We start from the raw sequence: 115343 nt of genomic DNA, 5'->3' as shown, positions 1-115343 counted from the left end.
TATATTACACTGTGCATATACTTCTTAGAGCGTTTTGGACTTATGATAGATCAATCTGTCCCCCCAGGAGGTGTCCTGTTTTTTTAATGGAAAGACAGCATGAGCGACTTTTATATGTGCTATCTTCTTTTAAAATATGAGCTCAGATAAGGAGGAATTTACATGTTTAAACGGAATGATCATTCAAAAAACGGCTTTAACGCTCTAAGACTCGGTGTTTCTTTTGTTTTTGCTTCTTCTTGTCTTATTGGAACCGCTTACGCGGATATTCCATCCAACAACCTCCCCTCTACCACACTCACAGAGGAGGCAGTTAGTGCAACCGATTCAACAACTGTTTCCACCACGTTAGCGGCAGGCGATTTGTATGTGGCTCCAAATGGTAACGTGTCCAATCCGGGTACCATATCTAGTCCTACCACCCTCGAAGCAGCACTGACACAAATTGCTCCTGGCAAAACCATCTACCTGCGCGGTGGTAAATACGCCTACTCCTCAACGATTACAATTCAGCGTGGAAATAACGGCAATAACGGCTCACTCAAAGGATTAGTCGCTTACGGTAGTGAAAAACCTGTACTTGATTTCTCTGCTCAGGCCTTTGGTTCAGCTAATCGGGGACTTCAGCTTAACGGGGACTTCTGGCTGGTGAAAGGTCTTGAAGTCAAAGGTGCCGGAGATAACGGTATCTATATTGGCGGCAGCAATAACCGAATTGAAAACGTCGAGACCCACCACAATCGGGATACCGGGCTCCAACTCGGACGCTACTCCCCTAACGCTTCCACCAGTGAGTGGCCTGCGAACAATTTGATTTTGAATTCCTACTCTCACGATAACGCCGATCCCGATAATGGCGAGGATGCCGATGGCTTCGCGGCTAAACTGACTGTAGGATCAGGCAATGTGTTCGATAACTGCTTGGCAGCGTACAACGTAGACGATGGCTGGGATCTGTACAGTAAAACGGAAACAGGCCCTATCGGTGCCGTAACCATTTTGAACAGTGTGGCCCATCACAACGGGCAAACCTCTGATGGAACGTCTACTGCGAACAGTGACGGCAACGGCTTTAAGCTGGGTGGAGACAAAATCAAGGTCAACCATATTGTAAAAAACAGTATCGCTTTCCAAAACAAAAAACACGGTTTCACCTACAATAGCAACCCTGGCACCATTACTTTGACCAACAATACTTCATGGGACAATGGACAAAGCAATTTCGCCTTTGATAAGGGTGAACACGTGTTCATTAACAATCTTTCTTTCGAGGGAACAGCAAGTGATAAAACAAGTGGTACGGATCAAGATAACTCTAACGTCTGGTGGAAAAACAAAAAAACGACGAATGCCAAAGGTCTCACAGCCAGTGCAGACGACTTTGTTAGTCTCGTGCCTTCCATCACTCGAAGTACAGACGGTTCCATCCAGCTGGGTGATTTCCTTAAGCTGGCCAAAGGAAGCGATCTGATTGGCTCGGGTACTCCGAGCGGAAATATAGGGGCACGGTAAAAGCCCCACCTAATCAGGACGCCTGGCCCATCTACCAACCTAGACCATTCTGCATAATATAGCGACCGGTGATTGTCCTCATAACCAGACAAAATATGAGGTGAACAGATCATGGAACGAAAAATCACATTGAAACATACACTTGCCTATGGAAGCGGTAACATGCTGGGAAGTGGTGCACTTGCTATTAGCGGTGCATGGTTAATGTACTTTTATACAACCTTTTGCGGACTGTCTCCTGTTCAGGCCGCAGCCATTTTCTCTGTTGCCAGCATCATAGATGCGGTCAGCAATCCGATCATGGGCTTTATCAGCGATAACTTTCACCGAACCCGCTTAGGTCGTAAATTCGGCAGACGCCGTTTTTTCATCATGATGGGTATTCCGCTGATGCTCGTGTATCCGATGCTTTGGATAGATGGGTTGGGCTTCTGGTATTACTTGAGTACGTACGTGCTGTTTGAACTGGTGTACACCTCTGTCATGGTACCGTATGAAGCACTAGCGTCCGAGATGACCCGGGACTTTGGCGCACGCTCCAGATTGACCGGATGGAAGGCCATGTTTGGTAAAATCGCCAATTTCGCCGCCGCTTTTATCCCTGGTCGCTTTATTGCTGCGTACGGCAAAGACTCTCCATTGCCTTTCTTGTATACCGGTCTCGTTTTTGCAGCAATCTTGCTGATCGCCATGGCATTCTTGTACAAAAACTCCTGGGAGCGTCCAAGTGAGGAATTACAAAAGGAACTGGAAGGTGAAGCTCCGCTTTCTTTTATAGATTCCATGAAAAAGTTGTTTATCGATATTTCCTCTACTTTTCGGGTCAAGACGTTCCGTCATCATCTCGGGATGTACCTGGGCGGCTTTTCCGCTGAGTGGCTGTTTACTTCAGCTTTTACGTACTTTATTGTTTTCTCCTTGTTCCAAAGCTCTGAAATGGTATCCAATCTCAACAGCTTCAACTCTGTCATTCAACTGATTTCTACCTATTTCTTCATCCAATTCTGTGTGCGTAAAGGGTTTCGTATGCCTTTCATCGCCGCACTCGTCGTCGTTTGCTTTAGCGTAGCAGGTTATGGTCTGCTCTATCTCACAGGAGCCTCTAATACGATGATGTGGCTATATGTCATCACACTGTTCATGGGGCTTGGTACGGGTGGCGTCTACTACATTCCTTGGAATCAATACACGTTCCTTGCCGATGTGGATGAAGCGTTGACTGGTCGTCGCCGGGAAGGTATTTATGCGGGTATGATGACTTTTGCCGGAAAAATGGTGCGGGCTGTTGTCGTTTTCATTCTCGGCTGGGTGTTACAGCACTTTGGCTTTGTATCCGGAGCTGAGAGTCAGCCAGTCTCTGCTCAGCACGCTATCTTCTATGTACTCGTGGTGGGTACTATTGTTCTCGCAATCATCGGGATGATTGCTTCTGTCGTAATGAAGCTGGATATTGACAGCCACAAGAAGCTAATCGCCGAGATTGACCGCCTCAAAAACGGTGGCTCCATGAAATCAGCCAAGCCAGAAGCTCGAAAAGTGTTCGAACAACTAACAGGCTTCAGCTACGATCGGTGCTGGGGCAACAATAATGTGGGCTTTAAGAACAAACCCGTTGATCCTAAGACACACACTCCGTCTATGTAACAACAATAACATTACAGATTAAACTTTACTGAAGAGGTGACTGTATCATGGCAAATTCAACATCGCAACCAACAACAAATCCTACAAAAACAGATTCCTGGGCTGTACGTATGAGCGATTCCGTGATTAAACGGAGTCCGGAATTTTATGAAAAATGGGAATATGACCATGGCGTGATTTACAGAGGTTTGGAATGGGTTGGCGAATTGACAGGCGATCCCAAGTATATGGAATATATAAAAAAACATATGGATCACTTTGTTGATGAAAATGGTGTGATTCAGCGCTATAAAGTAGATGAGTATAACATTGACCATGTGAATAACGGCAAGCTGCTCTTCACTCTGTATCGTGCCACAGGCGATGAACGCTATAAAAAGGCAGCCTTCCAATTACGCAGTCAGCTGGAAAAACATCCACGCACAAGCGAGGGCGCATTCTGGCATAAGCAAATTTATCCGTATCAAATTTGGCTTGACGGCTTGTACATGGGTGCCCCGTTCTATGCTGAGTTTATTCGCGAATTCGGAGATCCGTCAGAGTTTGACGATGTGACCCTGCAATTCAAGCTATGCTACAAGCATACGCGTGATCCTGAAACGGGTCTGCTCTATCACGCTTGGGATGAGAAGCGGGAACAGCATTGGTGCAACCCGGAAACCGGCTGTTCCAAAAATTTCTGGGGCCGCTCAATGGGCTGGTTTGTCATGGCACTCGTCGACGTGCTGGACTACATTCCAGAAGATCATGCAGATCGTCCCGTCTTGATTGATATGCTGAGAGAAACACTGGAAGCCTTGCTGAAAGTGCGTGATAAAGAAAGCGGCGTCTTTTATCAGGTGCTCAACCTGGGCCATGTGAAAGGCAACTATCTGGAAGCATCTGCTTCCTGCATGATTCTATACGCTATGGCCAAAGGTGTTCGCAAAGGTTATCTGCCAGAGCATTATCGCCAAGAAGCAGAAATCATCCGTAAAGGTATTATTGATGAATTTATTACGATTACTGAAGAAGGACTTGTGAATCTGAACAAAACAGTACAAGTAAGCGGTCTAGGTGGTAAAGATCGCCGGGATGGTACCTTCGCTTACTATATCAGCGAGCCGATTATAACTAACGATCCCAAAGGTATCGGAGCTTTCATTCAGGCGATGGGTGAAGCAGAGCGCATCTAAATGATGCGGACTATGTACTTTTAAATAGCACAAAGGACGGTGGCGATGAGCCCCGTCCTTTTCTCATATATATCTTACTTCATAACCTTAAATTCATATCCCTGTTTCTTCAGATATTCTATAATTTGCGGCAATGCTTTGGCTGTTTCTTCTTTACCATAAGTGTCATGCATGAGTATGATCGCTTTTTCTCGGCCTTTGACTGACCTCATAAACTGATTAATTAGTGCGGGTGCTTTCTTGGATCTTCCCTCTGCATCCTTCGTTAATACATTCCAGTCCACCTGATGGTAATCCTTTTGAAGTAAAACCTTATCCAGAGCAGCCATTCCTTGTGGATCTCTTCTGTTCCATGTCATGTGCCCCCCAGGGAATCGGATCATTCTGGTGGAGAATTCTGGTCCCAGAATGCTTTTTAGAACCTGATTGTTCTTCTCGATCTCCTGCATAACATGATCCGTATTTACTCGTCTGTTCGGATATAAATACTTATAGTTATGTGAGTACGTATGGTTTCCTATCGCGTGACCCTCTTTGACAATTCTTTTGATAAGGTTCCGGGTATGCTCATTCTCATTGGCTTCTTTACCTACAATAAAAAAGGTGGCCTTGACCTTCTGCTTTTTCAGAATGTCTAATATTTGGGGGGTGACCGTCACGGATGGACCGTCATCAAAGGATAAGTAGGCCACCTTTTTACCATCGGCTCCATCAGGCATCTTTCCTAGCATTTGCTGATTTAAATATTTTTCAACAAAGGCACCGTCTTCTACACCGGGATCATTTTTTGGAGAGGCTGCTTTATTGTTTGCCCCTGCGCTGGCTTTAACTTTGGATGAGTCCTTGGATACAGAATCTGTTTTTTTAGCAAGCTCCTGAGTCGGCGCATGTGGTTTGCTATCTGAGACCTTTATCGCAATAAAAGTAATGCAGCCTGCCACAAATAATACAATAGCAATCAGCATCAGCCTTCTTTTGTTCCTCTTCAAGCGGTGCTCTCTTGTTCTACTATGTGAATAACCCTTTTCCATTAGATTATGTACCTCCACCCTAAAATAAGAAAAACCACCGGAGCAGGGTGAAAGCGCACCTTACAACGAACACTGGAAAACTCTGCGGTTCAGCCAATGAAAGTTTAAGGTTGCACTTCAACCAGGGGACGGACAACCTACTCCCGGTGGTTTCTTATCTTGCATTTGCATAATTTATGAATATCATTGCGGTTCTGTTCATTAAGATTGCTTCGTTAGGGCCTGAGCCAGTAAAGATGCATAGGCTTTAGCGCCTTTAGGTTTTAAATGTACTCCATCATGCTCAAAATATGAGTTTTTACCGGAGCTTGCTGCATACCAGTCAATCATTGTAATTCTTGGGTCTTGGGATGCAGCCTCAGCAAGATGCTTGTTCACAATGCTCTCCCAAGGCCGAGGTACACGGGTATTCACAAGTATTATATGCTTTGTATCCTTCAGACTGGCGAGCAGATTGGATAGCTGGTCCTTGGTGAAAGCGCCGTTCGTACCCAGCTCAATAATAACCGTCTTGCCCAGTTGTCCGTTCTGTCTCAGTTGCTCCAATACGGCAGGCGCTTCCGCCATTTGGCGGCCGATCCGTCCATCCACAACAGCCCCTGGGAAGGATTCCTGAATGTACGACTGTACATCGAGCATGACAGAGTCTCCAATGGCAGTCACACTAGAGCCATCGCCTGTCATAGGCTTAGCTTCTTGGGATGTGGTCGAAGGTTCCATCTGTGTCGTAACGCCATCCGTAGTACCAGCCTTGACTGCCGTATTTTTAGGCGTCTGGGCTTGAGATGGAGTCTTACTGTCCTTGGCTCCTTGCGGCTTGGTGGCTGTAGACTCCTTGGAGGCTACGGACACCGTTCCGTGAAGCGGCGGCATCGCCTTTGCCTTGGCAATTGGCTGCTCATCACTAGATGCTGCCTGCAACGTTGCATCAGGGGATACCACGTACAGGTGAACGGTACCCACACCAATACCTATACAAAGCATTGCTGTTGCGGTTGTAGAGATCCATCTCCACCGCATCTGCCGACGAACCGCTGAACGAATTCCTGCAATCCAGTGCCGGAATCCATCATGCCGAATCGGTTCCTCGATATATTTAAACGAGAGAGACGCCAGCAGTATGGTAGCCAGCAATTGTATAACGATACGCATCACATGCACACCATCGGTATCCACCTGAGGTGTCGTTAGCGTGATAACTGGAAAATGCCATAGATACAGTCCGTAGGAACGGGCGCCGATCCAGCGCAGCGGCTTGCGTCCAAGCAGGCGACCGAGATGGCTCACCGGGTGTGCCAATGCTGCAACCACAATAGCAGTGACCACCGCAATCCCCAGCAAGCCGCCGCGGTACAGAGCTGGGTCATATTCATTCGAGGCCCACGCCCAGTGGCATAGCAGCAGCAAGCTGATTGCACCGACGCCATCTAGAAGCAAGCGCGCCTTCGCCGAAGCATGCTCTTTCAGCTTGCCGCTTGGCCATACCAAGGCCAGCGCCGCACCAATCAGTAGAGCGAAGCCGCGTGTGTCCGTGCCATAATATACCCGGCTCGGATCGCTTCCCGGTACGTAAATCACGGCCATCAGGAGCGCGGATATTAACGCCAGACAAATCACCCATCCGGCCAGTACAATACGCTTGGGCATGTACTTCAGCCCAAGCGCCAGTAGTAAAGGCCACAGGATATAAAACTGTTCCTCCACCGCCAGCGACCACAGATGCCCAAGCGGAGAAGGAGGACCGAAACTTTCAAAATACGAAACCTGATGGAAAATAAACCACCAATTGCTCATATACACCAATGCGGCAGGTACATCTCCGCGCAAGGCCGTAAGCCGTGACGGATCGAAGAGCAACGAGCACAGGACAATGACAGCCACCACCGTCAGCATGGCAGGCAGCAATCTTCTGGCACGACGCACCCAGAAATCTTTCATTTTAAAACTATGATATGTATCCCACTGACTGACTAGAATATCTGTAATCAAATACCCCGACAAAGTAAAAAAAAACGCCTACACCCAACAAACCACCCGGTAACCAATCCGGATTCAAATGATACACAATGACTGCGATGACCGCCAGTGCTCTTAATCCATCCAAACCTGGCATATAACGACGTTGTGGCGACAACCGATTAGACTTCATTTCAGCCGCCGTCCTTCTTGCAAATTCGAACTCTCTGTCTGTTTCAATGCTCTTCTGCCCTTTCCCTCTCCTGCACATCGTCTGTGCGATGCCCTGTAGCCTTTTCATTCATTATATAAAACTTCATAATCGTAATGATTTCATTGAAGTTAAAATTAATGACAATGTTTTTATTATATCATTCCTTTCCACAGTTAGGTAACCACTGATAGATATACAAAAAAAGGTATCTCTTCCCTTAGGAAGAAAATACCTTTTTTTTAATTCGTGTCTATTAAAATTTGATGATCCCTGAAGTATGAAGGAAGACCAACAACATCAGGATCGGTGCAACATACCGAAGGCCGAACAACCATACACGGAACCAGAAAGGCTTGAGATTGGCATGCTCGCCAGCAGTTTTCCAGTAGTACCCTGTGAATATAACTATCAGTAAGCCGCCCAATGGCAAGAAGATGTTGGACGCTGTGAAGTCAACAAAGTCAAAGAAAGATTTGTCGCCCACCTTTAACTCTGGAACCAACCCCATCGACAATGCAGAAGGGACACCCAGCAACAGACACAGGATCGATACGATGACAACCGAGCGTACCCGGCCCCAACGGAACCGCTCCATAACATAAGCTACGGGTACCTCCAGCAGGGATACCATAGAGCCTAATGCTGCAACCGCCAGCAATACGAAGAACAAACCGCCGAAGAAAGCTCCGAAAGGCATGGCAGAGAATGCAGCCGGTAAAGCAATAAAAACCAAAGACGGTCCTTGGGCAGGGTTAATACCAAAGGAGAAGGTTGTAGGGAAAATGATCATACCTGCGATAAATGCATAGATTAAATCCCCGCCACCCACTGCCAGCATAGCTCCACCCAGCGATTGTCGACGATCTACATAAGCACCATATGTGACCATGATCCCCATCCCCAGTGAGAGGGAGAAGAAGGCATGTCCCAAAGCAACCAATGCAGATTCTATACTTAACTTAGAAAAGTCAGGATTCAAAAAGAAGGATACACCCGCACCAGAACCTGGCAGCATGAGAGCGTTAATCATCAGCACGAGCAACAGGATGACCTTAGCAGGAATCAAAATTTTATTGAACTTTTCAATTCCGTTCGATACCCCAAGGGTAACCACGACTGCTGTAAATGCAAAAACAATTAACAACCATACCAACGGTGCATAGCCGGAGGAAAATGAAGCAAACTGACCAGCAAAATCATTATTCGAAAACAGACTTCCGCTAAATGCCTCTACGGCATAATGCAGTGTCCATCCTCCTACAATGGCATAGAACGACAAAATAACAAACGGCACGATAACAAACATAATGCTCATCTTGCCCCAAATTGGATGTCCGCCTACTTTCACCATTGCAGAGGCAGCACTTCCTCGACCTGCACGACCAAGCGCAAGCTCTGCTAAAAGTACAGGCAAACCAACAAGCAACAAGCAGACAATAAATAACAAGAAAAATGCAGCTCCGCCATATTGTCCGGTAATATACGGAAATTTCCAGATGTTACCTAGTCCTGCCGCACTCCCGATCGCTGCCAAAATGAATCCAGCCGACGAGAAGCGTTCATGCTTATCAGACAGGTTATTCTGCCCCTTGCCCAAATTCATGGTATCCCCCTCATTCTCTCTACTTACGCATAAACTTGAGCATGCGTACATAAATAATTTTTTCTCATTATAGCGTAAGTAGGATGTAAGGTCATGCATAATTTTTCACTATTACCGGATTTATTTTCATAATGTTCGGTATCTACACAATACAACAAAAAACTACATTTTTTCTTCAGTATCCTTCTTTATAATGGTCTCTCCCATACGATTGGATACTTTTTGGTAAATATACGAAATGGCCAGCAATACAACCCCAAAGGAGAAATAGGCTACAATCGTACTTCCCGACGTTAATAGGTGTAGATCGTACAATAGCAGCTTACCTGTAGCTAGCAGAGTCAAGCCCAACCCAAATCGGCGGATGTAGACCACTCGCTTGAGGAAGCCGTATACAATATACAAAATGGCCAACAGGAGATACACCAGACTGAACACAAGACCTGCGTCTCCCAGGTGGAACTGAACTCCGAGAAAGGCGGTAATGATGCCCAACAAATATACACCCATAATGACCGGATATAGCTCATTACTTCTATAATGTCGCGTCATCAGTGCGTTTAGGAAGTCCCTGCTGCTGAAGAATACCAGTACATTAAAGGCTACCAGTACAATTAGCGCAACGTAATCAGCAGCCGTATTCTGCGCATAATCCTCATGCAAGGTTGGAATCGCTAGGGTAACCACCAATGCCAGCGCGTAGCCTATGACGTACAATGCCAAGCTATAGTATTTAATCACCCGATCGTACAGCAGTTTCACTTTAGGCAGGAAATAAGCTAACACCAGGGATACGCAGGTGAACAACAATACCTTGTACAAGGTGTAATGTGCAAACTCATCGGATACGACGATGTTATACCAATGCCCAGCTTCGTACAAAAGATAGAGGTACACGTTCACCAAAGCTACATACTTAAATCCTTGCATGATATGCATTTCGTACAAACGATTGTTTTTGAAAGCATTCGGACGACTATATTCAATCGCATAGAAGACAGTAACGATCAACATTCCCAGTGTAATGAGCGTATATTTGAGCCCAAAATAATCTGTCTCAAAGCCTGACAACAGATATATAGGGAAATCAATGAAAAAGAATGCGCCCAGACACAATCCTAGAATGCCCCATCCTGCACGCTTCAATTCTTTCAAGCGATAGCGATGTCCATACAATGTAAGAAGCACAGCCTCGATTAACCAGCCCATGGACAACCATCTGACTCCAAACTGGAACGGAATCATGAGAATGGCAAAGGTCAATGATGTCGCATAAAACAGTATTTTGGTTTGTTTCTCCTCTGGAATATATCGCCGTACCCATTGGCCCAAGCCCCATACACCAAGCAAAAGACGAGTGCCAGTAATCCTTTGTAATCATCCAGACCTGCATCGCCGAACAGAGAATACAGAACGGAACAGCTCACAACTGTATTCAGAGCCAACAAGGAGAAATCCAGCCATGATAGTTTTGTTTTGAGTCGGAACGGCACCCACAGTGTCATCCCGAGATACATCGCAAATGTAATGATTGCATATAGCATGCTGGCTATATTGCTTTCTGATAACCACGCGAGTACAACCATTAATGGGGTATTGAGCAGAAAGCTGATATATTGCACGATGACCCACCGTTTGCGGAAGGATACAAGCAGGATCAGCAGGTTCAGCAGGAATAGATAGCCCATCGCGATATACACGGCGTTTCCTTCCAGCCCGTTTGCTGCCATATAGGAGAACAACGGAAGATATCCCCCTACTAAACCGAAGGAACATATCGTTCGAGACTCATATCTTAAGGACAACAGCACAGCGGTCACCGTAACTAGAACGGACAAGCCTATGCCTGTATACATTCCTATGATTTCTAGCAAAAAGTAGCTATAAAATATGGACCCGTACAGTACAGAAATACCGCCGCCCAAAATACCGAGCGCAAAGGTCTGCTTCTGCTTGCGATACAACCACTCGCCGGCGCCCAGCATCAGCGCTCCTAGCAAAAAGAACGCAACGCCCTTCATATTCCCTGTAAACCAGTTTGAGTATGAGTATTTAAAAGCGGCTCCCACACCCAAGATAATGAGCAAAATCCCCAGCTTGTTAATCCAGTTCAATCCCAGCATCATTTCAAACTGATTCTGCTTCATGCGCTTCTGCATCGTTTCTTCGCTGATCTCTTCTTCCCCGAGCTGATGAAGCTCGTTTTCCGTCTGATGAAGCAATTTGCGCTCTGCTTCCTGAAACCGCCTGCGTTGCTCCATGATCCGGTCACGAATCTCCTCCGAGAACAGTCTCAGTCTAGCGACGATCTCATCCTGATCCTCTTTAAGCTCATGAGTGGTTTGCTGAATAAGCTGGTCCACCCGGTTTTTAGCCCCATATTCAATGGATGTCAGCCGGTTTTCCCCTTCTGCGGTTCTGGAAGCAAAATAGGTCTCCAGCTTTTCCCGCGAAATGCGAATCATATTCGCCTTTTCGCTCAACATCTGCTCCGTCAGCGCAGTACGCAGCTTTCCATTTTCCTGCTCAATATGTCGTACCCGCTCTTCCAAGTGAATGCAGCGAGCCTGATAATCCTCGAACTTTTTTCGCAGAACCTCGTTTTCCAAAATGATATCTGAAGCCTCGTAATCTGCGATTAATGTTTGATACTCCTTGAGCAGCTTGTTCTGTTCTTGGCGGATCGTATGTAAACGATCTTTAAAATCCTCCATGTTCCCCTCCATCGCTGTCGTTTTGGTAATCATTACATTTTACATGAAATTAAAATAGCATTATAGAGACTATAGCCCATTTTGAACGCTGAATTAAGGCTATTACTTAAATATTCTTCCAGTTTCATTATCACAGATGAAGTAGAATGGAAATACATAAGAAATAAAGCCTACCTTTCCCCTTCGCAAACATGAAATCGGCTTTTCACTTGTTTCCACTTATCTTAATCGCATTGTGTATTTATTTTTATTGGAAAGATCATGTTGAAAAAAGGAAGTAATCCAGTGTACTGACTCATGCCCTTGATTAACCTGCCAAAAATTCGTATACTTACAAAAAAGCAAACGACATTGTGCCTGTGAAGAGCATCCAACTCGGAGGCGTTTACGCCAAGGATTATACGTTAGTGTACGATATGGCGATATGTTCCTAAGTAAACCGGACCCGCCCGTTAAAGCGGAGCAAAGTGGATTGGAGAGTCATGACTTCTGTCATGCTGTCCGATCAATTTGGGTGGCACCGCGAGATCAAAGCGCTCCTCGTCCCATGTGTGGATGAGGGCGCTTTTTGTATTTTTATCCGAAAAGGAGTGCGGTGTCATGTTAGATATCAAGTGGATTAGAGAGCATCAAGAGCAGGTTCAGAGAGCGGCAGACGACAAAAGAATACAAGTATCGGTCGCAGAGCTGTTAACCCTGGATGATCGGAGAAAGCAGCTGCTTCAGGAAGTGGAGCAGCTTCGCCAGATGCGTAATCAGTGTAGTCAGGATATTGGGGCGCTAATTCAGGCCGGGAAAAATGAACAGGCGGATGAGGCTAAGCGGCAGGTCAAAGAAATTAACGGACGGCTAGATCTTCTGGAAGCCCCGCAACAGGAACTAGAGCAACAGTTTCAACAGCTCTTGCTTCTAATGCCTAATATCGTATCCCCGGATACGCCGCGAGGCCAGTCGGATCAAGATAATGTAGAACTGGAACGGGTCGGAACGATACCTGACTTTGGATTTGAACCCAAGGATCATATGATGCTCGGCCAGCTTCACAACCTGATCGATGTGCCTCGCGGTGTCAAAACAGCCGGTACCCGTAACTATTATCTGACGGGAGCTGGGGTCGCGTTGCACCGGGCTGTACAGCAGCTTGCTGTTGATCTGCTGAGCGAACGAGGATTTCAGCTGCTGGACGTACCATTAATGGTACGCTCTGAGGCAATGCGCAGCACTGGCTTTTTCCCGCTTGGACTGGATCAGACGTACCGTATCGCAGGAGAAGATCAATGGCTTGTAGGCACCTCGGAAGTTCCGCTGGTCTCGTATTACAGCGGTGAGATTGTGGACGTTACAGACCCGATTCGGCTGGCGGCGGTATCCGTATGCTTCCGCAACGAGGTTGGCTCGGCCGGAAGGGACGTGCACGGACTGTATCGTGTGCACCAGTTTGCCAAGGTGGAGCAGGTCATCATCTGCGAAGCGAGTCTGGACGCTTCAGAGCAAATGTTTCAGGAGATTACGCGCAATGCGGAAGATCTGCTTCAACTGCTGGAGCTACCCTACCGCAAGATGGCTGTCTGTACAGGCGACATGTCTCAAAAAACCTACAAGCAGTTAGACATTGAGACATGGATGCCTAGCAGACAGGCTTACGGCGAAACACACTCGTCGTCCCAGTTGCTTGATTTTCAGGCGCGTCGTTCCAACATCCGGTACCGTAATGCGGACGGCAAGCTACAATATTGTTACACACTTAACAATACAGCGGTCGCTTCGCCTCGGATCTTGATCCCGTTGCTAGAGCATCACCAACAAGAGGACGGTTCGATCCGCATTCCAGAAGCTTTACGACAGTATATGCCGCAGCATATAGAATTTTTGCGTCCGCCCATGTCATGAAAATATGGGCACACTTTGAAGAAGCGTAGAGCCAATGAGTAGGATTTCCTCATAGTCATAAACACAAAAAAGACGAAGGATAACCATCCTTCGCCTTTTTTTAATGTCTCACTGCGCTTCTGCTTCCCATGCACTAGCAGGACCAAAAAATTCATAGTGGATATCCGATGCAGGGATATTCCACTCTTTCAACAGGCCGTATACCGATTGCATGAATCCCACAGGGCCGCAAAAGTAATATTGCGCATTACGTTCCGGTATTACGGATTGCAGCCAGGCCAGATCCAAACGTCCTTCCTTGTGAAAAGCCTGGGCTAGACGATCCTGCTCGGTTGGTCTGCTGTAGCACCACCGAACGGCCGCCTGTGCATGTGTGGCGACTAGTTCTTCCACCTCATTACGCAGAGCATGGTTATCTCCGCTGACTGCTGCGTGGACAAAAGTGACGGGCCGATTCGGAGCAGTTTCCACCAGGGAAGCCAGCATGCTAACCATCGGGGTGAGCCCGACTCCACCACTGATCAATACAACAGGTCTGCGATCTGTCCGATCCAGGGTAAAGTCACCCGCCGGTGCAGATACCAATAGTACATCGCCCTCCTGCACGTGCTCATGCAGATACACAGATACCTTGCCCGCTGGACGAGACCCTACAGCATCCTCTCGTTTTACGGATATCCGGTAGTAAGGTTTTCCTGGTGCACTAGAAAGGCTATATTGACGGATATGAGTATTATGTTCACCCGGAATCTCCATCTTCAAGCTGATATATTGCCCAGGCTCGAATGCAGGCAGCACCTGTCCATCCTGCGGCACCAGGTAAAAGGACGTAATTCGCTCGCTTTCCTTAACCTTTTTCTGTACAACAAAGTTCTTAAAGTCTGACCAACCTCCCTGCTGCTGTTCAGCCTCCTTGTACATTTCAGCTTCCACATCTATAAATACATTCGCAATCACACCATAGGCTTCAGCCCATGCGTTGATGATCTCATCTGTTGCTGCATCCCCTAGCACGTCCTTGATCGCAGCGAGTAGATATTTCCCGACGATAGGATAATGCTCTGGCTTAATCCCCAAACTACGATGCTTATGTGCAATCTGGCGTACCACCGGAAGAATTTCCTCCAGACGGTCAATGTGCTGTGCGGCCGCATATACAGCATTGGCCAGCGCCCCCTGTTGACGTCCTTGCTTCTGATTCGCGTGATTAAATATATTGAGAAGCTCGGGATGGGCCTCGAACATCATCTGATAAAAACGCTTGGTGATTGTAGTTCCGTGTACCTCCAAAACAGGTACAGTCGATTTGATCGTTGCAATGGTTTGCTCACTTAGCATTGTTGTATCCCTCTTTTCTCCAAAATAATGATGAACAAAAGGCGTTACAACATAGCTCCCTTTTGTTAACCTTCAATTAAAGCAAGTATACCCACATAAAGTAACCGTTTATGTGATTCCAGTCACTTTAAATTTGAAATAATGTGAACGTGTCAATGACAAAACGCACAATTATATACATTCCCGGTGTAGATAATAGCACATCCACAAGTAGGCAAAGAGACGCTTCTTTTAACTCAGCCGACCAACATTCCCATTTTCATTCAGTACCGATTCCAATTTATGATTCGAAAGACTTCAATTTATTCCACTTGTAAACGCTTCCAATTAAGATAGAATCGTAGATGAGGTACCGGACAAGCTGTTCGGGGCCATCCTATCTATATTAGGGAGGCAGATGATATCGTGAAGTGGATCAACAACAGCAAATGGTTAGCCCCATGGATTTGTATTATAATCGCAGTGGTCGGTGCAGGTCTTCAACCCGATGCAGTACATGCCAATACAACAGGCGTTACGCAAGCAACCTATGGGAGCGAGATGAACCCATCGATGAATGGTTTGGACGCCGCTAATGCAGAACTGTCCTTGAGTGCAACAGCAAGCACAGCCATTACGAATGGAACGGATTGGAAGGACACCGCAGGAAACCCGATTCAGGCGAACAGCGGCAATATCCTAAAAGTAGGTTCCACTTATTATTGGTACGGCGAGCACGCTGAGAACTGGAAATTTGAAAAAGTGAACGTATATACCTCGACTGATTTGAAGAATTGGTCCTTCCGCAGTAGTATCCTCACCAAAGATTCCGCCCCTGAGCTGAATTCGAGCAAAATCGAGCGGCCTAAAGTCATTTACAACAAATCCACCGGAAAATATGTACTATGGGCACACTATGAAAATGGCACGGACTACTCACTCGGTCGCGTAGCTGTTGCTACCAGCGATACACCAGACGGGAATTTCACCTACCAAGGCAGCTTCCGCCCGCTGAATTATGAGTCCCGTGATATGACGGTGTTCACGGATACCGACGGTAGCGGCTACCTCATTACAGCTTCCCGTAAAAATGGTGGCGCCAATGATACGATGGCAATCTTCAAGCTGACGGCCGATTATACAGGCGTGCAGTCGTTCGTTGGCTGGATTTTTGAAAATGGCTATCGCGAAGCCCCCGCTGTTGTGAAAAAGAACAATACCTACTACCTGTTTACCTCGCAGGCATCCGGCTGGTATCCGAATCAGGGTGCTTATGCAACCGCCAGCTCCATGACTGGAAGCTGGTCTGCTTTGTCGCCTTTCGGTGATCCGGCGGCTTACGGCTCGCAAATCCATTCCATCGCCACAATTACAGGCAGCGCAGGAACCAGCTACATCTATATGGGCGACCGCTGGAACCCGCTCAATCTGAGCGATCACAAATTCATCTGGTTGCCATTGACCCTGAATGACTCCAATAAAACGGCTACTCTAAACTGGTACAGTAGCTGGGATATGGATGCTGCTACAGGCACAGTCATCCTGCCATCCCTTGTGAATCACGCGCAAGGCAAAACAGCTACTGCCAGTTCAGCCGCATCTGCTTCCCCGGCCTCACTGGCGAACGATGGCAATCCCCAAACCTCATGGAAGGCTACATCTGCATCCTGGCCTGCTTGGTGGCAGGTGGATTTGGGCAGTACCAAGACGATTAACGAAGTGGATATTTCATGGTTTATGTACAAAGGATCTGAGGCATATTACAAGTATAAGATCGAATATAGTACGGATAGCGTTCATTATTCCACCATTGACCGTACGAGCAATACTGCATACGGCTTTACCAGTGACAAAGTTAATTTTCAAGCCCGTTACGTGCGAATCAATCTTGTAAATGCAGTGCTATTCAATAATCCGAACAACTGGTATACTCCGACGGTGCATGAAGTGAGATTGCTTGGCAATTAATTTGCTTCATTAAAAAGAACATGGCAGGAGAGTGCCCACATCAGTTAGGCCTTCTTCTGCCATGCTTGTGCTTTACCATCCGTTTCTTACTCACTGGCTCAACGCATCCGATTCACTGTGGTAAACACAAATTTATCATACCGATGGCGCGAGAATGAGTATTCAAATGGTATCCCCGTATCCAGATAACCCACTTGCTCAATTTCCAAGATTGGGTCATCTGCTGCACAATCCAGATGCTCCCGATCCAGTTCCGTCGACTTGGATGCCCGGATAGTACGATGTGAACCGACAATATTAAGGCCCAGTTCCTCCTTAATATGTTTGTACACCGAGCCATACAACACTTCCTCGGTAATACCGCTAATCAGCTTCGTTGGCATGTACGTGCGCTCGATAACATAGGGTTCGCCCTCCACAACACGCAGACGGATCACATGATATACAGGAGAATTGACGTCAATAAACAGATGAGTCGCTACTTCCTCGGATGGAAATTGAACGTCAAAGGCTATGATTTTACTTTTGATTTCTTTCCCGCGCAGTACGTTGGTCAGCCCCAGCATTTCATTCACAACGACATTAACCGGGCCATTGTAGACCGATTTGACGATAAAGGTTCCGTGTCCTCTTTTACGATTCAGCAGTCCGTCCATCACCAATGTGTCCAATGCCCTCTTAATCGTCATTCGACTTACACGAAACTCTTTTGCCAATGAGATCTCATCAGGGATGGGATCATCACTGCAGTAGGTCTTATTCATAATACGCTCTTTGACCTCTTGTGCAATCCGCTCGTATTTGTTCATCTGTCTACCACCTGTACTAAAAATTGTTTTATGTCAGCATTTTACCAAAATATCGGTAGCGCTGGTTTTTCTGTTCTGCAGGCGGGACGTTAAGGTATGACGGTATAGTAAGTATACCGAACATTATACTTTCTCACCAGCGGTATACAGCACAGCTTCCTTTCAGCAATGAAGAAAAAAAAGGCGGTCCAAAGGACCACCCCCCACCTTACCTTAGAATCCGTTATTTTCGATCACTTGTTTGAACCAGTACCCACTCTGCTTAACGGATCTTTTACCCTCGTTCTGAAGATCCACGGATACAAAGCCGTAACGATTCTTATATGCGTTCGTCCAGGACCAGTTGTCCATAAACGTCCATAAGTGATAGCCTTTCACATTGGACCCTTCTGAGATAGCTCGTTGGACCCATTTGAGATGCTCACGGATAAAATCAATACGATAATCATCGCAGATCATACCCTGCTCATCTCTGAATTTTTCTTCACCTTGTACGCCCATTCCGTTTTCTGAAATGAAGCATTCAATGTTGCCGTAATTTTCTCTGACATTGGTCAGAATGTCGTAAATGCCCTTCTCATAAATCTCCCAGCCTCGCATCTCATTCATCTTACGACCAGGCATGGCATAATAATCGAAGAATCGTTCCGGCACAAAAGGTGCGTCTGGATTTGGGAGACTTTCGCGAGCCTTGACTCTGCGCGGCTGATAATAGTTAATCCCCAGCAGGTCTACAGTACCCTGGCGTATAATTTCCCGATCTCCATCTTCCATGCTCGGTACAAATCCCTCTTGGCGTAACAGCTCCACAAGCAAAGGGTTAAATTCTCCCGTCACAGATGGGTCTAAAAAGGAACGGTTAAAGAACGCGTCGCATATTTCAGCAGCCTGCACGTCTGCCGGATGCTGACTACGCGGATAGCTCGGCGTCAGGTTCAAAATAATACCGATTTTGCCCTTATAGCCGCCTTCTCTGTAAGCCTTAATGGCACTGGCGCTCGATAACAGGGTATGATATCCCACCTGTACAGCTTTACCGAAATCCACTTCATTGGGATAGTGGAAATCGTATAGATAGCCGCCTTCCACCGGGACAATTGGCTCGTTATGCGTAAACCATTTGGCTACACGATCCCCGAACAACTCAAAGCAAGTGTTCGCGTAATCCACGTAAGCTTCGACCGTCTCGCGGTTTACCCAGCCTCCTTTTTCCTGTAAAGCCATCGGCAAATCAAAATGATACAGATTCACAAACGGCTCAATGCCCACCTGGTGCAACTCTTCAATGACGGAATTATAAAATTGAACCGCCTGCTGGTTTATTTCACCTTTCCCTGCCGGAAACAGGCGTGACCAGGAGATAGAGAACCGGAAAGAGTTGTGGCCAAGCTCTTTCATGAGTGCAATATCTTCTTTATAACGGGTATAGAAACGGGATGTATCAGCAGGACCGACCCCGTCATAGAAACGGTTCGGCTCCTGCTCAAACCAATAATCCCAAATGTTCGGTCCTTTGCCGTCTCCCTCCACAGTTCCTTCTGTCTGGGTAGCCGAAGCTGAGGAACCCCACCAGAAGTCAGTCGGAAAACGGTATTGAATGGCTTGCTGCTCTATATCTTTCATTTCGGTATGATTCACAGCTCTACTCCTCTCTCTTTTGCAAAGAACAAGTCCACTACACTAGCAGCTCATTCATGTTACATTCCAACAGTTTGATCCTTACCTGCAACGGCTGCTTGTTTAAGCTCCTCTTCCTGCTCCTTACGAACGTTCATCCGATCAATAATTTTCAGGAACGGGAACCAGATGACAAAGACGACAGCCATATTAAACAACTGCAGTATGCCTCCCATTAGAGAACCGGTAGCCATCATTCCACTAAAGAACAACGGCATCGTCCAAGGAACCTGTATCCCATTGGGCGGCGGTACAATCCCCGTAGTCATGGCAAAGTAAGTAATCAGCGTAACGATCATTGGAGAAATGACCCACGGAACAAAAATAAGCGGATTCATCACAATCGGCAGACCGAATATGACGGGTTCGTTGACATTAAACAGACCTGGTCCAAGAGCCAGCTTACTGACCTGCTTCAATTGCTTACTCTTCAGGAAGATCAGAATCGAAAGCACGACAGCCAATGTCATACCTGTACCACCGATACCTACTGTATAAATATCCACAAACTGCTTGGTGATAATATGCGGCAGTTCCGCTCCTTTGGAGTACGCTTCATAGTTTTCAAGTGCCAGTGTATTCCAGATTGGGTCCATAACCGAGTTGATAATAATCTGACCATGAAGCCCAAAGAACCATAAAAGCTGAACAAAGAAAATAGCAATTAATGTAGGTATAATACCACTGCCCAAATGCACCAGCGGTGCCTGTACGGCATGATAAATCAGATCATGCAGGTTATTGTGAAGGGTCAGTGTAACTACAACATTAATGATCAAAAATATACCCAATGTAATACATGCCGGAAGCAAAGCGGCAAACGATTTGGCAACGGCTGGCGGAACGCCTGGAGGCATTTTAATGACAAAATTTCGCTGTGTCACCCTCCGGTATATCTCAGCCGCGATAAAGGCGACGATCATACCAAGGAACATGCCTTTGGCACCAATCCGGTCCACCGGAATGACACCAGCAATCGTGGCACCGCTTTCTTGTGTCAGTACAAAAGGGGTGAGCATTAAGAAACTGGCCAACGCGATCATACCGCCGAATATGGGCTCGACCTTATAACTTCGAGATAGATAATAACCAATCCCGACGATGACAAATAAGGTCATAATATTCAGTGTGGCATTAGGCGCAATGTTCAGCAGACTGCTAAAAGTCGCATAATTGCCGTCGCCCATCCACCCTTTTAGAAACGGCAGATTAATAATAACTACAATAATGGAGCCAAAAACTGTTAATGGAAATGACAGCATGAATGCATCACGCAGTACAGTAAGATAGCGGTTGTTGTTCAGTTTACCGGCAATAGGTATCAGTATCCGGCTTAATTTTTCAAACAAAGCCTATTCCTCCCCGCGAAGTGACTTGCATCAATAGGGTTGCAAGCATTTCATGTCCCAAAATTCACAAATTTACAGGTCCAGCTATAAACTTCTGGATTTGAACAGCTCCAGCAGCTCTTGAACCAAATCCTTCATGGTAGCCGTGGACATCAAATGATCCTCGGCATGCATTAGAAGGAGCGAGAAGGGAGTTTGGGTTCCTCCCGCTTCCTTCTTAACCATTTGAAAATGGATATCATGCGCGGCACGTAAATCCTGCTTGGCTTGTTTGAGCAAATCGTCCGCACCTTCTACATTTTCATTTCTGTATTCAGTCAGCGCCTGAATCACTTTGCTGCGAGCGCTTCCACTATGCAAAATAAGTTGGAAACTAATTTGTTCTTCCGTCAGATCAGCTATATTAACTTTATCCATTTTTACGTTCCACCAGTTTCACAGCCTGTTCGTAGGCTTTCTTACCGTCAACCATTCCGTAGGCCATCATGTCAATCACTTCTACATGAATACCATATTGGGCTGCTTCCTTTTCCAGCTGTCCTTTAAGAAAACTCATTTGCGGGCCGATCAATACAGCGTCAGCCTTAGCCATGTCCTCTGCGGCTTGATCTTGACCTACTGCCCAAATTTCAGCCTCGTCTCCAATGGACTTAGCATAATCCTGCATCTTAGTAACCAGCAAACTTGTAGACATACCTGAGCTGCACGCCAGTAAAATTTTCTTCATGATTGTTCCTTCCCTTCAAGGTCTGATTGGATGATAACTACTAGAAAACGTTTACAGCGTAATTATAAATCCGCTTTTTGAATTTGTCTATACATTTAACATATATGTATAGACTTTTTTTTAATATGACACATTTTCTTCTTTTTTTTTGAAAGTGAACTGATCCCTCATCTTTAATCTCTCAATAATAATCGATTTTCACTATAAGAGATTCTGCCAATGATATGTTATTCGATTCTGTAAAATGTTAACATGAGCTACGGAATAGGCTTGATAGTCCCTCCGTAGCCAAAGAATAGCTGAGGTGAGAAGAGATGAGTAGAAACGAGATGAACAAGCATCCTACATAAAAATAGAGCTTTCACGCACTGAAAATTAGAAAAATTTTGAATATTAAGAAACATTCCTACATTTTTATCGTCTATATTATGGAAGGCCTTACGTATGAGGGCAGGATTCTTTGAAGCCCGAAGTTAAAAATCAACTCACAAAGGAGCTTATGCATGTTGAAAAAATTAGGATTAGCTGCATTAATTTTGATTACTGGCATCTCTGTTATTGGAACAGGCTGGGCCGCACCCAGCACAACAACCATTGAAGTCTCTAAAACTGCTGTAGATTACAACATTGCTCGTCCTTCAAGCGATGGTGCTTTTCATGATGGCTTATTGGCTGCTGAAACATCTGCCGGAAACCTTGTGTATTACAATACCAAGGGACAAAAGGCTTTCTCTCTTCCCGCCGAGCTTAAACCTGTTGGTGATTTTCAAGAGCAGCGGGCTGTAGTCAAAAATACAAAAACCAATCTCTTTGGGTACATTAATACGAAAGGGACACTGGTCATTCCTTGCCAATACACCGAAGCCAATGTCTTTTCCGAAGGCAAGGCCAAGGTCACCATAGCAGACACCAAAGAAAATGCAATTATAGATCGAACGGGAAAAACCCTTTCTCATTTTAAAGAACATGTGGATTCAGAATATGTATTTACAGAAGGTCTGGCCCTTGCCTATGCCCCTAACACTGGGAAGATTGGTTTTGTGAATGCTTCCGGTAAGCTAGCGATTCCTTATCAATACAAATACAGTCGTAGTTTCTCGGATGGCTTGGCTATTGTTCAAAATAGCAAGGGACTATACGGTTATATCAATACGGCAGGAAAAGAAGTCATTCCACCTCAATACAAATCCGGCGGAGACTTCTCGGAAGGATTGGCTCCAGTACAAAATGCCAAGGGTAAATGGGGATTCATCAATAAACAGGGAAAAGTCGTGATTCCCTTTAAGTTTACGGATGCACAGGATTTTAGCGAGGGCTTGGCCAGTGTGAAAAATGCGAAAAATGAGGTTGGGTTTATTGATAAAACCGGAACATTGGTCATTAAATATCAACAAAAGTATGACGTTACATCTCCATTCAAGGAAGGCATTGCTTTAGTTGGTAAACAAGCAAACTCATCTGTCTCGAACGGAAAATTCGGTTACATCAATCGCCAAGGGCAACTGCTGACCAAGCTTGAATACAGATCGGAATCTTCTTCCTTCTCTAATGGTTATGCTGTTGCTTTTGTCAAGCCAGGCAAAGCCTTCATTGTTTCTAAACATTCTGCTTCAAAATAAAAAAATAACCCTGGAGGCAGATCGAATGGATCTGCTTCCAGGGTTATTTTGACTGCTAATATCTCAAAACCACTTAGTCGTGTGTATAGAATTTTACGCCAGGCAGATCAGCTGCCACCCAAGAGTAATTAATAGTATTACTGTTGTAATTTTTGGTTCCCGCCTGAGCGATCTGTACTTCCTTCAAGATCGTGATCGATGAACCCTTTGGTCTGACGACAACGACATGACCATGTCCGTCCGCTTTTTTGATCCCGATGGTTGGGTACCCGAGGTTTGCTCTTTTCTGAGCATCCTGAAAAGTTACGGAGTACCAGCCCGGCGTGTTGTTACCCAGTAAAGCATCAGCCATTTGATTGGCTAAGCCACTTGGCAAGGAAGCCGACATCGCAGCCATCACGTCTTGTGCAAAAATATTACATTTTGTTCCACCTACTGGCGAATACTTTTTGTTCGTTTCTACCTTAAAACCGTCGATTACAGATGCGTATGTGCTTGCACTTCTAGCCATTGAAAATTCCCCCTGAATATAAGTTGTAGAGGAAATGACGGAGTCGCTTGAACATCTGAATGGCTCCACATTCGATTGATATTAGCTTCAATTCCCTCTCAACTATTAGGGTGATTTCCGGCTTACTTTAACAACGGAATACCACAGAAAATGAACTATATTTTTTTAATTTCAATCGAAACCAGAGACTTTGCTCAAAATCAACTTAACAGCAGCCATAATGTGACCCTTATTGTTTAGTCATCACTTAGCTGAAGGCTTTCTTCACTGATTACGGTTGGAACGATAAGCTCAGGAGTAGTCGCAGGCTTAGCTGGTGTAAAATAGTCTGCAACCCCCACCATTATAGCAATGCCAATAAACAGCACGATCCAATTACGATTCTTTTTCATCATCTGTACCTCTCATTCTTCACTGCGCCCGTTCATCCACTTGAACCAGTGGAGCAAATGACTGAATCGGTATTCATGCTGGGAAGCATACGTCCATACCTCCGGCTCTTCACCAGGTTCCTTCCAGACGAGCATGGAAAAGTGACCTTCTTTCTCGCTTGCAACCGACAGCAGCGAAAGACGATCATCCCCGAATCGGTAAGGGGCCGATTCCACCCAGTAATTTCGCATATCGCTGATCCAGCTGCGAAAATGCTGTGTACCTGCGATCCGGAGCACTTCATCAGGAAGGAGCAGATGCTCATGGATGTCCTTCCAATCCCCTGCATATTGGTACCGCATTGCCAACATCGGACTGAGCGGTCTCACTTTCCCTAGAGCCAACGTAGGCATACAGGTGACGGGAACGACCGGGCCAATACGCTGGATAGCATAAGCACGGGCTTCCTCCTTACTCATTCCGTAGGACATAGCCTCCACGAGGAAATCGTTCCGTCTTACACCAAACTGATGCTGGTAGTGTGACATTTCATCCCGTAGCTCTAGTACCATACCTTGTAACGTATCTGTTCCGATCATTCCCAAACACCTCTCATTCCAAAATATAGGCGTGCAATTCCTGTTGCGCTCGATACTTAGCCCAATTGAATTCGGGCCAACTCGATTCTTCTCTCGTCATGCTCATCAAGCGGGCTTGTAAAAACTCATCCAGCGCTCCGTGTTCCTTACGGCTAAAATCAATCAGTAGTGGAATCGCGTCCGCTGATAGCTCACTCAAATATTCCTTGTCTATCACCGATGTTGTACGATACCGTTCGAGATTATTTTCAGCTATCCGTACATCAATACCCACATAATTCACGACGACATAGGCGATTAGAGCGAGTACAATATAATATTTCGCCAGCGGAAGCTGGCGGACATGAATACGCACGGCCGCAACGAGCAGCAGCAAGCCTAGAAAAATCATAAATGCGTGTACCAGATAACGGATATACGTATATCCGTATGCTTCTTCGTACATAACCAGCCGGGTATATCCCGAGTACAGCATCACACCCGAACAACCGACGAGTATGTACAGCAGGCCGCTGTTCAATGTTTGCACTATACCTGAGCCGAATTCAGTCCATTTCAATACACTGATCATCAGCACAAAATTGATACCTGTTACCATAACCAGCTCCCCGAATCCTCTTCTCGCATATTCGGCATACGAGGTTCCTTCTGGCAAAGCACCTTCCCATGCACCAAACAGATATCCGAACTGCAGCACGACGAACACCACATACACCAGGTTCATGACAATCAGCACTGTAGCGGTAATGACAGGATCAAACTTGATTGCGACCGGCTCGTGGTAAGGTACTGCTGCTGCTGACTGAGCCTCTCTTTCCGTATTCCGCGGAGCAGGCTGTACGAATCCCCACAAGTAACAGAAAAAACAGAAGGTAAAAAAGCAGGCCCAGATCAGCCGCGGCAAACCACTCCCAAAGGTCAATGTGCCAATCCATGCGGGTATGCCAGATAACAACTCTTCGAACACCCCATCTGCGGAAGCCAGCAGAGATATAATAATGAGTAGCAACGGCAAGGCAATAAGTAGACCGATTATCACTTTACCCAATACACGCTTACGCTCATCCTTTACATTCCGAAAGGCTGCCGTCTTAAACATTCGAAACGGAGTCACGATATGGCGAAAATTTTGATAAAACCAATGGCTTAGCGCCTGACCGATAATACCGATTTCTGACCAGCCATGCCTTTTTTCCCCGAACAGCAACACCATATGTACGCTAATCAGAGCAGATATAGCCAGGGCATTTAACACATAGAAGATCGGGTTATCGAACAGCACATATGTCAGTGCCAGCATCATAATGACCACAAACAGCAGACGTCCTATCCATGTAATGGGCTGGCAACGATCTCGATTAAAGGAATACATATACACGTAAAATACAATAACGAAAATAGGCATAGACACGCCCAGCCCATGTCCGAAGAACAGATATTGATGGACCAGCGCCAATACAATGGCGCCGGCAAAGGCGGACAACAACGACGCTTTCGGCAAAGACGATCCATTCACCTTGTCATGCATGGTAAATACCTCCACAACTATGCTTTATAACCCTTATTGTAGATGATAAAATAAGAAGATAAAGAGAAATTAATCAAAATAAAATTTCCTATTTTATAAAAGCAGTTGCGCTTTTACTCAAGCATAGGGGAAACGGAGCATTCCTGAATGAAACTTCACGCCCAATTTTTACGGCTTCACTCCCACGCAGCTGACGACAGGGACGAGAACCATACCATAGAGACTACGCTGGATGAGCTGGCGGCTATTTTTGACTGCACCCACCGCAATGCCTTGATGATCATTCAGAAAATGGAGCAGCACGACTGGATACAATGGACTCCTCGCCGAGGCAGAGGCCGCCGCTCCAGCCTGCGCTTCCTTATTCAGCCGGAAGACATTGCTGTGCAATCCATGATGCAAGCCATAGACCGCCATGATATCAAACGCGCACTGGATGAAATCCGAGTTCATTCACGCTCCTCCACCATGCAGGAGCATTTGCAGGGCTGGCTGCTGAATTATTTCGGGCATCACGCGGAGGTGCGCAGTGATCAGCAGCAGATCGACACACTGCGTCTGCCCATTCGCCAGCAGCTCTATACGCTGGACCCGTTGTACTTGAACTGGCTCGCCGAGTCCTTCGTATCCAGTCATGTCTTTGACGGGCTGGCCCGCCGGGCGAACGAGAGCGGTGAGATTTTGCCGGGACTGGCGCACGCTTGGGAGGTGGACACTACTCGTACGCAGTGGACCTTTTTCCTGCGTAAAGAAGTGCTGTTTCATAACGGCAAAATACTGACCGCGGAAGACGTCGTCTATACCTTTGAGCGACTGAGTCGGGCGCCGGGAAGGAGACTTTACCATTTTATCGTCCGGCAAATTCAGCACGTTCAAGCGTTGAGTCCGACGATGGTACGCTTTGTACTAAAGGAGCCGAACGAGCTGTTTTTATCCTTCCTGTGTACCAGCCGGGCTGCCATTGTACCGCGTGAGCTTAATCAGGTGGGTGAAGCCGCCTTTGGCATTCGTCCTATCGGTACGGGGGCTTTCAAGGTCACGGAAATGAACGAAAGCTTGTGCTTACTTGAGGCTTTTGCGCCTTATTTTCAGGGTCGTGCTCATCTAGATCGGGTGGAAATCGTTCAACTCCCGTGGGCGACTAAGCTGGAATCGCCGGATATGGAAGATACCGCTTCTTCTTTTCACATTATCCATAATCCTATACTGGCAAGAGACACGGATACCGCATGGAGCCAGATTCACTCGGCGGCTTCGGTACGCAAATTTATCACATGTAACACACACAAGGATGGACCGCTGCGCAACCCGGAAATACGTGCTCGGATTGTAGCATGTCTGGATCATCGTCCCCTTCCTTCAGCAGTGGATTCATCTAACGCTAACGATTCATGCGAACCACTGACGGCGTTACAAATTGCCACCATTCCCGAGTATAGAGCGGATGCAGAACGGGTCGCAGCTCAGCTCGAATCCTGTGGATATACGTGTAACATTGTGGCCGCATCCATGAATGAATTCAAAAGTTCATCTATTCGTATGGAGTCAGACTTAATCATCTTTTCTCTGTTTCGTGACCGTGATGAGCAATTGCGTCTGTTTGATCTGTATCTCAATGTATCCGGGCATGTGGAGCCGCATAGCCGTGTGGATATCGAAAGACTGCTGCGCGAAATTGCACGGGAAGCCGATCATACCGTTAGAGCACAGCAATTTGAACATATCGAAACTCGGCTCATGGATGAGCACCAGCTGCATATTTTATATGAAAAGCCCGTTCAGACGGCCTATCTTCCTACTGTTCGCGGCGTATCCTTTAACAGCCAAGGTTGGGTGGATCTTCGTCATGTCTGGTTTCCGCCTGCCCAACCTCCAACTCCTCACACTTGACGGCAAGGACGCTCCTTCAACCTTCAAATGCACTTGCAAATAAAAAAGGTATCCTCTTCATAAGAGAATACCTTTTTTAATGTTATCTAGACCCTCTAAGCCGATGGTTCAGGAGATGACAATGCCCATCCCCCCAGCCCATGACTGTGGACATCGCTAGGGTCTTCTATAGGAGGGGTGACGGGTGGAAAATTCAATAGGATAAAAACATTAAATGCGAGCAGAGAAAAAACGATCTTTTTTATCATAGATGTACTCTACCTCTCCAAGTAAGTTTTTATATTCCTCTTTGTCCTCAGAAGTGGCAGTATGCCGATACTTTTCAAATAGTCCTACACACTTGATGGTGACAGGATTACCATTCAGCACGACAGAATAGGAAAGGCTCTCAAGCAGGAATTTCATACCTTTGGAATAACGATGTTTGTTGAGATCGTAACAAGCCATCTCTGCCAAAAATCGTGCATAGAGATCTGCTGACATTTGCTCGGTATAGGTGCCTACCTTGGCATGCTGATCTGCAAATGCCTCAATTTGTTTTTCAAAGTGCTGCAGTACATGATCTACATTAAAATCATAACGGTTGGCCGCTACCATTATCTTATGTAACCCCACCAGAATTTCGCCCTCATTTTTTTCCAAATAATTTACATACTGTGGAATCACATCCAGGCTACCGGACATCAACTGATACAAATACCTGTTGGCCTCAGCCCAGTTGCTACAAAGGGCCTTCAAATGCCGAGCTTCCTCCGTATCCTCTTGCACCCAGCTCAAATCAGAGTATAGGGATACGTATTCCAACGCCTTCTGATAATCCCCGCGCTCATCCCACACCCCGGCACGGAGTACGTAAGAGTATACAATATACATAAACAAAGGGCCCTTAGGTTCCTTGCCACGCTCTGATTTTCTGGTATTTCCGTATTTTTGCTCGTATTGTACTTTGGCTTTTTGAGCCATTTTTTCAGCAAACCATTCTACTTTATCCCAACGCCGCAAGGAGGCATACGTATTAGCCAAATCTCTTAAGGCATCCAGTTGGTCTGCCTCACCCAATCGCTCTACAAAGCTTTCAAAATGTGTGGCTGCCCATAAATTTTCATCCTGATCATCGCCAACGGTAATCGTAAATAAACGGTATTGGCAGAGCGCCAGCCGCTCCGAATGTTGATACTTCTCACTTTCCGCGACATTTTTATAAATAATGGCCGCAGCCTCCAACCTACCTTCGCTGAATAATTCTTCCGCTGTCTCAAACAAAGCCGGGGCGTATATGAGATAGTCCATGATAAACTCCACGACTTGCTTAATACAATCGAGTTTGTTCAGCTCTGCACAGCGATGCAAAAAGGGCCGAACCCGTCGCCAATTCGGTGCCGTATTCCGTATAAATTCATCAATGTATAGCTCATAGAGGCTTCCTTCTTCAAGCCCCATACCTGCAGCAATCCGATCCAGCAGCAGCATCGCAATTGGCCGGTTACCGTTGATAATGGCACTGATTGTTCCTGCATTAATACCTGTGTTCTCCCCAAACTTACTAATCGTAATTCCTTCTCGTCTGATGTACTGCTCCAGCTCTGCGCGAATAGTGGTTGTTTCCTTCAAATCAGGCACCCCCAGGGATAACTTGCATGATTTCAATACAAAAAAAAGAAAATTCCCGTGAATATTCCCTTAATTATACAAAAGAAAGCCCACTTAGCCAACTGCATAAGTACATTTATATCAAAAAATTCAATAATTCTCCGAATTGCCGTATACTACAGGAGGCGAGCTGAACAGCTACAACCAATCGGTCGCAGGAAAGGATACGACAAATGGACAACCCCCCAACTATAGAACAACAAATTGCACAATGGATGGTCGCGCAAATCCGTGAAGTGGGCACTCTGAAACAAGAAGATGCCATTGCATATGTACGCTCTGAATACGGAGAGCAGTATGTGTTTATAAGCGAGCATGGTCATGTATCTTTGGAAAAAGAAATCAAAAAGGCATTTCGCAAACTACATGGTGGCCGAATCGCCTGGGATCGCGATGCATTCCTCTGGGCCTGGACTTAACAAGCAAAAGCATCTGCTATAGGCAGATGTTTTTTTGATGATTTAACCGTATATCCTCTGGAGTCGGCTAATTTCCTCCTTCACAAACTGTCGGAGTATTGCAGGCTCCACGATTTCAACCCGGCCGATCCAATCCATCGCATCGCGGCAGGCCGCTTCATAGCTATACATGTTGACGGTTAGAATGAAGTGATTGCCTTCCTGTACAGACTGGATGATTTCCATCCTTTTCGCTAGTATTCCAGCTTGCTTCTTAGTCGCTCGGACCAGAACAGGATAGTATTCTTTCTCTCTACAAAGTTGCTTAAAAGCGCTTTCTTTACTTGTCCAATAATATTCCAGTGAAAAATCCTCAGGAACCTTAAAGACTTCAACAGACGGCTGAACCTCCATAATTCGCTCACACTTAAAAGTCCGAATCTCCTGCCCGACTTCACAAAAGGCAATAAGATACCAATCTCCTTTTTTCACCACAAGTCCATAGGGATGTACATGGCGAGAAGTGCAAGAGCCGTCAGCTTTCTCATATTGTATAGTTATTTTATAGGACCCCCATACTGCCGCTCTCACGGCTTCCAGGCAAGGAATCGCTACACGTTCCGTCCACCACGGTGTATCATCAAAATAAAACCGAGCTTTGGCTTTTTGAATATCGGATTGATAGGGGGCCGGCATCGTCTGTTCCAGTTTGAGCAAAGTATTCTTTAACTTCAAACCCGATTCCGTGGACCCGCCCGTATAAATGCCCATCCCCGTTAAATACAACTGAATGACATCCCCGCCATTCAACTGCTTCAGGTTTGCCGTATAACCCTCCATTAAATAAATTCCGCCCTTCGGACCGGATGCGGTAACAATCGGAACTCCGGCTTCAGCCAGAAGGTCGATATCCCTGTAAATGGAGCGTACAGAGGTTTCCAGTGCCAACGCCAATTCCCTGGCCTTCATTCTCCCTCTAGATTCGATACATAATAAAATCGCGATTAAACGATGCAGTCTCACAATCATACCTCCACAATAGATGGTTAACCCGAAATGAAAAGATGATGCAAAGATTGTTGACACCCTGTTGGCAGCAATAGGTGTGTATCATAGAAGTAAAGGGGTGTAATGGATGATGAATATTGGAATTTTGGGGACGGGATTCGGCGCGTATCATGCCTCGCTGTTAAACAACCATCCCAAGGTAAACAGTCTCATTGTATTTGGAAGGAACGAAACCAAGCTGCAAAAATTGAAAGAGGAGCTAAACGTAGAAGTCACACAAAATATAGAGGATATTCTGCTGGATCCGGACGTGGATATCGTCGATCTATGCCTGCCCTCCCACCTGCATAGGTCACATGCCATTGATGCGCTAAAGCACGGGAAGCATGTATTTTGTGAAACACCGGTTTGCTTTCATCTCGAAGACGCTCTTCTTATGCAACAAGCTGAGAAGCAATATGGCAAAAAAATTCTGGTCAACCAGTTCATTAAGTTTGATCCTGCCTATACCTATCTGTACGAGGCTTATCACCAACAAAAATACGGAAAACTCATTTCCTTGTCCTTGAAAAGAGAAACCCCTCCCCTATGGGGAGACCTTGGACTAAGTTCCCTCCCTACGCAGTTCATGATTCATGAACTGGATTTATTCACCTGGCTATGGGGTCCATGTGATCCATATACAGTGTGGGGTACAGAGGTAGTCCATCCCGAACAGGCACAAGTTCGGGCTTATTTTCAGCATCGGGATACATTCACAGAAGTCATCGCTTCTTCCCATATGCCGAAAAGCTATCCTTTCACGGTGGCCTATGAAGCTTATTTTGAAAAAGCCAAGCTGGTATTTCATGAGAGTGACGAAAACGATCCCATACCCACCGCATTATTTGAGTATACCGCATCAGGACAGCAAAAAATCAACCTCGAATCCGCCAATCCATACGAAAAAAGTTGGGATCATGCACTTGATTGCTTTGGCGGACATGCGGAATGTCTGATTCCATTGGAGTCGGCCGTACAAGCACTGGAAATGGCCATTGAGATTAAAAACAGACTGGAGCAAGCTCGGCGTTAGCCGGTAGTTAGCCCGTACCTTCGGAAATCAGCTTCCTATCAGGAAGCTGTATCCGCAGGCAGGGACACTTCGTCCGCATAGTTCGTTGCCATAATCTTGGCTACCTCAGCCGGGTCAGTCGTCTGGCCCAACGCCCACATCATTTTCGTTACCAGCGCTTCTGTTGTCATGTCATACCCCGGAATAACACCCTTTTCCAGCACCTTCTGCCCTACCTCATAAATCGTCAGGTCCCCGCCCTCATAAGGACATTGAGTGGTAACAACAATACTCATACCGTCCTTCATCAGATCCTCAATTTTACTGATGAGGCTCCTTTCTTTAAAAGGCACGCCGCCCATGCCAAAGCCCTCAATGACGATACCTTTATAGCCCAAGCTCTGAATAGCATCAAAAATCGCCGGGTTTGTACCTGGAATCAGCCTGAGCAGAAATACTTCAGAAGCATACCTGTCATTGTATGGGTGACGAACGGTATCACGATTTGCAAATATGCCCTCCGTATAGACCACCTTGCCGTTCTCCACGAGACCTATGTACGGATAGTTAATACTCTCAAAAGCATTATAGCTGCGTGTTCTGATCTTCGAGCTGCGGCTGCCGTTGATAATCTTGCCATTAAACACGACAAAAACCCCTGCCACTTCGCCACATGCGGTCAGGAATGAGTCAATTACATTTTTTTTGGAATCGCTGTGCTCCGCTAATATGGATACTTGTGACCCTGTCACAACGACGGGTTTGTCCACAGTCCCCAACATAAAACTCAGGCTGAAGCCGTATAAGCCATCGTATCTGTGCCATGGGCAATAACAATACCGTCGTATTGATCGAGCGAACGATGTACCATCCGGGCGATGGAAGCCCAATCCTCTGGTTGTGTATTGGTGCTATCAATGCTCATCAGATTGTAGGCATCAATCTCACATATTTCCTGGAGCTCCGGAATTTCAGCCAAAATATTTTCAGCCGATTGAGTTGGAGTCAGGCCGTTTTCCTGATAGGAGGAAGAAATTGTTCCTCCGGTATTAATGAACAGAACCTTTTTCATTTGCCAATGTTCCTTCCCGATTACAACTTCACTTTATTGTTCTTAGAATTTATCATGAATAAGGGTGATTAGCTACTTTGCTAAAGAAAAGAAATAATGAAGGATGGTGCATTCATGAATCTGGAGCAGCTAGCAACCGTCATCCCGTTGCTGGAGCATATCGAATACGGCAACACCTCTCAGACCCTGCATCCTGGCTCCGACAGCCATCTCCTGATTGTTGCGCTGCACGGACATGTCACTCTCTCAGCTAAAGACCAAGAGCCGGTTATTTTCACGCAGGGCTTTGCCTTTCATAATCAATATGGCGCTTGCAGCATTCAGGTCCCCAAAACCCGGGAAGCCGAATATATCGTGCTTACGTATCGTGTGCTGCAAGGCGAATCCACGGATTGGACGCTGCATGGTCCGTTGCGTACCTTGAGTGAATACAAAATCAAATATATGCTGGACGAGCTGCTACGAACAACAGCCCCAAGCATTCAGGATGAAGCTGGCGTGGAAAAGGCGGCCCGGCAATTTCGAAAAAGACTGCTTCTGGAGCGCTTGCTATTCATTTATATCTATGAGACGCATATGGTGCAGGACAACCACAACTCATCGGTATCTATTGAACAATCCCTGTCTTATATCCATGAGCATTATATGCTCAAGCTGACCTTGCCGCTTCTGGCTGATCGGGCGGGCATGAGCGAAGGACATTACACGGTGTTGTTCAAAAAAGCCACTGGCATGACCATGACCCAGTATTTACGTCATCTCCGTATCCAAAAAGCGAAGCAAATGTTCCAGCAGACCCGACTTCCAGCCAAGGAAGTCGCCCAACGGGTTGGATTTACGGATTATTTTCATTTTAGTCGTATTTTTAAAAAAGAAGTCGGCTGCTCCCCCACCCAGTTTCAAAGAATCTAATAATATAACATGTAACGTCTACAAATCAGACATAGTATAAAAGAGAGGTTACCGCTAAAATTCAAATGAGAATAATTATTATTATCAGGGGGAAACAGGATGCATCATTGGTTTACACGTATATTGGGCCTCGCCTTCACCTTACTGCTCGCTATTAGCTTGGCAGCTTGTAGTTCATCCTCCACGAATCAGACTGCGGCAAACGGCAATTCGACGGGTTCCCAACCAGCGAACAGCTCATCTGACGGAGACCGTATCACCGTTCAGGACGCACTCGGAACTCTCACTTTACCAGGCAAGCCTGCACGTATTATTTCAATGGATTTCAGCTTTACGGACATGCTGGTGACTCTTGGTGTGCAGCCTATCGGAATTGCTGATGACGGTACGCCTGAGCTGTTCATGGATTCCGTGAAAAGCAAGCTGAAGGACTACACTTCCGTAGGCTCCCGTTATGAACCCAACATTGAACTGATCAGCTCATTGCAGCCTGATCTGATTATTGTGGATATTAATAAGCACAAAAACGCCCTAACTCAATTGAAAGGCATTGCCCCAGTGCTGGCACTGGACGATTTTCAGGCAGACTATGAGCATATGCTAAAAAACTACACGATCCTCGCTACGGCCGTAGGTAAAAGTGAAGAGGCTCAAAAACGCCTAAAAGAACATCAGGTCAAAATGGATGCAGCCAAAAAGAAGCTGAAGAGCACCTCTCTGACCGTACTGCCTGCTGTCGTCAATCCTAAAGGCTTCTTCGCCCATTCGGACCATGCATATACTGGCTCCATTGTAAAGCTGTTAGGCTTTACCGATCCGGTGCACAGCGACAAGGCATATCCCGAGCTGACGCTGGAGCAATTAGTTGAAGCCAACCCACAGGTACTGTTCCTGATGCCGACAGACTCTGCAACGATCGTGAACCAGTGGGAAAGCAATCCCTTGTGGCAAAAAATAGACGCAGTTAAAAACAACCGTGTATTTACGGTAGAACGACGTAATTGGTCCTTGTCCCGCGGGATGCTGGGAAGTGAAAAAATAGCCGAGGACATCGTAAACAGCCTGGGAGAGAAGTAAAATGATCCATTCCATATCCACCAAGAAGCAGAGCCGTTCGCGGTTTCTGCTCTTCCTGTTTTTAGTGTCTTTGATTTTATTAATCCTGGGCTTGTTATTCAGCCTCAAATGGGGCCCCGCCTCTATATCGTGGGCTGAACTGTATCAGGCATTGACCTATCAGCGCAGCGACAAGGTACATCTGTATATTCAGACGCTGCGCCTGCCGCGCACCCTGACCGCCTGCATGGTCGGTACCCTGCTGGCGCTGGCGGGGCTATTGACCCAGCTCACCACACGAAATCCGCTGGCTTCACCACATGTATTTGGCATTAACGCTGGGGCTTCTCTCGCCGTGGTGCTGGGACTCGTCTTATCCGCACAGCTATCGGCAACATCCACGATGCTGATGGCCTTTGCTGGGGCAGCGGCAGGTGCATGGCTGGTCTGGTCGCTGGCTGGATTCGCAGACAAGCAGCCTGTTCGCTTGGCGCTGGCGGGCATCACCATTCATTTCATGCTGTCGTCACTAACAGAGGGCTTCATTATATTAAATCAGTACTCTACGGAGTCCATGATTTTCTGGCTGGCTGGCTCTGTCAGTCAGGCGGGCTGGACAGAGGTACGAATGATTCTTCCTTTTTTCATTGCGAGCCTTGTGCTACTCGTTATGCTGTTGCCAGCCCTGCGACTGCTGCTATTGGAGGATGAGATCGCAGCCGGACTAGGGCAGCGCGTCCCTCTTGTTCGAGCGCTGGCTCTGCTGCTGGTTATCGTAATGGCAGGCTCAGCCGTGGCGGTATGCGGACCGATCGGCTTTGTCTGTCTGATCGTACCCCACATCGCCCGGGCGCTGGTTGGAACACGTCTCTCGTTGCTCGTTCCGATGACAGCGCTTGGCGGAGGACTGCTGCTGGTGTATGCGGATCTGCTCAGCCGCATCATTTCGTTTCCGTTCGAATCGCCCGTGGGAATTGTAACCTCTGCTGTCGGAGGGCCGTTTTTTATCTATCTGGCCCGTAAAAAAAGGAGGGGGACACGATGACCAGAACTTTCTATCTTGTGGCCGCCTTGCTTTTGCTGCTCCTGCTCGGCATCGTTTCGGTCAGTGTGGGAGCACTTTCTATTCCCTTGCATGATGTCAGCTCGGCTCTGCTGGATACGCACAGCCGTTTTCATTTTATCGTATACGAGGTTCGCTTGCCCCGGACGTTGGTTGGACTGCTGGCAGGCATGGGACTAGCCGTGGCAGGAGCTATTCTGCAAAGTCTGTTTCGCAATCCGCTAGCCAGTCCTGACGTGATCGGCATTTCCAAAGGAGCCGGATTTGCAGCGGCGGCTGTGATTTTCCTGTTCCCCCAGTCTCCAGCCTATATCCTGCCCTTGGCGGCGTTTGGCGGAGCCGTGGGAACATTCCTGATTCTGCTGCTGCTCAGCCGTAGACTTACGCTGGCGCCAGCAGCTCTAGCTCTGGTCGGGGTCGCTATGGGGGCCGTCCTCATGGCAGCCACGCAGTATCTCATCGTAACCCACCCGACCAATGTGAACACGGCTTTGCTCTGGATGTCAGGTAGCCTATGGGGCCGGAGCTGGCGGGAGGTCATCTCACTGCTGCCCTGGATCATTGTCTTGCTACCCTTGGCCTGGGGCAGCTACCAAAAACTGAATGTTTACCAGCTTGGCGATGAGACCATTACTTCCCTCGGGGTACATATGACTCGCCAGCGCCTGCTGCTTCTATTGCTTGCCGTTACACTGGCCGGAATTTCAGTCTCGGCGGTCGGCGCCATCGGCTTCATCGGACTGATGGCACCCCATATGGCTCGAAGATTTGTTGGCAGCCACAATCAGTGGCTGATTCCGCTGGCTGCCCTGCTGGGAGCGAATCTGATGCTGATGGGCGACATCTTGGGCAGAATGCTCATTGTTCCACGTGAAATACCCGTCGGGATCATGACAGCACTTGTGGGCGCTCCTTATTTTGTATATTTGCTGCGGAGGGAACGCAGCAGAAGATCATTCTGATTCCCCGATACCCACGGGAAAAGACCTCTCATCCTACCTGAGGATTCTCCGGGTACATCCACTAGTAGCCTGATGCATCTATATATAGCACGCCAAAAAGCACGTCAGACATACACAGGTTTCTCTTCTCCTGCGATAAGTCTAACGTGCTTTTTACTCTAAGTTCTACCCCTTTCCACGTCATTGTACAGAATTTTACGGTTGCTCCTGTAACGTTCTTTGCCCCAAAGCTTTGCCCAAAAATTGCCGTGTCCGTTCTTCCTTCGGATGATTGAAAAACTGCTCCACCGGTCCCTGTTCTACGATCGCACCATGCTCCATCAGCACGACCCGATCCGCTACATCCCTCGCAAAACCAAGCTCATGCGTGACAATAATCATCGTATTGCCTTCACTCGCCACCTTTTGAATCACGGACAGCACTTCATCCACCAGTTCAGGATCAAGCGAGGATGTCGGCTCATCGAACAACAGCACCTGCGGATTCAGCGCCAAAGCGCGGGCAATCGCAACACGCTGCTGCTGTCCACCCGAAAGCTGGGCAGGATAATAGGTCATACGATCCTTTAACCCGACCTTTTCCAAAATGCCTTCACTGATCTCCCTTGCCTGCTTGCGATCCATCTTTTTCACACTGGTCAGACCAATCATCACGTTGTGGAGTGCATTCAAATTTTTAAACAGCTGATATTGCTGAAATACCATTGCCGTTGCCATCCGCAGTCCGAGAATGTCCTTTTTTCCGGCCTTGGCCGCATCTACCTTCAGACCATCAATTTCAATGCTACCGCTGGTCGGCTGTTCCAAAAAATTAATGCTGCGCAGCAGTGTGGACTTCCCCGATCCGCTTGGGCCCAGAATGACCACCACTTCTCCCTTACCTACTGTCAGGTCTATGCCCTTTAACACATGATGCTGCCCAAAATGCTTATGAATTTGATGAAGTTGAATCATGCCCTTACTCACTTCTTTCGTAAATTCGAATACGTTTCTCCAGCACAACAAGCCCGCGCTCAATAATGATGCACACCAGCCAGTAGATCAAAGACACCGCAACATAGACCTCAAAAAAAGCCAACGCCCGCGCGCCCATAATTTTGGCCTGCCCCATCATATCGACGACACCAATCATAAAGATAAAAGACGTATCCTTCACTGTACTGATCAGCGTATTTCCCAGATTGGGCAAAGCCACCGTTAGCGCCTGCGGCAATACAATTTTAAGCATAATCTGTGTTTGGCTCATTCCGATGGAATTGGCCGCCTCAAACTGTCCCCGATCGACCGAATGAATCGCTGCCCGGAACGTCTCCGACAAATATCCCCCAAGGTTCAATGAAAATGAAAGCAACGCAAACAGCTCGGGTGGAATGACGTAGACATTGAATTGCTGCAAGAAGCCATATTCGCTCTGAAAATAATACAAAAACTTAGGTATTCCGTAATATACGAGAAACAGCTGCACAATGAGCGGTGTTCCCCGGATGTACGAGACATACAATGTAGACAAGGGTGCCAAGACAGGCACCTTGTATATCCGGATTAAGGCCGTAGCTAACCCGATGATCGCACCCAGCAGCATGGAGACAAACGCAATCCATAAGGTAACGGGGAGATACTCCACGATCTGGGGAAGGCTTTTCAGCATATAATCTAAATCAAACAGCTTTTCCATAGGAACCCCACTCTATTCTTTACATTGTGATTACTGAGGAATAAATTCTCCACCTGTCCACTGTTCAGACAATTTTTTCAGTGTTCCGTCCGCTTTAAGCTCTTTAATAATCGGGTCGATTTTAGCTTTCAGTTCTTCACCCTGCTTATCCTTCTTGAACACTAGATTGATGTTATCGCTTTGCACAGGCTCGCCCACAGCTTCCACCTGTAAGCCTTCCTTCTTGATCGTTGCTGCCGCCATCACTGGATCATTCACATAAGCGTCCACTCGGCCATTTTGCACATCTTGAAGGTTGTCGGACGAAGTGCCTGTATCATTATATTTTAAAATAATTTTGTTCCCGTTCTTCGCATTATACTGCTCCAGCAACTGCGTATAGGAATCGCCTACCGAGGCGGCTACCTTCTTGCCCTCCAAATCCTTGAGAGAATGGATATCCGTTCTACCCTTTTTCACAATAATAACCGACTGAGCCGAGAAATAGGACTCATCCGAAAACAAATACTTCTTCTCACGCTCAGGATTTTTGGCAACTTCATCTGCGATGATCTGCACTTTATTCGCATCCAGCGCAAGGAATATCGCATCCCAGCCCGAAGGTACAAATTCAATCTTATAGCCGTCCAGCTTCTTATCGATCTCCTTGACTACTTCCACATCGTATCCGGTCAGCTCATTTTTATCATTCGTAAAGGCAAACGGCGGGTAGTCATTTTGTGTCCCCACATAGAGTACCTTATCCCCTGATGCCGCTTCCTTCGAGGAACAACCACTCAAGGCACCCGTTATTAACACAAGAGATAGCCCAATCGCTGCTACCCAAGCAGATTTCTTCATAAATGACATCCCCTTTTAAAATCCAAGTAATTTACTATGATTTTATATTATAACGAGTTATTCAAATAATACAACTAGCAAATTTCATTTTGATTATCTAACCAGATGCTGCACAAAAAAAAGACCCCTGCGGGTCAGTTGTTATTCATGAAGTGGGAGACGGTCTGCTGGATGCTCCGGCAAAATGGACGAAATTAAACGTTGTACAGCCGGGTGAGCAGATTCAAAAATCTGATCTTTCTCAGCACAGTGCTCGACTAATTTCCCTTGTTCCATCACAGCAATGCCATCACAGACGGCGTAAGCCGCTCGAATATCATGTGTGATGAACAGATATGACAATCCAAATGAAGTTTTCAGCTCTTCCAACAGGGATAAAATGCGCATCTGATGAACCATATCCAGACTGCTGACGGACTCATCCAGCACGATCAGCTTGGGTCTGAGCGCAATCGCCCGTGCAATGTTAATCCGCTGTAATTGTCCGCCGCTGAATTGATGCGGATATTTATTCCGATCCTCCGGCTTAAGACCCACCCGCTCCAGCAGATTTTCTACCGTTCTTTTTTGTTCCTGCACTGATAACCGTTCGTAATTGTCCAAGGGCTCTCCGATAATCTGTCCGGCGGTCATGCGAGGGTTTACAGCAGAATAGCAGTCCTGGAATACAACCTGCATATCCCGTCGCAATCCCCTGCGTACTTGAGGACTTCCATTATAGATGTCCTGCCCCTGAAACAGCACCTGACCCTCCTGCGGCTTCTCCAGCCCCAGAATAACCTTGCCCAGCGTGCTCTTCCCCGCTCCACTGGTTCCAAGCAGTCCTAGGCAAAATCCGCTCTCTATGGTAAGTGACACATCAGTGAGCACAGGGAGACGTGATTCGGAGCGGCCCAGCCATTTGCGCTTTCTATAGCTATGAGTTACTTCCTTCACTTGCAGCACATGCATTCGCTCCCCTTTTGAAAGTATCCAACAGGCAACTCATCGCCCTACTGATTTATGCCCTGAAGGGACAACTTAGGTCTGGCCTGCAACAGCATTTTCGTATATTCATGCTGTGGATGGTCGAACAACTGAAACACCTCTGCCTGCTCAACAATACGCCCCCGCTGCATCACTGCCACTTCATCCGCCATTTGGGAGATGACACCCAGATCATGCGAGATCAGCAAAATAGACGTGTCATATTCCGTACGTAAGCGATCCAACTCTCTCAGCACCTGTAGCTGATTAACCACATCGAGTGCCGTCGTCGGTTCATCCGCAATAACCACTGCTGGCCGCAGGCACATGGAAATGGCGATCATGACCCGTTGCAGCATCCCGCCACTCAACTGAAACGAATAACACTTCATTAGCTTGGCTGGATCGGGCAGATTCATATTTTCCAGAGCCGCTATAGCAAGATCACGGGCCTGTCGTTTACTTAATCCGGTATGCGTGCGGATCGTTTCCATAAACTGATCCCCAATCGTATATACTGGCGTAAAAGCTCTCATCGGATTTTGCATAATAAAAGCAATTTCCTTGCCCCGAATGCGGCGCATCTCCTCGGCTGGCATTCCATTCAACTCACGTCCGTTCAGACGAACACTGCCTTCCACATCCATCGTCTGGCGATCCAGTAGCTGGAGCAGCGCGTTACAGGTTACTGTTTTACCGCTACCACTCTCGCCGACAAGACCCAGAACCCGCCCCTTTTTCAGTTCAAAATGGATAGGTTCCAGCAGAGATACCGCCCCTGCATCAGTTTTGAGCTTTACCTGTAAGCCACTGACCTCCAGCACCTGCGTCTTGGCTGTGTCATCCATCGTTGTCCTCACTCCTGTTTTACTGACGTTTGGCAATTCCATATCGGTCGGACAACGCCTCTCCCAATATATTGAAGGCCATTACCACCACCAGAATCATGAAACCCGGATAAATCATTAATTCCGGATGACTGCGGATGTATCCCGTTCCCTCATGGATCATGGCTCCCCATTCAGGAGTCGGCGGCTGGATGCCTAGACCCAGGAATGACAACGCGGAGATATCCATGATCGCCCAGCCCATCTCCAGCGTACCAATGACCACAAGCGGCCGCAGCACATTCGGAATGATGTGCCGCCGGATAATGGCCCCTGAGGAGGAGCCGCTAATCCTTGCGGCCGCTATAAAATTCTGCTCTTTCAGACTGACGACCATATTACGGCACATTCGGGCATAGTACACCCACTGCACCAGCATCAAGGCAAACAGCACCTGCATGAGACCTGGCCCAAAAATACCAACAATGCCGAGCACAAGCACCAAGTTGGGAAACGCCATAATGCCTTCGCAAAACCGCATCAGTACACTATCGACCCAACCGCCCAAATAACCTGCAACTGATCCGATCACAACACCGATACTAAGCGAGGACAAGAAAATTAATGTCGCAAAGCCGAGCGAAATTCGCGCTCCATACAGCAGCCGGGACAGATTACACCGACCCAGATGGTCCGTTCCCAGCCAATACTCTTTTGAGGGGCCTTCCAGCTTATGCAGTAAATTGACTTTAACCGGATCATGGGGAGCCAGCCACGGAGCCAGCACCATTATGATAAAAAGAGCTGCCAGCACGATAGAGCAAACCACGATTACCTTTTGACCTTTGAACATTTTACGCAACCTTATCATCACTGCTCTGCTCGTCCCTTCGAAGAAATTCGGGGGTCCATATACAAGTGCACCAGATCAACGAGCAAATTGCATACGATGAACAGGCATGCCGCCAAAAACACATAGCATTGTATGACGGGAATATCCCGGTTAAAAATGGCTTCCACGAAATAACGGCCAAACCCAGGCCATGAAAACACCTGCTCCACAATAATCGTTCCAGTCAGCAACTTGCCCAGATTCATGCCCATACTTGTTATTAGCGGAGTAATGGCCATTTTGAGTATGTGCCTGAGCATAATCACACGCTCGCGTATTCCTCTGGTTCTGGCATACTGGACATACGTTTCCTGAAGCTGTTCCAGCACACTGGAGCGCAACAGACGCGTATATAAAGCAATCAGAACCAGCGACAGAGTCAACGTCGGCAACACCAGATGCTGCCACGTTCCCCGACCCTCTACAGGTAGCCAGTCCAATCGTACAGAGAAAAAGAAGATTAACAAATATCCCAGCCAGAACTGGGGAATAGATGCCCCGAAATACGAAATCCCTCGACTCAGTATGTCGATCCAGCCATTTTTACGCATCGCCGCCAACACACCCAGCGGGATGCTCACCACGATGGATAATGCCATGCTGCTTAAGGCCAGCTCAACAGTGGCAGGCAATCGAGCCTTCACCTCATCCCACACTGGCTTGTTGGTCAGATACGAAGTACCAAAGTCCAACCGACTGATTCTTTGAAGTGTATGCATATACTGTGTCAGCAATGGCTGATCCAGCCCGAACTCATGCCTCTTCTGCTCCAGAATTTCCGGGGTAGGATAAATATGAGCAGCCGTCAAATAAGCTTCAGCCGGATCAACCGGTGAAATGTGAATGAGTGCAAAGGTAACAAGGGTGGCAAAGAGAACAATAGGAATGACCGCTACCATTCGCTTCCCGATATAGCTAATCATAGTTGTCCTCCTATCCTGTAAATTAACGTTACCTTCCCGTTTCAGTTACTTTCCAATTTCAATTCCCTCAAATGAATTTTCATCCCGATTAGCTGGGAATACAAAATTAGTAATCTTTTTCTGATACACTGCCGTCTTCTTAATATACGAAATAGGTACAATTGCAGATTGCTCCTGAAGTGTCTTCAAGATTGAGGCGTACAGCTCCTGACGCTTGGTTTCGTCTGTCGATGAAAGTGCTTCGTGTACTTGCTGATCCAGATCCTTCTTCATCGGAAGGGCGCTCAGCACCTCAGAAATTCCGAAGCTCTTCTTGGCAATAACATTAATAAAGGAATGCGGATCATAAGGCGCACCATAGTTGTACCAGAAATACAGATCAAACTGGTTGGATCTAAGCCGCTTGATTTGAACCGTCAGCTCCAGTCCGGTCAGATTCACTTTGACACCCAGCTCTCCCCATTCAGCCTGGATGGTTTCAGCCATCGCCTTTTGGATCGGATCGGTCTTATCGAAAATCAGCTCAAAATCCAGCTGTTGTCCATCTTTCTCCCGTACTGTGCCGCCTGCGGGCAGCTTCCAGCCAGCCTCATCCAACAATGCTTTGGATTTTTCCACATCATAGCCTATTGGCTGTAAGTCGACATTCGTATACGGGTAGTTTTTGGATAAAACCGTATCCGCTGTTTCCTCGAGCCCCGAGGTTACGCCTTCCACCATCGCCTGCTTGTTAAATCCATGCTGGAGTGCCAGACGTACCCGAAGATCTGCCAGCTTGGGATTGGACGAATTGAGCAACAGGCTTCTTGTGCCGACAGGCTCGGACAGCGTGGTAACATACTGATTCGTGTCGCGAAGCTGTTTGAAAGCATCCAGGCTAATAACACCTTCTCCATAAATCAGATCCAGGTCGCCTTTTTCAAAGGCCATTACACGTGTTTCACCATCGGGAATAATTTTGACCGTAATTTTGTCCACCTTCGGTGCAGTACCCCAATAATTCGGGTTACGCTTAAAGGTTGCATACTCATCCTGCTTGTATTCATCCAGCATCCAAGGTCCTGTACCTACAGGTTTCTTAATTCCTTTGGACGTATCTCCATCATCCGGGAACCCGGCTTCACCCAAAAAACGGAACGGGCGAACGACAGACAGATCCTGAATAACTGGGTAGTATGGCTCTTTGAGCGTCATTCGGAACGTACTGTCATCTACAGCTTCAGTTTTGTCGAGAACGCCTACTATACCAAGCCAGCTATGCGTTTTCTCATTTTTCATAATAGCGTCAAAGTTCTTTTTCACAATCGCCGCATTAAATAGCGTTCCATCGGAAAATTTCACACCTTTACGCAGCTTAAACGTATATGTCTTGCCGTCCTTGGATATGGTCCAAGATTCAGCCAAAGCAGGCTCTAGCTTGCCTCCTTGCTTGTAGCTGACTAACGGCTCATAAATCATGGATTGTGCAAATAGCTGGGAAGGGTTGTATACGTGAGGATTCATTGTACCAATGTCCCGTGGCCACGATAGCGTGATCGACTTTTCATTGGCAGCTCCGTTAGTAGAGGTGGATGCAGGTGTGTTCTCCTGCTTCGCGCAGCCCAGAATAACGGATAATAAGAGGAGCGTCACCAACATAAAGGTGGCAGTCTTGCGGTGTCGAACGGACATCAATGTATTTCCCCTTTTCTATATATGTGATAATGATTATCATAATCATATTTAGAATAGGTACCACATTATATTTTGTCAACAATATTCGACAAGCAAAGCTCTTATTTATTTTGAATTTGTATAATATTAAATTTATGGATTAATCCGCCAACGTTTGAAATAGAGTACGCGTGTATTCATGCTTCACTAGTTCTTCATCCCAATCCTCAAATATTTCCACGATCTCTCCCTGAACCATGACGGCAACACGATCACAGAACGTACGGGTGGATTGAAGATCATGGGTGATGAAAAGAAAGGACAACTGACGTTCGAGCTGCATTCTTTTGAGCATGTTCAGCACCGAGGACTGGGTTGTCGTATCCAGATTGGCGACGGATTCATCGAACAGGATGATTTCTGGTTCAACGGCCAACGCCCGAGCAATGCACACCCGCTGTTTTTGTCCACCGCTTAGCTGCGCAGGGTATTTTTTCAGACTGTCAGCCTCTAACCCTACCGATTCCAGTAAGGAAAGGCAGATATCCAGTGCCCTTACTTTTCGCTCAGGGAAATAGTTCCGGATCGGCTCCATCAGAATATCTCGAATGGTCATACGGGGATGCAGTGAGGAGGCCGAGTCCTGCGTGACTAACTGGATTCGTTTGTACAGATGAATATCTTTCATCCTTCCGGTATGTATGGGCTGCTGATCCAGCCAGATTTCCCCCGAGGTCAACGACTCCAGCCCCAGGATACACTGCGCCAGCGTACTTTTACCACTTCCGCTTTCTCCAACCAGTCCAAGGCATTCTCCCTGTCGTAATTGCAAACTCACTTTCTTTATTGCCTGTTGCTCACCCCGTCTCGTGTTGAACCAGCCATTTCTCCGTCTGCGGACAGGATAAGCTTTGGTGACGTTCTTCAATTCCAATATCACGATTGCATCCTTCCTTCCGGGGTCATCTCCAGTACTCGATCTGCTACGCGACTCATACCCTGGCGATCATGTGAAATTAACAAAATAGTGAGCTCGAAATCCTCTCTCAACTGTAAAAGCAATGACAGAACCTTGTCGCGGTTGATCACATCCAGCGCTGTAGTGGGCTCGTCGGCAATAAAGAGGCGCGGGCCGGAGCTTAACATTGCAGCCAGCAGCACCCTTTGGCACATACCTCCGCTTAGTTCAAAAGGATATGATGACAGAATATACTCAGGATCGGCAAAACCGACCTTGCGGAGCAGAGAACACAAATAAGCTTCCTGCCCTGGAGTAGTGTGGCCTCCAGCCAGCTCCGTGGCACGGTTCAGCATCTGTCGCATCCGTGACATTACGCCCTGTCGTCGATGGGTCTGCTGTGATGCAGTGTGGGACGGGGCAAGATCAGCCTGGCCCTGCTCCTTCTGGGCGTGCATTTGGCGCCGCCTGTGCAGTCTAAGCGTATCCGTCAGCTGGGCGCGGACGGTACGGATCGGGTTCAGCCCGCTCAGCGATTGTTGAATGAGCAGGGCAATATCCTCACGGCGCAGTCTTTGCCAGCGCTGTTCATGGAACGGGATAATGTCTTCCCCGTTATAGTAGATGCACCCTTGCGTAACACCAACACTTGGGTCCAGCATACCCGCGATTGCGTGTGCGGTCAGGCTCTTGCCACATCCACTTGGTCCAGTCAGAGCCACAATTTCCCCTGGGTAGACGGAAAAGTTCACATCTCGCAGTAGCGGATTGCTCCCGTTCCCGCTTCCGCTTGCTCCTGCACCTGTACGACTAATCTCCAAATGTTCCACGTGTAACAACGGTTTTTGTACGTAAGCTCGTTCTATCGTATCCTTCCACCCTATGACTGGTCGTTTTCCCACTATTTCGCCGCCCCCTTTTCTGAAAAATGATCACCCAGAAGCTGGCAGGCAAGCACAAACAGCATAATCGCCAAACCCGGAAAGATCATAACATGCGGAGCCACCTGAAAATACGAGGTTGCATCATGCAGCATCACGCCCCACTCTGGCTTGGGCGGCTGTACACCCAGTCCAAGAAAGGAGAGTCCAGCGATCATTAACACCACGTGTCCAATATCCCATACCGCATATACCAATAATTGCGGCCATACTTGTGGCAATACATAACGTCTTAGTATGCGCACGTGTGAATTGCCGGACAAACGGGCATACCGTACATAGTCCTCCTGGCAGGCTTTTTGAACCAAACTACGGATATAGCGGACATAGCCCGCCCACCGTACCGCAATAATCGCTAAGGTCATGTTAACGAAACCCGGCCCCAAAATACCCACAATCGCCACCGTTAAAATAATATCGGGAAAAGCCAGTACACCATCAATTCCCCGCATAATCAGCTGATCCACACGTCCTCGCACATAACCAATGAGCAAGCCTGTGGGCAGACTAATACATAGCGTAGCTACCGTAATCGCACAAGCGATTAACACGCTTGTCCGAATTCCATAAATGAGCCGTGACAGCACATCCCGACCCAGATGATCCGTACCGAAAGGATATTTACGGCTGGGTGGTGCCAAACGGTTCAGAAGGTCCACATGCAGAGGATCATGCGGAGCGGCCCAGGGAGCCAGCAACCCAAGCAGCACGATCAGGCCAAACAGTGCGCCCCCTGCCAGCAAGCTTCCTCTAAAGGAAAGCCGTATCTTTTTCATTTTCAGCTTCCCCCTTAACGCAAACGCAGCCTTGGATCTATCACCGTCTGGACCACATCCACCAAACACTGAACACCTACAATTAAAAACGCGGCAAACATAACATACCCCTGAATCACCGGGTAATCCCGCTGCGTAATTGCATCTATAAAATACTTTCCTAACCCTGGCCATGAAAAAATGGTTTCTACGATGACGTTACCTGCCAGCATAAATGATAGATTCGTACCTAGCAGCGTAATCATAGGCAGAACGGCATGTTTAAATATCTCAAAAAAGAGAATATGCATACGTGAAAAACCGCGAGCCCTCGCTGCCTTCACAAAATTCCGGTCACTCAGCTCCAGCATCTGAGCACGCAATACACGGGCTTGCACCGTTCCCAATCCTGCACCAAGCGTCAGCGCTGGGAGTACTAAATGTGTCCAGTCCTCCCTTCCCATGGATGGGAGCCAGCCCAAGCGAACGGAAAATAGATAGATCAGCAGAAACCCAAGCCAAAAAGAAGGGATTGACGATCCCAGCAAAGCGAACAGCCTGCCCAGACGATCTAGTGGACCGCTGACTTTTAGCGAGGCAGCCAGTCCCATCCCAAGCGTAAGCACCGTCATGACGGCAAAGCCCGCCAAAGCTAGCTCCACCGTGGCGGGCAGTCTGCTCCATAGTTCGTTTAGCACTGACTCCTTGGACACATACGAGGTTCCCCAATGTCCTGTGAACACATCCCTCAGCCAGTTCACATATTGAATATGAAGCGGCTCATTCAAGCCCAGTTCGTTTCGCAGCGCGGTTAGCGCCTCCCCAGAAGCAGGAACATTATGCGCGGTGAGCAAAATGAGAGCAGGGTCACCAGGGGCCAGCCTCATCAGTACAAAAGTCAGCGTAGATACAACGAATACAATGATGGGCAGCTGCGCCACACGTTCCAATATAAAACGAATCATAGGATACGTTGCTCGTTATTCCGCAATATCGGATTGCGCTGTAATGTAGTAATACTCGATCGGATGCGGTGTAAAGCCCTTTACTCCTTTTTTCACACCAAACACATTGTCAGGGTGCACAATGAACGACTGCGGCAAATCTGTATTGATGATATCCAGCGCTTGCAGTGTTACCGCATTACGCTGTGCGGTATCCTTCGCCAACTTCAGGCTGTGAAGAATATTCTCCAGCGGTTTGGAAGCATAACGGCTTACATTCGCTTCACTTGTAGAGGAGTAGAACATGTCCATAAAATACTGCGGCTCCCCTGTATGGGCCGTGAGCATGCTGTACATAGCAAAATCCCAATCATTTTTGGTCAATGCCTCGTCGATATTTTCCACCTTGCGAATCTTGACCTGAATTCCCTCATTCAGCAATTGGCTCTGAATCACCTCAGCCATGACGGATAGCTCCGGACGCTGTGGGAAGGTCAGCAGCGTAACCTCGAATGGCTTGCCCTGCTTGGTCCACGTACCTTGGGCATCCTTCTGCCAGCCATCCTTCGTCAACAACTGCTCCGCCGTTCCGTCCAATGCTTTGCGCTCAATCTTACCGAAGGGAAGAATGCTCGGAAACGGGCTGCTTGCTTCCGTACCGAAGCCTCTCATGACGGCGCTCACAATGGATGCGCGCGGAATCAGACTGTCCACCACCTTACGGTTGGTTGCATCCTTGAACACAGGTGATTCCATGTTGTACACAATCATATGGGTGCGCAAGGATGGAGCCGACAGCACTTGTAGCTTGTCGTTCTTTTTTAATACCTCTGCGTTATCTACCGGAATATCCGTCGCTACATCCACCTCACCAGATTGTAACGCCATCAGGCGCGAATTACCGTCCGTAATGAATTTCATCGTCGCTTCGGCCAATCGCGCCTTTTCGCCCCAGTATCCGTCATAACGCTCGACGACCAAGGATTGATCCTTGTTGAAGGCTTTGATTTTAAAAGCACCTGTCATTGCAGGGTAGCTTTGCTCATCTTTCATGGATGCCACATCCAGTACAATCGTTGACGGATCAGCCAAATTGGATACCAGCGCTGCATTCGGCTGGTTTGTCGTAATTTTCAGCGTCAGCGGACCAGTTACATCAATGGACTTCACATCCAGTAAATCCTTCGCCAGATGGCTTTTCTCGATTGAGCGCAGCAAAGATGCTTTTACACTTGCTGCATCCATGCTCTTTCCATTATGAAACGTGACCTTATCCTGCAAGCTGAACGACCACACGTTAGGGCTGTCATGTTTCCACTCCTTGGCTAGCCAAGCCACAGGCTCCAGCTTTTCATTCAAACGAATGAGTGTCTCACCGGCACCGGAACGCATCACATCCCAGCTATTGTCTCCATGCGGATCGACGCCTGACGGTTTCCACGTATACGCCATCACCAGCTTTTTATCTGCTTGAGTCTGTTGTGCAGACGTGTTCTCACCCTTGCCCGAGCTATCCTCCGTCTTCGTGGCTACGCCACATCCGGAAAGAGTCATAACTGCCATCAGCAGCAGCAATCCTGTACATATGAACCATGAACGCCTATTACGATTGCCTATCATCCCACATTTTCCCCTCTATCTTGTAAAATCGTATAAACCTAACGCAAAACGCGAAAAAGCATTCCCAACCACTTGATCAGCAGTCAGAAATGCTTTCATTATAAAATGTCAAAACTCACCTCAAAGCCAGCTCCAAAAACATAGAAGGGATCAGATCGGTTTCAGACATTCCGTATGCAGCACGCCTAACCACCTCCCCAGCATCCCGTGGGTCTGACAGTGATGTCAAAACAGGCAGGTCTCCTGACTCCAAGCGTATCTTTCAGGCCTTCCCGGTTCCTCACAGTTCCAGTGGCTTGTTCTGAAAGCTCCAGCAGTACCCTGCTGATGCCTGTATACAGTGGCGGGTCCGTGTCGGAATCTACCGAACTTCCCTTTTAAGTGAACACGCTCAACAACTATCTACATCGTCTCTACGAAACTTCGTATATAGAGTTGTCCGGCTCACACCTGTTTTCTTCCTTTATTCCTTTTTATTACGATTTAGGATTATCTTATTTTGTTGCTACTGGCTTGTCAACAAATGTTGCGTAATAATTTAAATTTGAATGATATAGTGTGAATCAAGACCAAGGCTATTCATTGCTTGCGCGCAATTGAAGGTATGTCTTAACGTTGCGTGCACACAATTCACGTGTTAAAATTAGGTATAGAGATAACCACCGTATCCGTATACTAAAAAGAGCCTTCGCCGCTCCAACGGCAAAGACTCTTAGGACTTGAAAGGCTGTGGATCACCACCACGGCGCGCTGCATAACTGAATGTTAATGCGAACGAAACCCACTGTTAGGGGCCAACCTAATTACGCGGTGGGTTTTCGCTTGTTCCGAAATTTCCGACGCAGCCAGCGATAAAGCTTACGAATACTAAACACCAGGCTTAGTAACGTAACCATCCAACGCAGCACATCATAGCACGACACAAGGTTGACCATCGGCTTCACCCCCTTTCGGGAAGCTGCGCCGTGATCCGAAAACATCCACCACTATCCAAAGTCCTTAAGGTAGATTATACCATGCCTCTTCCTACCACTCTAGCAAATTCCTCTAGTAGATAAACCAACCTAAAAGTGCAACTGGAAAACGCACCAAACTAAGCTCCCCATTTCGTCCCGCAGCTTTATCTATATGTCCCCAGACAGCAAAGGGGTCTATTATTTAGGCAGCGCCTCCCGAAAAATCAGGAGGAAGGACGCGGCGTGTACTATTATGACTTCACTTCGAAAATCCAAACCCCGATCTTCATACAGAAAGAGGGTTTTATCAATAATTTCATGCTGCTTAATAAATAACTAGTACTGGATAACCCCATGCCAAACAGCCGGAAAAGAGGCAACGCCCTTTCTCCGGCTGTTTTTGTTTATTTCCTATTCATCAAACCTTCTGTGGAACTTCTGAGACATTAACGCCTTTGACCGATTCACCCTGTTTTCTTGCCAAAACAATGTTCAAGACAATTGCCGTAATCGAGCCAGATACGATGCCATTTTGCAGCAGCATTTTGGCAAAGCTCGGCAGTTGGTCGAACATTTGCGGCAGAACAGCTGAGCCTAGGCCCACGGCAATACTGCATGCTGCAATCAGCAGATTGCTTTCTTTCCGCAGATCCACTTCTGACAAAATAGACATGCCTGATGCAGCAACCGAGCCAAACATGACGATCATCGCCCCGCCCAGCACAGCGTTAGGAATTACTGTCGTCAAGGCAGCCAGCTTAGGCAGCAAACCGAGGACGACCATGATGCCGCCAGCAGCAAAAATAACGTTACGGGATTTGACGCGAGTCAGCGAGATTAAACCCACATTTTGGGAGAAGGCCGTGTAAGGGAACGCATTAAAAATACCGCCCAACATAATTGCAAGTCCTTCCGAACGAAGTCCATTGACGATTTGCTTTTGCTCCACTTTCTGATCAATCGCTTTACCTACTGCTAGATAAACCCCTGTAGACTCGACCATGCTCACAATATTGACGATAATCATCGTACATACTGCCATAATGCTAAACTCCGGCTTACCAAAATAAAACGGCTGCGCAATACTCACCCACGAAGCATCCGCTACGGGAGCAAAATGCACCATTCCCATCGCATAGGCGACTACAGTACCTGCGAACAGACCAATAAGAACGGAAATCGAGCGTAAAAAGCCCTTGGCTACTCGATTGACAAGCAGAATAACCAGTAGTGTAACCAGCGCCAGCAGCAAATTACGCGGCTGTCCAAAATCCGCGCTGCCCTGACCACCCGCTACATTGTTCATCGCCACCGGAATAAGGGATAGACCGATAATCGTAACGACCGAGCCGGTAACCACTGTTGGGAAAAAGCGTAACAGTTTGCCATACAACGGTGCCGCAAGCACCACAAATATACCGGACAAAATGATGGCACCGTACGCTGTCGCCAGATTTGATGTCGAAGCAATTGCGATAATGGGTCCTACTGCCGTAAACGTACAGCCCAAAATGACAGGCAGTCTACTTCCGAAAAAACGTGTGCCCATAATCTGTAATAATGTAGCAATCCCGCAAGTGAATAGATCAGCAGCCACTAGATAAGCCATCTGGGCTGGCGTCAGGTGCAGCGCTCCCCCTACAATCAGAGGGACGGCAATGGCTCCGGCGTACATCGCCATGACATGCTGGAAGCCCAGCGCAAATAATTTTTGTTTACTTAACATCCCACATTCTCCTTAACGGGAGGAATTACCGTGCCAGCTTCCTCTATAAAATGGACTTCGCCCGGTGCCATGGAAGCGATACGCGCTAGAGAACGTACGGCAATACCTCTTTGCTCCAACAGTCCACGGCCTTCCTGAAAGCTCTTTTCAATTACGCAGCCAACTCCGGCCAGCTCTGCTCCTGCTTCCTTCACAATATCGGTAAGTCCGACCAAAGCTGCACCAGTTGCCAAAAAATCATCCACGATCAGCACATGGTCGCTGGCATCGAGATATTTTTGGGAAATGCTCACCTGATAGGTTTCCTGCCGAGTGAACGAATGAACCTCTGCGAAGTATACCTGTTCATTCAGCGTGATCGCCTTCTTTTTCTTCGCATAAATGAACGGTACTCCCAAAGCAATAGCAGTGGCCATAGCAAATTGAATACCACTAGCTTCAATAGTAAGCACCTTGGTAATTGGAGCACTGCCGAACAGACGTGCGAACTCCTTACCAATCTCCAATGCTAATGCTGTATCCACCTGATGGTTCAAAAATGAATCTACCTTTAACACCGTATCGGATAAAATTTGTCCCTCTTGACGAATACGTTCTTCCAAAGCTTTCATTATGCGAATATCGCTCCTCTGTACTTAAAATAGAATAAAACCTGCCAAAACCAAAAAAGGACAAGCTCCCTTGAGTCGTTTCTCAAGTGAAGCCTGTCCTTGGGGTCGTAATCCCTGACGGATTGGCGCACAAATAAAATGCCCGCATTCATCCGAAGCTGATGCGCTATCACTCATAGTCGGACGATTACAGTGGTCATCCGGTAGAAACTTTTGGGCCATATCCCCAATATTATACGAGTCATATGAAATTGATATCTTGTATACTACACCCTCTGGCGGGCGGTTTCAAGACTATTTTTCATACAAACAGCGGCATTTGGAGAACCTTCCACAATTTGAATATCGCAGCCATACACCGATCCATTTTTGAAGTATATATATAGTAGAAACCAGATATTAAAAAACGGAAAACAATACAAAACAACATTTAAAATTAATTTCATTTTTAAATTCAAAAATAAAACCAATAATAATGTTTCCGTTTATGTTGACTGCACAGACAAACGGAAGTAGTATGGAATTAGTTAAGAAACAAAAGGCAGTCTTTCAGGCTGCCGGGATTTCATCCATGCAAGGAGATTAGATATGAACAACTATCTTGCTGTTGATATTGGAGCTTCAAGCGGAAGACTCGTGAGTGCAACTCTACAAGGTGAACAAATTCACTTGCAAGAACTTCATCGTTTCAACAACTCCTTTACTGAGAGGAACGGGCACGATTACTGGAATATAGACAATTTATTTGATGAGATCATCCAGGGACTGCAAAAAGCCAAACAAAATGGAATCGATTCCTGTACGCTCGGCATTGACACATGGGCTGTAGATTACGTGTTACTTAATAAGGAAGGTCATCGCATCCATGAGGTGTACGCATACCGCGATGCACGCACTCTACATGTCCCCGATAAGCTGCACCAGCTCATCAGCCGAGAAGAGGTATATGAGAAAACGGGCATCCAGGAACTAAACTTTAATACCCTATATCAACTGTTCGTCCATGATCGGGAACAACTCGCCCAAGCAGATAAAATATTGATGGTACCCGATTATCTGTACTATCGCCTGACAGGCATTATGGTCAATGAAATGACCAATGCATCCACGATGCAGCTTCTCAACGTGAACACCCGAGAGTTTGATGAGGACCTGCTCTCCCTGCTCCAGCTTCGGCGCAATCAATTTTCGGAGCTGGCTGAGCCTGGACGTGTTCTGGGCTCCATCTTGCCGGAGCTTGTTCGGAAATACGATCTTCCCGACTGTCAGCTCATCCTTGTGCCTACACACGATACCGCCTCAGCGGTTGCAGGTGTTCCATCATCGCGAGAGGAGTCTTGGGCTTATATCAGCAGCGGAACATGGTCGCTATTGGGTATGGAACGATCCCAACCCTTGAATACCGAGACAGCTATGCAGGCGAACTACACCAATGAATGGGGCGCTTACGGCACGTACCGTTTTTTGAAAAATATCATGGGCTTATGGATGATTCAGGAGGTTAGAAGAGAAGGTGGTTCTGCACATAGCTTTGCCGAATTGGCCCAATTGGCTTCAGCAGAGACACCATTTGTCAGTCTCGTCCTCTGTAACCAGTCCTCTTTCTTAAATCCGGATAGTATGACCCTTGAGATTCAGAGGTTCTGTGAAAAAACCGGGCAGCCTGTCCCACGCACACCTGGCTCGCTCGCCCGCTGTATTTTTGACAGTCTGGCCTTAAGCTACCGGGATGCTTTACATGAGCTACAACATTTAACAGACGAAACGATTACCAGATTGCACATTGTCGGCGGAGGCGCTAACAACGAATTACTATGTCAGCTAACAGCCGACCTTTTAGAAATTGAGGTTCAGGCAGGACCTTCCGAATCGACGGCCATCGGCAATATTGTCGTGCAATTAATCAGCTCTGGTGCTCTTGGAGATCTGAAAGCTGCTGGCCGAACCATAGCCAATTCCTTCCCGACTCGGCTATATGAGCCGCAACCGGTGGAAGGCATGGGAGAGCTTCTGGATCGCTGGGAACGCCTCAAGATACAAGCAACACCCCCTATTCACATATCTCAATAAAGGAGTAAAGCCATGAACGAAGCCATTGAAGCGAGTTATAACGAAGCGAAAAAGCTGTATGCCCGCCACGGTATTCAGGTGGATGACGTTTTACGGAAGCTCTCACAAATCAAAATATCACTGCACTGCTGGCAGGGAGACGATGTGCAAGGATTCCTGTTCAAAGATAAACAGCTTAGCGGGGGAATTGCCGTAACAGGTAGCTACCCGGGCAGAGCAGGTACGCCAGATGAACTACGTCAGGACTTGGAAAAAGCCCTATCGCTCATCCCCGGTAAACACAAGGTTAATCTGCATGCGATCTATGCAGATACTACAGAACAAGTAGATTTGGATCAACTGGAGCCACGCCATTTTCAGAACTGGGTAGACTGGGCCAAACAGCAAGGGCTTGGACTTGATTTTAATCCGACCCTATTCTCCCATCCTAAAGCGGAAGACGGCTTCACCCTAAGCCACAAGGACCCGGAAATTCGCGATTTCTGGATCACACACTGTAAGAAATCACGCAGAATTGCGGAATATTTTGGAAGGGAACTCGGTCAGCCTTGTGTCACAAATCACTGGATGCCGGATGGTTACAAGGATACCCCGGTGGATCGCTTGGCTCCAAGAGAACGTCTGCGGGATGCTCTGGACGAGATTTTCAGCGAGGAAATTAGTGAAGATTACAACATCGATGCAGTTGAAAGTAAACTGTTCGGCATCGGTTCGGAAAGCTATGTCGTCGGCTCTCATGAGTTCTATATGGGTTACGCCCTGACACGGGGGAAATCTATCTGTCTCGATTCTGGTCACTTCCACCCGACAGAAGTCATTTCGAACAAACTGTCCTCTGTGCTGATGTTCACCGATCAATTATTGCTACACGTCAGCAGACCTGTTCGTTGGGATAGCGATCATGTCGTGACGATGGACGACGAATTGCTGGACATTGCCCGTGAGCTCGTTCGCGGTGAGCTGCTTTCCCGCACTCATATCGGCCTTGATTTCTTTGATGGCAGTATCAACCATGTGGCTGCATGGGTCATCGGAACACGCAACACCATCAAAGCGTTGCTTCGCGCCATGCTGGAGCCGATTGAGGAACTGAAAAAAGCCGAAGAGGAAAGAGACTTCACTACGCGACTTGCCCTGGTCGAAGAGTTTAAATCCTATCCGTTTGGGGCTGTATGGGATTACTATTGCGCTCAAAACGGCGTTCCTGTTCGTGAGGAATGGCTAACCGAGGCTAAAAACTATGAACAACGAGTCCTGCTGAAACGGTAACTACTGCACTGATCATTTTATATTCATATCATCCAAAGGGAGAGATCATCCATGACTACTGTGCTGGAGAATCAAAAAGAACGAAAATCAGGACTGGATATCCCATTTGTTCGCGAGATGGCGGAAATTACGCAAAACATGTGGAAATTCGGCTGGGATGAACGCAACGGAGGAAATGTAAGCTATATTCTGGATGAAGCCGAGGTTGCCAAATATATTGATATTCATAAAGTCATTCGAACGATTAAACCTGCTTTCCCCGTGAATGAACTGGCAGGCAAATATTTTATCGTCACTGGATCAGGCAAGTACTTCAAAAACGTTATTGCCGATCCGGAAGCCAATTTAGGAGTCCTGCGTGTATCCCAAGATGGTGAGCAGCTAGAAATTTTGTGGGGCCTCAAGCATGACGCGGTTCCTACCAGCGAATTGCCGTCTCATTTTATGAGCCATATTGAGCGCTTGAAGGTCGGTCCCAACCATCGGGTTGTAATCCATAATCATGCCACCCATGTCATTGCCATGACCTTCATTCATAGTCTGGACGAAAACCAATTTACCAAAACGCTGTGGGAAATGTGTACCGAATGTATCGTAGTCTTTCCAGACGGTATCGGTGTAATCCCTTGGATGGTGCCAGGCTCCAGCGAAATCGGCCGTGAAACAGCGAAAAAAATGAAGGATCATCACGCTGTATTATGGCCTCATCACGGCATTTTCGGAACAGGTAGCTCCATTGATGAAGCGTTTGGCCTGATTGAAACGATTGAAAAGGCAGCGCAAATTTATATGCTGATTGCTAAGCATGATATCCAGCAACGGATTACAGATCAGGAGCTATCAGATCTGGCTAAAGCCTTTAATGTTACTCCAAAAGAAGGAATCCTGAACGTATAAACACAGGCTAATCGTATAGCGCAGGACTCTATAAGGCTCCACGGCTCGTCTCAAACCAGCCATGGAGCCTTTACCGTTTTAATTTTATAACCCTAAATTCCAATGAATTAACTTGTAATTGTACTTTCCTTTATATACAATAAAATCAAAATTCCCTTATCTCCACCAAAGGAGAGGTGACAATGATGAGAAGAACAAAGAATGAAGATCACTTCGACATCGTGGAAGACCATTATTTCACAACAACCGAACTGGAAAAATCCAGTGCCATTTGGCCAGTCAGACTGGGTATGGATATTTCGAAGGCAAGCTGTCATGTCGGCCCCAAGGCTGTCCCTTATTTTTATTTTATTTTTGTACTTGAAGGTCAAGCTGAGTTCATTTATAAGGAAAAGAAGTATCGTGTGCAAAAGTCTGATGTATTCTGTTTTTTTCCGCATCTTGCCCATGAATTTTACACCGACCAAGAGCACCCGTTACAAAAGGTATGGATTGCCTTTGAGGGACCGAAATCTCTGGCGTTGCTGGAGCGGATCGGGATCAACCCCTCTAAGCCATTTATAGCTAACGCAGTGAGCGAGGAAATCCTCGAACTGATCTCCAACCTATTTTCCATCGTCAACGACCACAACAGACAGGGCAGCGATCTGGCCCGCTTAATTACACTACATCAGATCTTCGAGGAGTTGTCCCGCAACACATCTGGTGCTCTGCGCAACTCTGTATGCTCTGATTATTGGCTCCAGCAGGGGAAGGATTACATCGAAATGCATTATTGTGACCGTGTTACAATTGAGCAAATTGCTGAGCATGTAGGTGTGGATCGTGCGCATTTTTCACGTAAATTCCATTCTACCTTCCTTATCTCCCCCGCCAAATATTTGCAAACCCTCAAGATTAACGAAGCGAAAAGATTGCTGGAACAGACCACTTACAATCTGTCGATCATCGCCCAATCTATCGGTTATACCGACATGTCCACCTTTTCCAAGGCATTTAAGAAAACAGCAGGAATCCCACCCCGAGAATATCGCTTCCGGCATCAGTCCCGGCAAGAGATCCGCACTGCCAACGCTTAGTCGGAATCCAGCAACGATACAGGAGAACCACCATCATACGGCGGCTCTCCCCTTTTTTATGACCTGATCCTAATTTGTACTTGGTTCTGAGCGCTATCAACGCTATAATAGGCATCAAACCAACAGGAAAGGTACGTGAATTCCATGCTGCGATTTAATGCTATACGTACAGGTTATCTGCTGGGCATCTCACTGGTACTGGCTGCGATTATTTATTTTTTCGCCTCCAATTGGGGCGGACTGGATCGGACAGCCAAAATTGTGCTAGCTGTTGCGCTTATTGTTTTGTTCTATGGCTTGTCTTTTGTATTTGCACGTGTTCGTGCTGTTCCCGGGCAACAAGCATTTCTGTCCAATATATTTCTGCTGGCTGGCTGTGTAGCCTTCGGCGTTTCCGTGGCGTTGCTCGGTCAAATTTACAACTCCCATGCGGACAGCTATGGATTGTTTCTCATTTGGTCAGTGCCGGCTTTACTGCTTAGCTGGATCACCCGCTATAATCCTTTTTATATGCTGTCTTATGTATTGATTCATTTGGGGGTATGGCTTTATTTTTATCCAACGATGCAAAGCGCGGCTTATAGCCAACTGGAATCGTTGTCCATTGCTGGAGTGTTCGCAATATTTAATCTGGTTCTATTTCTATTGACGTTCCTTCATCGTATACATTCTGCTCCACTACAATATATGAGCTTTACTGTTCTCCATATAGCTATGTTGGCGATGACCAACTCCTTTGCATTCGATGGGTATGGCCTGATCATGAATATACCGCATATCGCTGTGATTGCTTTAGGATTTTATATATTTATCAAGGTTCGGCTGAATAAAACGTTACTGACCTTAAATGCATTGGCGCTCTCGGCTTTTGCTGTCTTTAAATTTATAGAGCTAGCAGAGGCGTACTCTTCATCTCTATTCTTTGTTTTCGGTTTGATTTTTGTGGCACTGCTACTGACGGGTAACGTATGGTTTTTTCGTTATTTAAATCGTTTGGGAAAACCGTCTCCGGAGGCTGGAGAAATACCCAATGAGAACAAAGAAGATATTGCAAAATCCGATGCGCAGACAACTGTTTCCGAAGACCGCAGTAGTGAATGGATCAGCAAAACCGTATCCCGTGTAATCAAAGTGGTTGGAGTATTGATTGGCAGTATATCCCTCATTGGACTGATTATGATTAGCACGAACGTAAATCACACCGAATATGTACTGCTGAGTGTGTCTTTGCTGCTGATGATTACGATGATTGTCATACCGGAGTCCAAGCTGGATTCTGTAGTCCGTTATACACTGCTGACCATCAGCTATATTACCGGTCTGGCGGCCATTCTATGGTCAGACCAGACGTTACTTTCAGTATTATTTCTGATCGTTTCCATCGCCGGATGGTTTCGCTCCAAGGGGAAAAGGCAGCAATTTTTTGCCTATACTTTTGTAAACCTGAATATGGCGACTGTTTTATTAAAGCAGTATCAAGAATGGTATGGTTGGAACTGGACCTATGAATTCATCATCTTCGCCCTATTCGTGCTCAATGCCGTGTTATATGGGGTAAGCTACTTTGTGCTCAAGACAGAGTTGAAAGAACATCTTCGGGATAGTTCATTATTCTTCAGCTTATTGTTCCTGTTTTGGGCGACGTTTTTTGAGGATGTCATTCCACACTCCTATATGTTCATTAATATTTTTTATTTTGTTATCGTTACATGGATGGTCTTCGCCTTTATCCGTCACAAACACAAATCGCAGGCCATTACGAGCGTCGTATACTGGTTTATTTTTATCGGCTTCAAATACTATGATTTATTGTGGACGCTGCTGTATAAATCTTTTACACTGGCGCTGCTGGGGATCATTACACTCGGAATTACCTGGTGGTTCGATCGACGAATGGCTCATAGCGGCAAAGCAGCATTCGACGCCGACCACCGCAGCTTTAGCTTTATGCGCTTAAGCCCGTTACTCATTGCCATCGTCATCGTACTACAGCTGGGGATTATCGGCTATCAGACGGCGAGAAGTGAAACCCTGCTCGCCACAGGTGCCTCCGTTAAGCTCAAGCTGGCTCCTATAGACCCGCGTTCCCTGTTGCAGGGCGACTATGTGGCACTGAATTACGATATTTCTACCCCTCCTTCCAAGGACCCTCTTCAGGAGAAGGATTGGAACCGAGGCAAGGTTAAAGTCGTTCTCACACCAGATAGCCAAGGAGTATACATCGCTGATCGTCTATATCAAGATGGTGAAATGCTTGCCAATCATGAAATCATTCTTAACGGACAATGGAATGGTTCTCGTATTCTGTACGGTATTGAGAATTATTTCATCCCTGAAGGAACCGGGCGTACTGTTGAACAGAACGCTCGTTACGCCTATATTCGGGTCAGCCGCAATGGAGATGCGTTGCTGGAACGTTTGGTGGAAAGCTGATCCGGATTGGCAAAGAGATAGAGAGGTAGAGAGGTAGAGAAATAGCGAACGAAGTGAGGCTTTAGAAATTCATTCTTTACAAAAAGCAGGCTGAACCAGGTTGCTCCATTACTGGAGTATAACTCGGTTCAGCCTGCTTGTTCTTTTGCGGCAATGGAGGAAAACTTCATGATAACCTTCCCTAAAAGTTTATCCTCGTTATACCTCTCTCGACCATGCCACGATTTCTCTAATATCCTGTGGCTGAGTCCGACAACAGCCACCAATCATACGCGCTCCTGCTTCATACCACTGACGGGCGCTCTGTCCGAACGTTTCTGTACAAGTATGGCCTTGCCATATTTTGGTGACCGGGTCATATTCCTCCCCCAGATTGGGATATACCACCACCGGCTTATCCGTATGGCTGTGTATTTCGTGAATAAGGGATGGAATGAATTTGGGCAACGTGCAGTTGATCCCTACTGCAGCCACCTGCTCGTGCTCATTCAGCCACTTTGCACATGCGGCGATAGACTCACCGTTACTGATATGCTGCTCATCCTTTGCACTAAAGCTGATCCAGGCATACGTGCCGGGGAATTCCTTCAGCAGCCGGGCGATGGCCCTAGCTTCAACCATGCAGGGTATCGTTTCACAAGCTAAAATGTCTGCTCCCGCCTCGATCAAAGCCTTCATGCGCGGCCTCTGAAACTCCATAAGCTGCTCCTCGCTCAGCTTGTAATCACCGCGATACTCTGATCCATCAGCGAGAAACGCCCCATAGGGTCCGACAGAGGCCGCAACCAGCGGCTTGGGACGAGTCTGCTGACTCGCAGTAGCCGTCACATCGGCCCAAAACTCATCTCGTGCCTGTACAGCAATCTGCACCGATGACTGAATAAGCTTCAATGCCTCATTTTCGCTCAGCCCGCGTTGAACATAGCCCTCCACAGTGGCCTGATAGCTCGCCGTAATCGCACAGTCTGCCCCAGCCTCAAAATAATCTCGATGTACACGCTTGATCGAATCTGGATGTTCATAGAGGATTTTGGCTGACCATAAGCTATCGTTTAGATCATGCCCGTGACGTTCTAGTTCAGTCGCCATTGCGCCGTCCAGCACGATCAGCTGAAATTTGTTCAGTATACGTTGTATCGGATTCATGCGGACCCTCCTGCTTGTCTTATCCATTTAACCCACTAACCAGGTTGGAATTAATTTTTTATATTATAGCATGTATGTTGATAAGCACCTCACATTTACATCCTGATGTAACGTATAAATTTTTTAAATTAGTTTCATAAGTTAAATTAATTAGATATTGTTCTTTTTTTCACAAAGTTTTTTTACTATAAAGGTGCAAACCAAACACTTTGGCCAAAAGATCAGGGAATTGCATTGTCACATTTTGCATCTTCATTTATGTGAAAAAAGGTACAAGAGAGGGTTTTATCTATGTCTTTACTAGAAATGATTACAGCGACCTTAACAGATAACAGTATTGTCAGTTCTATCGCTTCTACCGTTTTTATTATCCTGCTCGGCTTCTTTTGCCGCAAGAAGGGGATTTTTACCGCAGCCGTAGGAAAGATGCTATCTAAGGTTGTTCTCACTGTGGCTCTACCAGCACTAGCCTTTAATTCTTTCATGCAGGATATCAATCCTACAATATTAAAACAAGGCATGAATGTCTTAATATGGGGGATTCTCATTTATATCATTCTCATCTTTATTTCCAAGCCGTTCTTCCTGAGCTACAACAAGGATAAGCAGGATGTTTTACGGGTACTCACTATTTTCGGTTCTACTACTTTTTTTGGAATTCCCATTGTCGGTGCCATTTACGGTCCTACCGGAGTCATGTACAGTTCCATTTTTAATATAGGCTACCGCATTTTCTTATATTCTTATGGCTATATCAAAATGAGCGGCTTAAAAATGGAGCTTAAAAATCTCAAAACTATGTTTTTGAATCCGATCGTTATCGCGACTTTTATAGGCTTGTTTGTTTGGTTGTTCCAGGGTTATTTACCACAAATGAGTGTGGCTACAGAGGATGGAACCATTCAGCAGTTTGCTTTTCTAAGAATTGACCAAACCGCTGTCTGGCTGTTCAAGCCCATGACTTACCTTGCCGGACTAGCTTCTCCACTGGCCTGGCTATCGATTGGCTCGACTTTGGGTGAGATCAGCTTCAAATCGGCAGCTACAGACAAGACATCATGGTATTACAGCCTTGTTAAAGTTTGGCTAGTACCTATTGTGAACATCGTTTTGCTGGCTTTGTTGACTGTATCTCATATTCTGTCGGTCGATACTGTCGCTTTATCTACTATTGTCATTATGATGGCTACTCCTACAGCTACCGTAGCCGCAGCCTATGCTATCAGTTTTGATAAGGAAGCTGTACTGACTTCCAACGCTTCGCTTCTATCAACTATTACTTCCGTCGTCATGATTCCAGTGTGGATCATTACGCTCAATGTCATCGATAAAATTGGAATTTTCTAAACCAGGGGGAAAACAACATGTTAAAAATCATCTGCTATGGTGCCCGTTCATATGAGAAGCCCTATTTCCATGAGCTTAATAAATATAACTTTCAACTGACGCTGGTAGAAGAGCTACTGACCTCCAGCAATGCAGAACTGGCGCAGCATCACGATGCTGTTTTGTTAAGAGGAAACTGTGCTGCCAATCGAGAAAATCTTACAAAATTCAATAAGTACGGCATTCAATATGTTTTCACCAGAACGGTCGGAATCAACCACATTGATTTGGATGCTTGCAGCGAATTTGGAATGAAGGTCGCACGCGTCCCATCCTACTCTCCGAATGCTATTGCAGAGTTATCCCTAACGCTGGCTATGATGCTGCTCCGTCACACCGCTTATATGACTACCAAAAGCTCTTTCAAAAATTTTATTGTGGACGAGCATACGTTCAGCAAAGAGATTCACAATTGTAAAGTCGGGATTATCGGGGTCGGTCGCATTGGTCTGACGGAAGCCAGATTGTTTAAAGGATTAGGTGCTTCTGTTATCGGCTATGATGTGTACCAATCGGACACGGCCAAGGCCGTCGTTCCATTCACAACCTTGGATGAGTTACTGGCAGAGAGTGACATCGTCAGTGTGCATGTTCCTTACCTGCCGGGACAGAACGACCAAATGATTAATGCCAGCTTTTTAGCAAAAATGAAAAAGGGAGCTATTCTCATCAACACCTCACGCGGGGAATTACAAGATAACCAAGCCATTCTGGATGCATTGCTCAGCAATCATTTGGAAGGGTTCGGAACAGATGTCTTTCCTAAAGAGGAAGAACTATTTTTCAAAGCATTTGACCCATGGCAAATGCTCCCGGACCCAACAATCCAGAAGCTTGTAGAGCTGTATCCAAGAGTTTTGGTAACCCCTCATGCGGGCTCGAATACGGTTACTGCGTTATCCAACATGATTGAAACCAGCTACGAAAACTTCCATGATATCATTACAACTCATTCTTCGGACAATCTGGTTCCACTTCCTGTTCTCGCTATGAAATAAAGTAGGAAGTCTGGCACACTCATTGGACAATAAAGAACCGCTATCTCCAGATCATACTGGAAATGGCGGTTCTTTTATATCAGGATTGATCTGATAGAGCATTAGTGGTCTTCCAACCTTGTGGTATTCTATCGATTCGATCAGGAGGCCATCGTCTACCAGGAACTGAATATATTTTTTGACTGTAATCCGGGACAAATCCACTTCTCTGGCTAAGGTTTCAACCGAAAAGGGGCCGTCCAGCTCTTGGATACTCTTCAGTATGGTAGTCATGGTCAGTTTGGACAAGTTTTTAGACAGATTTTTTGATAGATTTGGGGATAGATGTTCAGTAGTTTTTTTCGTTTCCACACCCATAGGCTCTTCTTTATTAAAATATTGATCAATGACAGCCTGATTAATTCCGTTCCCTTCCTCCATTACCGTGGCCAGACGCTGGATTTTCTCCACAGCCAGCTTAAAACGTTCGAATGTAAAAGGCTTGATTAGATAGTCCGCCACTCCATAAAAAACAGCTTCCTTCACCGTTTGGATATCCTTTGCAGCCGTAATTAAAATAACCGAAGCATGGTACTGATGCTCCTGCATATGGGATAGCAAGGTTAATCCGCTTTTTCCGGGTAAATACACGTCCAGCAATACCAAATCCGGTGTGTGTTTCTGAAGATAATCCTGCGCTTTCTGGACGGTATCTGCTTTACCTACCACATCCAAGTTGTCCATACGCTCAATAAACTGTTGGTTGAGCTCAGCAACCATGGGATCATCCTCAACAATGAGTACCTTCATTCACTCGTCACCTCCAATGTACAGGGCAACTCTACATAGATACTTGTTCCCAGGCCAGGTTGGCTGTCAATTTCAATGATGCCCTGGTGATTATCCACCATGGTTTTAACCAGATTCAAGCCGTAACCCCTGTCCTCTCCTTTGGTTGAGAAGCCATGCTCGAATATTCTTTGTTGCATTTCGGAATCAATCCCCATACCATTATCCTTCACTTTCAAAATGAACACATTTCCCTCACACTCATAATTCAATTTCAATTCAATTTTGCCGGGTTGTTTTTTTTTGTAAAATGGAGTCTATCGCGTTATCAAAAAAATTGCCCAATATGTGTATGACATCATGAACAATGTCCTGCATCTCTAGATTGGAGACATTTGAGCTCTCTTCCAGTAACACCGAAATATTTTGCTCGCGTGCTTCGTTGATTTTCCCCATAATAAAACCTGCTAACGCCGGAACTTTAATTCTCTCTGTTAGAAAGCCTACTTCATTTTGATACCGGTGATTTAGCTGCTGAATATACTGACTGACCTCTTCATATTTCCTCATCTCAATCAGTCCGGAGATCACGTGCATTTTGTTCATAAACTCATGCGTCTGCCCTCGAAGAGAGTTAATATAATATTTGGTGCCACTTAACTGATTGCTAAGATGAATCATCTCGGATTGGTCACGCAGCGTAGCCACTGCCCCAAAAAACTCATTTTCTACATGTATAGGGGTTACTGTCGCAATGACTTCTATACCATTCACATAAAATGAGCGGTCCTTGATCTTCTTCTTATCATCAAACACTTTCTTGAAGAGCGCGTTATAAAAGTTGGTATCGATCTGCTCGCCAATCGGTGCTTTCTTGTCTTGATTCGCCAATTGGTACTTGGCCTTAGCTTCCTTGTTCATAAGCATAATTTTCTTATCAGCGGAAATGGCTATAATGCCTTCAGAGACTTCATTTTCAATAATTACTTTTTCACGTAATCGTGTTGCTATCTCTTGTGGCTCCAGCCCAAATAAAATCGTTTTGATTTTTTGCGCCAGAATGATCGCCCCCAGAACTCCACTAAAGAGCCCCAGCATCAGTCCTCCAAAAATGGTATACTGCGCCTGCATCAAATCATGATTTAGCGTTCTCATGGTCAGTCCTACACATACAATGCCAATGACCTCATTCTGTTGATTGAATATCGGCGTAAAATAACGGTAGCCTTGACCCAAAACACCGATATTCTCAGAGAAATGTCCCTGACCGGATAGCGCCTTTCTGGCATCATTCAGATCAGAGAAAGGCTTGCCAATCATGGTTTCATTCGGATGTGATAGCCGAATTAAATCGTGGTTCAGTATGACTACAAAATCTACATTAACGTTATGCATGACTCCAAGCGAGTAATCCTGGATCTGTCTCACAGGAACTCCCCGCTCAACATTACGAATCACATCGTTGTCACTGGCAACCACCTTGGCAATACCTGAAAGTTTTTCCTTCGTATTATCAAAATGCTTGTTAATCACGAAATTACGAATGAGAAGCAAGGATATAATCAAGGAAATAATAATAACTAAAACAACCAAAATAATAATCATGAATTGTAGCGAAACTTTGAATTGTCTTCTCGGTTTCAACTTGCCTTTTAACCGCAACCCTATCACCCAGCTTCTTTATCAAGCTCTCCATGAGAAGAAGAGTCTATCTTGCCCCTATAATCCCTTTTTATTCGACATTGTTTGACAAATTCCCTTCTTATTCTGCAAGCTTTACGCGCCTCATCGTGAATTAACGTAGTCTGTACCTGAAATAGAACAATATGCTGAATAAGGAAAGATCAATCCTCCATAATAAGGACGTATACCTAACGAAAGGGAGGATAACGGATGATTGACAATCTCGAAAGCAATTACGACTGCTCCCATGCAGGACAAGACCTTCACCAGCTCAAGCAGGAGCTCGCTACGCTTCAGGCACAAGGTGCCAACGACCAGGCATCCAAGGAAGCCATTCATCGGCTGGAAAATCAAATTTCGTTCATCTTGAACAAATGCGATATTAACCATTAGTCGAGTCTGGCTGGTTCGGTAGAATAAAATACAAAACCGGCTTGCCTAAAAAGACAAGCCGGTTTTGTATGCTTAAGTTTATGCACAAACGAGTACAAACTTCACAAAATTCCTCGTATCTCATCCAACGACTGCACCTTTTCCTGCTGCATCCATTGTTCTAGTCCATATACCAGCTCAGCCCCTGCATGTAAATGGACAAAATTATACGTTCCCACCTGAATGGCGGCGGCCCCTGCCATGGTGAATTCAATAATGTCCTCCACCGAGCTGATCCCGCCCATCCCGATCACGGGAATCGATACCGCCTGCGCCACCTGGTGAACCATGCGCAAGGCAATCGGCTTGATTGCCGGGCCGGAAAGGCCTGCATACGTGTTGGCAAAGACACTGCGACGCCGACGTATATCTATTTTCATTGCAGAAAATGTATTGATCAGCGAAACCCCGTCCGCGCCTTCTTCCTCGCACATCACTGCCATCTGCGTGATGTTCTCTGCATTCGGAGATAGCTTGACGATCAGCGGAAGCGCCGTCACATTGCGCACCTGACGCACAACCTCCCGCGCTACCTCCGTCTGGATACCAAATTGCATTCCACCCTGTTTCACATTGGGACATGAAATGTTCAATTCCAGCATGTCAACGCCTCTGCGGTTCATTGTACGGCGTTTTTGCGCGTTTTCAGTAATCATAGCTACGGCCTGTACGTATTCCTCCAGATTGGAGCCGCCCACATTGGCAATAACAGCCGTATTCCAGCGAGTCATGTCATCCAGTTCATCCTTCAAAAAAGCTGCCACACCCGGATTTTCCAATCCTACACTATTCAGCATACCGGATGCTGTCTCATGTATTCGTTGCCCCGTATTCCCCGCCTTCGGATGAAGGGTTAGTCCCTTGCCGACGATGCCGCCGAGTAGCTCAGGAGAATAGAATTCTGCATACTCACGCCCGAACCCAAACGTACCCGATGCCATGATAATTGGATTTTTGAACGGTACACCTGCTATATTACATGCCATGGAGATCATCGAACTCCACCTCCTCCACCGGGAATACAGGCCCTTCCTTACATACCCTCCGATTGCCTTCACGGGTACGCATGGTGCAGCCCAAACATGCGCCAATACCACAGGCCATGTGTCTTTCTGTTGAAATATATAAACGGGACGCTGTACCCGCCGTTTTCAGCGCAAGTGCTTGCAACATCGGAGTGGGCCCGCAGGAAAACATATTCGCATAGCGAGCCGGATCGACCTGTTCGACGATGCTTCCCCCTACTTTGACCTGTACAGATGCTGCCGCTGCCTCGAACGCTTCAACCCCAAAGGCTTGCTGTGCAAAACCCAGATAAACGTCTGCATGTGGGTAATATTTTGCAGCCAACAACAAAGGTGCTGTACCCATGCCACCGCCGATTAAAGCTAGACTGCCCTCGACCTGCGGAAACCCGTTTCCGAAAGGTCCTTCCAACTGAATCTCTTGACCAGGCTGTAATTGGGAAAATAGATTGGTCCCCTCTCCAACAACCCGGTATAAAAAGGAAATACTCTCTTCCCCGATATCATAAATGCTGATGGGTCTTGGCAGCAGTGGGTAACCATTTCCGCTGCGCAGCATGTAGAACTGACCCATTTTCCCTTTATATTTGCCCTCTATCTTCATTACATAAATGCCCGGAACGAGCGCCACATTTGAAATTACGTTAGCCATATAACCCCTCCACTAACCACTCACTATAACGTAAAAGCAGCAACTATTACGTGACTATTTTCACATTTACAGATGATGTTTTGCTCGATGGCTCGTATATAAAAAAAGCGTACTCCTGTTAGAGAGTACGCTCGTGCATTTTAACTAATCGCTTCGCGCTCCGCATTGCGGCTGCCGCTCGCATCCTTGCGAATTTGCTTGCTGCGTAGCTGTCCACAGGCCGCATCAATGTCGACTCCGTGCTCCAGCCGAACACTACAGCTAATGCCTTGCTTTTTTAGCACATCATAGAAGCCAGTAATCGACTCCGACTCACTCCGCTGGTATTGACTATGCTCATCCACCGGATTGTAAGGAATCAGGTTCACATTCGCCAGATTGCGACGATGGCCCACCAGCTCAGCCAGTTCGAGCGCATGCTCCTTACCGTCATTAACATCCTTCAGGAGGATGTACTCTAGCGTAATCCGACGATTGGTTTTGTCCAAATAATAATCAATCGCCTGCATGAGCTTCTCAATCGGGATCGCCCGATTGATCTTCATAATGCGGGTACGAATCTCATTATTCGGAGCGTGGAGGGAGATCGCAAGGTTGACGTGCAGATCGGAATCTGCAAATTCAATAATTTTATCGGCAAGGCCACTTGTGGACACAGTAATATGCCGCGGCCCAATCGCCAGCCCTTTGTGATCCTTAATGACCCGAATGAAATCGGACAGGTTCACAAAGTTATCAAACGGTTCGCCAATCCCCATTACCACAACGTGACTGACCCGGTCGCCCGGACGTTCCTGGTCCAGATACAGCTGCACCTTCATGATTTGTCCTACAATTTCACCACTGGAAAGGTCACGGCTCTTCTTCAACAATCCGCTCGCACAGAAGCTGCATCCAATGTTACATCCCACCTGGGTCGTCACACATACGGATAGTCCAAACTTATGCCGCATTAATACCGTCTCAATCAAATTCCCATCCTGCAAGCGGAACAAAAACTTGACCGTCCCGTCTGCTGATTGTTGCTTCACGTGTTCTTCCAGGATTTCAATAGAGAAGTGCTCTGCCAACAAGCGAGTACAACTCTCGTGAACCTCTGTCATCGCCGCAAAATCAGTAATTCGTTTCCGGTACAATGCGTCCCATACCTGTAATGCCCGAGATTTTTTATGTCCATGCTCCATGAGCCATGCTGTCAATTGGTCTAACGTTAATCCATAAATGGATTCCTTTTTCATGTTCGATCCTCTTTTCACAAACGTTAAAATTCGTATTTCTATATATAAACCCTAGCCATCACGACTCGTCTCAACTATCATTGCATCATAGCATGTTTGAGCGCTCTGCGCTATTCAAACACTTCTTTTATTGTCCCAAATTTTAATTATGAACACAAGGGGGCAGGCTGATGAAATCCTGTTCAACAACAGCACGCAAAGACAGGATGACGGACACCGTGAATGATATGATTACAACCAAGGAAGGTGATGTGGTTGGAATGGTTGCTTCGGATCAAGAACGCACTCGATCTAATGGAAGAAAGAATGCAGCAGCCCCTCGATATTGATGAAATTGCAAAGGCTGCCTACTCGTCGCCCTTTCATTTTCAACGGATGTTTTATATGCTGACTGGCGTTACGGTAGCAGAATATGTGCGCAAACGTCGATTGACCCTGGCTGCTCAGGAATTGAGTCTTTCTACCACCAAAGTACTAGATATTGCGTTCAAGTACGGATATGATTCCCCCGAATCTTTTTCTAAAGCGTTCCGAAAGGTACACGGTATTTCTCCCTCTGAGGCCAGAAACCCGGGAGTGAACCTGAAAGCCTTTCCGCGCATCACCTTCCACCTATCGCTGAAGGGAGATCAGGAAATGGATTATAAAATTGTAGAGAAGGCGGCGTTTACGGTCATTGGGAAGTCCATTCAAGTTACTACTAAGAACGGTGAAAATCTTCGGGAAATCCCAAAATTCTGGGATCGGCTTAACGGAGATGGCACATCAGATCGCATTCATGCCTTGGGGACAGGCGACGATATACTCGGTATATGTCTGGACATGAAGCATGGTGAGGAGACGTTTAGCTACCTTATCGCCGCAGAGGGTAACGAAGACGTAGCAGCCTCGAACGGATTAGAAGCCAGAACCATCCCGGCTGCCACCTGGGCCGTGTTTACATCCACCGGCCCTATGCCTCACTCGATCCAGAAGGTATGGCAAAGAATTTACCAAGAATGGTTCCCTGCCAGCAATTATGAGCATTCAGGCGGTCCCGAGCTGGAAGTGTATACCATGGGGGATGCTCATGCTGAGGACTACCGAAGTGAAGTATGGATTCCGATTACGAAAAAATAACCAAACGAACCGGCTGCCTATTGCAGTCGGTTTGATATCGTATGCTCAGGACAATTGCCCCAGTTCTTTCTTTAACACAGAATATAGCCTTGCACTTGCTAGCTTCAGCGGTGCCTCGGTTGCTTTACAAAGAAGACCAAAGGTCATATCGATCAGGCTGCCGCTTAATTGCCTCACCGCTGTTCCTGCCGGGACAGGATGGACTAGAATTTGGGGCACAAGGGCAATCCCCAATTCACATTCCACATAAGATTTCAGAGCCGTCATGCTACCAATTTCCATCGTGTCTAACGTGGTTATTCCATGTTCCTTCATGACCATTTCAAGTTTGCGCCGATAGGGACAGATGGACGACGTAATAAGTAGGCGATGCCCTTGCAAATCTGCGGGTCCAATGCACTCCTTTTGTGCAAGAGGGTGATGTTCAGGCATCAAAACTACAAAATTCTCCTTAAATAAAGGTTCAAAATATAGTTCTGTACCTAAATCCGGAGCAGAGCATAATGCGATGTCCACATCCCCTTTGAGAATACGCTCGCTTAATGTAGGGGTATTCCCAAACTCAACAGAAATCCGAATGTAAGGATAATGGTTTAAGAATCGCTTTAAAATTTCAGGTAGTCGGTAACTGGCGGTCGGTTCAGTCACCCCTATGCGAATGTCGCCTGCGGTTCCCTTTTGCAGGTTCTCCATATTTTCCTGCAATTGCTCCATATCTTTTACAATATGCAGACTTTGCTCGTAAAACATCCTGCCCGCTTCAGTTAACTTTATTTTCTTGCCCCGTTCAATAAGCTGAACTCCTAGATCGGATTCCAGTCTCTGTATTTGCATCGTCACGGTGGATTGTGCATAATTCAACGCTTCCGCTGCACGCATAAAACTTCCGCAATTCACAATCATCTGAAATGTTTTAAGTGCTTTAATATCCATTCTCCTACTCCTAAGTCGCTCGTTTAATTCAGTTTTATTGAATTTCAAGTTCAGTTAATTCAATTATACATAATATAATACATCCTCTACAATGATCCATATTAGATCATATTATTTTTCACACAAAACTAACGAGTTGGATAAGGGGCGGACATACATGGATTTACATCAAAAAGTAGCACTGGTTACAGGAGGCGGTACAGGAATTGGGAGAGCCATATGTATGGAGCTGGCGGATCGTAAGGCTACGGTAGTCGTAAACTATTCCCGTTCTAAAGACGATGCAGAGGAAACCGTATGTAGGATACTTGAACAGGGAGGAAGTGCAATTGCATTACAGGCAGATGTTTCCCAAGATCGGGAAGTTCGAGCGATGGTCGAGCAGATTGTTCAGCAATACGGCACGGTTGATGTACTGGTGAATAACGCCAGCATTACACATCATATTCCGATGGATGATCTAGAGGCCGTTACGGAAGCGGTGTGGAATGATCTCTTGGATGTCAATGTGAAAGGCATGTTTCACTGTGCCAGAGCCGTGGCTCCTTATATGAAGCATCGTCAACAAGGAGCTATCGTCAATCTGGGAAGTATAGCTGGACAAACAGGGCTAGGTTCCTCGCTACCCTATGCAGTATCCAAAGCAGCCGTTCACGGGCTGACTAAATCGTTAGCACGATCCCTGGCCCCTGATATTCGAGTCAATTGCATCGTACCAGGAGCGGTGGCGACAAGATGGTGGGCAGGTAGGGAAGAACAAATGAAACAATTGGCTCCTCATCTGCTGCTACAGCGCATTTCCACACCTGAGGATATTGCTAGCATGGTCTGCTCTGCTTTGGAACAGGAAGCCATGACAGGCCAGATGATTACAGTAGACAGCGGACAAACGCTATAAAGTTACTGGGCTTCTAGGTAAAAAACAAGCCGCCTTCTTAGACAGAAGGTGGCTGTTAAGCTAGAACCTAAAAAGGAGGATACTCCCGCAAGTTTGCCGGGGCGTTCTCCTCCTTATCTTATTCATAAATGATTTAAAACACTTTATTCTAATGATGATGAATACGACGTTTATTTCTCAAAATGTTGCGAATCATCTTATGATTAGGGAGCTGCCTGAATAACATATGTCCTGGATGCGGATTGGCCTCAATAATCCAGATTTGACCGCTCTTTTCAATAGCAAGATCGATGCCCAGCTCGCGAACCGGATGATTTTGGTCAATCGTGTCGGCAATGATTCTAGAAAGCTCAATGACCTGGTCCAAAATCTCTTTCATTTTCGCTCTGTCATTTTTAAAAACCCTTAAAAGCACTTTGGACAACGGCGCCGCATGTCCTCCCTTCCGATAGTTGGTAACGACCTTTCGAGGTGCAGCGACACGGCCGGTTATCCCTGAAATGACCCATTCCGATTCTGGCTTCTGCATATACACTCTGGCATCAAAAATCGAACCTTTATACTTGGCTAACTTAAGTCCTTGCTGTACCAAATAACGACGATGAGGTCTCCGATAGCTTCTAATTGCTCTTCTTACAGCGTGGGATCTAACGACTCTGCGACTGGAGCCGCAACGAACCTCATATCTCCTCCCTACCTTTTTCGCGCGTATGATGCCGGTTCCTCCACTGCCATAATTAGGCTTGATAAAGACAGTGCGGTAGGTATCCAGCATCCGTAAAGTCCTTGCATTCGTAATCCAGCGGGTTTCGGGCAAGTGCGAGCGTAAAATGGGATGTTGTTGCATTTCCTTGTATTGAATCATCTTTCCAATGGGCACGAATATCCCTCGATTCTGTTGGGTTTTTGCACACACTACATGAATATGCATCTATATTCTATCTTGGTAACGGCGAATGCCACAGTTTGCTATGTAAGAGGCAAATCTCCTACTTTCTCTAAGCCAAGTCTTCTTTGATTTCAAGAGAGAGAGAGGGGTACTATGGGTCTTTACATGACGCAATTATTGTAAATACCTATAAAGTTAATCCCGATAATATATTGGACCAATAACAACTCTAGATATATGATGTATTAAAAAATAACGCGAGGAGGAACGATAACATGTCTGTTTATGATTTTCAAGCAACCTCAATTAACGGGAAACCGATTGAATTGTCAGACTATAGAGGTAAGGTTCTCCTTATTGTAAAGACTGCCAGCATGTGTAGCTTCTCCAGTCAATTCGCTGATCTGCAAAAGCTCTATGAAAGACGGAGGAAACAAGGTTTTGAAATCCTTGCTTTTCCTTGTAACCAATTCAATGAAAAAGAGCCGGGTAGCAATTCGGAGGTTCAGGGAACTTGTCAAATTAAGTATGGAGTAACCTTCCCACTATTTGAGAAGACGGAGGTAAGAGGCTCTTCGCTTCATCCTTTATTTCAATATCTGACCCAACAGGCACCGTTTCAAGGCTTCGATACCCAGGCCAAAGACGGTCAATGGATGAACGATTTCTTGCAGAATAAATATCCAGAAATATACGTTGGCGACGGTATCAAGTGGAATTTTTCCAAATTCCTGATTGATCGCAGCGGCTATGTAAAAGCCAGATTTGAAGTAACAACGGCAACCTGTGCTATTGACCCTGTCATCGAATCGCTATTGTAGTTTTCCTGGTCACTTCTTTAGATTCTTAAACAAAGAGTATCAAATGACAAAAACGTATATTTGTCATTTGATACTCTTTGTGTTATCCTGACTTCAAGGAGGTGACTCACACGGTAAATCAACCGTGTCTCTATGGAAAAATCCTCAGATATACTGACCAAGGAACAGATTCTTATCGCGACAGAAGACACCCTTAGACGTTTTGGTGTAACCAAAAGCTCCGTGACGGATGTTGCCAAAGTGTTAGGAGTAAGTCACGGCACTATTTACCGACACTTTAAAAGTAAAGCCGAGCTTCTTGAAGGCGTGACCGAAAAATGGCTAAATGAAAAGATTATCGATCCGTTAACGGAGATATGCCAGGATTCATCTGTGCTAGGAATATCGCACTTAAAACGATATATACAGACCTTGGTCGAACTTAAGCAGTATTATGCCCGCGATGACGAGGAAATGTTCGAGATGTATACCCGGGTCACCGAGCAAGCCGCGGATTTAATCGACCAACATATCGCCCACATTGTGGATCAGCTCGCTGATATTATTATGCGCGGGGGTATCACAGCGGATCAGCCGCCCCAACTGGCGCGTACGCTTTTCTATGCCACAGCCCGTTTTCATCATCCCGCACATGCTTATGAATGGAAAAATCCGACGATTGATCAGGAGTTTGCAGAAGTGTGGATACTTTTAGAAAAAGGGATATCTTAAAATATATAGAAAGAAGGCCAAACACATATGAAGCATTTGGAAGGGAAAATAGCGATTATCACTGGCTCCTCCAGGGGAATTGGCCGTGCCATTGCCGAGCAGCTGGCTAATCTAGGTGCTGGTGTAGTCGTCAATTATTCCAGCAGTCCGGACAGAGCTAAAGAAGTGGTAGCAGGCATTCTTCAAAAAGGCGGAAAGGCCATCGCTCTCCACGCTGATCTGAGCAAGATGGGCGATATTGAAGCCTTATTTACAAATACGATTGCTGAATTCGGCAAAGTGGATATTCTGGTTAACAACGCCGGGCTGATGATTACCAAACCTCTGGCTGCGGTGACCGAAGCTGATTTTGACCAACAATTCGCACTGAATGTAAAAGGTACCTTCTTTGCCTGTCAGCAAGCGATGAAATACATGGAGAACTACGGAAGAATCGTGAATCTGTCCACGTCCGTGATCGGACAAATGTTTCCGGCTTATAGCGTATACGCGGGTACGAAAGGCGCGGTGGAGCAATTTACCCGTCAGCTGGCCAAGGAGTTCGGAAGCAGGCAAATTACGATCAATGCCGTGGCTCCCGGCCCTGTCAACACAGAGCTTTTTCAAGCAGGAAAAACAGAGCAGCAGATCGAAGGCATGAAGAAAATGAATGCTATGGGTCGTCTCGGTGAACCGGAAGATATCGCTGATGTGATTGAGTTTCTGGTCAGCGCTAAGTCGCAGTGGGTTACCGGACAGACCATCCGCGTCAATGGCGGATTCATCTAAAAGCTGGAATACATGAAATGGAGGCTATACACGTTCATGATATTACACAAAGGCGAGACCTTATTTCGACAAGGGGAATCAGGCCCTTTATATCACTTAAAGAGCGGCTTGTTAAAAATTGTCCGAGTTCATGAAGACGGCTCGCAAATTTTAGTTAATGTAATTGTGCCCGATGAAATTATCCCGCATCACTCTCTCATCAGTCCCAATCCTTATTATGGTACCGCGATGGCGCTGGTCACCTCTGAGGTTGAGGTTCTGTCGCAAAAAGAATGGTACCTGAAGCTAGAGCAAGACCCGGCTCAATGTCGAGCCATTGCTTTGCAGCTACAGGATAAGCTGCGCATGATGCAGCAACGAATTGACCAGCTCACGGAGGTATCGCCTGCCGAGAAGCTTCGGAAGCTTCAACGCTGGTTCCACTCCTACATCGCACCCGCTACGTTAACAGACGTGCTGACGCAGGAGGAAATTGGGCAGTTCATCGGGCTGCGCCGGGAGACGATTAACCGGCTATTGCGTGCTTCAAGCGCTCCATCTGCAAAAGATGATGACGATAATGCATCTCGATGAGTCTAAACCACTCTCCCGCATTCAACGCGCCAAATCCGGGATGAGAGACGGTAGACGACCCTGTTGATTTCTCAACGGTCGGCTCAATCTCTCTCATTTTACGGATCACCACGTTTAATCCTTCTACAATCTCTTCTTTGCTCGTCGGTTGGGGGGGAGTATACTGCGGAGATGGTGGAACTTGGATACGTATGGGTGGAAAGCTTCCCAAGTTAAATGCGGCTGTGCCCGCCTCCGTTTTATCCCCCTTCTCCCCATTAGACTGTAGACAAAGGTCTATGTTCCTAAGATGCATATAAAGAGCAGAGTTCACCAAATGAAGATACATTTGTCCAAGCGACCATTGTCCCTCCTGCGGTGTGTACTGCAATTGCTCCAAGCTGAAGCTGTCCAATTCAAGAAGATAGTGTTGTACCGTTTCTTCAAAACGCTGTAATGTTTCGCTTGTATTCATATAGTAAATGCCCCTCTCTATCAAAGTAGCTTTACTATACAAGAATGCTACTGACAGCATTATGTCAGTAGCATTTCAACATTTTTTCCACTTCCGTACGGACGCGCTCGCGAAGCGATTCAGGCTCCAGCACCACCACGTCTGCACCCCATCCAAGTATCCATGATAGTAACTCCTCTGGCTGTCTGACGCGATAGAGTACATGCAGTCCATCTGCATGCTCCTCCATGGACTCCATGTAAAAATGGTTCGCTTCCTTCACTTTATCTACAATATTCGAATTGGCTTGTATGCGGACATTTACATGGCGGTCATCGGGTTGTTTATAATCCTGCAAATTAAAATCACTAGGCAACTGATAGCTATCCTCCAGCATGATCAGCTCGTCCATACGCGACAAACGGAAATGGCGCAGCTGCTGCCGCAATTCGCATTGTCCTATCAAAACCCACGAACCATGCAGCAGTACAAGACCATACGGGGCGACCACACGCACACTTTGGCGATTCCCGTCAGCCTCTGGCAATTTTTTGGAGTAGCTAAACCGAACCTTCCGTTTGTTCAATACAGCGATGCGCAGCGTTTCCAAATACGTTTTCTCTCTCTGGTCTGCCCCTTTACCCACCGCCAGCAGTCTAATGGTCGTCCGCACCTGAGAAACTTCCCTGCGAACGCTCTCTGGTAAAATAGCTTCAATTTTTCTGCGTGAAGCTTGTGCCTTCATGCCATAGTCTGTATCAAATTTTTGTTCGACAAAATCTGCTCCAATTAGCAGTGCCACAGCCTCTTCTACAGTAAAGCTTACAGGGGGCAGGAAGTATCCCTCCATCAAGGAGTATCCAATGCCCGGTGCCCCTACAATCGGCACGCCCGATTCGCTTAAAGCCTGAATATCCCGATAGATCGTTCTCACACTTGTTTCGAAAATCGCCGCTAAATCCTCGGCCCGTAAAATATCGTTACGTTGTAACTCTAGCAAAATGGCCAGCAACCGGTCGGTTTTGTTCATACTACATCGCCCCGTCCTTGAAAGGATCTAAATGCACGAATTTAAAAGAGCAATAAGGGCAGTGCACGACTGCGGCTTATTGCTCTTTTGTCATAAAGCAGTTGCTTCTTTATTTAAAAAACACTTTTTCAACGTTATATTTAGCCTTTTGCGAATTGATGATGTAGGTTTCATAAATTTCACGATCTACCGCATCTTCCACAATACAGACCTCAATAATCGCCACTTCGTTCCGATTGGCCTTGATCGGCGATACGTTATCTTCAAAATGCTTTTTGATTCTTGGTCTTAGCTTTCTTGCTTTACCAACGAACAGCAATTCCTCCTGTGCGTTGTAAAACATAAAGATACCAGCCTTATCTCTAGGAATCAGGTGGAAATCTGTAAATCCGTAAATATGGCTGAGCTCAGGGTTAACCTGTTTGGTAATCGTGATATCCGGAGTTGGAATCGTTATATTAATCACTATGTCACTTCCTCATTCTATATAGGTGTAAATACTATCACAAATATGAAGGTAACACCATTCCATAAAATTATGGAGTGTCTCCCGGGACAGGCTTCGTCAATCTCCCCGCCGTTCTTTCGAGTGTCCAGACAAGTCCCCCTATGGCAAGGGTGGCGATGACCGCCATAATTGCTGATCCGCCGGCATGCAGCAGCAGCACGGGAACCCACAGCAGTCCAAGTATACGATGGATGGTTCGCATCCACTTGTTACGTACTTTATTAATATAGAAGCCGTACCCGGAGATCGCCAGTATAATAGCAAAGGCTGCCAGTCCGGAAAAGGTTTTGTGATCTTGAAATTTGGTAATCAGGAAATAGACACCGTGAATGGCAATAAGAATCAAGGTCGCCCAACCCAGCAGTTTATGCAAGGAGTGAAACAACTTTCCGGCCTTTCGAACCAACATGGACGGTGATCTCAATTTCTTCTTAAACCAGAACCAACAGAAAGTGGCCGCTCCAAGAAAAACGGAGATCGTACCCAAGGTATTAAATATTTCCCCGTTACCCCCACCACCTTTTCCGCTGGGACGTCCGCCATATGCCCTGGTACATTGCCTCCCGGAGGTCGCATGCCAGGCTTGCCGCCGGAAACCGAGGACATGTAGTAATAGTAGATTAGGAGTAGAGCTGCTACCGTAACTGCAATGATTGCCGGAATCCAAACTGTCTTTTTCGTCTTTGTTTTCATTAATTATGCATCCTCCCCGGGAAAATTGCCTTGATTGTACCCGGTCAAGCTGAAAACAAAATTAACGCTAGCTGAAAGTATTCCTTTTCATGAATATAAAAACACATTATCTACTATGCGAGTGGGTTGGTTTCCGTTACAATATGTCAGTGTGATTCTGGCATCGGCAGATTGACGCGTACTTGAACATTATTGGAGGCTTCTATTTTTTCATGCAAAATGAATCTCATTCTAACGTAAAAATCATAACGGCCGATCCGAGCGCGATCGGCCTGTTTGGCTTGGCTATTGTAACGCTTGTAGCTTCATCCCAAAAACTTGGTCTCACTGAAGGCTTAAGCTTTATTATTCCTTGGGCTATTTTCCTTGGTGCCTTTGCACAGCTGTTTGCCTGCATTCAGGATGCAAAGCATAACAACACCTTTGGCATGACGGCATTTGGCGCTTACGCCTTCTTCTGGTTAGCTGTAGCTAGTAGTTGGATGATTAAAATGGGCGTATTCGGCTCAGAGCTGGCATCAGCGGTGGATGGCAGACAGCTCGGCGTTGCCTTTGCCGGCTATCTCATCTTTACGCTCTTCATGACCATTGGAGCCATGGAGACACACAAGGTTCTATTTTTTATTTTTGTGTTGATTGATTTTCTGTTCCTCGGCCTTAGCTTCGATGCATTCGGCATCGCCCCAGAGGTGTTCCATACCATCGCTGCTTATGCTGAAATGGGCATTGGTTTACTCTCGCTGTACGGCACAGGAGCTGCCGTGCTGAATGCTCATTTTGGCCGTACATTCCTGCCCGTAGGACAGCCTTTCGGTATTTTCAAACCACGTCCGTAGTTTCATATGTATATCTCCAAAGCCGCCTTTCGCGCCGATCCGCGTTAAGGACGGCTTTGTTCGTTTATCATGCTGGGATTAGTGAATATAAAAGCTCATAATGATAACAATATACATAAATTGTAATCAAAGGGGTATTTGTAAAAATGACACGAGCCGAGCATCGTACGACCTTACCGCAATTTCCAGAATCGTATTGGTTAGCTTCAACCGACGTCCCCAACTTTCCTAAGCTTAATGAGGATATTCAGGTGGATGTTGCTATTGTAGGTGCGGGGATCACAGGTATTACCACTGCTTATTTACTTTCCAAAAAAGGGCTAAATGTCGCAGTCGTCGACGCAGGGCGGATACTTCATGGAACAACAGGCCATACGACCGCCAAAATTACCGCACAGCATGATTTGATCTACAGCGAGTTTCTTTCACATTTTGGCAAGGAGAAAACCCGGCTCTATTACGAAGCCAACCGTGATGCTCTTGAATTCATCAGACAAACGGTAGAAGAGTATCATATTGATTGTCAATTTACAGAAGAAGATGCCTATGTTTATACAAGTTCAGATACACATGTGGAAAAAATATCCGATGAATATAAAGCTTACAAGGAACTTGGCATCCCGGGAAGTTATGTCGAACAAACACCTCTGCCTTTCTCAACTAAAGCAGCTATTATGATGGAAAACCAGGCTCAGTTTAATCCGGTTCCTTTCTTAAGGTATTTGGCAAATCAAGTCATTCGGCAAGGCGGGAAAATCTATGAACAGACTACCGTTGTGGGTGTGGATAAAGGAAACCCTGCCATCATTAAAACAAGCGACGGGCATAAAATTACCTGCAACCATGTCGTATCCTCCTCTCATTTTCCGTTTAATGATCCAAACAGTCTTTATTTTGCGCGATTGCATGCCGAACGTTCTTATGTACTAGCGGTCAAGACGGACAAAACCTATCCGGGTGGTATGTACCTAAGTGCAGAAACCCCCAAACGTTCGGTTCGATCTGTACTAATAAACGGTGAACCGATGGTCATCGTCGGTGGCGAAGGCCACAAAACGGGTCAAGGAATCTGCACATTTCAATACTATGAAGCCTTAGAAAAGTTCGCAGAGCAAACATTTGGATTAAAGGAAATCGTCTATCGCTGGTCGGCCCAGGACCTGTATTCGTTAGACAAACTCCCTTATATCGGGCAGGAATTATCCGATGTTCCTAACATCCTCGTTGCTACAGGGTATAGAAAATGGGGGATGACGACAAGTGTCGCGGCAGCTTTATTAAATACGAATCTGATAACCAGAAAGGAAAGCCCGTATCAGGATCTTTTCTCCCCTTCAAGATTTCATGCAGACCCTGACATTAAAACATTTGTAACTCAAAATGCGAATGTGGCGAAGCACTTGATTGCCGGTAAGCTGGAAATCAGCTATAAAAAAGCCGAAGAACTCCAGCAAGACGAAGGGGCAGTCGTCCGGGTAAACGGCAAAAGGGCGGGCGCATATCGAGACCCACAAGGAGCACTGCACCTGGTGGACACAACGTGCACCCATATGGGCTGTGAAGTTGACTGGAACGAGGCCGAAAGAACATGGGATTGCCCATGTCATGGCTCACGCTTTTCATATCAAGGCGAAGTAATTGAAGGACCCGCTAAAAAAGCACTTGGCAAGGTTGAAGCCGAATAGCACGATCCTTTCGGAATAAACCTAGTTATGCTGGACAACATACCTTCTAGAATCATAAAAGAAAGGTGAGCCTATGATAAGCCAACAGCCTACATTAGCGGCGCATGAGTCCCTAGAGATCCATGAAGTCCTTAACTTCAAAACCTTATGTTTAGCGAAGTCCAAATTAATGCAGGGCTTAGTATTCGATCAAGAGCTAAAGGATTTAATGGAAAAAGATGTTCAGCAATCTATTCAGGCTATTGCCGATTTGCAAGCAATCTATGCTAAAGCACCGTTTCAAGCGCCTGTTCCTGACTTCCGCCCAACACCAATTTTAAATTGAGGTGAATGATGTGACACCTAACCAGACCCAGTCCGCCAAAATGGATTATGTGGACCCAAAAAACTCATTAAATATGCCCGAAATGGCAGACACGACACTTGCAATGGATTTTCTGGTTCGCGTCAAGGAAGGGGTTCGGAATACAGCAGTAGCTTTAACAGAAACCGTCTCTACCGATGCCAGAACCCTATTGCGCCATCAACTGCATCAAGGTATCGCGCTTCATCAGGAAATTACTGAACTGATGGTACGGAAAAAATGGTTTCATCCCTATGAGCTGCAAAAGCAATATCAATTGGATCAACTGTCAGCTAATAAAACAGTGGACATTAGCAAGATGAAACTGTTCCCAGACGATGCCTCCCGCAAAGGGATGTTTGATCGCACGCCGGACGAACATATGGGAGGAAACCAGGCATGAAAGCAGTGACCTACCAAGGTATCAAAAATGTTGTGGTTAAAGATGTTCCGGACCCGAGTATTCAAAAAGCCGATGATGCGATTATCAGACTGACAACAACCGCTATTTGTGGTTCAGATCTGCATCTCATTCATGGAATGATTCCGAATCTACAAGAGGATTATGTAATTGGGCATGAGCCAATGGGGGTTGTAGAAGAAGTCGGCAGCGGCGTGACTAACTTGAAAAAGGGAGATCGCGTGATCATTCCGTTCAACATCGCGTGTGGTGAATGCTTTTACTGTAAAAACCAATTGGAAAGCCAATGTGATCATTCGAATGAAAATGGAGAGATGGGCGGTTTTTTTGGCTATTCCGGAACAACCGGTGGATATCCAGGTGGACAAGCTGAATATTTACGTGTGCCTTTTGCCAATTTCACTCATTTCAAAATTCCGGAGAGTTGCGAACATTCTGACGAGAAGCTTTGCCTGATTGCTGATGCCATGACTACTGCATTTTGGAGCGTCGATAATGCCGGAGTGAAGGCTGGGGATACTGTCATTGTTATTGGCTGTGGGCCAGTAGGTCTATTAGCGCAAAAATTCGCCTGGTTCAAAGGGGCAAAACGAGTCATTGCGGCAGACTATCTGGATTATCGTCTACAACACGCAAAGCGCACCAATCATGTGGAGATCGTGAATGTGGAATCGCAAGAAAACGTCGGCAACTATCTGAAGGAGATGACCAAAGGAGGCGCCGACGTAGTTATTGACTGCTCCGGCATGAGCGGCAAAATGTCTCCGCTGGAATCCTTGGCTTCAGGTCTTAAACTTCACGGTGGAGCTTTGGGAGGCTTAGTCATAGCTACACAGGCTGTCCGAAAAGGCGGCACCATTCAAGTTACCGGGGTATACGGCGGTCGATATAACGGTTTTCCGATGGGAGACATTTTTCAGCGAAATGTTAATTTACGAACTGGACAGGCCCCCGTTATTCACTATATGCCTTACATGTATGAGCTGATAGATACGGGGAAGGTTGACCCTGGTGACGTTGTCACACACGTCATTCCACTAAGCGATGCCAAGCGCGGATATGAAATTTTCGATACCAGACAAGACAATTGCATCAAAGTTGTACTTAAACCTTAACTATATATTGGACTGGAGGCAAATGTTATATGGTGTATGGCCTGCACGAAACACTTGAAGTCCATGAATTGTCAGCATTCAAAACAGTGTGTCTTACTAAATCTAAAACAATGCAAGCATTGATCTCAGATCCGGCCCTCAAAGCTATATTGCAAAAGGATGTTGACCTAACAACACGACAATTGCAAGAGCTGGGTAACGTTCTAAATCAAGCCTCGTCATCACAGGAGGTGGAGCAATGAATATACTCTTGGAGTATTTGACCGGACTCAATATTTTAACAGACCAAGTGATTGCTGCCGATTTTTTAAACACCGCCAAAAGCGGTGTGAGAAATTACGCTATGGCCGTAACGGAAGCGGGAACTCCAGAAATTAAAGCTATGCTTACAAAACAACTGGATGAAGCTATCGATATGCATGAGCAAATCTCAACGTACATGATCGAACGTGGCTGGTATCACCCCTGGAACGTAAAAGAGCAGCTGTCGGTGGATCTGCAAAATATCAATACTGCATTGCAAGCTCCTGTTTTGTAAAAGGATGCCTTCGGCATTATACGAAGCACGTTCCTGCTTATATATAAAGTCCTTAAGCCGTCTTTCACGCCGATTCGTGTTAAAGACGGCTTAAGGGGTTATCTCGTGATTCTTATTATTCCGCTTGCCAATTTGGCATCCGCTCTGCCGGGTAACGAAGGCCGGCTGCCATTCCTTTAGGGATGATGGCGTTAATCGTCTCCATTTCTTCTGCGGACAAGCCCACATCAACTGCTCCTGCATTTTCCTCTAAATACGTGACCCGTTTGGTGCCGGGGATTGGTACAATTCCCTCTTGTGCAAGTAGCCAGGCCAAAGCAAGCTGAGAAGGCTTGACTCCTTTTTGAGCCGCAAGATCCTTAACATGCTGCACGAGATCCAGATTCTTTTGGAAATTCTCAGGCTGAAAACGCGGCACCGTGCGACGGAAATCATCTTCTGCGAAATCATCAAACTTCTGAATTTGCCCGCTCAAAAAGCCGCGTCCCAGTGGACTGTAGGCCACAAATTCAATGCCCAGCTCCTTACATGTTGGTATAACCTCATCTTCTGCTTCCCGGCTCCATAAGGAGTATTCTGTCTGCAACGCTGTAATCGGGTGTACCTTATGAGCACGTCTGATCAGTGCAGGAGACGCTTCAGATAGCCCCAGATAGCGGACTTTTCCCGCTTGGACCAGATCACTCATCGCCCCTACTGTTTCTTCAATAGGTACATTCGGGTCAACACGGTGCTGATAGTACAAATCAATCACATCTACAGCCAATCTTTGCAGGCTGCGATCACATGCCTGTTTTACATATTCAGGACGGCCGCTTACCCCCATAAATGCACCATCTTCCCCGCGCATAATCGAAAACTTGGTAGCTAACACTACTTCATCCCGGTGGCTCCGCAGGATTTGACTGATCAGTTTTTCATTTTTCCCCACACCGTAGACATCTGCTGTATCCCAGAAGTTGATCCCCAGCTCCAACGCACGATGAAGCGTTTTGATCGACTCCTGATCATCCAACTCACCATAATACTCGGACATTCCCATGCAGCCCAGACCCAGTGCAGATACTTGAAGGTCGCTGTTACCCAGTTGTTTCTTTTTCATCTCTATCACTCCCAATTTGTCAGAATAGCCATCGCCTGTCCTAATCCATACGTTACACCCAGTATGTTACTACTTAAAGTTAACTTTAAGTCAAGCATTGTCTCGTACGCAGTATTTCATTTTTTTCAATAAAATTTGATGATTAGGTTGTAAGGGGCAGCTGTAAATTGCCATTACCCGTACTTTAAGTGTAACGGATCTCAAAAAACAAATGGGAACGGCAATTAAGTACAAATCCATTATTAGCGGCGGTAGTCTGTCACTGAAGAATAAGGAAGAAGTATGGCTCAAGGAGCTGAAAGAGATTGAAATAGATATATAGACCGATTGGATAGGTTTTTCCGTAGGATCAACATTTTCAGGTATTTCTTTGGCAAATTGAACAGACTGTTCAAATCGGATCAAATAGTTCGTGGCAGGGGCTGCTAAGGGTTAATATACTCGCTAAAGATGAAAGTATACAGAAATGGACGGAAGCAAGATTTCCTTTTAGACCATCTGAGCTGACTGAGCCCAAATCTTTTAAAATGATGGATGATAGCCTGGAGTTGGTTAGGGCTTCACTTAAGGAATCGCAAGCCGACAAAGGGGCATATGAAACTGTCATCTCATTCTACGGGAAGATGGATAATGAAATAATGCATGAGGAGTGGAGAGCATATGATGCAGTAGGTAAGCAGTATAACGTACTTGCTATAGAGCGATCGTAGGGCAAAGCAGACTTAATGATTCCGGATTACAAAGCTAGATCAGATTCCAGATGAGCTTATCCTGGTAAGGGAAGTGGTGGATAAACGATACAAAGATCCTAACTGGTCAGTATTGCTCAAATAATATGTAGAGAAAGAAAAGAAGACGTTCTGATTTTATCAGAACGTCTTCTAACGTCTTCTCTTGGGTTGGAATGAGATATGATCAGTCTATCGAAACAATTTGCCATGATCCACCCTTATCTTTTTCAAAATAAAAGGTATACTGTACATCAGGTGAAGAACCTTCTTCTTTAGTAAGCCGTTTGCCTACTACGGGTACCAATACCCGATCCTTTTCTTTTATAGCTTCGGCAATCCCTGTAAACTTCACTGGATGCTCTAAGAGATAATCGTGACCTGTTCCAATGTCTGGAGCAAGCGCAGCATGAAATTGATTCAAATCGTTTGATACAAAGGCGGCTATAGCCGCTTTGAGTTTGGTTATCATGCCATCCTCAATCAGAGGATCTTTAACTTCATTCCATTTGATCTCGTCCAAGCTATGCTGGACAGCTGATTGACCGGGTTCTTCTTTTACTGCCGATTCTGAGGTTGCTGGCAGTACCGTTTCATTGGTGGATGGACTTGTTGCTTCCTGTTTTCCACAACCAGCAAACACACCTACACTTGCAGCAAGGATAAGAATAGAAATAATTCGAGCAGGTTTATTCATGTTAAATGTACACATCCTTTCTCGTTCTTTGACGAATACAAATGAAGAAAGTTAAAATACTCTTATAATAATTTACTCTATTTTTTAAATTATGTAAAAAAACGACCTGCTTTATTATAAAAAAAACTATTGTTATGTATGAACAGAAGCGCTTCGCGGCTTCTGAAAGACGGCGAGAAAATTCATTTACAGAGCTAAAGCCTCTTCCGTGATCTTTTTAATATCAATGGATGAAGGCGTTTCTTCCTTAACCATATCCGGCAGGATATTTTCCAAAAAATATTCAACACATTTCAAATTAATATTTTTGATTTTTACAAGCGCATTGCGATACATCACGATAAATTCCTTTTCGGTATTCCCCCGCTGAAGCTCGGCAAACGCTTCATACACCTGATCCATTTTATCCGCTACTTCTAAAATTAAGCCTTCAACAGAATCATCTTTACCTTCTCTTAGCTGCTTGCGGAAAATGGCTTTAAAATCCTCGGGAATATTCTCTTCTATAAAATACTCAATCATACCCTCTTCAACTTGCTGGATTAATAACCGTAGTTCCTTGGAGGAATGCTTAACAGGCGTTTTAATGTCTCCAATAAAAATCTCGCCGTAATCGTGACTGCTGGTAATCTCGTATAGCTTTTTCCAATCAATATTGACGCCGTTTCTCTCTTCGATATCAGCCAGGGTTTTGGCATATTGTACTACTTTCCAGGAATGAGCCGATACACTATGTTCCTCGAATTTAAACTTGCCTGGACAACGAATAATTCTTTCCAATTCATTTAGCGATCGAAAATAGGTGTGAATTCCCATCAATACATCCATCCTTTAACGGTATGAAATAGTAGATATAAACCAACTATAAACCTCAACTATTAACAGCAGATTATCGCAATATCAAGTTGATTCTTTCACATATAGCACATAAACAAATTTTGCTATACACTTTATATAAAAAAGTAAAAAGTGGTGAAATCGTTGTTTAAAATCTTGCTGATTGAAGATGATGAAACTTTGTTCCATGAAATAAAGGACAGGTTAACTCAATGGGCCTATGATGTGTACGGCATCCGGGATTTTAGTAAAGTCATTCAAGAATTCACAACGATAAAGCCCGATCTGGTCGTGATTGATATTCAATTGCCGAAATTTGATGGTTTTCATTGGTGTCGAATGATTCGATCCCACTCTAACGTCCCGATTATCTTCTTATCATCGCGGGATCACCCTACGGATATAGTAATGTCAATGCAGCTTGGAGCGGATGATTTTATCCAAAAACCCTTCCATTTTGATGTACTGATTGCAAAATTACAAGCGACACTTCGCCGTGTATATAATTACAATACCGAACCTGTTTCCCTGAAAACATGGCGTGGAGCGACGGTCGATTATGAAAAAAATGTAGTAGCCAATGAGGCTGGCTCCATCGAATTAACCAAGAACGAGATTTTTATTTTGAAGCTGCTGATTGAACAAAAAAATAAAATTGTCACACGAGAGGAATTAATTAAAAGCCTCTGGGATGATGAACGTTTTGTCAGCGACAATACCCTGACCGTCAACTTGAACCGCCTGCGTAAAAAATTGGACGAGCTGGATTTGGGCTGTTTCATTGAAACAAAAGTGGGGCAAGGCTACATGGCTACAGAAGAGGCACCTGCCTATGATTAAAAAATACCTTACAGAGAGGCGGAGCTGGATTCTACTTTTTGTATGCCAACAAATGCTGATCCTTCTCATTGCTTATGTGGATACGGCAATCCCGTTGATACCGATCCTGTATGTCGTTTTCTTATCTATGTTGGTTTTCCTGGTTTTTTTAATCGTTCGCTATCCCAAGGAAACCAAGTTCTATAGGGCCTTGGAAGAATGGGAGGGGCCTCTCCAATTAACCGGAATGGGCGAACCTGAAAGTCCATTTGAGCGAATCATTGAACACAAAATTGTCCATCAGACCGAACGACTACAACAGATGATCTCGAAAAATCAATTGACTCTGGAACACGAAAAGGATGAGCTGTTATCATGGATTCATGAGGTGAAAACACCTTTAACCGCTATGCATTTGATGATTGAGCGACTGGATGACAAATCTCTTAAGGCTCAGCTAACTTATGAATGGCTGCGAATTCATTTACTGCTGGACCAACAGTTGCATCAGAAGCGCATATCTTTTATTGAAAACGATTTGTACGTCGAGCAAGTAGATTTAAAATCTCTGGTTTTTAAAGAGATCAAAGCATTACAGTCATGGTGCATCCAAAAAGGGATCGGTTTTGACATCCGACTTGAGCACATAGAAGTGCTAAGTGATGCCAAATGGCTAGCTTTTATCATCAGACAGCTCTTAACCAATGCCATCAAATATAGCGATGCCAGTGATATTATCATTCACAGCTATGAACATAAGGATCGAATACGGCTTGAGGTTCAAGACTTTGGGCGTGGGATTGATCCGAGGGATATACCTCGTATTTTCGAGAAAGGTTTTACATCCACGACCCAACATTCCGATCATACTTCAACAGGCATGGGGTTATATTTAACGAAAAAGGCAGCGCAGTCCTTGCTCATACATATAGATGTGCACTCCAAACCGAACACGGGTACTACCTTCACTTTAATTTTCCCCAAACGAAATGATTTCGTAAGTATGATGAGCATGTGACAGAGATGTCACATGCTTTTATGTATTGTTCGCCCAATCAAGGGAAAAGCATCGGCACGATTTTTATAATAAGGCTACAAGAACAATAAGGAGTGCATCGAAGTGAATATTTTAGAAGCCCATAAGATTCACAAAAGCTATGGTAATAAGCTAAATATGCAGGAGGTTTTGAAGGGAATAGATATCGTTATTGAGGAAGGTGAATTTGTCAGTATTATGGGAGCCTCCGGTTCAGGTAAAACCACTCTGCTAAATGTCCTTTCCTCCATTGATAAAGTAAGCCACGGTTCCATTAAGATCAATGATATCGAAATGACGAAAATGAAAGAAAAGCAACTGGCTGAATTCCGCAAACAGCATTTAGGCTTTATTTTTCAAGAGTATAATCTGCTGGATACGCTCACCGTGAAGGAGAATATCCTTTTGCCCCTATCTATCACCAAAACGCCTAAAAAAGAGGCCAACCGAAGATTTCAGGCGGTGGCTACAGAGCTGGGGATTTATGAGCTCAAGGACAAGTATCCCAATGAAATTTCGGGTGGACAGAAACAGCGTACATCTGCGGCTAGAGCGTTTATTCATGAGCCTACGATTATTTTTGCCGATGAACCTACGGGGGCGCTTGATTCGAAGTCGGCTTCTGATCTATTAAACAAGCTGGGTCAGCTGAACCAAAAGCGCAAAGCAACTATTATTATGGTCACGCATGATCCTGTTGCAGCCAGCCATTGCAGCCGAGTCATTTTTATGAAGGATGGGCAAATGTATACGCAGCTTCATAAAGGCGTGCAGGAAAGGCAAAGCTTCTTCCAGGATATCATGAAAACCCAAGCGGTCTTAGGCGGGGTCCAATATGAACATTAATCTGCTCATTCTAAAGAATTTGAAAAAAAACCTGAAAAATTATTACCTTTATGTTTTTGCTCTCATTTTCAGTGTTGCGCTCTATTTCGCCTTTGTCACATTACAATACGATCCCTCCATGGACGAAGTGAAGGGCTCTGTTAAAGGCGCAGCTTCTATACGGGCAGCATCCGTCTTACTGGTCGCTATTGTATGTATTTTCCTTTTGTATGCTAATAATATTTTTATAAAAAGACGCAGTAAAGAAATTGGCCTATTTCAACTGATCGGAATGACAAAAAGTAAAATTTTTCGCATTCTAAGTGCTGAAAACTTAATTTTATACTTCGGTTCTCTTTTCGTTGGAATTGGGGTTGGATTTTCTTTTTCCAAATTAGTGATCATGATCTTATTTAAGACGACGGGCGTCGAGGCTATTGCCACTCTATATTTCTCGAACCAAGCACTGACTCAAACACTCATCGTTTTTGTTGTCATCTACTTGCTGATTATGGTCATGAATTACTCTTTTATCAAAAGACAAAGTATTTTGTCTTTGTTCCGAGTGACCTCAACCACCGAAGGGAAAATCAAGAAAATAACGATCTTTGAGATGATTATCGGGATCATTGGCGTCTCACTCATCGCGTTAGGTTACTATGTTTCCTCCAGATTATTTGGTGGAGACTTTACATCCCTAAATGAGCTATTTATGGCAATGGTGTTTATTTTGGGCTCTGTCATCATCGGAACATTTCTCTTTTATAAAGGGTCCATCCGCTTTATTTCCAATATCATCAGAAAAAGTAAAGGCGGCTACTTAAACATTCATGAGGTGCTGTCCCTCTCATCCATTATGTTCCGCATGAAATCCAATGCTTTGTTGTTAACCATTATTACGACAGTATCGGCACTTGCTATCGGTTTACTATCCTTAAGCTATATCGCCTATTATTCTGCGGATCAAGCAGCTGAGGATAATGTACCTTCCCATTTTGCCATGACGAATGTGCCGGATGCGGAGAAATTCAAAGCGTTACTTCATGAGCATGATATACAGTATCGAGAAAAGAAAATTGAAGTGATTCAAGTCAGTGTGAAGACAGCGCAAATTATGGAGACTCCTATGGAACAATTAAATAAGGGTGCGGATTTCACGACACTGCCTGTTGTAAGCGACCGATCTGTGGAGGATACGGATGTATCTCCAGGCCAATCGGTTTTAACGGGCTATAATGATATGTTACAGAAATTCATGTCCTTGAAAGACTTTGGACCCTTGGATTTGAAGGGGAAAACAGAAGTCATACCTCAACAATATGTGGGTCTAAAAAAGGATTATGTGATTCCCTACTATTTTGCAGCCGGGGGAGTACCCACTGTCATTGTAGACGAAACCATTTTTGAGCGGTTAAAGAAAGATGTAAATCCAGAGATCCAAAAGAAGTCCTCCTTGTATATTGGAATTGATATGCTAAATGCAGCGCAGATTGAAGAAGCCGATCGCCTCTTTGCAGCTGCCAATTTTAATGATCAACAAACATCACAGTTTGAAATGAGCAGTAATCAGAAGAGAAATATGGGAGTGATCATGTTTGTCGTTGGCTTTTTGGGACTAACCTTTCTCATTACATCAGGCTGCATCCTTTATTTTAAGCAAATGGATGAGAGCGAAGACGAAAAGGCCAATTATACTGTATTGAGAAAGTTAGGCTTCACCCAAAGTGACCTGCTGGGAGGCATTAAAATAAAACAACTCTTTAACTTCGGCATTCCGTTAGTGATCGGCCTATCACACAGCTATTTCGCCGTCCAATCCGGCTGGTTCTTGTTTGGAACCGAAGTTTGGATGCCTATGATCATCGTGATGGTACTATACACCGCCTTATATTCCATCTTTGGAGTGCTATCCATTCTGTATTATAAAAAGGTCATTAAATCAGCATTATAATCAGTTATACGCCCAAAAGTCTCTGGCAAGAAAGTGCCAGGGGCTTTTCCAAATATTTGAGCATTTTCGTTCCTGCGTGTACAATAAAATAACTATTATCGTAACCCCAAAGGGGGAGAGCCTATTTTATTATTACTCATCAATGGCATCGGCATTATAGCGAATATTATACTCGGTTCCTCTGTAGGGGTGGCTATTATCGTAGGAATCGTCTTTTTCCTGATTGGCTTCCCTGAGTTTAAAAAATCGCCCAAACTCACGAAAAAGGCTAAAAAAGATATCACTTATATTATGTCAACATTATTAACGCTTGTGATATTCGTAGTTATCGTTTCTTGGAATATTCATACTTCAGGTGACCTGTTTCTTGAAGGTCCGCTAACACCGCAGATGAAGCTTCACTGGGGGCAAAAGGTATTGATATTGGGGTTGGTGGAAGGTCTATGGGCTGTCATCAGTCTAAAATGGCTGTTGCCCATCTTTTTTGATCCGCTGGATCTCAGTAAGAAGCAAATCCTTGTTTTAGTGAGCGGGATTGCACTTAGTATGATTTCAGGCATCTATGCGATGCTTGAAGCAAGTTAAAAAGTCTCGCCCTTCTCTGTTAAGGAACAGGAAGAGCGAGACTTTGTTATTGATGGCTTCCCTCTAGAGAGGCTCGTGTGAATGCTTAGCGCAAAGGCTCAAATCCCTCTGTTTGCTTCAGAATCTGCTCAATTTCCGCGCAGGTCTCCGGTTGCAGCGTCATCTCGACTGCTTTCACATTCTCTTCGATTTGTGCCGGTTTGGTAGCCCCAATCAGTGCAGCGCTGATCCCTGGTTCTCTCAGAATCCAGGCAAGCGCGAGTTGTGACAGGGTGACACCCAAATCCTTTGCCAGCTTGTCCAGTTCCTGAACACAGTTGAGAACGGTATCGTTCATGTAACTGCTGATGACATTATTGACAGAGTCATCAGCCCCGCGACTCCCCGTCGGTATAGGTTGTCCCGGTTTGTATTTACCCGTGAGGATGCCTTGGGCTAGAGGTGAAAATACAATTTGGCCGATGCCTACCTGCCCGGATACGGAAAGGACCTCATGCTCGATATAACGCTCGAACATATTATAAATCGGCTGATTGGCAATCAGCGGCCGCAGATTCAGCCTTTTTCCGATACCATAGGCATCCGTGAGCTGGGCGGCACTCCATTCACTGACCGCAGCATACAAGATCTTGCCTTGAGCCTGAAGATCATCTAGCGCCCGCAGTGTCTCTTCCAACGGAGTATCTGGATCATAACGATGGCAGAAGTACATGTCGATATAATCCGTGCCGAGCCGCTTCAAACTCGCCTCACATTGCTCCATAATGTGCTTGCGTGACAGCCCCCTGTCATTGGGACCGGAATCCATAGGAAAGAATACCTTAGTAGAAAGCACATAGCTCTCTCTCCGATAAGGCTTCAATGCGGCTCCCATAGCCTTCTCGCCTTCTCCACGGTTATACGCGTTCGCGGTATCAAAGAAATTAATCCCAAGTTCAAAGGCCTTGGCAATACAGGTATGAGCTGCTTCCTGTTCGGCGGCCGTACCGTACGTTAACCAGCTCCCCAGTCCGATTTCACTAATTTTAAGACCGCTGTTGCCTACATTTCTATATCTCATATCTACTCCTTCTTTCATAGAAGCTTGCATTTTTATATATCTTAACATGTAAACCCTTTCATTAAAACAAATAATAAAGGACTCGTGGAGTTACATGAAGGGAGATCTACCACCCTACTTGTTAGGGCAGTAGATGCTTATTGTCTCATCATCTCAAATTATATCTATATGCTTCCTCCAGGGAAAAGCGCATCATATGCAGGACAAGGCAGTTTGTCGAGAAACTCCTGAAGCTGCTTGGGCTTATTTTTGTAAATATCCTTTAAGGACGTTCCGTTATAGATATTACCGATGACCACAGGATGACAAAGTTCACAGATCAGGATATCACCGTTTCCGTGAAGATGAAGCTGCTTCTTACCGTCAACACAGTTGGAAAAATATACACCTGGCTCTTCCTTGAAGCCCAGCGCCTGAGCAAAACGGTCCATACAGGTGAAATACAGCACGGTATCGTCTTTTTTATGAGCGATCAGGTCATGAACGGAACGGACAAGTGCTTCCTTGGTGGAGATCGCGTTCCAATTCGTATGATCCATCACAATGCTGTTTTGGATTTCGTGGATACGCACACCGAGTTCGTATACTTTTTCACTGATTGCTGGCATATTGTTCTGTGTCTCTGCAAATAGCAAAGTTTCCAGCACCGTTTCCAACTTGGCTTCGGTACACAACCGAATATTTTGAACGATTTTCTCATACATGCGAGGGTGAGCATGATAATACTGTGCATATTTATCGGCATCCGTAAAGTTGAAGGAGATATGAATGTTGGAAAGCCCCGCGTCACGCAGCTTCTCAATTCGTTCAGGGCTGAGCAAGCTGGCATTGGTATTGAGCTGGGTAGCGATTCCTTTGCTCGAACAGTGAGCCACAATATCCAGACAGTCCTCATACTTCAAGGTCACTTCTCCCCCGGACAGTCGCACACGTTTTAACGTTGGAATATCATCAATGATACTTTTGACCTCTTTACTGCTAATGCATTGTCCGTCGTTCCGCTGATATGCGCAGCAGTAATCACACTTGAAGTTGCAATTAGAGGTGACCCCGACTTCCAGTCCCTCTAGCTCATAAATGCCCGGTTTCTCCAGCTCAAGTGCTTTATATTTGTTCTCTATACTCACTTTCTTATTGTCCTCCCGATCTCAGGCTTGTGTCTTGAATTCCCTTGAGATTATACAGAATGGGAGCGGTTTGTAGATATGACATTGGTAACGGTGAAAATGGAGTTCCTACATTATGAATCTATATAAAAAGAAACCTACATCTAAAAAGATGGGTTTCTCGATAGTCTTAAAGCCTTCAATGTATGTTTTCAAAAATTATAGTTACACTTGCTTAGCTACATCAGAGATACGCTTGGATATATCTGTGACATTTTGTAGATCGAAATCAAGACCTTTCGCCAAATATTTATTAAAAAAGTCAGGGACAATTCCGGTCATATGATAAAAGAATGACACTTCAGTTTTCCAATCATTCTCAACCATTTGATGAATGTTCACGAGACGCTTTTTAGAAACAAGGTCTATAATTGTTTTGATTTTCGTTGGTTTTTGAATCGGAATTAATTCATCGAGCGGTTCAATTTTCAAATAACCTTTTCGATGTAAAGCTGCATAGAAGTTCCGATGATCTTTTGATTTAAGATGTCCCAAATGGGCTGCCCTGTATCCCAACACTTGCAGCGAAGTTTTCCATTTCTTTTTCAAATCCAAGTAATTATCCGGATTTGTGATATGGACCACATTTTGCATATCAAGTGTAAATTCATCTTCAGGTAACAAGAATGCTCCAGCAAACATATTCGCTTCATTCTCAATAATTTTGTGTTCTTTTCTATCTAAATTAGCAAATTCAAGACGATAATGAAGCAGTAGATGCCCCAGTTCATGTGCTATATCAAAATTTCTCCGAACAGCTGATCGTTTCATATTCCCTAATATGATATAAGGACGATCGTTTCGAGTCCAGAGACTATAAGCATCAATCTCCTCACCCATTGCCTTCTCAAAGACGAATACTCCACTTTTTTCGACTAGAAACATAAGATCGTCATTTGTATCTTGCGCTAGGCCTAGTCTTTTGCGTGCCAAATGAGCAACTTTATCAATTTGAGTCGATCTATCGTCATCTGAATGGTTTAGATATTCGATAGCTTCATCCCTTAAACTGATAATTTTGAGGGTAGGAAGACTAATTCTGGCTGTGATATAGTTAATAAAAGCATCTAGATATTCAACATGCTTAGCTTCCGCCTGCGTCTTAGAGATAACATTCAAAACTTTTGAACGATAAGCGATGTTCATTACGTTTATGTTGGCAGGTGTCATGTTCCGTGCGAGCATATCTTTAGTATAAAAATATTTGCTTTTCACCTTAAAAATTTGCTTTAAGTCATTCACGATTTGCATTTTAGGAGATGTATATGCATTCTCGTACTGCCAGACTGCTTGTTCTGTAACACCCAACATTTCAGAGAGCTGTTTTCTTGAATATCCATGCATGATCCGTAGATTGGTCAAATTTTCACCTATGAACATGCTGCTCCCCCCTTTATCTTCACTAACCAGATCTTGCTTATCTAGTTGTGTTGCTCTTCTTCCAATATCCCGATATCGAAAGCTGCTGGGTCCATAATATCTTCATTCATTTCTGGCGCAACTACTTCGCGATCTTCTTCAGTTAAATCAGCTCCAGAAATAAGGCTCGAAAGGTCTTCTATCAGGTATGCAATATTATCATTGGGATTTGGTAAATAATGCATTATTTCTGATATCTGGTATGCCTCATCAAGTGCGTATGTGAGTATATGGAACTCATTATAGGAAGATTTAAAGCTTTCGAGCTCATCTTTTACCTGGCTCTCTAAAATTAGAAAAGAAAGTTGTTCAGGGACTTCCCCTATTTTCGAGGATTGATGAGTAGGGGAAAACAATAAGTCTTTGTTAATTTTTGAAAGTTCATGAAGATAGGTGCGACGTGTACCTTTCCTACCGTAATTGTTAGGTAGCTTTGCCTGTGAAAAGCATTGCTCATTGAAATAAGCCGCATTCTTAATAAGAAAAAGAATTTTAGAATCTCCATGGATAAATTGGAGATAGTCCCACGTTAATCCAGCCTTCGATTTTTTATATGTAAAACCGTAATCAACGCATTCTTCTGCAATCCTACTTTCGATAAAGTTACCCTTGGTCCAGGCAAAAGCTGAACTGATCTTCATTTTTGCTTTTCGATCCTTACGATGCTCAATATAATCGCGATATCCATCGCTCCGATTTATAGGTATGAAGAATACCTACATTTTAATCGAAATTCGAGCTTAAGGAAATGATTTTTTTTTGTTATTTTTAAAGTTTGACCTTTGAACAAAACCTTTATAGTCATTTAGGGTTTAAAACGATGTTGCCTTTAAATTATTCTCAGCCTGTCCTCAAATCATTCGTTCGTTGACAAGAAACGGGTACATTAATGCTGGTTACTAGCTCTAATATTCATAACACACATCTACTACAATTGTGATCAATATGTGAACTGGGCATAGTTCTCATTTCCAAATCCATACTGAATATATCTGTTGGTAATGGAGGCGGAAGATCGTGGACAAAAGGATGAATCTGCTTATGTTCAGCGGCGATTATGATAAAGCAATGGCCGGACTGATTTTGGCCAATACAGCTCGGGAGCTGGATGTCGAGGTTACGATGTTTTTTGCATTCTGGGGATTATCATTGGTTCGTGATCCCGATAAAATGACGCTTGAGGACAAGACCATTTACGAGAAACTTATGGATCTGGTGACTCCCAAGGGGCCTGAAGCTTTACCGCTATCCCATATGAATTTTAGCGGTCTGGGCAAGCTGATGCTGACGGAAATGCTGGAAGACAATGAGGCACCGAAGCTGATCCATTTCCTGAAAGGAGCCCGGAAGAAAAACGTCAAATTTTATGCCTGCAAGCTATCGGTGGATATTATGGGTTTTAAACCGGAAGAATTCATCCCTGAACTGGAAATTATCGAGGCAAAAACGTATCTAAAAGATGCGCTTGAATCGGATATGCAGCTTTTTATCTAATATATCCTCATGCCTTATCCTGCTATTGGATGAGGCTTTTTATTTTGACTAAATGATGACATTCGCCTATTTTTTTTAACCTATTCCAGCCTCCCTACGTACCCTAAGAAGATAGAACGACTTGGGAGGCGCCGTATGCTCATGGCTCGAATCGGAAGTAGTAACTGTAGGTATCAGCCTTCTAACGAGGCTTATTTCCAAAAGTATCGCGAAAATACAATCGGTTATCACCAGACCTTTGAATCTCCATATGGGCTTAAAAAGCTGATTTATGCGGATTGGGCAGCCAGCGGTCGTCTGTATGGCCCCATCGAGTCGAAAATAGTTCATGAATTAGGTCCATTTGTGGCGAACACGCATACGGAGTCTAATTTGACAGGTACTCTAATGACCCAAGCCTATGAAAAAGCAAAACAAATCATTAAGAACCACGTTCATGCCAATGAACATGATATCATTCTATTCGCCGGGTCCGGGATGACAGGTGCGGTGAATAAGCTTCAGCGACTATTAGGATTGAAAATACATGAAAAATTAAAGCCCCTCTACCCCATCGCTGAAAAAGACCGTCCCGTTATTTTTGTTACACACATGGAGCATCATTCCAATCATATTTCCTGGGCAGAAACCATTGGAGACGTTGTGTGTCTTCCTCCAGGTCCTGGAGGAATGGTCGATCCAGCTCATCTCGAACGACTGCTGCTTCAATTTCAGCATCGCCCGATCAAGATTGGCGCTTTTACCGCCTGCTCCAATGTTACAGGGTTTGAAGTGCCGATTCACCAGCTATCCCGCAAAATGCATGAACATGGCGGCGTATGTTTCGTTGATTTTTCGGCAAGCGCACCTTATGCGGAGATCGACATGCACCCTACAGATCCCCTTGAGAAACTGGACGGAATTGTATTTTCCCCTCACAAATTCCTTGGTGGCCCCGGTACAAGCGGCGTTCTCATTATGGATTCGCGGCTGTGCCTCCATTGTGCTCCCGATCAACCCGGGGGCGGTACAGTGAGTTGGACCAATCCTTGGGGTGGATACGAGTATAAGGATAGTATTGAAGCACGCGAGGATGGAGGGACCCCTCCTTTTCTACAGGCTGTTCGAACCGCGCTCTGTATTCAGCTGAAGGAACAAATGGGATACAGCCGCATGTTGGAGCGTAAAAAGGAGCTGACCTCATTATTGCTAAAAGGCTTGGGCACCATACCAGGTCTGCATATTTTGGGAGGAAACAGCCAAGATCGGCTGGGAATCGTTTCTTTCGTTGTCGGTCATATTCACTATAACCTGATTGTAAAACTACTAAATGATCGATTTGGCATTCAGGTCCGAGGCGGCTGTTCATGTGCAGGCCCCTATGGACATTATTTGCTGGGCATCGACCAGCAAGCATCTAAGCAAATGACAGACCTGATTCATGAGGGAGACTTATCTCGAAAGCCGGGCTGGGTGCGTCTGTCGCTTCATCCCATGATGACCAATCAGGAAATCTCCTATATTGTCTCTTCCATACGGGCTATCGTGGAAAACATCATAACCTGGCAAAAAGATTATACCTATCAACCGGAATCAAACGAATGGCGATCTATGAATGAACATCACAAAATAGACATCAGCAAATGGTTCAACTTTAGCAATTAAAAGACTCTTGTCCGTTTCCTTCTTTCAAACTACTCTAAAGCAGGCTGGTTTCGTGTGAACCCCGGTCAAACGATTCAAGTATGGAGCGGTTTCGCCGGAGGTAATACGTTTTTCTATTATGCCGAGGATGACTTTGGACGTACATGGCGAGGTTCATACTTCACTCAAGTTCCTGAAAATGCCTTCGATTGGTGCTGGGATACAGGCTGTACCACTTGTAGAAACGTGGGACTGCGGAGAATTGCGGTTAGCCCGTTCGTCTTGAACTATACTATCGACTTTATAACAAGCAGCAGTCAAAGAAAACCTGCATCAACCACACTCCGCATGACGCTGCCTTCCAAAGCAACTCAAGAGAAACCTATCTTGCGCAGAGTTCCTGCAAAACCTAAGAGACTAAAACAAGGAAAGCCTCTCCTGCAAAGACGCATCACGCATAAAAAACGGACCAAATAACAATGATCTGATCGGCCCCACCTGTACAGATTATTTAGAACCAAAAAAGGAGCGACCTCCTCACATGGTCTGCTCCTTTATCTTTCTCGATACTGAGGTCAATCCGCCTATTTGTTCTCGAATTCCCACTTGGATATCTCTTCACGCACCCGTGGCGCTACCTCTGTTCCCAATAATTCAATAGCTCTCATGACATCATCATGCGGCATCGTGCCGACGGGCACATGCAATAGAAACCGTGTAATGCCTACCTGTTTACGGAGGTGAATGATTTTCTTGGCTACCGTATCAGGATCGCCCACATATAATGCTCCTTCAAAGCTGCGCGCGGCATCGAAGCTGGAACGAGTATAAGGACCCCAACCACGTTCACGCCCAAGCACATTCATGCTCTGCTGAGTGGAAGGGAAAAACTTATCCGCTGCAAGCTCGGTAGTCTCCGCGATAAAACCATGCGAGTGGGATGCAACTGGAAGCAGCGATGCATCATGACCTGCATGTTTAGCTGCCTTTTTGTACAACTCCACCAAGGGTGCAAACTGCATAGGGCTGCCTCCAATAATGGCAAGCACCAACGGTAATCCAAGCAAGCCCGCACGAACCACTGATTCCTGATTGCCTCCACTCCCAATCCATACAGGCAAAGGATTTTGCACCGGACGCGGGTACACACCCAAATTGTTGATTGCGGGCCGATGTCCACCTTTCCAGGTCACTTTTTCGGATTCACGTATTTTCAATAACAGCTCCAGCTTTTCATCAAACAACTCATCGTAGTTATCCAGGTCATATCCAAACAATGGGAACGATTCGATAAAAGAACCTCGGCCTGCCATAATCTCAGCTCGTCCATTCGAAATACCGTCCAGCGTAGCAAAGTCCTGAAACACGCGCACCGGATCATCCGATGAAAGCACCGTAACCGCACTGGTTAGGCGAATTCGTTGGGTTTGTGCCGCAGCAGCAGCCAGTATAACAGCCGGAGCAGATGCCGCATAATCTTTACGATGATGCTCTCCCACGCCGTACACATCCAGTCCTACCTGATCAGCAAGTACAATTTCCTCGACCACTTCACGTATCCGTTGTGCGTGACTGATGACCTCACCGGTTTGGGGATCCGGTGTTGTTTCTACAAATGTGCTTATACCTATCTCCACTTATGCTACCCCCTATTATATGTTTCATTTTTATTCGGCTGCTTCCAAAGTAAATCATTTTAAAAACCGATATCTTTATATTGAACCTTTTTCACATCTTTTTCAAGCTCTCCTTTTCTAAGTCTGAAAATCAGGCGAGAGAAGTGCCGAGATCCACGCAGGAAAAGCAGTCTCTTTGTCGAATTTATGGTATGGAATAAATAAGATTTCCATCCCCACACCATGAAAACAACAAGGAGGCACATACATTATGGCTTTTGTCATTAATAATTTAAAGGATAACAGCAATGTTGCCATCACTGACCAATTAGGTGGATTTACGGTACTGGAATACATAACAGATTTGAGTTGCACCTCGGTTGCAGCTGCCAAAGACAATTACTATATGAGCAAAAGTAACATGCGCCGCAAGCAGCTCATGATCGAAATCAATAATAGTGAGATTATGATGAGGGCAGGTGCCATGCAATATACTGTAGGCAGCATGGAAATGACTACCGGTGTAAAAGGCGTCGGAGGCTTAATGCGAAACTTGGTATCCGGTGCTGTAACGGGGACAGGTGCTATTAAACCGCATTATAAAGGCACGGGGACCATTATGCTGGAGCCTACCTACCAATATATTTGGCTCATTGATGTGGATAATGATGACATTGCCATCGAAGACGGATTGTTTTTAGCTTGCGACACCACGCTGGACATATCCGTCGTTGCACGCAGTAATCTTTCTTCTGCTGCACTGGGCGGAGAAGGGTTATTTAATTTAAGCGCCCGTGGAAAAGGAGTGCTGGCACTTCAAGCGCCGATCCCTTCTGATGAAGCGGTCGTTATAGAATTGCAAAATGATGTGCTCAAGGTGGATGGCAACTTTGCCCTTATGTGGTCCAACACCCTACAGTTCACCGTCGAAAAATCGGGAAAAACCAAAATGGGCTCGGCCGCTTCCGGCGAAGGGCTGGTTAATGTATACAGGGGAACCGGAACTGTATGGCTAGCACCACTATGACATCTATGTGGGCATGAGCATTGGAAGCCCAATCATGCCAAATGCTAGTAAAAAAGGAGAAGCCTCGGCTTCTCCTTTTTTTAATCCTCATGGAACTGAATAGTTCCTCTGCTGTACACTTTAATTCTTTTTGACAAACTCCGATTTTAGCTTCATTGCTCCAAAACCATCGATTTTGCAATCAATATCGTGATCGCCGTCCACCAAACGGATATTTTTTACTTTGGTGCCGATTTTCAAGACGGAAGAGCTTCCCTTCACTTTAAGGTCTTTAATGACCGTTACAGAGTCACCATCCTTCAGAATGTTACCATTCGCATCTTTGACGACTTTTACATCTTCACTGCTTACGGATTCTGACTCGGCAGACCACTCATGAGCGCATTCCGGGCAAATGAACAGACTGCGGTCCTCATAGGTGTACTCTGAATTACACTCAGGACAGTTTGGCAAATTAGACATGGTATTATGTACTCCATTCATATATTATTTCTATTCCAAGCCTACCTTGGAGTTCCCTACAAGTATATTGGATAATCAGTCGCGGTTCCACTTATGAATGTAACTAAACAGATGCTAACCTTCCTAGGTAGCATCCGTTTTTGACAGTACGGTTATTATGCTTGAATTTGCTTGACTAGTTCACTAATCCCTTGGTTAAGCGGTGTAAGGGGACGCTTCAACAGCTTCTCTAAATCGTTGCTTGCGACATCCAAGGCTCCTTCGCGAATCGCCTGTTGAATGCCTACCACAATAGGGATGGCACCTTCCGGTACTCCCGCACCGAGCATAATCTCGGCATACGCAGCATCGTCCACTTGCTGTACAGGAACGTCTTTACCTAGGACCTCGGCAAGTATGGCTGCCAACTCTTTTTGGGTAATCGGCTTACCGGAGAGCTCGTATATGGTATTCTCATGCCCTTCGCCAGACAACACGGCTGCAGCCGCTTGCGCGTAATCAGCGCGGGCAGCCCAACCTACTCTACCGGACCCTGCTGAGGTTAACCATGGAGCTCCCGCGAGTACGGATTGGATCGTGCCTGCTTCATTCTCAAGATACCAATTATTACGCAAGAAGGAGTAAGGAATACCTGACTCACGAATGAACTCCTCCGTAATACGATGTACAGGTGCAAGGAATAGAGTGCTGTCAGCGGCATTGGCCGCACTGGTATACGCGATGAAGCCTACTCCCGCACGCACAGCAGCATCAACAGCCGCTTTATGCTGACGAATTCTAGTGTCATTATCCCCGTCTGCGGATATAATCAACAATCGATCTACACCAGCAAATGCCTGATCCAGCGTTTCTGGCTTGTCAAAATCGCCATGACGAACGTCAACGCCACGATTACGTAACCCCTCTGCTTTTTCCGGATTTCTTACGCTAACAATAAGGTCTTTTGCCGGGACGGATGCAAGCAATATATCTACCACAATGGAACCCAGTTGCCCCGTTGCTCCTGTTAATGCGATTTTCATACGAAATCCTCCATTCATATTTTTATTTACTTTTATATAGTAACTAAAAATATGATACATGTCTAATTTAGAGTCTAAAGGTATGCTTTACGGGTAAGGGTTGGTAACCCTGGTAACCCAGACCTTCCACAAAGAGAGGAATATGTGTATGAAGAAAGCTATGGTCATTGTAAATCCCTCTTCCGGCAAAGAGGAGTCCCTCCAACATGTCAGAAACGTAGAAGAAATTCTACGTGAGCAAGGATACGCTGTTACAGTCGAAGAGACGGCACAAGAACTTGATGCCACCCGTTTTTGCGTCACTGCTTGTCAGGAAACTTATGATCTAGTCGTTTCCCTCGGTGGAGATGGCACGCTCCACGAAACCATTAATGGTTTCATGGATCAAGACCATCGTCCAAAACTGGGGGTCATCCCTCTTGGGACGGTCAATGATTTTGCCCGTGCCTTACAAATTCCGCTAAGTCCCGAACTGGCGATCCGTACACTCACTTCTGCTCGCGTGAAAGCCGTAGATATGGGTCTCTTAAACGGTCGAATGTTTGCTAATGTTGTTGCCACTGGCTCGCTTGCCGAGTCGCTATCCGCTGTGTCGTCAGACGATAAATCCATGTTTGGCACATTTGCCTACATTAAAGAAGGTATGAAAGAACTGATCAACCATCCTGCCCATCCGCTTATCGTTCGCTATGATGACAAGACTTGGGAAGGCGAATCCCCACTCTTTCTTGCTGCTTTAACCAACTCAGTTGGCGGATTTGAGAAACTGGTGCCCGGGGCAGCAGTTGATGATGGCCTGCTTCACTGCTTTATTTTCAAAAACCTCAATATATTGAATACGGTGACAGCCAGTATATCCTTATTTTTAGGCAACTTGAAGGATCATAAAGACGTCGTTTACTTTACCGCAAAGCATGTAAGTGTCAGCTCCGCAGAATCGGTCAGTACGAATGTAGATGGTGAGGAAGGACCGTCTTTGCCTATTGAGGTTCGTATTCTACCGCGTCATATCGAGGTGATTGTGCCTGAGGAGTCTGAGTAATACGGTGCTTATCCTCAGGCTTGAGGCTCATACTCGCTCAATTTTCCTTCGTAGATCAAATGGAATCGGTCACTTTGCCGAAAATCGTCTGGTGTGATAAGGGCAGGCAACTTGTTCCATATTTTTATGCCGGATCGCTGTAAAATTTCCGCGACGAATTGCGAACAAAAATAAGAATTACTGAACTCGACTGGTTCTTTGAGTGCAACGCCAATCAAGCCCAGTAAGTTATACATATATTTTTGTCGGCTTCGGATAAAAACGTGTAGAACTCTCTTCATTTTTTCGACTTCGCGATTGGTTACTTGAAGCTCGTAGATAACACATGTTGTATTCGGAAATCTGCTGTATGTACCTGTTTTAATATCCTCTTTCACGAAACCACCATCCAGAGGGTTACTGGGGGTCTTTCTCCCGAAGCTGTATAACTCCGAAAGTTCTCGGTCGAAGGAAATGGAGGCGTGATTGTATGGCGCTCTTGTATAGCTTTTAATGACTCTCGTAAGAAACGTTCCCGTATTCGTAAGCAAGATAAAAACGGACTGATCAGCTACCATTTACGAAATTTCCCCTTATCAAGTTTGAATTATTCCTTCATAATAACATAGGACCCCCTTCATGGAATCCTATTTTGCTATAAGTTGGTGAGTCGCAATGGACAGTTCGTTATTCACGTTAACCCTCATTTGTATAGCCTTATTAATCATCCATCTGATTTATATAGTGGTAGCCAAAACACAGCCAAACAAAGACTATGCAGCTATTGGGCTTCGCATTAAGACCTGGTGGGGCATGTTCTTTATCTTTTGCCTGGCAACACTTTTCAATCCGATCGTTTCACTGCTTTCCTTGATGGTGCTTACTTTCTTTGCGTTAAAAGAATACTTCTCCATGATTAGATCTAGAAAAGCTGACCGCAGGTTATTTTTATGGGCATACTTGGCGATTCCTGTACAGTTTTATTGGATTTATATCGGGTGGTATGGAATGTTTATTGTCTTTATCCCTATCTATGTATTCTTGCTGCTGCCGCTCCCTCGATTGATCAATAAAGGAACCGTTGGTTTCTTGCGCAGTGTCAGCTCGACTCAATGGGGACTCATGCTGATGGTTTTTGGACTGAGTCACCTGGCATATTTTCAGTTTGCTACGCCGCAATATGGAGCGAAACTTGTACTTTTTCTAGTGGTACTGACACAACTCAATGATGTCGCACATTATCTGGCATCGCTCTATTTCGGCAAGCGGAAAATCGTCCCGACATCCAATCCCAATATAACTTGGGAAGGCTTTGCATTCGCTTTTCCCGTAACCATAGCGGCTTCCTATCTAATCTATCCGTACCTGACGCCGTTTGATCTGAAATTTGGGATTATTATGGGCATGTTGATTAGCTTGAGCGGTTTCTTCGGGAGCTTAACGGTTTCCGTGCTGAAGCGAGATTTATTAATCGGTGATGATGATAAGTTCGATGCTTTGAAAAAAAGCTACTTAAGCCGGGTGGATAGCTTGACCTACACCTCGCCCGTCTTTTTTCACGTAATTCGTTATTTTTTCGACTTTATGTAGCAATTGTCTCCCTGCACTCCGCTTCTCACCGTTTTCATTTTAGTGAGCCGGGGTAAGTACTACTGTACCGCAAGCAGTCCTTATCCTAGAAAACAATCTTGAGGAGGCGTTAGAAATGGCAGAGCACAATCATGTTGTAAATAAGGAAGGCGAAGTGGCACTGAACAAAGTAGATGACGCGTTAAATCGGATAGACGACAGCAAAAAGGATGACATTTTGGGCAGCTTTGATTCATTCAAAAGTTATTTGAGCGACAAAATTGAAATGGCTCAAAAAATCGGCTTGAATGAAGAAGTGATGGCAAAAGCAGCTGAGAAGATCGCAGGCTATCTGGCAGCCAAGGAAGAACCGCGCAATAGCGAGGAGAAGCTTCTTCAGGAATTGTGGAAGGTAGGGGACAAAGAGCAGCAGCACGCGCTTGCTCATATGCTCGTACGCGTGGCTCAATCCTCGTAGAAATATTTAATTGATGAAGAATAATATTTTACTATAAAAGAGCAGTCTATCCTTAAATGAGGATAGACTGCTTTTGCGTTTACTATCGTTGCAGCGCGTTCCGTTAGGGATTACAATATGTTCTGCTTAGCGTATGGAATTAATGTACCTGGGACAACAATTCATATGCATCTTCCTTGGTAGTAACCGCCAGAAGTGCTTCTCTGAAATGATCGTCCATCAGCTTACGAGACAGCATTTGCAGCACCTTCAGATGTGCATTGTCCTTGCTATTACGCGGAACAGCAATCATGAAGATTAGTTTCGCTTCACTGCCGTCCAAGCTTTTCCAGTCCACTCCGCTCCGCTTCAATCCAAAGACCACGCTTGGCTTCAGTACAGCTTCCGATTTACCGTGAGGGATGGCAATATTCATTCCAATGCCTGTGGAGCTTTCCTTCTCTCGGTCCAATATGGCCTGTTTAAAACCACTGGCAGAACTTACGGCTCCATTTCTCTCAAGTGTTCCGATCATTTCATCAATCACGGCATCCTGTGTCGTTCCTTCCAGATCCAGATCAATCAGATCCATCGTTACAATATCTGTCAACTTCTCCATGTGAATGGCTTGCGAAGATACGGCTGGATCGTTATTTGCAGTTGCTACAGCTGATGACTCTGCGGTAGTCGTAGTCATCCTAGATTGTTCCGTTACTGCGGCAGAATCTCCAGATGTCTCTTCTCCAAGAACAGCTGGATTTGCAGTTGCAATATCTCTTTTCAGCAGACTCACCAGGATGACCGACACAGCTGCGCCGACAATAACGGCAATGAAGAACATCAATACATTGTCCACTGCACCAAGGACGGCTACGATCGGTCCACCATGAGCTACCTTATCCCCTACATTTCCCAACATCGCAATGACTGAACCGACCATAGACCCTGCCATGATACTAGGAATAACACGCAATGGATCTTGTGCAGCGAAGGGAATCGCTCCTTCAGTAATACCGAATAGTCCCATCGTGAATGTCGCCTTTCCAGCCTCGCGTTCTGCTGGTGCAAATTTACGCTTGTTGATCATTGCTGCAAGTCCCATTCCAATCGGTGGAATACAAATCGCAACGGCGATCGGTCCCATAATTTCGTAATTTCCTTCACCAATCATGGCCGAGCCGAATAAAAATGCTACTTTATTGACTGGACCACCCATATCGAAGGAGATCATCGCACCTAAAATCAGTGCCAATAAAATTGAACTTGTACCTTGCATACCTGCAAGCCAACCCGTTAAAGCTTCAAACAATTGTGCGACTGGAGAACCGATGATAAAGACAAAGATTAATCCTACAATTAAAGATGACAACACAGGGATAATAATAATAGGCATGATCGGCTGTAACGCTCGCCCAACCTTCATTTTCCGAATACCCAGTGCAACATAACCCGCCAGGAAACCAGCGATAATTCCGCCGATAAATCCGGCTCCCGCCTCACTTCCATAAAAACTGCCGTTCGCAGCAATGAATCCGCCAACCATACCCGGTGCAAGCCCCGGTCTATCCGCAATACTCATCGCGATGAATCCAGCGAGGATTGGTATCATAAAGGTAAACGAAGCCGAACCGATATCCTGAACCGTCTTCCAAAATGAACCGTCCGGTATAACCAGACCGCCTGGTGTCTTCTCACCACCAATCGTCAATGCAATGGCAATGAGCAATCCCCCAATGACGATAAAGGGCACCATATAGGATACACCATTCATCAAGTGGCGGTAGATAGGATTTTGCTTCGGTTTATTCTCCTGTGAGCTAGCTTCGGAGGCACGTGACTCTGCCTGGTACACAGGCACATTCCCCTTCATCACCCGCTGGATCAATTCTTCCGGACGGCGAATCCCATCTTGTACTCCAACGACCAGCAATTTCTTGCCGACGAAGCGGTCTTTGACCACCGTCTTATCCGCTGCAATAATAATGCCATCCGCTTCACGGATCTCCTGCTCCGTTAGTTGATTTTCTACTCCAATGGAGCCTTGTGTCTCGACCTTCATCTCGATACCCAGCTTGGCTGCTGCCTTTTGCAGATTCTCAGCTGCCATATACGTATGTGCAATTCCGTTAGGACATGAGGTAATCGCTAATATCTTCATAGTCATTCCCCTTCTCTCTGGTGTTTCCGCTTACATTGATAGTATAACCGCCTTTTTTGCTGTTATCGGGCGAACTTTTTACCGGAACTTTCGGAAAAATAGAATAATACGGACAAAAAAACAGGACTTATCTATAAGTCCTGCTCCAAAGCATGGCTTTTAATTTAGTTTATCCCTTTAGCTTCCCTAATAGTCTCATCGCATCGGTCTCCTTGGATAAAGCATGAACTAGAGCTGGCTGCTCACTGATTAGGGACAACTCCTTAAATAACTGCCGCATTTCTTCCCGCCCATCCTGTTTTACCGCAAGCAAGAACACAAGCTCCACTTTCTCGGTTCCCCAAGTAAGTGGCTTCTTTAAAGTAGCGACTACAATGGCGGACTGCCTTATCCACTCTGAGCCGCCATGCGGGATGGCTATGCCTCCCCCGATCGTCGTAGCCGACATTTTCTCTCGCGCCAATACGCTGTCCACATAACCTGTTTCCACATATCCTTTGTCCTCCAGTATTTGCGCCAGCTTGGAAATCAATTGTTCGGGACGCTGCACTTCTTGCTGGGGAAAGACTAAAAAAGGGGTTGTGTACTTAAAAAATACAGATTCATCTACGACTCTAGGTTCCGGCTCATCCATTCGTCTGATCACTTGCTCCAGTTGACGCTCATCCTTGGCATCTAGCAATGGAGAGACGAGAATATGCGGAACACTAAGCTCTGGAAGATCCACGGTTGTAATGATCAGATCCAACTCCCGGGTTGCCAGATAGTCCTGGACTTCTGCCTTCGAAAGAGTTGTCTCCACATGTACAGCCGGAAACTTACGTTCCACCTTTGTGCGCAATAGCTGGGACATACCAATGCCCATGTGACACACGATAATGGCCCTCTGAGGATGACTTTCTTTCTGGTGAAGTCGCTCCACAGAAGCCTGAAAATGTAGCGTTAAATACGCCGCTTCCTCCTCGGGGAACGATAACCGAACCAAATTCCCTACCTCTTCCAGCGTAATAATAACCCGGTCGAACATGTAAGGGTACATCTTCTTGATCTCAGTCAGCATAGGATTAGACACCGTCAACCCATATTGAAGCCGATTCAGGGTCGTATATAAATGGACTTTCAACCCTTTCAGCAACATCTTATCCTTGGAAAAGTCAATCATATTCAGCTCCGACATCCGCCGGACTAACTGCTCAATCAGTTTAGGCAAAAGCGGATGGCTGTCTGCCAGATCGCTGTGTTTCCCCTTGCTATCCTCCTGCTGATAACGAAACTTTCCACCCAACAAATGCAGGGTTAGATAGGCCGTTTCTTCCTTGGAAAAAGGTACGGAGAACAGCTTTTGCAGCTGCCGTAAAAACGCAGTAGCCCATGTAAACTCAACCTTCTCCTGCAAAAAGGCAATGTCTTGTTCGGAGAGAGAAATGGGCTGTCCCAGCTTGGTTCGTTTGACCATTAAGAGAATATGGAGCATGAGACCCTCAAAGGCTTCATCAGTAAAGCTGAGTTCATGATGCTTTTGAAATACTTTTAATTCATGATGGATGGTGGCAATCTCGTGTGGCTCAAACTGCTTGCGCATCATCTGTCCCGTCAACTCAGGACTATCAATCAGCTGATTCATCCGCGCCAAAGCGATCCGCTTGTTTTTCTCAGTGCCTTGAATGGTCAAGCCTACGCGCTGCTTGGTAATCAAGGCAAGATCAAAGCTGTGCAGCCAGTCATCAATCTTTTCCATATCTCTACGGATCACCGTCTTGTTCACATAATACTGAGAGGCCAGATCTTGTATCGTTACAGGCTTGGCATCCATCAAGAGCCGATAGGCGAGATGCAGCACCCTCTCCTCATCCGATTCATGCTGGGCTGTACTATCGCCTGCATACAGCCGGTGAAATAAATCAGCCTGCTCCGCTTCACTGATCTCCAAATAAATGCCACGTCCCGGTCTTCTCACCAGATTGGCATTGGAGTGCTTGACTAGATATTCTTCAATTACTTTTAGATCGTTTCGAATCGTCTTTTCTGAGCAATCCGTTTGATCGGCCAGATCCTGCACCAACCACAGTCGGTTCGATTCAGTTAACAACTTGCGAAAAATTTCTACTTGCCTTTTGTTCATTCCAATCTCCTATCTTCCAAAATAAAGAATGTCCAGGCATACCGGGTTATATTTTGTTAGCTTTATATTAGCTTATCGATATACTCATTGTAACCCTACAGCAACATACGGAGTGTATAATAAGACAATCCCAATATACTGGATTTTCAGGAGGAAGAACAGTGATCACCTATTTGAGATGCAATGAAGTCAGCATGGAGCACATTTTCCAGGCATTTTCGCTCGGATTCTCAGACTATTCCATTCGCCTGACCATGGAACAAGACAATTTCGCGGCACGTTTTTTCGGTCCAGAGGGTAATTCACGGAGCCACTCTTTCCTTGCCATGGATGAAGATCAGCCAATTGGCTTGATTCTAGGCGGTATCCGGCAGTTTGACGGGTATAAGACCATGCGTTGCGGCACGCTATGCATCGGTCCAGCTTACCGTGGCCAGGGTATTAGCAACAGGTTGCTCGAATTGCATAAACAAACGGCCATCTCCGAGAACTGTCAGCAGCTATGGCTCGAAGTCATTACGGATAATGATCGGGCTGTCCAGTTCTATAAAAAGCACGGCTATGAGGTACGCTATACGCTAAAATACTACAACGGTACTGTCCCATCAATCTCTCCCGCTCCCTCATCACCGTACATGTTTAAGAAACTAACATTTGATGATGTCGCAGATTTTCGTACAACTCTTACCGACTGTCACATCCATTGGCAAAGTGACACACCTTATTACGCTAACAGCACACAGGAAGTTTTTCTCGGCATCTATGCGGTGAATCAAACCCGAGTCGGTATGATTGCTATGAGTGCTCAAGGTAAAATCAACTTTCTTTGGGTCGATCCCAAACATCGAAACCAAGGCCTTGGACGTACCCTACTTCATAAAGCGGCAGAAACCCAAAAGGTCGAGAAGGTATATATCTGCCTGTCCGACAATAACTCTCTTGAAGGCTTTATCCAAAAAACAGGCTTCTCGAAGGACCCTATTGAGCAATATGAAATGTGTATCCCCCTTGATCCAACTACTTCTCTCATTTCTGAGAACGATTGATATATTCTGATTTAACCAGTGCGCACATGCAAAGATCATCATATTTACCCAACGTAAATTCATACTGGGACAGGATTCCTTCCTGCCGAAAGCCTGCTTTTTCAAGCAAACGCAAGGATTGTGTATTCTCCGGCTCTACTAGCGCCTGAATGCGGTTCAACGGTAGGGTATGAAACCCATAGTTGATCACAGCCGCAAGTGCCTCGGACATTAACCCTTGACCCCAATAGGCTCTGGACAATTCATAGCCCATTTCTGCCCGGTGATGACGTTGATCCCAGTTATGAAATCCGCAAGAACCGATGATTTTACCTTCCTTCGTTTGAAGAGCCCAGCGGATTCCCTGGTCTGTCTCCAAAATCCGATCATACCAACGGATCTCATCCAGTGCCTCCTGTTCAGACTCAAATGGGCTCAGCCCGTAAAACTTCATCACCTGCTCATCTGAAAAGTATTCCAACATGTCCTTGCTGTCCGTCGCTACCATTTTTCGTAATACAAGACGTTCGGTTGTTATAACCGGAAACTCACCTTTCATATTCTCACCCCTGTCCCCTTGTTCACTTTTGCCAGCTTTCCATTCATACCTACGCCTCCTAAGTTCAATATTCGATGATCATTACTTTCTTCTTCCAATTATAAAGTAAATGAAAGAATACCTCTAAAGGGATATTTATAATTAGTTCTTTGTTTATAGAATGTTTTCCTAATCATGGATGATAAAAAGACCGTTATATAAGGAGTGTGTTTTTAAATTATGGATTATTAAAATGAGGTGTACGATTTGGAAGACCAGCACATACCACAGAATTCACAAGTAGCAGCAAGAGAGAAGTACATTCGGCATGGGCAAAACTATGGGGAAACAAACAGAATGGCCGAAATAACAAAAACCTACGGTTCGTCTATTTTGTTTAGACGTTGGGGAGCAACCCTTTTTGATTTTATATTTTTTATAATCGGGTATATTTGTTTCTTTATCTCAGTCATTCAGATAACAGACAGATGGTTGTTGCCCTTAGCGATTGCTTCCCGTTGCATTCTGATTATAGCTTTCTTCTGCTATTATTTGCTCTTGGAGGGTTACACAGGCTATACGCTTGGCAAATTCGTTTTTCGTATTAAGGTGGTTACCGGAGAAGGAAGACCTCCTGGTTTTCTTAAATCACTCATTCGTACGCTGCTCAGGTTAATAGACACCAATCCATTGCTAATGGGTTCACTACCTGCTGGTATCAGCGTGTTAGTAACTGCCTCTAGACAACGAATTGGTGATTTAGCTGCAGGTACATATGTGGTAAAGGTGCGGGACTTGGAGCCGATTAGCAAAAAGACAATGAGACGGTCGCTCTTCATATTTTTTACCGCAATGGTGATCTTGGGAGCCTCGTTTGTAAATGCTATTTTTGTACTGGCAAACAGTTACGAGTCCAATGAAGCTCCGGTAAGCAAGCAGGAACAGAGCTATGTAAGTAGAGATGGAAGATTTCAAATCTCAGCCCCGTTAGATTGGTCAACAGACCCGGACTGGGAAGGAAAAGCAGATATTGCGATATTCAATCCCTACATTGAAAAGTCTGTTATCGTACGATCCAATTCGAAGGAGAAATTGGGTAATGTAACGCGCCAGTACTACAAAAAGAAAATTCAAAACAATATAACCAAAGAGTTTAATCTCTCTACGGTAGGACCTTCATCCAACACCACGATTCAAGGATATCCAGCCACTCAGTTCACGATTAAAGGACAGAAAGATATAAACCATTATGTCACCCATGTAGCCATTATTGAGACTGAAAATAATTTCTACCAGATCATCGGGTATACGCCTGCATCAAAATATAGCCGTTTAAAGAAAGAAATTCATGATATTACCTATAGCTTTCGTGAGGTTCGACCTTAGACATCGTGACGGACCAGGACGAATAATGAAAGAATAAGACGCAAAAGACAGGTGCTCCTTGGAGCCCTGTTTTTTCGCATACAACTATTCTTGATATCTATGATAAAATAGGCTGACATGTTCGGCGCTCTGTTTTATTATATTGTTCAGATGCACAACAAATTGAAAGCCCTTTCAATTAATGTGATACAGTAAAACACCTTACATCACTAGATAAAGGAGGAATCCTGATCTGTTTCCGCTCTCCGAAAGACAAGCCCAAGACATCGTAGACAAAATGATGAAGGATATCCCATACAATATCAATATTATGAATGAACGAGGCATCATCATTGGCAGCGGCGAGAGTGAACGAATCGGAACCATTCACCAAGGGGCTGTTCAGGCGCTCGAAACCGGGAAAATGATTGAAGTGTGGCAGGACGGACATTACGAGAAAAAAGGAACCAATGAACCGATTGTCATTCATCATGAGCTAGTTGGTGTCATTGGTATTTCAGGCAATCCTGACGAAGTTCGTCCTTTTTGCAACATTGTTAAAACTACGGTGTCTCTCCTGATTGAACAGCGTATTTCCTTGGAGCACTTGGCCCATGAGGCCAACCGCAAAAAATCTGTACTGGAAATGCTGTTAAATCATC

General features: G+C 45.7%; 108 protein-coding genes, 4 pseudogenes and 2 riboswitches (1 of these 114 only partly in view). Of the genes and pseudogenes, 51 read left to right on the top strand and 61 right to left on the bottom strand.

Translation table 11 applies throughout. The annotated features are described in order from the left end of the window. The first annotated feature begins 162 nt into the window (after nt 1-162). The 3 genes from C400_RS0104550 (at nt 163) to C400_RS0104540 (ending at nt 4331) form a co-directional block, all read left to right on the top strand. Nucleotides 163-1512, top strand: a complete 1350-nt coding sequence (locus C400_RS0104550) for a right-handed parallel beta-helix repeat-containing protein (protein WP_017426120.1) — start codon at nt 163-165, stop codon at nt 1510-1512. A gap of 111 nt (nt 1513-1623) precedes the next feature. Then, the gene (locus tag C400_RS0104545) at nt 1624-3156 is read left to right on the top strand and encodes an MFS transporter (RefSeq protein WP_017426119.1); all 1533 of its coding nucleotides are present in this window, start codon (nt 1624-1626) and stop codon (nt 3154-3156) included. Nucleotides 3157-3203: 47 nt separating this feature from the next. Next, nucleotides 3204-4331, top strand: a complete 1128-nt coding sequence (locus C400_RS0104540; protein ID WP_016822640.1) for a glycoside hydrolase family 88/105 protein — start codon at nt 3204-3206, stop codon at nt 4329-4331. A 74-nt stretch (nt 4332-4405) separates the two neighbouring features. On the opposite strand, the gene C400_RS0104535 is transcribed toward C400_RS0104540, so the two are convergent. The 4 genes and pseudogenes from C400_RS0104535 to C400_RS28635 form a co-directional block, all read right to left on the bottom strand. Next, nucleotides 4406-5362, bottom strand: a complete 957-nt coding sequence (locus tag C400_RS0104535) for a polysaccharide deacetylase family protein (RefSeq protein WP_016822639.1) — start codon at nt 5360-5362, stop codon at nt 4406-4408. A 201-nt stretch (nt 5363-5563) separates the two neighbouring features. Beyond that, nucleotides 5564-7619 (bottom strand): annotated as a pseudogene (locus C400_RS0104530) (acyltransferase family protein). Between the two features lie 166 nt (nt 7620-7785). Continuing rightward, nucleotides 7786-9135 carry a sodium-dependent transporter gene (locus C400_RS0104525; RefSeq protein WP_017426117.1) on the bottom strand — a complete coding sequence of 450 codons (1350 nt, stop codon included), beginning with the start codon at nt 9133-9135 and terminating at the stop codon, nt 7786-7788. A gap of 162 nt (nt 9136-9297) precedes the next feature. Then, nucleotides 9298-11849, bottom strand: a pseudogene (locus tag C400_RS28635) (DUF2339 domain-containing protein). A 600-nt stretch (nt 11850-12449) separates the two neighbouring features. Between C400_RS28635 and serS the strand changes: the two are divergent. Beyond that, nucleotides 12450-13739, top strand: coding sequence for a serine--tRNA ligase (serS, locus tag C400_RS0104515; RefSeq protein ID WP_017426116.1), 1290 nt, complete (start codon nt 12450-12452; stop codon nt 13737-13739). 108 nt (nt 13740-13847) lie between these two features. Here serS and hmpA read toward each other — a convergent pair whose 3' ends face one another. Further along, a complete protein-coding gene (hmpA, locus tag C400_RS0104510) occupies nt 13848-15077 on the bottom strand; it encodes an NO-inducible flavohemoprotein (RefSeq protein WP_016822633.1) in 1230 nt (409 codons plus the stop codon). Nucleotides 15078-15482: 405 nt separating this feature from the next. On the opposite strand from hmpA, the gene C400_RS0104505 reads away from it, so the two are divergent. Next, entirely contained in the window at nt 15483-17024 is a 1542-nt protein-coding gene (locus C400_RS0104505; protein WP_017426115.1) for a family 43 glycosylhydrolase, read from the top strand. A 98-nt stretch (nt 17025-17122) separates the two neighbouring features. Here C400_RS0104505 and C400_RS0104500 read toward each other — a convergent pair whose 3' ends face one another. The 5 genes from C400_RS0104500 to C400_RS0104480 form a co-directional block, all read right to left on the bottom strand. Further along, nucleotides 17123-17833, bottom strand: a complete 711-nt coding sequence (locus C400_RS0104500) for a GntR family transcriptional regulator (RefSeq protein WP_016822631.1) — start codon at nt 17831-17833, stop codon at nt 17123-17125. Between the two features lie 213 nt (nt 17834-18046). Then, nucleotides 18047-19456: a glycoside hydrolase family 1 protein gene (locus tag C400_RS0104495; protein ID WP_026065363.1), complete on the bottom strand. Its 1410-nt coding sequence runs from the start codon at nt 19454-19456 to the stop codon at nt 18047-18049. Nucleotides 19457-19530: 74 nt separating this feature from the next. Next, nucleotides 19531-20859, bottom strand: a complete 1329-nt coding sequence (gene celB, locus C400_RS0104490; protein WP_016822629.1) for a PTS cellobiose transporter subunit IIC — start codon at nt 20857-20859, stop codon at nt 19531-19533. Between the two features lie 84 nt (nt 20860-20943). After that, complete coding sequence (locus C400_RS0104485) at nt 20944-21276, bottom strand: PTS lactose/cellobiose transporter subunit IIA (protein WP_016822628.1); 333 nt, start codon at nt 21274-21276, stop codon at nt 20944-20946. Further along, a complete protein-coding gene (locus C400_RS0104480; RefSeq protein WP_013312603.1) occupies nt 21269-21586 on the bottom strand; it encodes a PTS sugar transporter subunit IIB in 318 nt (105 codons plus the stop codon). Before C400_RS0104480 ends, C400_RS0104485 begins: the two co-directional genes overlap by 8 nt. A 503-nt stretch (nt 21587-22089) precedes the next feature. On the opposite strand from C400_RS0104480, the gene C400_RS0104475 reads away from it, so the two are divergent. Further along, on the top strand, nt 22090-23205 hold the full coding sequence (locus C400_RS0104475) for a WG repeat-containing protein (RefSeq protein WP_017426113.1): 1116 nt from the start codon (nt 22090-22092) through the stop codon (nt 23203-23205). A gap of 73 nt (nt 23206-23278) precedes the next feature. Here the strand turns inward: C400_RS0104475 and C400_RS0104470 are convergent, their stop codons facing one another. From C400_RS0104470 to C400_RS0104455, 4 genes are all read right to left on the bottom strand, one after another. Then, nucleotides 23279-23716, bottom strand: a complete 438-nt coding sequence (locus tag C400_RS0104470) for a hypothetical protein (RefSeq protein WP_016822626.1) — start codon at nt 23714-23716, stop codon at nt 23279-23281. Between the two features lie 236 nt (nt 23717-23952). Beyond that, entirely contained in the window at nt 23953-24108 is a 156-nt protein-coding gene (locus C400_RS27365) for a hypothetical protein (protein WP_017426112.1), read from the bottom strand. A 12-nt stretch (nt 24109-24120) separates the two neighbouring features. Next, the gene (locus tag C400_RS0104460) at nt 24121-24687 is read right to left on the bottom strand and encodes a hypothetical protein (protein ID WP_017426111.1); all 567 of its coding nucleotides are present in this window, start codon (nt 24685-24687) and stop codon (nt 24121-24123) included. 13 nt (nt 24688-24700) lie between these two features. Next, nucleotides 24701-26215, bottom strand: a complete 1515-nt coding sequence (locus tag C400_RS0104455; protein WP_017426110.1) for a DUF4153 domain-containing protein — start codon at nt 26213-26215, stop codon at nt 24701-24703. A 147-nt stretch (nt 26216-26362) separates the two neighbouring features. Here C400_RS0104455 and C400_RS0104450 point away from each other — a divergent pair, with 147 nt between their 5' ends. Further along, on the top strand, nt 26363-28105 hold the full coding sequence (locus tag C400_RS0104450; RefSeq protein ID WP_017426109.1) for an ABC transporter substrate-binding protein: 1743 nt from the start codon (nt 26363-26365) through the stop codon (nt 28103-28105). 210 nt (nt 28106-28315) lie between these two features. Here C400_RS0104450 and C400_RS0104445 read toward each other — a convergent pair whose 3' ends face one another. Then, nucleotides 28316-29716: a helix-turn-helix domain-containing protein gene (locus C400_RS0104445; protein ID WP_016822621.1), complete on the bottom strand. Its 1401-nt coding sequence runs from the start codon at nt 29714-29716 to the stop codon at nt 28316-28318. Between the two features lie 212 nt (nt 29717-29928). Here C400_RS0104445 and C400_RS0104440 point away from each other — a divergent pair, with 212 nt between their 5' ends. Then, on the top strand, nt 29929-30174 hold the full coding sequence (locus C400_RS0104440; RefSeq protein WP_017426108.1) for a DUF6953 family protein: 246 nt from the start codon (nt 29929-29931) through the stop codon (nt 30172-30174). A 42-nt stretch (nt 30175-30216) separates the two neighbouring features. Here C400_RS0104440 and C400_RS0104435 read toward each other — a convergent pair whose 3' ends face one another. Beyond that, nucleotides 30217-31176 (bottom strand): helix-turn-helix transcriptional regulator, encoded by a 960-nt coding sequence (locus C400_RS0104435; protein ID WP_026065362.1) that lies wholly within the window; start codon nt 31174-31176, stop codon nt 30217-30219. 112 nt (nt 31177-31288) lie between these two features. On the opposite strand from C400_RS0104435, the gene C400_RS0104430 reads away from it, so the two are divergent. Continuing rightward, complete coding sequence (locus tag C400_RS0104430; protein WP_017426106.1) at nt 31289-32236, top strand: Gfo/Idh/MocA family protein; 948 nt, start codon at nt 31289-31291, stop codon at nt 32234-32236. 38 nt (nt 32237-32274) lie between these two features. Here C400_RS0104430 and C400_RS0104425 read toward each other — a convergent pair. Then, a pseudogene (locus C400_RS0104425) lies at nt 32275-33287 on the bottom strand (asparaginase). Between the two features lie 114 nt (nt 33288-33401). Here C400_RS0104425 and C400_RS0104420 point away from each other — a divergent pair. From C400_RS0104420 to C400_RS0104405, 4 genes are all read left to right on the top strand, one after another. Beyond that, nucleotides 33402-34199, top strand: coding sequence for a helix-turn-helix domain-containing protein (locus C400_RS0104420; protein WP_016822617.1), 798 nt, complete (start codon nt 33402-33404; stop codon nt 34197-34199). Between the two features lie 99 nt (nt 34200-34298). Continuing rightward, nucleotides 34299-35276, top strand: a complete 978-nt coding sequence (locus tag C400_RS0104415; RefSeq protein ID WP_017426103.1) for an ABC transporter substrate-binding protein — start codon at nt 34299-34301, stop codon at nt 35274-35276. Nucleotide 35277: 1 nt separating this feature from the next. After that, the gene (locus C400_RS0104410; protein WP_017426102.1) at nt 35278-36300 is read left to right on the top strand and encodes a FecCD family ABC transporter permease; all 1023 of its coding nucleotides are present in this window, start codon (nt 35278-35280) and stop codon (nt 36298-36300) included. After that, nucleotides 36297-37280 (top strand): FecCD family ABC transporter permease, encoded by a 984-nt coding sequence (locus tag C400_RS0104405; protein ID WP_017426101.1) that lies wholly within the window; start codon nt 36297-36299, stop codon nt 37278-37280. Before C400_RS0104410 ends, C400_RS0104405 begins: the two co-directional genes overlap by 4 nt. Before the next feature lie 195 nt (nt 37281-37475). Here C400_RS0104405 and C400_RS0104400 read toward each other — a convergent pair whose 3' ends face one another. From C400_RS0104400 to C400_RS0104315, 16 genes are all read right to left on the bottom strand, one after another. After that, nucleotides 37476-38234: an amino acid ABC transporter ATP-binding protein gene (locus C400_RS0104400; RefSeq protein ID WP_016822613.1), complete on the bottom strand. Its 759-nt coding sequence runs from the start codon at nt 38232-38234 to the stop codon at nt 37476-37478. A gap of 4 nt (nt 38235-38238) precedes the next feature. Beyond that, nucleotides 38239-38955 carry an amino acid ABC transporter permease gene (locus C400_RS0104395; protein ID WP_016822612.1) on the bottom strand — a complete coding sequence of 239 codons (717 nt, stop codon included), beginning with the start codon at nt 38953-38955 and terminating at the stop codon, nt 38239-38241. 30 nt (nt 38956-38985) lie between these two features. Next, a complete protein-coding gene (locus C400_RS0104390; RefSeq protein WP_016822611.1) occupies nt 38986-39795 on the bottom strand; it encodes a transporter substrate-binding domain-containing protein in 810 nt (269 codons plus the stop codon). A gap of 141 nt (nt 39796-39936) precedes the next feature. After that, a complete protein-coding gene (nikE, locus tag C400_RS0104385) occupies nt 39937-40746 on the bottom strand; it encodes a nickel import ATP-binding protein NikE (RefSeq protein ID WP_017426100.1) in 810 nt (269 codons plus the stop codon). Between the two features lie 41 nt (nt 40747-40787). Beyond that, complete coding sequence (nikD, locus tag C400_RS0104380) at nt 40788-41609, bottom strand: nickel import ATP-binding protein NikD (protein WP_017426099.1); 822 nt, start codon at nt 41607-41609, stop codon at nt 40788-40790. Nucleotides 41610-41628: 19 nt separating this feature from the next. Further along, nucleotides 41629-42459: a nickel ABC transporter permease subunit NikC gene (gene nikC / locus C400_RS0104375; RefSeq protein WP_017426098.1), complete on the bottom strand. Its 831-nt coding sequence runs from the start codon at nt 42457-42459 to the stop codon at nt 41629-41631. After that, complete coding sequence (nikB, locus tag C400_RS0104370) at nt 42459-43403, bottom strand: nickel ABC transporter permease subunit NikB (RefSeq protein WP_017426097.1); 945 nt, start codon at nt 43401-43403, stop codon at nt 42459-42461. Before nikB (C400_RS0104370) ends, nikC (C400_RS0104375) begins: the two co-directional genes overlap by 1 nt. Before the next feature lie 45 nt (nt 43404-43448). Next, nucleotides 43449-45074, bottom strand: a complete 1626-nt coding sequence (gene nikA / locus C400_RS0104365) for a nickel ABC transporter substrate-binding protein (protein WP_017426096.1) — start codon at nt 45072-45074, stop codon at nt 43449-43451. A 142-nt stretch (nt 45075-45216) separates the two neighbouring features. After that, a complete protein-coding gene (locus tag C400_RS0104360; RefSeq protein WP_017426095.1) occupies nt 45217-45996 on the bottom strand; it encodes an ABC transporter ATP-binding protein in 780 nt (259 codons plus the stop codon). Further along, nucleotides 45993-46916 carry an ATP-binding cassette domain-containing protein gene (locus C400_RS0104355; protein ID WP_017426094.1) on the bottom strand — a complete coding sequence of 308 codons (924 nt, stop codon included), beginning with the start codon at nt 46914-46916 and terminating at the stop codon, nt 45993-45995. The genes C400_RS0104360 and C400_RS0104355 overlap by 4 nt, the downstream gene beginning before the upstream one ends. Beyond that, the gene (gene nikC, locus C400_RS0104350; RefSeq protein WP_017426093.1) at nt 46916-47731 is read right to left on the bottom strand and encodes a nickel transporter permease; all 816 of its coding nucleotides are present in this window, start codon (nt 47729-47731) and stop codon (nt 46916-46918) included. The genes C400_RS0104355 and nikC (C400_RS0104350) overlap by 1 nt, the downstream gene beginning before the upstream one ends. 14 nt (nt 47732-47745) lie before the next feature. Continuing rightward, entirely contained in the window at nt 47746-48675 is a 930-nt protein-coding gene (nikB, locus tag C400_RS0104345; protein WP_017426092.1) for a nickel ABC transporter permease, read from the bottom strand. A gap of 15 nt (nt 48676-48690) precedes the next feature. Then, nucleotides 48691-50274 (bottom strand): ABC transporter substrate-binding protein, encoded by a 1584-nt coding sequence (locus C400_RS0104340; protein ID WP_017426091.1) that lies wholly within the window; start codon nt 50272-50274, stop codon nt 48691-48693. 216 nt (nt 50275-50490) lie between these two features. Beyond that, nucleotides 50491-50695: riboswitch (cobalamin riboswitch) on the bottom strand. A gap of 382 nt (nt 50696-51077) precedes the next feature. Continuing rightward, complete coding sequence (locus C400_RS27360; protein ID WP_155729703.1) at nt 51078-51254, bottom strand: hypothetical protein; 177 nt, start codon at nt 51252-51254, stop codon at nt 51078-51080. Nucleotides 51255-51648: 394 nt separating this feature from the next. Continuing rightward, nucleotides 51649-52956: a nucleobase:cation symporter-2 family protein gene (locus C400_RS0104320; RefSeq protein ID WP_016822599.1), complete on the bottom strand. Its 1308-nt coding sequence runs from the start codon at nt 52954-52956 to the stop codon at nt 51649-51651. Next, complete coding sequence (locus tag C400_RS0104315) at nt 52950-53567, bottom strand: xanthine phosphoribosyltransferase (protein ID WP_016822598.1); 618 nt, start codon at nt 53565-53567, stop codon at nt 52950-52952. The genes C400_RS0104320 and C400_RS0104315 overlap by 7 nt, the downstream gene beginning before the upstream one ends. 156 nt (nt 53568-53723) lie before the next feature. Beyond that, nucleotides 53724-53827, bottom strand: a riboswitch (purine riboswitch). Between the two features lie 328 nt (nt 53828-54155). Here C400_RS0104315 and rhaB point away from each other — a divergent pair. From rhaB to C400_RS0104290, 5 genes are all read left to right on the top strand, one after another. Next, a complete protein-coding gene (gene rhaB, locus C400_RS0104310; RefSeq protein ID WP_017426089.1) occupies nt 54156-55637 on the top strand; it encodes a rhamnulokinase in 1482 nt (493 codons plus the stop codon). Nucleotides 55638-55649: 12 nt separating this feature from the next. Further along, nucleotides 55650-56906 (top strand): L-rhamnose isomerase, encoded by a 1257-nt coding sequence (gene rhaA / locus C400_RS0104305; RefSeq protein ID WP_017426088.1) that lies wholly within the window; start codon nt 55650-55652, stop codon nt 56904-56906. A 51-nt stretch (nt 56907-56957) separates the two neighbouring features. Then, the gene (gene rhaD / locus C400_RS0104300; protein WP_017426087.1) at nt 56958-57803 is read left to right on the top strand and encodes a rhamnulose-1-phosphate aldolase; all 846 of its coding nucleotides are present in this window, start codon (nt 56958-56960) and stop codon (nt 57801-57803) included. A gap of 182 nt (nt 57804-57985) precedes the next feature. Next, nucleotides 57986-58882, top strand: coding sequence for an AraC family transcriptional regulator (locus C400_RS0104295; protein ID WP_017426086.1), 897 nt, complete (start codon nt 57986-57988; stop codon nt 58880-58882). A 144-nt stretch (nt 58883-59026) separates the two neighbouring features. Then, entirely contained in the window at nt 59027-61315 is a 2289-nt protein-coding gene (locus C400_RS0104290) for a GDYXXLXY domain-containing protein (protein WP_196772408.1), read from the top strand. Nucleotides 61316-61513: 198 nt separating this feature from the next. Here the strand turns inward: C400_RS0104290 and mmuM are convergent, their stop codons facing one another. Continuing rightward, complete coding sequence (gene mmuM, locus C400_RS0104285; protein WP_017426084.1) at nt 61514-62461, bottom strand: homocysteine S-methyltransferase; 948 nt, start codon at nt 62459-62461, stop codon at nt 61514-61516. 291 nt (nt 62462-62752) lie between these two features. Here mmuM and C400_RS0104280 point away from each other — a divergent pair, with 291 nt between their 5' ends. Then, complete coding sequence (locus C400_RS0104280; protein ID WP_017426083.1) at nt 62753-63808, top strand: AEC family transporter; 1056 nt, start codon at nt 62753-62755, stop codon at nt 63806-63808. Nucleotides 63809-63825: 17 nt separating this feature from the next. Further along, entirely contained in the window at nt 63826-64845 is a 1020-nt protein-coding gene (locus tag C400_RS0104275) for a 2-hydroxyacid dehydrogenase (RefSeq protein WP_017426082.1), read from the top strand. A 51-nt stretch (nt 64846-64896) separates the two neighbouring features. Here the strand turns inward: C400_RS0104275 and C400_RS0104270 are convergent, their stop codons facing one another. Genes C400_RS0104270 through C400_RS0104265 form a run of 3 tightly spaced genes read right to left on the bottom strand, consistent with a single transcriptional unit; the run spans nt 64897 to nt 67218 of the window. After that, nucleotides 64897-65634 (bottom strand): response regulator, encoded by a 738-nt coding sequence (locus tag C400_RS0104270; RefSeq protein WP_017426081.1) that lies wholly within the window; start codon nt 65632-65634, stop codon nt 64897-64899. After that, the gene (locus C400_RS27355; RefSeq protein WP_232795312.1) at nt 65631-65861 is read right to left on the bottom strand and encodes an ATP-binding protein; all 231 of its coding nucleotides are present in this window, start codon (nt 65859-65861) and stop codon (nt 65631-65633) included. The genes C400_RS0104270 and C400_RS27355 overlap by 4 nt, the downstream gene beginning before the upstream one ends. A gap of 31 nt (nt 65862-65892) precedes the next feature. After that, a complete protein-coding gene (locus C400_RS0104265) occupies nt 65893-67218 on the bottom strand; it encodes a Spo0B domain-containing protein (protein WP_232795311.1) in 1326 nt (441 codons plus the stop codon). Between the two features lie 288 nt (nt 67219-67506). Here C400_RS0104265 and C400_RS0104260 point away from each other — a divergent pair, with 288 nt between their 5' ends. Next, nucleotides 67507-67689, top strand: a complete 183-nt coding sequence (locus C400_RS0104260; RefSeq protein ID WP_016822587.1) for a hypothetical protein — start codon at nt 67507-67509, stop codon at nt 67687-67689. Nucleotides 67690-67790: 101 nt separating this feature from the next. Here C400_RS0104260 and C400_RS0104255 read toward each other — a convergent pair whose 3' ends face one another. The 3 genes from C400_RS0104255 to rlmN all read right to left on the bottom strand — a co-directional run bounded on the left by C400_RS0104255 (nt 67791) and on the right by rlmN (nt 70643). Then, nucleotides 67791-68723: a dihydroorotate dehydrogenase gene (locus C400_RS0104255; RefSeq protein ID WP_017426080.1), complete on the bottom strand. Its 933-nt coding sequence runs from the start codon at nt 68721-68723 to the stop codon at nt 67791-67793. Continuing rightward, the gene (locus C400_RS0104250; RefSeq protein WP_017426079.1) at nt 68704-69405 is read right to left on the bottom strand and encodes a dihydroorotate dehydrogenase electron transfer subunit; all 702 of its coding nucleotides are present in this window, start codon (nt 69403-69405) and stop codon (nt 68704-68706) included. The genes C400_RS0104255 and C400_RS0104250 overlap by 20 nt, the downstream gene beginning before the upstream one ends. A 140-nt stretch (nt 69406-69545) precedes the next feature. Next, on the bottom strand, nt 69546-70643 hold the full coding sequence (gene rlmN / locus C400_RS0104245; RefSeq protein ID WP_016822584.1) for a 23S rRNA (adenine(2503)-C(2))-methyltransferase RlmN: 1098 nt from the start codon (nt 70641-70643) through the stop codon (nt 69546-69548). 170 nt (nt 70644-70813) lie between these two features. On the opposite strand from rlmN, the gene C400_RS27350 reads away from it, so the two are divergent. After that, a complete protein-coding gene (locus C400_RS27350; RefSeq protein WP_232795310.1) occupies nt 70814-70972 on the top strand; it encodes a hypothetical protein in 159 nt (52 codons plus the stop codon). After that, a complete protein-coding gene (locus tag C400_RS0104240) occupies nt 70938-71762 on the top strand; it encodes an AraC family transcriptional regulator (RefSeq protein WP_232795309.1) in 825 nt (274 codons plus the stop codon). Before C400_RS27350 ends, C400_RS0104240 begins: the two co-directional genes overlap by 35 nt. Before the next feature lie 45 nt (nt 71763-71807). On the opposite strand, the gene C400_RS0104235 is transcribed toward C400_RS0104240, so the two are convergent. After that, nucleotides 71808-72695 carry a LysR family transcriptional regulator gene (locus C400_RS0104235; RefSeq protein WP_017426077.1) on the bottom strand — a complete coding sequence of 296 codons (888 nt, stop codon included), beginning with the start codon at nt 72693-72695 and terminating at the stop codon, nt 71808-71810. A gap of 157 nt (nt 72696-72852) precedes the next feature. Between C400_RS0104235 and C400_RS0104230 the strand changes: the two genes are divergently transcribed. Continuing rightward, a complete protein-coding gene (locus C400_RS0104230) occupies nt 72853-73593 on the top strand; it encodes an SDR family NAD(P)-dependent oxidoreductase (protein WP_017426076.1) in 741 nt (246 codons plus the stop codon). A gap of 148 nt (nt 73594-73741) precedes the next feature. On the opposite strand, the gene C400_RS0104225 is transcribed toward C400_RS0104230, so the two are convergent. Next, nucleotides 73742-74473, bottom strand: coding sequence for a YheC/YheD family protein (locus tag C400_RS0104225; protein ID WP_025366187.1), 732 nt, complete (start codon nt 74471-74473; stop codon nt 73742-73744). 284 nt (nt 74474-74757) lie between these two features. Here C400_RS0104225 and C400_RS0104220 point away from each other — a divergent pair, with 284 nt between their 5' ends. From C400_RS0104220 to C400_RS0104205, 4 genes are all read left to right on the top strand, one after another. Continuing rightward, nucleotides 74758-75303 carry a glutathione peroxidase gene (locus tag C400_RS0104220; protein WP_017426075.1) on the top strand — a complete coding sequence of 182 codons (546 nt, stop codon included), beginning with the start codon at nt 74758-74760 and terminating at the stop codon, nt 75301-75303. 132 nt (nt 75304-75435) lie between these two features. Beyond that, nucleotides 75436-76014, top strand: a complete 579-nt coding sequence (locus C400_RS0104215; protein WP_017426074.1) for a TetR/AcrR family transcriptional regulator — start codon at nt 75436-75438, stop codon at nt 76012-76014. Between the two features lie 27 nt (nt 76015-76041). After that, nucleotides 76042-76782 carry an SDR family oxidoreductase gene (locus C400_RS0104210; protein WP_017426073.1) on the top strand — a complete coding sequence of 247 codons (741 nt, stop codon included), beginning with the start codon at nt 76042-76044 and terminating at the stop codon, nt 76780-76782. A 36-nt stretch (nt 76783-76818) separates the two neighbouring features. Beyond that, the gene (locus C400_RS0104205; protein ID WP_017426072.1) at nt 76819-77355 is read left to right on the top strand and encodes a Crp/Fnr family transcriptional regulator; all 537 of its coding nucleotides are present in this window, start codon (nt 76819-76821) and stop codon (nt 77353-77355) included. Here the strand turns inward: C400_RS0104205 and C400_RS0104200 are convergent. The 5 genes from C400_RS0104200 to C400_RS27340 form a co-directional block, all read right to left on the bottom strand. Next, nucleotides 77288-77809: a DinB family protein gene (locus tag C400_RS0104200; protein ID WP_026065359.1), complete on the bottom strand. Its 522-nt coding sequence runs from the start codon at nt 77807-77809 to the stop codon at nt 77288-77290. The two genes, C400_RS0104205 and C400_RS0104200, sit on opposite strands and share 68 nt — an antisense overlap. A 64-nt stretch (nt 77810-77873) precedes the next feature. Beyond that, nucleotides 77874-78818, bottom strand: coding sequence for a helix-turn-helix transcriptional regulator (locus C400_RS0104195; protein ID WP_017426071.1), 945 nt, complete (start codon nt 78816-78818; stop codon nt 77874-77876). A gap of 109 nt (nt 78819-78927) precedes the next feature. After that, nucleotides 78928-79284, bottom strand: a complete 357-nt coding sequence (locus C400_RS0104190) for a nucleotide excision repair endonuclease (protein ID WP_016822573.1) — start codon at nt 79282-79284, stop codon at nt 78928-78930. Between the two features lie 70 nt (nt 79285-79354). After that, nucleotides 79355-79735 (bottom strand): hypothetical protein, encoded by a 381-nt coding sequence (locus C400_RS27345; RefSeq protein WP_232795308.1) that lies wholly within the window; start codon nt 79733-79735, stop codon nt 79355-79357. Between the two features lie 11 nt (nt 79736-79746). After that, nucleotides 79747-80019, bottom strand: a complete 273-nt coding sequence (locus C400_RS27340) for a hypothetical protein (protein ID WP_232795307.1) — start codon at nt 80017-80019, stop codon at nt 79747-79749. Nucleotides 80020-80231: 212 nt separating this feature from the next. On the opposite strand from C400_RS27340, the gene C400_RS0104180 reads away from it, so the two are divergent. The 7 genes from C400_RS0104180 to C400_RS0104150 all read left to right on the top strand — a co-directional run bounded on the left by C400_RS0104180 (nt 80232) and on the right by C400_RS0104150 (nt 84957). Further along, nucleotides 80232-80855, top strand: a complete 624-nt coding sequence (locus C400_RS0104180; protein WP_017426070.1) for an acetate uptake transporter — start codon at nt 80232-80234, stop codon at nt 80853-80855. A 146-nt stretch (nt 80856-81001) separates the two neighbouring features. Continuing rightward, nucleotides 81002-82540 carry an FAD-dependent oxidoreductase gene (locus C400_RS0104175; protein WP_017426069.1) on the top strand — a complete coding sequence of 513 codons (1539 nt, stop codon included), beginning with the start codon at nt 81002-81004 and terminating at the stop codon, nt 82538-82540. Nucleotides 82541-82613: 73 nt separating this feature from the next. Then, nucleotides 82614-82865: a hypothetical protein gene (locus C400_RS0104170; RefSeq protein WP_016324904.1), complete on the top strand. Its 252-nt coding sequence runs from the start codon at nt 82614-82616 to the stop codon at nt 82863-82865. Nucleotides 82866-82905: 40 nt separating this feature from the next. Continuing rightward, nucleotides 82906-83286: a spore coat protein gene (locus tag C400_RS0104165; protein ID WP_038978189.1), complete on the top strand. Its 381-nt coding sequence runs from the start codon at nt 82906-82908 to the stop codon at nt 83284-83286. Beyond that, a complete protein-coding gene (locus C400_RS0104160) occupies nt 83283-84419 on the top strand; it encodes a zinc-dependent alcohol dehydrogenase (protein ID WP_017426067.1) in 1137 nt (378 codons plus the stop codon). Before C400_RS0104165 ends, C400_RS0104160 begins: the two co-directional genes overlap by 4 nt. A gap of 29 nt (nt 84420-84448) precedes the next feature. Further along, nucleotides 84449-84661 (top strand): hypothetical protein, encoded by a 213-nt coding sequence (locus C400_RS0104155; protein ID WP_017426066.1) that lies wholly within the window; start codon nt 84449-84451, stop codon nt 84659-84661. Further along, nucleotides 84658-84957 (top strand): spore coat protein, encoded by a 300-nt coding sequence (locus tag C400_RS0104150; protein ID WP_017426065.1) that lies wholly within the window; start codon nt 84658-84660, stop codon nt 84955-84957. Before C400_RS0104155 ends, C400_RS0104150 begins: the two co-directional genes overlap by 4 nt. A 115-nt stretch (nt 84958-85072) precedes the next feature. Here C400_RS0104150 and C400_RS0104145 read toward each other — a convergent pair whose 3' ends face one another. Beyond that, complete coding sequence (locus tag C400_RS0104145; protein WP_017426064.1) at nt 85073-86059, bottom strand: aldo/keto reductase; 987 nt, start codon at nt 86057-86059, stop codon at nt 85073-85075. Between the two features lie 527 nt (nt 86060-86586). Here C400_RS0104145 and C400_RS27335 point away from each other — a divergent pair. After that, nucleotides 86587-86769 (top strand): hypothetical protein, encoded by a 183-nt coding sequence (locus tag C400_RS27335; RefSeq protein ID WP_080582319.1) that lies wholly within the window; start codon nt 86587-86589, stop codon nt 86767-86769. Nucleotides 86770-86974: 205 nt separating this feature from the next. Here the strand turns inward: C400_RS27335 and C400_RS0104130 are convergent, their stop codons facing one another. Both C400_RS0104130 and C400_RS0104125 read right to left on the bottom strand, forming a co-directional pair. Continuing rightward, nucleotides 86975-87484, bottom strand: coding sequence for a hypothetical protein (locus C400_RS0104130; RefSeq protein ID WP_016822553.1), 510 nt, complete (start codon nt 87482-87484; stop codon nt 86975-86977). A 186-nt stretch (nt 87485-87670) separates the two neighbouring features. Further along, nucleotides 87671-88300: a YfbR-like 5'-deoxynucleotidase gene (locus C400_RS0104125; protein WP_017426062.1), complete on the bottom strand. Its 630-nt coding sequence runs from the start codon at nt 88298-88300 to the stop codon at nt 87671-87673. A gap of 165 nt (nt 88301-88465) precedes the next feature. Here C400_RS0104125 and C400_RS0104120 point away from each other — a divergent pair, with 165 nt between their 5' ends. From C400_RS0104120 to C400_RS0104100, 5 genes are all read left to right on the top strand, one after another. Beyond that, nucleotides 88466-89161, top strand: a complete 696-nt coding sequence (locus C400_RS0104120; RefSeq protein ID WP_016822550.1) for a response regulator transcription factor — start codon at nt 88466-88468, stop codon at nt 89159-89161. Further along, nucleotides 89154-90158 carry a sensor histidine kinase gene (locus C400_RS0104115; protein WP_017426061.1) on the top strand — a complete coding sequence of 335 codons (1005 nt, stop codon included), beginning with the start codon at nt 89154-89156 and terminating at the stop codon, nt 90156-90158. Before C400_RS0104120 ends, C400_RS0104115 begins: the two co-directional genes overlap by 8 nt. A gap of 102 nt (nt 90159-90260) precedes the next feature. After that, a complete protein-coding gene (locus C400_RS0104110) occupies nt 90261-91022 on the top strand; it encodes an ABC transporter ATP-binding protein (protein WP_017426060.1) in 762 nt (253 codons plus the stop codon). Next, a complete protein-coding gene (locus tag C400_RS0104105) occupies nt 91012-92952 on the top strand; it encodes an ABC transporter permease (protein ID WP_017426059.1) in 1941 nt (646 codons plus the stop codon). The genes C400_RS0104110 and C400_RS0104105 overlap by 11 nt, the downstream gene beginning before the upstream one ends. Nucleotides 92953-93243: 291 nt before the next feature. Beyond that, on the top strand, nt 93244-93537 hold the full coding sequence (locus tag C400_RS0104100) for a hypothetical protein (protein WP_226888545.1): 294 nt from the start codon (nt 93244-93246) through the stop codon (nt 93535-93537). 85 nt (nt 93538-93622) lie between these two features. Here the strand turns inward: C400_RS0104100 and C400_RS0104095 are convergent, their stop codons facing one another. The 4 genes from C400_RS0104095 to C400_RS26110 form a co-directional block, all read right to left on the bottom strand. Continuing rightward, a complete protein-coding gene (locus C400_RS0104095; RefSeq protein ID WP_017426058.1) occupies nt 93623-94597 on the bottom strand; it encodes an aldo/keto reductase family protein in 975 nt (324 codons plus the stop codon). 164 nt (nt 94598-94761) lie between these two features. After that, complete coding sequence (locus C400_RS0104090; protein ID WP_017426057.1) at nt 94762-95724, bottom strand: radical SAM protein; 963 nt, start codon at nt 95722-95724, stop codon at nt 94762-94764. 204 nt (nt 95725-95928) lie between these two features. After that, entirely contained in the window at nt 95929-97143 is a 1215-nt protein-coding gene (locus C400_RS0104085) for a spr1629 family repressor/antitoxin (protein ID WP_017426056.1), read from the bottom strand. A 41-nt stretch (nt 97144-97184) separates the two neighbouring features. Then, complete coding sequence (locus C400_RS26110) at nt 97185-97889, bottom strand: spr1630 family ClpXP-sensitive toxin (RefSeq protein ID WP_049885673.1); 705 nt, start codon at nt 97887-97889, stop codon at nt 97185-97187. Between the two features lie 310 nt (nt 97890-98199). Here C400_RS26110 and C400_RS0104075 point away from each other — a divergent pair, with 310 nt between their 5' ends. The 3 genes from C400_RS0104075 to C400_RS26105 all read left to right on the top strand — a co-directional run bounded on the left by C400_RS0104075 (nt 98200) and on the right by C400_RS26105 (nt 100776). After that, a complete protein-coding gene (locus C400_RS0104075; RefSeq protein ID WP_016822540.1) occupies nt 98200-98676 on the top strand; it encodes a DsrE/DsrF/DrsH-like family protein in 477 nt (158 codons plus the stop codon). A 135-nt stretch (nt 98677-98811) separates the two neighbouring features. Further along, nucleotides 98812-100320, top strand: coding sequence for an aminotransferase class V-fold PLP-dependent enzyme (locus C400_RS0104070; RefSeq protein ID WP_017426054.1), 1509 nt, complete (start codon nt 98812-98814; stop codon nt 100318-100320). Between the two features lie 54 nt (nt 100321-100374). Beyond that, complete coding sequence (locus tag C400_RS26105; RefSeq protein ID WP_017426053.1) at nt 100375-100776, top strand: hypothetical protein; 402 nt, start codon at nt 100375-100377, stop codon at nt 100774-100776. 107 nt (nt 100777-100883) lie between these two features. Here C400_RS26105 and C400_RS0104060 read toward each other — a convergent pair whose 3' ends face one another. Continuing rightward, entirely contained in the window at nt 100884-101936 is a 1053-nt protein-coding gene (locus tag C400_RS0104060; RefSeq protein ID WP_017426052.1) for an LLM class flavin-dependent oxidoreductase, read from the bottom strand. Nucleotides 101937-102186: 250 nt separating this feature from the next. Between C400_RS0104060 and C400_RS0104055 the strand changes: the two genes are divergently transcribed. After that, nucleotides 102187-102942 (top strand): AIM24 family protein, encoded by a 756-nt coding sequence (locus C400_RS0104055; RefSeq protein ID WP_016822536.1) that lies wholly within the window; start codon nt 102187-102189, stop codon nt 102940-102942. Between the two features lie 120 nt (nt 102943-103062). On the opposite strand, the gene C400_RS0104050 is transcribed toward C400_RS0104055, so the two are convergent. Together C400_RS0104050 and C400_RS0104045 are read right to left on the bottom strand one after the other, a co-directional pair. After that, complete coding sequence (locus tag C400_RS0104050) at nt 103063-103404, bottom strand: zinc ribbon domain-containing protein YjdM (protein WP_016822535.1); 342 nt, start codon at nt 103402-103404, stop codon at nt 103063-103065. 155 nt (nt 103405-103559) lie between these two features. Then, entirely contained in the window at nt 103560-104426 is an 867-nt protein-coding gene (locus C400_RS0104045; RefSeq protein WP_017426051.1) for an SDR family oxidoreductase, read from the bottom strand. A gap of 148 nt (nt 104427-104574) precedes the next feature. Between C400_RS0104045 and C400_RS0104040 the strand changes: the two genes are divergently transcribed. Beyond that, a complete protein-coding gene (locus tag C400_RS0104040; protein WP_017426050.1) occupies nt 104575-105468 on the top strand; it encodes a diacylglycerol/lipid kinase family protein in 894 nt (297 codons plus the stop codon). A gap of 14 nt (nt 105469-105482) precedes the next feature. On the opposite strand, the gene C400_RS0104035 is transcribed toward C400_RS0104040, so the two are convergent. Continuing rightward, nucleotides 105483-106025 carry a hypothetical protein gene (locus C400_RS0104035; RefSeq protein WP_016822532.1) on the bottom strand — a complete coding sequence of 181 codons (543 nt, stop codon included), beginning with the start codon at nt 106023-106025 and terminating at the stop codon, nt 105483-105485. A gap of 97 nt (nt 106026-106122) precedes the next feature. On the opposite strand from C400_RS0104035, the gene C400_RS0104030 reads away from it, so the two are divergent. Both C400_RS0104030 and C400_RS0104025 read left to right on the top strand, forming a co-directional pair. Beyond that, nucleotides 106123-107037, top strand: a complete 915-nt coding sequence (locus tag C400_RS0104030) for a phosphatidate cytidylyltransferase (protein WP_017426049.1) — start codon at nt 106123-106125, stop codon at nt 107035-107037. Between the two features lie 115 nt (nt 107038-107152). Further along, on the top strand, nt 107153-107494 hold the full coding sequence (locus C400_RS0104025; protein ID WP_013373818.1) for a DUF3243 domain-containing protein: 342 nt from the start codon (nt 107153-107155) through the stop codon (nt 107492-107494). Between the two features lie 139 nt (nt 107495-107633). On the opposite strand, the gene C400_RS0104020 is transcribed toward C400_RS0104025, so the two are convergent. Then, nucleotides 107634-109631: a PTS fructose transporter subunit IIABC gene (locus C400_RS0104020; RefSeq protein ID WP_017426048.1), complete on the bottom strand. Its 1998-nt coding sequence runs from the start codon at nt 109629-109631 to the stop codon at nt 107634-107636. Nucleotides 109632-109800: 169 nt separating this feature from the next. Further along, nucleotides 109801-111753 carry a BglG family transcription antiterminator gene (locus C400_RS0104015; protein ID WP_017426047.1) on the bottom strand — a complete coding sequence of 651 codons (1953 nt, stop codon included), beginning with the start codon at nt 111751-111753 and terminating at the stop codon, nt 109801-109803. Nucleotides 111754-111914: 161 nt separating this feature from the next. Between C400_RS0104015 and C400_RS0104010 the strand changes: the two genes are divergently transcribed. Then, the gene (locus C400_RS0104010; RefSeq protein ID WP_017426046.1) at nt 111915-112799 is read left to right on the top strand and encodes a GNAT family N-acetyltransferase; all 885 of its coding nucleotides are present in this window, start codon (nt 111915-111917) and stop codon (nt 112797-112799) included. On the opposite strand, the gene C400_RS0104005 is transcribed toward C400_RS0104010, so the two are convergent. Beyond that, nucleotides 112780-113337, bottom strand: coding sequence for a GNAT family N-acetyltransferase (locus C400_RS0104005; protein ID WP_017426045.1), 558 nt, complete (start codon nt 113335-113337; stop codon nt 112780-112782). The two genes, C400_RS0104010 and C400_RS0104005, sit on opposite strands and share 20 nt — an antisense overlap. A 246-nt stretch (nt 113338-113583) precedes the next feature. On the opposite strand from C400_RS0104005, the gene C400_RS0104000 reads away from it, so the two are divergent. Then, entirely contained in the window at nt 113584-114702 is a 1119-nt protein-coding gene (locus tag C400_RS0104000; RefSeq protein WP_017426044.1) for an RDD family protein, read from the top strand. Between the two features lie 277 nt (nt 114703-114979). After that, nucleotides 114980-115343, top strand: a pseudogene (locus C400_RS28630) (CdaR family transcriptional regulator); it runs 633 nt beyond the window's last position.

It is taken from the genome of Paenibacillus sp. ICGEB2008 (assembly GCF_000307675.1).
GTDB classification, from domain to species: Bacteria; Bacillota; Bacilli; order Paenibacillales; family Paenibacillaceae; genus Paenibacillus; species Paenibacillus polymyxa.
This window is presented reverse-complemented; position numbering and strand designations above follow the sequence as displayed.

Bases quoted from the DNA above. Each gene is read 5' to 3' on its own strand.
- C400_RS0104015 (WP_017426047.1), bottom strand. From the start codon at position 111,753: ATGAACAAAAGGCAAGTAGAAATTTTTCGCAAGTTGTTAACTGAATCG.
- nikB (WP_017426092.1), bottom strand. From the start codon at position 48,675: ATGATTCGTTTTATATTGGAACGTGTGGCGCAGCTGCCCATCATTGTA.
- C400_RS0104205 (WP_017426072.1), top strand. From the start codon at position 76,819: ATGATATTACACAAAGGCGAGACCTTATTTCGACAAGGGGAATCAGGC.
- C400_RS0104175 (WP_017426069.1), top strand. From the start codon at position 81,002: ATGACACGAGCCGAGCATCGTACGACCTTACCGCAATTTCCAGAATCG.
- C400_RS0104315 (WP_016822598.1), bottom strand. From the start codon at position 53,567: ATGAAAGCTTTGGAAGAACGTATTCGTCAAGAGGGACAAATTTTATCC.
- C400_RS0104005 (WP_017426045.1), bottom strand. From the start codon at position 113,337: ATGAAAGGTGAGTTTCCGGTTATAACAACCGAACGTCTTGTATTACGA.
- C400_RS0104475 (WP_017426113.1), top strand. From the start codon at position 22,090: ATGTTGAAAAAATTAGGATTAGCTGCATTAATTTTGATTACTGGCATC.
- C400_RS0104230 (WP_017426076.1), top strand. From the start codon at position 72,853: ATGGATTTACATCAAAAAGTAGCACTGGTTACAGGAGGCGGTACAGGA.
- C400_RS0104400 (WP_016822613.1), bottom strand. From the start codon at position 38,234: ATGATTCAACTTCATCAAATTCATAAGCATTTTGGGCAGCATCATGTG.
- C400_RS0104220 (WP_017426075.1), top strand. From the start codon at position 74,758: ATGTCTGTTTATGATTTTCAAGCAACCTCAATTAACGGGAAACCGATT.
- C400_RS0104440 (WP_017426108.1), top strand. From the start codon at position 29,929: ATGGACAACCCCCCAACTATAGAACAACAAATTGCACAATGGATGGTC.
- C400_RS27335 (WP_080582319.1), top strand. From the start codon at position 86,587: ATGATGGATGATAGCCTGGAGTTGGTTAGGGCTTCACTTAAGGAATCG.
- C400_RS0104540 (WP_016822640.1), top strand. From the start codon at position 3,204: ATGGCAAATTCAACATCGCAACCAACAACAAATCCTACAAAAACAGAT.
- C400_RS0104165 (WP_038978189.1), top strand. From the start codon at position 82,906: ATGGATTATGTGGACCCAAAAAACTCATTAAATATGCCCGAAATGGCA.
- C400_RS0104295 (WP_017426086.1), top strand. From the start codon at position 57,986: ATGATGAGAAGAACAAAGAATGAAGATCACTTCGACATCGTGGAAGAC.
- nikD (WP_017426099.1), bottom strand. From the start codon at position 41,609: ATGGATGACACAGCCAAGACGCAGGTGCTGGAGGTCAGTGGCTTACAG.
- C400_RS0104020 (WP_017426048.1), bottom strand. From the start codon at position 109,631: ATGAAGATATTAGCGATTACCTCATGTCCTAACGGAATTGCACATACG.
- C400_RS0104340 (WP_017426091.1), bottom strand. From the start codon at position 50,274: ATGATAGGCAATCGTAATAGGCGTTCATGGTTCATATGTACAGGATTG.
- C400_RS0104160 (WP_017426067.1), top strand. From the start codon at position 83,283: ATGAAAGCAGTGACCTACCAAGGTATCAAAAATGTTGTGGTTAAAGAT.
- C400_RS27365 (WP_017426112.1), bottom strand. From the start codon at position 24,108: ATGAAAAAGAATCGTAATTGGATCGTGCTGTTTATTGGCATTGCTATA.
- C400_RS0104395 (WP_016822612.1), bottom strand. From the start codon at position 38,955: ATGGAAAAGCTGTTTGATTTAGATTATATGCTGAAAAGCCTTCCCCAG.
- C400_RS0104240 (WP_232795309.1), top strand. From the start codon at position 70,938: ATGGAAGAAAGAATGCAGCAGCCCCTCGATATTGATGAAATTGCAAAG.
- C400_RS0104070 (WP_017426054.1), top strand. From the start codon at position 98,812: ATGCTCATGGCTCGAATCGGAAGTAGTAACTGTAGGTATCAGCCTTCT.
- C400_RS0104100 (WP_226888545.1), top strand. From the start codon at position 93,244: ATGTCAACATTATTAACGCTTGTGATATTCGTAGTTATCGTTTCTTGG.
- C400_RS0104410 (WP_017426102.1), top strand. From the start codon at position 35,278: ATGATCCATTCCATATCCACCAAGAAGCAGAGCCGTTCGCGGTTTCTG.
- C400_RS0104415 (WP_017426103.1), top strand. From the start codon at position 34,299: ATGCATCATTGGTTTACACGTATATTGGGCCTCGCCTTCACCTTACTG.
- C400_RS0104500 (WP_016822631.1), bottom strand. From the start codon at position 17,833: ATGAACAAATACGAGCGGATTGCACAAGAGGTCAAAGAGCGTATTATG.
- serS (WP_017426116.1), top strand. From the start codon at position 12,450: ATGTTAGATATCAAGTGGATTAGAGAGCATCAAGAGCAGGTTCAGAGA.
- C400_RS0104250 (WP_017426079.1), bottom strand. From the start codon at position 69,405: ATGGCTAACGTAATTTCAAATGTGGCGCTCGTTCCGGGCATTTATGTA.
- C400_RS0104420 (WP_016822617.1), top strand. From the start codon at position 33,402: ATGAATCTGGAGCAGCTAGCAACCGTCATCCCGTTGCTGGAGCATATC.
- C400_RS0104545 (WP_017426119.1), top strand. From the start codon at position 1,624: ATGGAACGAAAAATCACATTGAAACATACACTTGCCTATGGAAGCGGT.
- C400_RS0104450 (WP_017426109.1), top strand. From the start codon at position 26,363: ATGAAACTTCACGCCCAATTTTTACGGCTTCACTCCCACGCAGCTGAC.
- C400_RS0104390 (WP_016822611.1), bottom strand. From the start codon at position 39,795: ATGAAGAAATCTGCTTGGGTAGCAGCGATTGGGCTATCTCTTGTGTTA.
- C400_RS27345 (WP_232795308.1), bottom strand. From the start codon at position 79,735: ATGTTGGTTCGAAAGGCCGGAAAGTTGTTTCACTCCTTGCATAAACTG.
- C400_RS0104210 (WP_017426073.1), top strand. From the start codon at position 76,042: ATGAAGCATTTGGAAGGGAAAATAGCGATTATCACTGGCTCCTCCAGG.
- C400_RS0104170 (WP_016324904.1), top strand. From the start codon at position 82,614: ATGATAAGCCAACAGCCTACATTAGCGGCGCATGAGTCCCTAGAGATC.
- C400_RS0104085 (WP_017426056.1), bottom strand. From the start codon at position 97,143: ATGTTCATAGGTGAAAATTTGACCAATCTACGGATCATGCATGGATAT.
- rlmN (WP_016822584.1), bottom strand. From the start codon at position 70,643: ATGAAAAAGGAATCCATTTATGGATTAACGTTAGACCAATTGACAGCA.
- C400_RS0104105 (WP_017426059.1), top strand. From the start codon at position 91,012: ATGAACATTAATCTGCTCATTCTAAAGAATTTGAAAAAAAACCTGAAA.
- C400_RS0104200 (WP_026065359.1), bottom strand. From the start codon at position 77,809: ATGAATACAAGCGAAACATTACAGCGTTTTGAAGAAACGGTACAACAC.
- C400_RS0104040 (WP_017426050.1), top strand. From the start codon at position 104,575: ATGAAGAAAGCTATGGTCATTGTAAATCCCTCTTCCGGCAAAGAGGAG.
- nikC (WP_017426093.1), bottom strand. From the start codon at position 47,731: ATGAAAAAGATACGGCTTTCCTTTAGAGGAAGCTTGCTGGCAGGGGGC.
- C400_RS0104470 (WP_016822626.1), bottom strand. From the start codon at position 23,716: ATGGCTAGAAGTGCAAGCACATACGCATCTGTAATCGACGGTTTTAAG.
- C400_RS27350 (WP_232795310.1), top strand. From the start codon at position 70,814: ATGAAATCCTGTTCAACAACAGCACGCAAAGACAGGATGACGGACACC.
- C400_RS0104035 (WP_016822532.1), bottom strand. From the start codon at position 106,025: ATGGTAGCTGATCAGTCCGTTTTTATCTTGCTTACGAATACGGGAACG.
- C400_RS0104150 (WP_017426065.1), top strand. From the start codon at position 84,658: ATGAATATACTCTTGGAGTATTTGACCGGACTCAATATTTTAACAGAC.
- C400_RS0104495 (WP_026065363.1), bottom strand. From the start codon at position 19,456: ATGAAAGATATAGAGCAGCAAGCCATTCAATACCGTTTTCCGACTGAC.
- C400_RS0104550 (WP_017426120.1), top strand. From the start codon at position 163: ATGTTTAAACGGAATGATCATTCAAAAAACGGCTTTAACGCTCTAAGA.
- C400_RS0104180 (WP_017426070.1), top strand. From the start codon at position 80,232: ATGCAAAATGAATCTCATTCTAACGTAAAAATCATAACGGCCGATCCG.
- C400_RS0104155 (WP_017426066.1), top strand. From the start codon at position 84,449: ATGGTGTATGGCCTGCACGAAACACTTGAAGTCCATGAATTGTCAGCA.
- nikB (WP_017426097.1), bottom strand. From the start codon at position 43,403: ATGATTAGCTATATCGGGAAGCGAATGGTAGCGGTCATTCCTATTGTT.
- C400_RS0104050 (WP_016822535.1), bottom strand. From the start codon at position 103,404: ATGTCTAATTTGCCAAACTGTCCTGAGTGTAATTCAGAGTACACCTAT.
- hmpA (WP_016822633.1), bottom strand. From the start codon at position 15,077: ATGCTAAGTGAGCAAACCATTGCAACGATCAAATCGACTGTACCTGTT.
- C400_RS0104215 (WP_017426074.1), top strand. From the start codon at position 75,436: ATGGAAAAATCCTCAGATATACTGACCAAGGAACAGATTCTTATCGCG.
- C400_RS0104460 (WP_017426111.1), bottom strand. From the start codon at position 24,687: ATGATCGGAACAGATACGTTACAAGGTATGGTACTAGAGCTACGGGAT.
- C400_RS0104405 (WP_017426101.1), top strand. From the start codon at position 36,297: ATGACCAGAACTTTCTATCTTGTGGCCGCCTTGCTTTTGCTGCTCCTG.
- C400_RS0104115 (WP_017426061.1), top strand. From the start codon at position 89,154: ATGATTAAAAAATACCTTACAGAGAGGCGGAGCTGGATTCTACTTTTT.
- C400_RS0104195 (WP_017426071.1), bottom strand. From the start codon at position 78,818: ATGAACAAAACCGACCGGTTGCTGGCCATTTTGCTAGAGTTACAACGT.
- mmuM (WP_017426084.1), bottom strand. From the start codon at position 62,461: ATGAATCCGATACAACGTATACTGAACAAATTTCAGCTGATCGTGCTG.
- C400_RS0104255 (WP_017426080.1), bottom strand. From the start codon at position 68,723: ATGATCTCCATGGCATGTAATATAGCAGGTGTACCGTTCAAAAATCCA.
- C400_RS0104320 (WP_016822599.1), bottom strand. From the start codon at position 52,956: ATGTTAAGTAAACAAAAATTATTTGCGCTGGGCTTCCAGCATGTCATG.
- C400_RS0104235 (WP_017426077.1), bottom strand. From the start codon at position 72,695: ATGGATATTAAAGCACTTAAAACATTTCAGATGATTGTGAATTGCGGA.
- C400_RS0104130 (WP_016822553.1), bottom strand. From the start codon at position 87,484: ATGAATAAACCTGCTCGAATTATTTCTATTCTTATCCTTGCTGCAAGT.
- rhaB (WP_017426089.1), top strand. From the start codon at position 54,156: ATGAACAACTATCTTGCTGTTGATATTGGAGCTTCAAGCGGAAGACTC.
- C400_RS0104455 (WP_017426110.1), bottom strand. From the start codon at position 26,215: ATGCATGACAAGGTGAATGGATCGTCTTTGCCGAAAGCGTCGTTGTTG.
- C400_RS0104260 (WP_016822587.1), top strand. From the start codon at position 67,507: ATGATTGACAATCTCGAAAGCAATTACGACTGCTCCCATGCAGGACAA.
- C400_RS0104045 (WP_017426051.1), bottom strand. From the start codon at position 104,426: ATGAAAATCGCATTAACAGGAGCAACGGGGCAACTGGGTTCCATTGTG.
- C400_RS27360 (WP_155729703.1), bottom strand. From the start codon at position 51,254: ATGTTTTCGGATCACGGCGCAGCTTCCCGAAAGGGGGTGAAGCCGATG.
- C400_RS0104290 (WP_196772408.1), top strand. From the start codon at position 59,027: ATGCTGCGATTTAATGCTATACGTACAGGTTATCTGCTGGGCATCTCA.
- C400_RS0104125 (WP_017426062.1), bottom strand. From the start codon at position 88,300: ATGGGAATTCACACCTATTTTCGATCGCTAAATGAATTGGAAAGAATT.
- rhaD (WP_017426087.1), top strand. From the start codon at position 56,958: ATGACTACTGTGCTGGAGAATCAAAAAGAACGAAAATCAGGACTGGAT.
- C400_RS0104485 (WP_016822628.1), bottom strand. From the start codon at position 21,276: ATGGATAAAGTTAATATAGCTGATCTGACGGAAGAACAAATTAGTTTC.
- nikE (WP_017426100.1), bottom strand. From the start codon at position 40,746: ATGCATGTGCTGCAAGTGAAGGAAGTAACTCATAGCTATAGAAAGCGC.
- C400_RS0104430 (WP_017426106.1), top strand. From the start codon at position 31,289: ATGATGAATATTGGAATTTTGGGGACGGGATTCGGCGCGTATCATGCC.
- C400_RS0104525 (WP_017426117.1), bottom strand. From the start codon at position 9,135: ATGAATTTGGGCAAGGGGCAGAATAACCTGTCTGATAAGCATGAACGC.
- C400_RS0104280 (WP_017426083.1), top strand. From the start codon at position 62,753: ATGTCTTTACTAGAAATGATTACAGCGACCTTAACAGATAACAGTATT.
- C400_RS0104145 (WP_017426064.1), bottom strand. From the start codon at position 86,059: ATGAAAAAGAAACAACTGGGTAACAGCGACCTTCAAGTATCTGCACTG.
- C400_RS0104095 (WP_017426058.1), bottom strand. From the start codon at position 94,597: ATGAGATATAGAAATGTAGGCAACAGCGGTCTTAAAATTAGTGAAATC.
- C400_RS0104270 (WP_017426081.1), bottom strand. From the start codon at position 65,634: ATGAAGGTACTCATTGTTGAGGATGATCCCATGGTTGCTGAGCTCAAC.
- nikC (WP_017426098.1), bottom strand. From the start codon at position 42,459: ATGATAAGGTTGCGTAAAATGTTCAAAGGTCAAAAGGTAATCGTGGTT.
- nikA (WP_017426096.1), bottom strand. From the start codon at position 45,074: ATGTCCGTTCGACACCGCAAGACTGCCACCTTTATGTTGGTGACGCTC.
- C400_RS0104275 (WP_017426082.1), top strand. From the start codon at position 63,826: ATGTTAAAAATCATCTGCTATGGTGCCCGTTCATATGAGAAGCCCTAT.
- rhaA (WP_017426088.1), top strand. From the start codon at position 55,650: ATGAACGAAGCCATTGAAGCGAGTTATAACGAAGCGAAAAAGCTGTAT.
- C400_RS0104480 (WP_013312603.1), bottom strand. From the start codon at position 21,586: ATGAAGAAAATTTTACTGGCGTGCAGCTCAGGTATGTCTACAAGTTTG.
- C400_RS0104535 (WP_016822639.1), bottom strand. From the start codon at position 5,362: ATGGAAAAGGGTTATTCACATAGTAGAACAAGAGAGCACCGCTTGAAG.
- C400_RS0104055 (WP_016822536.1), top strand. From the start codon at position 102,187: ATGGCTTTTGTCATTAATAATTTAAAGGATAACAGCAATGTTGCCATC.
- C400_RS0104030 (WP_017426049.1), top strand. From the start codon at position 106,123: ATGGACAGTTCGTTATTCACGTTAACCCTCATTTGTATAGCCTTATTA.
- C400_RS27340 (WP_232795307.1), bottom strand. From the start codon at position 80,019: ATGAAAACAAAGACGAAAAAGACAGTTTGGATTCCGGCAATCATTGCA.
- C400_RS0104265 (WP_232795311.1), bottom strand. From the start codon at position 67,218: ATGATTATTATTTTGGTTGTTTTAGTTATTATTATTTCCTTGATTATA.
- C400_RS0104025 (WP_013373818.1), top strand. From the start codon at position 107,153: ATGGCAGAGCACAATCATGTTGTAAATAAGGAAGGCGAAGTGGCACTG.